The sequence below is a fragment of the Arthrobacter sp. FW306-05-C genome, from assembly GCF_021801725.1.
Classification (GTDB): domain Bacteria; phylum Actinomycetota; class Actinomycetes; order Actinomycetales; family Micrococcaceae; genus Arthrobacter.
This window is the reverse complement of sequence record NZ_CP084556.1, coordinates 3029363-3142069: the sequence shown is the minus strand read 5'-3', so window position 1 is coordinate 3142069 and position 112707 is coordinate 3029363. Positions and strand designations below refer to the sequence as shown.

The following is a 112707-nucleotide window of genomic DNA, read 5'->3' as shown; positions in this document are numbered from 1 at the left end:
GTGTCATCGCCGGGGTGTGCTCGGGCCTCGCCGCACACCTGGGCTGGCCGGTCAAGAACGTCCGGCTGGCCATGGTCCTCGCCTCCTTCGCGGGCGGGGCAGGCCTGGTCTTCTACGCGTGGCTGTGGATCATGGTTCCCACGGCGGATGAGGCCGCCCGCCGCAATGCCCGCCGGCCGGCGTCGCCCATTGCCCCCGCCGTAAGCCATCCAGTGCAGGGCCAGGGCACTCCGGGTGATCCGTTGCAGGGAGCAGCGCCCGACGGCGGACCTCATTCGGGTGCCGCCGGTTCGGTTGCGGACGGCCGGGCGTCCGCTGCCCCACCATGGTTCCGGGCGCGCGGTATGCGGTACGGCAAGGAAATCCTCCTGGGCTGTGGGCTCCTGCTGGTGGCCGGCATCATGATCGCCCAACTGCTGGGCGTGGACGTCTCCCTCGGCACGCTGATCCCCGCCGCCGCCGTCCTGGGCGGTGCCTCCATCGCGTGGATGCAGCTGGACGAAACCCGCAGAGCCGGGCTGGTGGACAAGACCAAGGCCGACCAGGCCGGCGGGTGGGGCAGGCTCGCCGCCGGACTGGCCCTGGTGGTGGCCGGCGTCCTGGTGATGGTCTCCGGCTCAGGATCGTGGGAGCAGACGTGGCTTGCGCTGCTTGCCTCCGTGGCCGTGCTGGGCGGTGTGGTGCTGGTCCTGCTGCCGTGGGCACTGAAATTCTGGCGGGACCTGGAAGCTGAGCGCGCCGGCAGGATCCGGGAGACGGAAAGGGCGGAGATTGCCGCCCATCTCCACGATTCCGTGCTGCAGACGCTCGCCCTGATCCAACGGCGGGCAGGCAACGAGCACGACGTCGTCCGCCTGGCGCGTGCCCAGGAACGTGAGCTGAGGGGCTGGCTGTTCCAGGACGCGGGCCGCGAAAGCGGACAGCTGTCGGACCGGATCAAGGCCGTCGCCGCTGAGGTGGAGGACCTCTTGGGCCATGCCGTGGAGGTGGTCACCGTTGGCGATGCCGCCATGACCGAGGCACGCGAAGCCCTGGTCCAGGCCAGCCGTGAGGCCATGCTCAACGCATCACGCTACGGCGGCGGGACGGTCTCGGTCTACCTCGAGGCATCGGATGGACAGGCAGAGATCTTCATCAAGGACAGGGGGCCGGGCTTTGAACTGGGCGATGTACCGGCGGACCGGTTGGGTGTACGGGAATCGATCATCGGCAGGATGAAACGCCACGGCGGCTCGGCTGCCATCCTCAGCACCGGGGACGGCACCGAGGTCCGGCTTCGACTGCCGGCTACAGCAGAACATGCGGAAGGGAAATCATGAACACGACGCAGGGGACAGGTGCCGGAAGCGCCCGGCCGGCCAACTCGGTGCGGGTGGTCATCGTCGACGATCACGCCATCTTCCGGTCCGGACTGAAAGCCGACCTCGACGCCAGCATCCAGGTGGTGGGGGAGGCTGCCACGGTGGAGCAGGCCATCGCCGTCATCGCAGAGCAGCGGCCTGACGTCGTCCTTTTGGACGTACACCTGCCCGGCGGCCTTGGCGGCGGCGGCCGCGAGGTCATCGCCGGTTCCGCCGCGTTGCTGTCCACCACGCGCTTCCTGGCCCTGAGCGTCTCTGACGCCGCCGAGGACGTGGTGGCCGTGATCCGAGCCGGCGCCCGCGGCTATGTCACCAAGACCATCTCCGGCGCCGAAATCACGGACGCCGTGTTCCGCGTGGCCGGCGGTGACGCAGTCTTTTCGCCCCGCCTTGCCGGGTTCGTCCTGGATGCCTTCGGCACCGCTCCCGCGGACATCGCCGACGACGAACTGGACAAACTCTCCGCCCGCGAACTCGAGGTCATGCGCCTGATCGCCCGCGGCTACAGCTACAAGGAGGTGGCCAAGGAGCTCTTCATCAGCATCAAGACCGTGGAAACCCACGTGTCGGCAGTGCTGCGCAAGCTCCAGCTCTCCAGCCGCCATGAACTAACCAAGTGGGCCGCGGAGCGCCGCCTCCTCTAGCGACGAACACCCGCTCACTTTTGGCAACCGTTCCCTCAACGCCCGCTCACCTTTGGCGGCTTAAGCGCCAACGCCCGCTCACCTTTGGTCGCTTAAACCCAAACGCCCGCTCACTTTCCTTAAGGAAGTGAGCGGGCGTTAGGGTTGTGCCTGTGAAAAGTGAGCGGGCGTCCTACTGGGCCTTGCCCAGGAAGTCCTGCAGGCGCTGCACGCCGGTGGCGAGGTCGTCGTCGCCCAGGGCGTAGGACAGGCGCAGGAAGCCGGAGGGACCGAATGCCTCGCCCGGAACCACTGCCACCTCAACCTCGTCGAGGATCAGCGAGGCGAGCTCGGCGGAGGTCTGCGGCGTGGCGGTGCCGGACGCCGTCGGAAATTCCTTGCCCAGCAGCGCACGGACGTCCGCATACACGTAGAAGGCGCCCTTCGGCGTCGGGCACTCCACCCCGTCGATCGCGTTCAGCCCAGCCACGATGGCCTTGCGGCGGCGGTCGAAGGCCACCTTCATCTCGTCGACGGCGGTCAGCGGGCCGGAAACGGCGGCGAGGGCCGCGATCTGCATGATGTTGGAGACGTTGGAGGTGGCGTGCGACTGCAGGTTGGTGGCCGCCTTGATGACGTCGGCGGGGCCGATCATCCAGCCCACGCGCCAGCCGGTCATGGCGTAGGTCTTGGCGACACCGTTGAGGATGACCACCTTGTCGCCCAGTTCCGGGGCGGCCGTGGCGATGGAGGTGAAGGGGACGCCGTCGTAGGTCAGGTGCTCGTAGATCTCGTCCGTGACCACCCACAGGCCCTTGGCGGCGGCCCACTTGCCGATCTCCGCCACCTGCTCCGGGGAGTAGACAGCGCCGGTGGGGTTCGACGGCGAGACGAACAGCAGGATCTTGGTGCGGTCCGTGACGGCTGCTTCGAGCTGGTCGACGGTCACCAGGTAGTCCTGCTCCGGACCGGCGAAGACCTCTACGGGGACGCCGCCGGCCAGCCGGATGGCCTCCGGGTAGGTGGTCCAGAACGGGGCGGGTACGAGGACTTCGTCGCCCGGGTCCACCAGGGTGGCGAACGTGTTGTACACGGCCTGCTTGCCGCCGTTGGTCACCAGTACCTGCGAGGGCTCCACTTTGTAGCCCGAATCGCGCAGGGTCTTCTCCGCGATGGCCTTCTTCAGCTCGGGCAGGCCGCCGGCGGGGGAGTAGCGGTGAAACTTGGGCTGGCCGGCAGCCTCAACGGCCGCCTGGACGATGTAGTCCGGGGTGGGGAAGTCGGGTTCGCCCGCGCCGAAGCCAATAACCGGCCGGCCAGCTGCCTTCAGCGCCTTGGCCTTGGCATCAACGGCCAGGGTTGCGGATTCGGCAATTGCGGAAATGCGTTGGGAAACGCGGGCGGCAGACATGGCAGGTCCGTTCTTCGCTTGCAGCCGGGAGGCTGGAATGTGGGATTCGACGAGTTCTACTCTATGCTGTTCACCGGACCCTCCGGGGTGCCGGTTTTGATTTATGACTGCCCCGCGCAGCAGGTTTCAGACCCGGCGACGGATGGGTCGGAACGGGCCGGTTTTACCTACGCGAAGTTCTTGCGTAGACTGGTTCACCGGTGTTGAAACACGGATGATGACGTGTGCCCCAGTTCAAGCTGGTGTTGGGTCGTCACAGAGTGCAATTCACTCCATAGGGTAGTGGCGCAATTGGTAGCGCAGCGGTCTCCAAAACCGCAGGTTGCAGGTTCGAGTCCTGTCTGCCCTGCGCAAGCTGTTCCGGGCGAAAGCCCGGGGCAGGCGCAGCAACCATGGTTCTGATCAGGGCCGGGTAATCCACCATTGCAAAGATGAGCGAGGACCAGGTGACCGAAACAGCTGCCAGCAGCTCCAAGGGCCGCCCAGCTAAGAAGGAAGCCAAGGCAAACTTCTTCGCCCGCATTGCACTCTTTGTCCGCCAGATCATCGGCGAACTGAAGAAGGTTGTTGCCCCCACCCGCAAGGAACTGATCAACTACACGCTCGTGGTGCTGGTGTTCGTGGCCATCATGATGGTCATCGTCAGCCTGCTGGACATAGGTTTCGGAACCGCTGTCAGCTGGATCTTTGGCGGCACCGGTCCCAAGGACAGCTAGGCTGCACGGTCCGCAGGCCGCGTGTTCCGCCGGGAAACCGGAAGGATGCACCGGTGTGCGGAATTGAGCCATTTAAATAGGCATGTTAGGCAATGAGGAAGCAGGAGACCAAGTGTCTGAGCAGGAGCTCGAGGTAACCGAGACTGGGCTGGAAGAATCCCCGGACGTCACGGCAGAAGCCGGCGAAGAGTCCGAGGTTGAGTCCTCCGCGCCCGAATCCGACGACGCCGCCTCCGATGTTGCCGACGCAGACGCTGCCGACGCTGCAGAAGCCGGTGACGAAGAGACCGACGCCCTTGCCGCCGCGGCAGCCAGTGCAGCTGCGGACCCGGCCGAGGAATTCAAGGCCAAGCTGCGCCGCCAGGAAGGTGACTGGTACGTCATCCACTCCTACGCCGGTTACGAAAACCGCGTGAAGGCCAACCTTGAAACCCGCATCCAGACCCTGGACATGGAAGATTACATCTTCGAAATCCAGGTGCCCATGGAAGAAGTCGTGGAGATCAAGAACGCCCAGCGCAAGGTGATCAACCGCGTCCGCATCCCCGGCTACGTCCTGGTCCGCATGGACCTGACCGACGCCTCCTGGGGCGCCGTCCGCCACACCCCCGGCGTCACCGGCTTCGTGGGCAACGCCCACAACCCGGTCCCGCTGCGCCTGGACGAGGTCTTCTCCATGCTCGCCCCTGTCTTCGAAGAGGAGCAGGCCGAGAAGGGCAAGCCGGTCAACAAGCAGAACCAGGCTCCCGTGGCCGTGGACTTCGAGGTCGGCGAGTCCGTCATCGTCAAGGAAGGCCCGTTCGAGACCCTTCCCGCCACGATCTCCGAGATCAAGCCCGAGTCCCAGACCCTCGTGGTGCTTGTCTCCATCTTCGAGCGCGAAACGCCCGTCACCCTGGCGTTCAACCAGGTCACCAAGATCTGAGAATCCTAGAATTCGTCCCGGCGCCGCCCGCTTAGCGGCACCGGAACGGCCGGCCGCCTTGCCATGGCGGCCAAAAACCTGAGGCACGCTCCTGTGCCCCAGGACGTTATTGAGAGAAGGACCCTACATTGGCTCCCAAGAAGAAGGTCACCGGCCTCATCAAGCTGCAGATCCAGGCAGGTGCCGCCAACCCGGCCCCGCCGATCGGTCCTGCGCTTGGCCAGCACGGTGTCAACATCATGGAATTCTGCAAGGCGTACAACGCTGCCACGGAAGCCCAGCGTGGAAACGTCATCCCCGTGGAAATCACGGTCTACGAAGACCGCTCCTTCACGTTCATCACCAAGACCCCGCCGGCTGCAGAGCTCATCAAGAAGGCTGCAGGCGTTGCCAAGGGTTCATCCACCCCGCACACCGTCAAGGTTGCCAAGCTGACCCAGGCCCAGGTCAACGAGATCGCCTCCACCAAGATGGAAGACCTCAACGCCACCAGCCTCGAAGGCGCAGCGAAGATCATCGCCGGCACCGCCCGCTCCATGGGCATCACCGTCGAGGGCTAATTCCCCATACCGCTGTCCAGCGTCGTGGTAATTGACGACGACGGGCGGCACCGCCGGGACACCGGCACCAAGAAAATTCAAATGTTGGCCATCCGGCCGGATAACGAACCGGATTGGGCGACTGTGGCAGGGCCCAGCGCGGTCCGCAGACCACAACTGCACAAGGAGAAACAAGCAGCATGGCAAAGCGCAGCAAAGCATATGAGGCAGCAGCCGCCAAGATCGATGCAACCAAGCACTACGCACCGTTCGAGGCAGTAACGCTGGCCAAGGACACCAACCCGTCCAAGTTCGACGCCACCGTTGAGGTTGCCTTCCGCCTCGGCGTCGACCCCCGCAAGGCTGACCAGATGGTCCGCGGCACCGTCAACCTGCCCCACGGCACCGGTAAGACCGCCCGGGTTCTGGTTTTCGCCACGGGTGACAAGGCTGAGGCCGCAATCGCCGCCGGCGCCGACTTCGTTGGTTCCGATGACCTGATCGAACGGATCGCAGGCGGCTGGACCGACTTCGACGCCGCCGTTGCCACCCCTGACCTCATGGGCAAGGTTGGCCGCCTCGGTAAGGTCCTGGGCCCGCGTAACCTTATGCCGAACCCGAAGACGGGCACCGTGACCCCCGACGTCACCAAGGCCGTCAACGACATCAAGGGTGGAAAGATCGACTTCCGCGTCGACAAGCACTCCAACCTGCACTTCATCATCGGCAAGGTTTCCTTCGACGCACAGAAGCTGGCTGAGAACTACGCAGCCGCCCTGGAAGAGGTTCTTCGCCTCAAGCCGTCGGCATCCAAGGGCCGCTACATCCAGAAGGCCACCGTGGCCACCACGTTCGGCCCCGGCATCTCCGTGGACCCCAACGTCACCAAGGTGCTCACCGAGGCGTAGTCCTTGATTGAAGTTCCTGCCCGGACTGATTCCGGAGCATCCGAAGACCGTCCCGGCGCATCAGCGCCGGGGCGGTCTTCTTTTTGACCCGGCGCTTTCCCTAAGCTGGCTTGAGCGGCCACGCCGATCCGTCTGAACGCAACCCGGACTGCTCGCGCCGGATTGGTGATTGCCGCCGTCGTGCTTCCTCCGGACGCAGGGAGCAACGACCCTCGGCGCGCTCGGCCCGGACATGGAATGCCAGCGAAAACCAGCATATGCTGGCGATAAGTGTTGCACTTGGATTCAAACCTGTTGGTTATGAAGGTGAGTGGCAGAAACGGCTGGGATGATGCCCGAATGGCAATAGACGTTAAGATCGAGCAGCTCTGGATCCCCGACTCATTGGACACCCCGGACGCTGCGGACTTCCTGGCGGCCGTGGAAGTGGGCCGCAAAGTGCGGATGCAGACCTGGGGCAGTGACGATCTCGCCTATGGTCCGCTTGAGAAGCTGCTGGAGTTCGCGGACCCGTATGAGCGCCAGTTGATCCTCGTGGCCAAGGTGGACGGGGCCATTGTGGGCACGGTGGACATTGCGCTGCCCCTTACCGACCACCTTGACCTCGCCGAGCTCACCCTCGACATCCTTCCGGAGTACCAGCGGCAGGGCGTTGGACGCCGGCTGCTGGAGGCGGCCGAACAGTTGGCCCGGGGTGAAGGCCGCACCATGATCCTGGTGGACACCAATCACCCCGGCGCTTCACTGCACGAGTTTGAGCAGGCCCAGCTGGTCCCCGGGTCGGGGCAGGGGTTCGTGCCGCTGGAGAGCCGGGAGGTGGAGTTCGCCCGGAAAACCGGGTACACGCTTCAGCACATTGAGCAGTTCAGCTCCTGCCTCCTGCCCCTGGACACCAAGCTCGTGGCAGACCTCCAGGCCGAAGCCGAGGAAGCGAACAACGGCAGGTACCGGCTGCACCATTGGACGGACCGCTGCCCCGAGCGTTGGCTGGAGGCGGTGGCGGCCCTGGAGAACCAGACGGGGGTGGACGTTGACCCTTCCCTGGATGCGCCGATTGAGCAGGACATGGTGTTCGACGCCGGCATCCTTCGGGAGGCGGAAGACGTCGCCATCGCGCAGGGGAGACGGACGGTGGTCACCGCCGTGGAGCATATCGCCACGGGAGCGCTGGTGGGACTGACCACCATCACGGTGCTGGCGCACCGGGCCGATGTCGTGTTCCAGGACGACACCCTGATCCTGCAGGAGCACCGCGGCAACAAGCTGGGCCTGCTGATCAAGGTGGCCAATATGGAACGGCTCAGTGAGCAGTTCCCGGATGCGCGCATTATCTACACCTGGAATGCGCCGGAGAACCGGTACCTCCTGACGGTCAACAAGCAGCTCGGTTTCCAGACTGCGGGAGTTACGGGAATCTGGCAAAAAGAGCTTCCCACCCTGCATACCAGCACCAGTTGAGGCCCGATTTGGAGGACGGGTACCGCCTCGCGTAAGCTGGGTGTACCAAAGACCGTCGGTTGTTGGAAATCCACTCTCCTGAACATGGCTCAACTCTGTAGTTGTGCGCTGGGGACAACAGTGGCTTTCCGGACGAAGGACCCTCAACGCAGGGCGGCCGGCGCAGGTGAACGAAGCAAAGTTCCGCGGTACAGCCGCGTTGAGCCAAGCCCCGTGCATCTGCGCGGGGCGTTTTTAGTTTTAGCTCTCTTGAGCGGGGACCGTCGAATACCGGCACTATCCCCGGAAGGAGGGTTATGGCAACGCCTACCAAGGTTTCAGCAGTAGCTGAGATCACTAACGATTTCAAGGAATCGAACGCCGCTGTCCTGACCGAATACCGCGGGCTCACCGTTGCACAGCTCAAGCAGCTGCGTGTTTCTCTCGGCCAGGACACCAAGTTCGCGGTCGTTAAGAACACCCTGACCGCCATTGCAGCCAAGGAAGCCGGCGTCGAAGCATTCGACGGCCAGCTTGCCGGCCCCACTGCAATCGCGTTCATCAAGGGTGACGCAGTTGCCGCTGCCAAGAGCCTGACGGATTTTGCCAAGGCCAACAAGCAGCTGGTCATCAAGACCGGTTACTTCGAGGGCAAGGCGCTGGACGCCAGCGAGGTTGCCGCACTGGCTGCCCTCGAGTCCCGTGAGCTGCAGCTCGCCAAGGTTGCAGGCGTCCTCAAGGCCCCTGCCGCCGCAGCTGCACGCATCATCGACGCACTGCGCCTCAAGCTTGAAGAAGAGAACGGTGCACCGGCAGCTGCCGAAGCGCCCGCCGCTGAAGAAGCTCCTGCCGCTGAAGCCGACGCTGCCGCCGAAGCTCCCGCTGCCGAAGAGAACTAATTCTCTTACCCCCACCAGACTCCGGTGCCAGTCCGGCCCAGCGCCGTTCGGACACCACAACAGGAAGGACGCCTACCATGGCGAAGCTCAGCAACGAAGAGCTCATTGAAGCTTTCAAGGAACTGACCATCATCGAGCTCTCCGAGTTCGTCAAGCTCTTCGAAGAGACCTTCGAAGTTACCGCTGCTGCTGTAGCCGTTGCCGGCCCTGCCGGTGGCGGAGCTGCTGAAGAGGTTGAAGAGAAGACCGACTTCGACGTCATCCTCGAATCTGCCGGTGACAAGAAGATCGCAGTCATCAAGGAAGTTCGCGCCATCACCTCCCTCGGCCTCAAGGAAGCCAAGGACCTGGTTGACAGCGCTCCCAAGGCTGTCCTCGAAGGCGCCAACAAGGAAGCTGCCGAGAAGGCCAAGGATCAGCTCGAGGCTGCAGGCGCCACCGTTACCCTCAAGTAACAGCGCCTTTTCCCGGGAAACCCCGCCCCACTGCGAACCAGTTGGGCGGGGTTTCCTGCTTTAACCATTTCCGGACCTAGCCGGGCTCACTGATGTCAGCCACCACCGCGCCCAGCGCTGCAGTGAGTGCATCGGCGTCAACAAAGGCGCTGTAGCCATGGGCACCGGCCCCCATGGAGATACGGCGGCCGGTAATGGTGGCATCAGCGTAGACAGGCCATGCCGTGGTACTGCCCAGGGGCGTGATGGTGCCACGCTCGTAACCGGTCGCTTCCAGCGCGGTTTCGGCAGGCGGCAGGGACAGCTTGTTGACGCCCACGAGTGTGCGCAGCTTGGGCCAGGAGATTTGCCGGTCGCCCGGGATCAGGGCGAACAGGAAGGTCCCGTCCTTGCGCTTGACCACGAGCGACTTGACGATGTCCGCCGGGCTGATGCCCAGGATGTCCGCGGCCTCTTCGAGGCTCCTCGCTGCGGGCCGCTCCACTACCTCGACCTGCAGGCCCCGGGCCTCGGCGTCGGCCAGGAAGCGTTCCTGCCCGACGCCGTCCGTTCCGTTTCCGGATGCGCCCGCCATCAGTCGCGGTACAGCAGGAGGGCCTCGCCCTGCCCGCCCCCGCCGCAGAGGGATACGGCAGCCCTGCCGGTTCCGCGCCGCTTCAGCTCATGGGCGGCGTGGGCGGCCAGGCGGGCTCCGGAGGCGCCAATCGGGTGACCGAGTGCGATGGCGCCGCCGTGGATGTTGCACTTTTCCAAGGGGTAGTCCAGGTCCTTGAGGGACTGCACCGCGACGGAGCCGAACGCCTCGTTGATCTCGATGAAGTCGAGGTCGGAGGTGTTCCAGCCGGCCTTGCCAAGGGCATTCAGAATGGCATTCGAAGGCTGTGAGTGCAGGGAGTTGTCAGGACCGGCAACTTGGCCCGGCTTTCCCACCACCGCCAGGTATTCCAGCCCGTGCTCTTCGGCGTAGCCGCGCGAAGCGAGCACCAGGGCGGCGGCCCCGTCGGACAGGGGAGAGGAGTTGCCCGCCGTAATGGTGCCATCGGTAACGAAGGCCGCCCGCAGGCCGGCCAGCGACTCCACCGACGTATTCGGACGGACGCCCTCGTCAGTATCCACCACCAGCGGGTCGCCCTTGCGCTGCTTGACGCTGACAGGTGCGATCTCGCCGTCGAACGTTCCGTTCTTGGCCGCAAGCGCCGCACGCTGGTGCGACTGGGCAGCCACGTTGTCCTGCGAGGTTCGGTCGATGCCCAGCGTGAGGTTGCGCGTCTCGGTGGACAGGCCCATGGACTGTCCGTCAAAGGCGTCGGTCAGGCCGTCGTGCGCGGCAGCGTCCAGCGCCTGGATGGATCCGTACGTCCACCCCTGGCGTGATCCGGGAAGCAGGTGCGGGGCCCGGCTCATCGACTCCTGCCCGCCTGCCACCACCACCGCAGCCTCGCCGGCGCGGATCATCCGGGCTGCGTCGATCACCGCTGTCAGACCGGAAAGGCACACCTTGTTGACCGTTACCGCGGGGACATTCCATCCGATGCCGGCGCCGATGGCGCTCTGCCGTGCCGGGTTCTGTCCGGCGCCCGCCTGCAGCACCTGCCCCATGATGACCGCCTCCACGTCGGCGGCCTCCACACCGCTGCCTGCCAGCGCGGCCTTGATGGCGTGGGCACCCAGTTCCACTGCCGTAAGGCTGGAGAGTTGGCCGTTGATCCGGCCCTGCGGAGTCCGTGCCGCCCCGAGGATGACAACGTCGTTGCTGTCGGGAGAGTTGACCATGGTTACCACTTTCAATCCGGTTCCGGTGTAGGCCACCAAGGCTATCGTGAGCCTGGTCACCCAACTATGCAAACGCTGGAACGCCTATGTGCATTCCTGGCAGGGGAGGGGTCCCCATCCGGGCATTGTGCACGACGGCGGCCGGTTGCGTAGGGTGGACGGCGAGGCTTTGAGGGGCGTTCTTTGCAGCGGAAACTCTTTGCGGGGGACTGGGCCGGCACGCGGGACGGACGGAATGGGAATCGTGATGAAGACAGTGACGGCGGCAGTGATCGCGGTATTGACCGGCTGCGCGCTGGCAGGCTGCTCTGTGTCCACGCCGGCACCGGCAGAATCTGCTCCGTCCGCCACTTCCCCTTCGGCCCCGGCCCGGGAAACGGAAAGCAGCAGCCCGGCAGTCGGTGGCACAGCTACGGGCGGGGTGGGCCAAGGCCCCGACGCTGCCGGAACCCGGGAATCCTGCGAACTCTTCAACAAGCTGGTGGCGGACTACGGCGCCGTATCGCCCACCGACTCCAATGGCTACGAGGACGTGTACCTGAAGGCGCAGGACGCGAAGGACACCGTGTCCGGCGACCTCAGGGGGCTTTTCAGCTCCCTAAGCCTGCTGGCCATGGACCGGTCCTCGGCAGCGGAGACCGGCGGCAAGCCAGCGCAGGAATCCCAGGACGCAGTCAGGGATGCCGTCTTCGCCAACTCCGCGGCGTGCACTGCAGCGGGCGTAACCCTCCGGCTCTGACAGGGGAAGCCCAGGAAGCGGCTGCTGGGGGACGGATATCCGGTGCTTGCAATCCGACCGGATGTGGGGTAGACACGAAGGTTGTTTTGCCGTATCGTAGATATTTGCGTCTTCCCTGTTTACCTTCAGCCTTCATATAGCGGTGGGCTTCGCCCGACAGCTGGCAATCAACGTGCCGTAAACGGTCACATCATAGCCAGTTCGGGTCCCGGGTCATATAGCGGAACCGGATGGTAGCGCTGCGAAGTCACTTCGCAGGGTGCACAGCGGGGGAGATCTGAAAACGCCTGAAGGTCTGTGGAAGGATCCCTCTTGGTCGCCTCGAGCACCTCTAATAACGAAACCGCTAACACTGCCGACAGCACTGATGGTGCCACTCGCCGGCTCTCATTCGCAAAGATTCACGAACCTCTTGACGTTCCGAATCTGCTTGCCCTGCAGACGGACAGCTTTGACTGGCTGGTCGGCAATGAGCGCTGGCAGGCACGCGTGGCAAAGGCTGTCGAAGAAAACGATCTCAGCGTCGCCACCACGTCCGGCCTGTCGGACATCTTCGAAGAGATCTCCCCGATCGAGGATTTCCAGGGCACCATGTCCCTGAGCTTCTCCGATCCGGAGTTCGCTGACCCCAAGTACACCATGGCTGAGTGCAAGGACCGGGACGCCACGTACTCGGCTCCGCTGTACGTCAAGGCCGAGTTCATGAACAACAACACGGGCGAAATCAAGCAGCAGACCGTGTTCATGGGTGACTTCCCGCTGATGACCGAGAAGGGCACCTTCGTCGTCAACGGCACCGAGCGTGTCGTCGTTTCCCAGCTGGTTCGTTCACCGGGCGCCTACTTCGAGCGCGCCGCTGACAAGACCAGTGACAAGGACATCTTCACCGCGAAGATCATCCCGTCCCGTGGTGCGTGGTTCGAGCTCGAAATCGACAAGCGCGACCAGGTCGGGGTCCGCCTTGACCGCAAGCGCAAGCAGTCCGTCACCGTCCTGCTGAAGGCCCTTGGCTGGACCGAAGGCCAGATCCTCGAAGAGTTCGGCCAGTACGACTCGATGCGGGCAACCCTGGAGAAGGACGCCACCGAAACCCGCGAAGACGCCCTCCTGGACATCTACCGCAAGCTGCGTCCGGGCGAGCCGCCCACCGTTGAGGCTGCCCAGTCCCTGCTGGACAACCTGTACTTCAACTCCAAGCGCTACGATCTGGCCAAGGTTGGCCGCTACAAGATCAACCGCAAGCTGGGCATCGACCGCTCCCTTGGTGACAAGGAAGCTTCTGTCCTGCACGTTGAAGACATCGTTGCCATGATCAAGTTCCTCGTTGCGCTGCACGCCGGCGAGAAGACCATCAAGGGCACCCGCGATGGCCAGGAAGTGGACCTGCGCGTCGAAATCGACGACATCGACCACTTCGGCAACCGCCGCATCCGCGCCGTCGGCGAGCTCATCGAGAACCAGGTCCGCACAGGCCTGTCCCGCATGGAGCGCGTTGTCCGCGAGCGTATGACCACCCAGGACGTCGAGGCCATCACGCCGCAGACCCTGATCAACATCCGCCCCGTGGTTGCAGCCATCAAGGAGTTCTTCGGAACCTCCCAGCTGTCGCAGTTCATGGACCAGAACAACCCGCTCTCGGGCCTGACCCACAAGCGCCGCCTGTCGGCCCTTGGCCCCGGTGGTCTGTCCCGTGACCGCGCCGGCATGGAAGTCCGTGACGTGCACCCGTCCCACTACGGACGCATGTGCCCCATCGAAACCCCTGAAGGCCCCAACATTGGCCTGATCGGTTCGCTGGCTTCCTACGGACGCATCAACCCGTTCGGCTTCATCGAGACCCCGTACCGTCTGGTCAAGGACGGCGTCGTGTCCGACGACGTCCAGTACTTGACGGCCGACGACGAAGCCGAGGTGCTGATCGCCCAGGCCAACGCGCCGCTGGACGAGAACAACAAGTTCGCCGAGGACACTGTCCTCGTGCGTGCCCGTGGTGGTGGAGGCGAGCCCGTCCTGGTTCCGGCCGAGGACGTTGAGTTCATGGACGTTTCCCCGCGCCAGATGGTGTCCGTGGCAACCGCCCTGATCCCGTTCCTTGAGCACGACGACGCCAACCGCGCACTCATGGGTGCCAACATGCAGCGCCAGGCTGTGCCGCTGGTCCGTTCCGAGGCCCCCGTCGTGGGCACCGGCATGGAGCGCGCCGCCGCAGTCGACGCCGGTGACGTTGTCATTGCCAAGAAGGCCGGTGTGGTCACCGAGGTTTCCGCCGAGCTCGTCATCATGCTCAACGACGACGGCACAGAGACCAACTACCGCATCAACAAGTTCGCCCGCTCCAACCAGGGCAACTGCTACAACCACCGCGTACTGGTGAACGAAGGCCAGCGCCTGGAAGTTGGCGGCATCATCGCCGACGGCCCGGCAACGGACCAGGGTGAACTGGCACTCGGCAAGAACCTGCTCGTGGCATTCATGTCATGGGAAGGCCACAACTTCGAGGACGCCATCATCCTCTCGCAGCGCATCGTTGCCGAGGACGTCCTTTCCTCCATCCACATCGAGGAGCACGAGATCGATGCCCGCGACACCAAGCTTGGTGCCGAGGAAATCACCCGTGACATCCCCAACGTGTCCGAGGAAGTCCTCGCAGGGCTGGACGAGCGCGGCATCATCCACATCGGTGCCGAGGTTGAAGCAGGGGACATCCTGGTCGGAAAGGTCACCCCGAAGGGTGAAACCGAACTGACCCCGGAGGAGCGCCTCCTGCGCGCCATCTTCGGCGAGAAGTCACGCGAAGTGCGTGACACCTCCCTGAAGGTGCCCCACGGCGAGTCCGGCACCGTCATCGGCGTGCGCGTCTTCGACCGCGACAACGACGACGAACTGCCCCCGGGCGTCAACCAGCTGGTCCGCGTCTACGTGGCTGCCAAGCGCAAGATCACCGACGGCGACAAGCTCGCTGGCCGCCACGGCAACAAGGGTGTTATCTCCAAGATCCTCCCGATCGAGGACATGCCCTTCCTGGCCGACGGTACCCCCGTCGACATCGTCCTGAACCCGCTGGGTGTTCCGGGCCGTATGAACGTGGGCCAGGTGCTCGAAACGCACCTGGGCTGGGTTGCCAAGACCGGTTGGAAGATCGAAGGCGAGCCGGAGTGGGTCAAGCAGCTCCCCAACCTGCCCCGCGAGAGTGGTCCCACCACTGTTGCAACGCCGGTGTTCGACGGTGCCCGCGAAGAGGAAATCACGGGCCTGCTGGATTCCACGAACGTGACCCGAGATGGTGACCGCCTGATCAACTCCTCGGGCAAGACCCGCCTGTTTGACGGCCGCTCCGGCGAGCCGTTCCCGGATCCGATCTCGGTCGGCTACATGTACATCCTGAAGCTCCACCACCTGGTGGACGACAAGATCCACGCGCGCTCCACCGGCCCGTACTCCATGATCACGCAGCAGCCGCTGGGTGGTAAGGCACAGTTCGGTGGCCAGCGCTTCGGTGAAATGGAAGTGTGGGCGCTCGAAGCTTATGGCGCCGCCTACACGCTCCAGGAACTCCTCACGATCAAGTCGGATGATATCCACGGTCGTGTGAAGGTCTACGAAGCGATCGTCAAGGGCGAGAACATCCCCGAGCCGGGCGTTCCCGAATCCTTCAAGGTCTTGATCAAGGAAATGCAGTCGCTGTGCCTGAACGTGGAAGTTCTTTCCACGGACGGAACCACAATTGAAATGCGTGACTCTGATGACGCAGTCTTCACGGCTGCGGAGGAACTGGGCATCGATCTGTCTCGCGCAGAGCCCAGCTCCGTAGAAGAGGTCTAGAAGGCGCCCGTACGACGGCGGGTGGGAACCCGCCGTCGTACGCCGCCCTCCCTCATCCCGCACCTAAGACTTCAGAATTTAGAGAACAAGAGAGAACAGGGACCATATGTCCAGCGAATCCTCCTTCGGCCTCATGCAGATCGGCCTCGCCACCGCGGAAGACATCCGCGGCTGGTCGTACGGCGAGGTTAAGAAGCCGGAAACCATCAACTACCGCACGCTCAAGCCCGAGAAGGACGGCCTCTTCTGCGAGAAGATCTTCGGCCCGTCCCGCGACTGGGAATGCTACTGCGGCAAGTACAAGCGCGTGCGCTTCAAGGGCATCATCTGTGAGCGTTGTGGCGTCGAAGTCACCCGTGCCAAGGTCCGCCGTGAGCGCATGGGCCACATCGAACTGGCCGCACCGGTTACCCACATCTGGTACTTCAAGGGTGTTCCGTCCCGCCTGGGCTACCTCCTTGACCTGGCTCCGAAGGACCTCGAAAAGGTCATCTACTTCGCTGCCTACATGATCACCAGCGTCGACGAGGCTGCCCGCCACGAGGAACTGCCCAACCTGCAGGTTGAGCACGACATCGAGAAGAAGCAGCTGATCGACAACCGCGACGCCGACATCGCCGCGATCGCCCGCGACCTCGAAGGCGAAATCGCACGCCTCGAGGGCGAAGGCGCCAAGGCTGCCGACAAGAAGAAGGCCCGCGACTCCGCCGACCGCCAGATGGCCAACGTGCGCAAGCGTGCCGACGCCGACATCGAGCGCCTCGAGCAGGTCTGGGACCGCTTCAAGAACCTGAAGGTCGCCGACCTCGAAGGTGACGAAGGCCTGTACCGCGAACTGCGCGACCGCTACGGCATGTACTTCGAAGGCTCCATGGGTGCCGAAGCCATCAAGAAGCGCCTTGAGAACTTCGACATGCAGGCCGAGTCCGAGTCCCTGCGCGACGTCATTGCCAACGGCAAGGGCCAGCGCAAGACCCGTGCCCTCAAGCGCCTGAAGGTGGTCAACGCGTTCCTGACCACCAACAACAGCCCGCTCGGCATGGTCCTCGACGCCGTCCCGGTGATCCCGCCGGAACTGCGCCCCATGGTCCAGCTGGACGGTGGCCGCTTCGCGACCTCCGACCTTAACGACCTGTACCGCCGCGTGATCAACCGCAACAACCGCCTCAAGCGCCTGCTTGACCTGGGTGCTCCGGAGATCATCGTCAACAACGAGAAGCGCATGCTTCAGGAAGCTGTTGACAGCCTCTTCGACAACGGCCGCCGCGGCCGTCCGGTCACCGGACCGGGCAACCGTCCGCTGAAGTCCCTGAGCGACATGCTCAAGGGCAAGCAGGGCCGTTTCCGCCAGAACCTCCTCGGCAAGCGCGTCGACTACTCCGGCCGTTCGGTCATCGTCGTCGGCCCGCAGCTGAAGCTGCACCAGTGCGGCCTGCCCAAGCAGATGGCACTGGAGCTCTTCAAGCCGTTCGTGATGAAGCGCCTGGTTGACCTCAACCACGCCCAGAACATCAAGTCGGCCAAGCGGATGGTGGAGCGCTACCGCCCGCAGGTCTGGGACGTGCTCGAAGAGATCATCACCGAACACCCGGTGCTGCTCAACCGTGCACCTACCCTGCACCGCCTGGGCATCCAGGCGTTCGAGCCGCAGCTTGTTGAAGGCAAGGCAATCCAGCTGCACCCGCTGGTTTGTGGCGCATTCAACGCCGACTTCGACGGCGACCAGATGGCAGTCCACCTGCCGCTGAGCCCCGAGGCGCAGGCTGAGGCCCGCATCCTGATGCTGTCCTCGAACAACATCCTGAAGCCCTCTGACGGACGCCCGGTCACCCTGCCTTCGCAGGATATGATCATCGGCCTGTACCACTTGACCACCAAGCGCAAGGGGTCGGCCGGCGAAGGCCGCATCTTCGGTTCGGTTTCGGAAGCCATCATGGCCTTCGATGCCCGCGAGCTGCACCTGAACTCGCAGGTCAAGATCCGCCTCGAAGGCTTCGTCCCGTACGCCGGCTGGGAAGCTCCCGAAGGCTGGGAGCAGGGCCAGCCCGCACTGGTTGAAACCTCCCTGGGCCAGGTCCTCTTCAACGAGACCCTGCCCGAGGACTACCCGTGGGTTGAGGCTGTTGCCGACAAGGGCGAACTGTCCCGCATCGTCAACGACCTCGCCGAGCGCTACCCGAAGGTTGTCACCGCTGCAACGCTGGACAACCTCAAGGATGCCGGTTTCTACTGGGCCACCCGTTCAGGCGTCACCGTCGCCATCTCCGACATCGAGGTTCCGGCTGCCAAGCCGGAAATCCTTGCCGGGTACGAAGAGCGCGCCGCCAAGATCCAGGGCCAGTACGATAAGGGCCTGATCGACGACGACGAGCGCCGCCAGGAACTCATCGAGATCTGGAACAAGGCCACCAACGATATCGCCTCGGTGATGCGTGAGAGCCTGTCCCCGATGAACACCATCAACCGCATGGTGTCCTCCGGTGCACGTGGTAACTGGATGCAGGTCCGCCAGATTGCGGGTATCCGTGGTCTGGTGGCCAACCCTAAGGGTGAGATCATCCCGCGCCCCATCAAGTCCTCCTACCGTGAGGGCCTGTCGGTGCTGGAATACTTCATCGCCACGCACGGTGCCCGTAAGGGCCTGGCCGATACCGCTCTGCGTACCGCCAACTCGGGTTACCTGACCCGTCGTCTGGTGGACGTCTCGCAGGACGTCATCGTCCGTGAAGAGGACTGCGGCACCGAGCGCGGCCTGGTCACGCCCATCGCCGTCGCCGACGCCAACGGTGAGCTGGTCCTGGACGAGAACGTCGAGAACAGCGCTTACGCACGTACGCTGGCTGTCGACGTCGTGGACTCCGAGGGCAACGTCCTCGCAGCCGCCGGCACCGACTGCGGCGACGTGGTTATCGCCGAGCTCTTCAAGGCAGGCATCACCGAGGTCAAGGTCCGCTCCGTACTCACCTGTGAGTCCAGCGTCGGCACCTGCGCCCTGTGCTACGGCCGCTCGCTGGCCACCGGCAAGACCGTGGACATCGGCGAGGCCGTGGGCATCATCGCCGCACAGTCCATCGGTGAGCCCGGTACCCAGCTGACCATGCGTACGTTCCACACCGGTGGTGCTGTTTCCGCCGGTGGTGGCGACGACATCACCCAGGGTCTGCCCCGTATCCAGGAGCTCTTCGAAGCCCGCACTCCGAAGGGTGTTGCACCGATTGCTGAAGCAGCCGGCCGCATCGCCATCGAAGAGTCCGAGCGCCAGATGCGCCTGGTCATCACCCCGGATGACGGCTCGGAAGAGATCGCCTACCCGGTGCTGCGCCGTTCACGGCTGCTGATCGAAGACGGCGACCACGTTTCCGTGGGCCAGAAGCTGATCAACGGCCCGGTGGACCCCAAGCAGGTCCTGCGCATCATGGGTCCGCGTGCGGCACAGAAGTTCCTGGTGGACGAGGTCCAGGGCGTGTACCGCAGCCAGGGCATCGGTATCCACGATAAGCACGTCGAGGTTATCGTCCGCCAGATGCTGCGCCGCGTCACGGTCATCGAGTCCGGCGAATCCGACCTGCTGCCCGGCGAGCTCGCCGAGCGCAGCCGGTTCGAGGAAGCCAACCGCCGCGTTGTGTCCGAAGGCAAGACTCCGGCTTCCGGACGTCCTGAACTGATGGGCATCACCAAGGCGTCGCTGGCCACCGAGTCCTGGTTGTCCGCAGCTTCCTTCCAGGAGACCACCCGCGTCCTGACGCAGGCGGCCATGGAAGGCAAGAGCGATCCGCTGCTGGGCCTCAAGGAGAACGTCATTATCGGTAAGCTGATCCCGGCCGGCACGGGCCTCCCGCGCTACACCGAGGTCACCGTCGAGCCCACTGAAGAAGCGAAGGCCAATCTGTTCACCGGCCCCAGCGCATTCAGTGACTTCTCGTACGACACCCTGGGCGGTGACGGAGCTCCCGAGTTCCACGCCATCCCCCTGGATGACTACGACCTGGGCAACGACTTCCGGTAACCACTGACGGTTGACGCCTGACGAAGGGATGGTCCCGCACCGCAAGGTGGGGGACCATCTCCCGTTAACGTCGATTGCTCCGTACCTGTCGTTCTGGTGGCCCATAACGACAGGTACGGAGCAACCGATGGGGGAGATGCCCCGATTAAGGCATGGAGCCTGTCCATGCTAGACTTGTTACCAATTGTTATTGTGGCAGTGGATGAGAGCGCCGGTATCAGCTGAAAGGCTGGACCAGAGCGACGTTTCCGGTTTGCAGGGTTCTTGTGCAACGTATGCCACATTTTTGCATGCCTAGGGAACTGCAGGAATGTACGTTTCGTCCCGGTGTGCGATCCGACTATTAAGGCTTCGCCTTCGCCGCCATGGAGATTCCCTTCAGGGCCCGGGCGGCGGGGCAACGCAAAAGGAGAGTGGCCGGAAACAGCCACTCCGGATAAAACGGAGAACACGAGAGTGCCTACGATTAACCAGCTGGTCCGCAAGGGCCGCACGCCTAAGGTCTCAAAGACCAAGGCTCCCGCGCTTAAGGGCAGCCCCATGCGCCGCGGTGTCTGCACCCGCGTCTACACCACCACCCCGAAGAAGCCGAACTCGGCTCTGCGTAAGGTGGCACGTGTGCGCCTCAACGGCGGCGTGGAAGTTACCGCCTACATCCCCGGTGTTGGCCACAACCTGCAGGAGCACTCCATTGTGCTCGTTCGCGGTGGTCGTGTGAAGGACCTTCCGGGTGTCCGCTACAAGATCGTCCGTGGCGCCCTCGATACCCAGGGTGTAAAGAACCGTAAGCAGGCCCGCAGCCGCTACGGCGCAAAGATGGAGAAGAAGTAATATGCCTCGCAAGGGTCCGGCCCCCAAGCGGCCGCTCGTTTCGGATCCGGTATACGGTTCCCCGCTGGTAACCCAGCTCATCAACAAGGTGCTCGTTGACGGCAAGAAGTCCACGGCAGAGCGCATCGTCTACGGTGCCCTCGAAGGCGCCCGCGCCAAGTCGGGCGGCGACCCCGTTGCAGCCCTCAAGAAGGCCATGGACAACGTCAAGCCTTCCCTCGAGGTCCGCTCCCGCCGTGTCGGTGGCGCCACCTACCAGGTGCCGGTTGAGGTCAAGCCGGGCCGCTCCACCGCCCTCGCCCTGCGGTGGCTGGTTGGCTACTCCAAGGCCCGCCGTGAAAAGACGATGACCGAGCGTCTCCAGAACGAAATCCTGGATGCGTCCAACGGTCTCGGTGCCGCTGTGAAGCGTCGCGAAGACACCCACAAGATGGCCGAGTCCAACAAGGCCTTCGCACACTACCGCTGGTAATACTCCCCGGACGCCGCCGGCTCAACCGAGCCGGCGGCGAACGCGTAGTCCATCCCAAAAGGAGACCCCGTGGCACAGGACGTGCTTACCGACCTTAGTAAGGTCCGCAATATCGGCATCATGGCCCACATTGATGCCGGCAAGACCACCACCACCGAGCGCATCCTGTTCTACACGGGTGTGAACCACAAGATCGGCGAAACGCACGACGGCGCGTCGACCACCGACTGGATGGAACAGGAAAAGGAACGCGGCATCACCATCACGTCTGCCGCCGTGACCTGCTTCTGGGAAAACAACCAGATCAACATCATCGACACCCCGGGCCACGTGGACTTCACGGTTGAGGTTGAGCGCTCCCTGCGCGTCCTCGACGGTGCAGTTGCCGTCTTCGACGGCAAGGAAGGCGTTGAGCCGCAGTCCGAGACCGTATGGCGCCAGGCTGACAAGTACAACGTCCCGCGTATCTGCTTCGTCAACAAGATGGACAAGCTCGGTGCTGACTTCTACTTCACCGTAGACACCATCATCAGCCGCCTCGGTGCCAAGCCGCTGGTCATGCAGCTGCCCATCGGTGCCGAGAACGACTTCATCGGCGTCGTCGACCTGCTTTACATGCGTGCCCTGGTTTGGCCGGGCGACGCCAAGGGCGACGTGACCATGGGTGCCAAGTACGAGATCCGTGAGATCCCGGCTGACCTCCAGGAAAAGGCTGAAGAGTACCGCGCGAACCTCGTTGAGACCGTTGCAGAGTCCTCCGAGGAACTCATGGAGAAGTACCTTGAGGGCGAAGAGATCTCGATCGACGAGCTCAAGGCCGGCATCCGCCAGATGACCATCAACTCCGAGCTGTACCCGATCTTCTGTGGCTCCGCGTTCAAGAACCGTGGCGTCCAGCCGATGCTCGATGCAGTTGTGGACTACCTGCCGAACCCGCTCGACGTCCCCCCGATGGTCGGTCACGATCCTCGCGACGAAGAGAAGGAACTGACCCGCAAGCCTTCCGCTGAGGAGCCGTTCTCGGCCCTGGCATTCAAGATTGCTGCTCACCCCTTCTTCGGTCAGCTCACCTTCATCCGCGTGTACTCCGGTCACGTGGAAGCAGGCGCGCAGGTGGTCAACTCCACCAAGGGCAAGAAGGAGCGCATCGGCAAGCTGTTCCAGATGCACGCCAACAAGGAAATGCCCGTTGAGGGCGCTACCGCCGGCCACATCTACGCAGCCATCGGTCTGAAGGACACCACCACGGGTGACACCCTGTGTGATGCCAACAACCAGATCGTGCTCGAGTCCATGAGCTTCCCGGAGCCCGTGATCTCGGTTGCCATCGAGCCGAACACCAAGGGTGACCAGGAGAAGCTCTCCACGGCCATCCAGAAGCTCTCCGCTGAGGACCCCACCTTCCAGGTGTCCCTCAACGAAGACACCGGCCAGACCATCATCGCCGGCATGGGCGAGCTCCACCTGGACATCCTGGTGGACCGCATGCGCCGCGAGTTCAAGGTCGAGGCAAACGTGGGCAAGCCCCAGGTTGCCTACCGCGAAACCATCAAGCGCGCCGTCGAACGCCACGACTACACGCACAAGAAGCAGACCGGTGGTTCGGGCCAGTTCGCAAAGATCCAGATCGCCATCGAGCCGCTGGACACCGCTGAGGGTGAGCTGTACGAGTTCGAGAACAAGGTCACTGGTGGCCGCGTTCCGCGCGAATACATCCCGTCCGTCGACGCGGGCATCCAGGACGCATTGAACGACGGCGTCCTGGCCGGCTACCCGGTTGTCGGTATCAAGGCCACGCTGATTGACGGCGCGTACCACGATGTTGACTCCTCGGAAATGGCGTTCAAGATCGCCGGCCGTATGGCTTTCAAGGAAGCTGCACGCAAGGCGAACCCGGTTCTGCTCGAACCACTGATGGATGTCGAGGTCCGCACCCCTGAGGAATACATGGGTGAAGTTATCGGTGACCTCAACTCCCGCCGTGGCCAGATGCAGTCCATGGAAGATGCACAGGGCGTCAAGGTCATCCGTGCGCACGTTCCGCTGTCCGGCATGTTCGGCTACATCGGCGACCTGCGCTCCAAGACCCAGGGCCGTGCTGTCTACTCCATGACGTTCAACAGCTACGCCGAGGTCCCGAAGGCAGTTGCCGACGAGATCATCCAGAAGTCCCGCGGCGAGTAGTCCTTTCCGGACTTTCAAAGCGAACACCCCGGGTTCGGTGGCCTCCAAGGCCGACGAACCTGGTGCAGGAGGCCGGCCGGTCCAGGCCGGCCCCCTGCACCGACAGGCTCAGGGGACTAGTATTAGTTCCTGAATCTGCGATTTCACCAATCCAAAGCCCCCCAAGTAGACTTGCCTGAGTTCTACCGCGACAAGCGCGGCTGGAGGGCAAGCTATTTGTAAACGTTCTAGGAGGAACCTGTGGCAAAGGCAAAGTTCGAGCGGACTAAGCCGCACGTCAACATCGGCACCATTGGTCACGTTGACCACGGTAAGACGACGCTGACGGCCGCCATTTCCAAGGTGCTGTACGACAAGTACCCGGATCTCAACGAAAAGCGTGACTTCGCGTCGATCGACTCTGCACCCGAAGAGCGTCAGCGCGGTATTACCATCAACATCTCCCACGTGGAGTACCAGACCGAGAAGCGTCACTACGCACACGTTGACGCCCCCGGCCACGCTGACTACATCAAGAACATGATCACCGGTGCTGCTCAGATGGACGGCGCAATCCTCGTGGTTGCCGCTACCGACGGCCCGATGGCTCAGACCCGCGAGCACGTTCTGCTCGCCCGCCAGGTTGGTGTTCCCTACCTGCTGGTCGCGCTGAACAAGGCTGACATGGTCGATGACGAGGAACTCCTCGACCTCGTCGAAATGGAAGTTCGTGAGCTCCTGAGCTCGCAGGGCTTCGACGGCGACAACGCTCCGGTGGTTCGCGTTTCCGGCCTGAAGGCCCTGGAAGGCGACCCCGAGTGGGTCAAGTCCGTTGAGGACCTGATGGCTGCTGTCGACGAGTCCGTTCCGGACCCCGTACGTGACCGCGACAAGCCGTTCCTGATGCCGATCGAAGACGTCTTCACCATCACCGGTCGTGGCACCGTTGTTACGGGCCGCGCCGAGCGTGGAACCCTCGCCATCAACTCCGAGGTCGAGATCGTCGGCATCCGCCCGGTCCAGAAGACCACGGTTACCGGTATCGAGATGTTCCACAAGCAGCTCGACGAAGCATGGGCCGGCGAGAACTGTGGCCTGCTGCTCCGTGGCCTGAAGCGCGACGATGTCGAGCGTGGCCAGGTTGTCGTCAAGCCGGGTTCCATCACCCCGCACACCGACTTCGAGGCCAACGTCTACATCCTCTCCAAGGACGAAGGCGGACGTCACAACCCGTTCTACTCCAACTACCGCCCGCAGTTCTACTTCCGTACCACGGACGTAACCGGCGTTATCACCCTGCCCGAGGGCACGGAAATGGTTATGCCTGGCGACAACACTGAGATGACCGTTGCGCTCATCCAGCCCATCGCCATGGAAGAGGGCCTCGGCTTCGCAATCCGCGAAGGCGGCCGCACCGTTGGTTCGGGACGCGTTACCAAGATCATCAAGTAGTACTTGCTGATCAAGGATTTGCTGGGCTTCGGCCCACACTAAAATCCATAAAGAAAGCCCCGCTGCTAAGCAGCGGGGCTTTCTTTATGCCCAAAAGCCCCGGCCGGGACATTGCGGAACCGCTATCGACAAGCCCTGATACTGTGGCAGCACTGAAAGGAGATCATCATGGGATGGCTTATTTTCCTGATCATCGCGGTTGTGGTGGTGGGTGGGGTGTTCTGGGTCAGAAGGAACTTCCGGCACGAAATTGACCGGGCCAAGCGGATCAACAGGGCAAACAAGAACCAGTAGACGCCCTCCCTCCGGCCAGCTTGCCGGTACGCCTTATTCCTACTTTTCGGTATACCTAAATTCGCGGTATCCTCGTCTTAGTGACGCCGCAACGACGAGGACATGTGATGGCTGTATCGACTATGGCGGCGCAAACCGCCACTCCGGGGCTCTGGTCCCGCCTCCTGCTGCTGGGGCCTGCCTTCGTGGCAGCCATTGCTTATGTGGACCCTGGAAACGTCGCGGCTAACCTGACGGCCGGCGCCAGCTTTGGGTACCTGCTCGTCTGGGTCCTCGTGGCTGCCAACGGGATGGCCGTTCTCATCCAGTACCAGTCCGCCAAGCTTGGGCTCGCCACTGGCATGAGCCTGCCGGAAATCCTCGGCCAGCGGCTGGGAACCGGCCGCCGACGCGCCTATTGGGTGCAGGCCGAGGTCGTTGCCGGAGCCACGGACCTGGCTGAGGTGATCGGCGGGGCAGTTGCGCTTAATCTGCTGTTTGGCCTGCCGCTGCTCGCCGGTGGGGTCGTCATTGGCCTTGCGTCAATGCTGTTGCTGGCACTGCAGTCGCGCCGGAGCCAGAAGTCCTTCGAGTTCGCGATCCTCACCCTTCTTGGTGTGATCGCCGTGGGGTTCGTCTCGGGCCTGTTCGTCGCTCCGCCGGACGCGGGCGGCGCCCTGGCCGGCCTTGTACCGCGCTTCGAGGGAACCGATACAGTCCTGCTCGCTGCCAGCATGCTCGGTGCAACCGTCATGCCGCACGCGATCTACCTGCATTCAGCCCTCGCCCGGGACCGCCACGGCTTCTCGAAGGATCCTGCCGTCAGGACACGGTTGATCCGGACCACCCGCGTGGACGTCGCCGGCGCCCTGCTGCTTGCCGGCGTCGTCAATATCGCCATGCTGCTGTTGGCTGCCACCAGCCTCCGCGGGGTGGAGGGCACTGACACCATTGCCGGTGCCCACGCGGCGGTCACGTCGGCACTGGGGCCGGTCATCGGCGTCGTATTCGCCGTAGGCCTGCTGGCCTCCGGGCTGGCGTCCACCTCGGTGGGTTGTTATGCCGGGGCCACCATCATGGGCGGGCTGCTGAAGATGAGGATTCCGCTGCTGGTCCGCCGAACCGTGACCCTGATCCCGGCGTTGCTGGTCCTTGGCGCGGGCATCGAACCCACGGTAGCCCTGGTCCTCAGCCAGGTCCTCCTGAGTTTCGGTATCCCGTTCGCGCTGATTCCGCTGATCCGGCTTACCGGAAGCCGCAAGGTGATGGGCGTCCATGTGGATTCCAAGCCCCTCCGGATCGCCGGTTGGACCAGCGCCACCCTTATCGTGGGGCTGAACTGCGTTCTGATCTTCCTGACTGTCACCGGGCACTCCTGACCCACAGAGCCGGCCAGGCTAGTCTGATCGGCCATTCCTTGCGCGGGACAGGGCCTGGTACCAGTAGAAGGACCTCTTTGGCGTCCGCTGCAGCGTCTCAAAGTCCACGTGCACCAGGCCAAAACGTTGCGAGTAGCCGGCGGCCCACTCAAAGTTGTCCATGAGCGTCCACACGAAATAGCCACGCAGGTCCAATCCCTCTGCCAGGCCCCCGGGAGCCGTGGCCTCAAGCGCCGCACCCAAATGACTGGCCAGGTACTCCACCCGATCGGTATCCTCGAGGGTCCCCGAAACGCGGTCAGGTTCCGGGAAACTGGCGCCGCCCTCGGTGATGTATACCGGGGGGAGGGCCGCTCCGTAACGGTCGCGCATTTCCTGCAGCAGGATGCCCAGGTGTTCCGGCGCCACGGGCCAGCCGAAGCCCGTACTGCCGTACTCCGGGTAGCCCACCTCGTGGAAGGGCAGCTTGGCAAGCTCCTTGTGCATGTCCGCAGGCAGGGGGGTGATGCCTGGCCCCACGGCCACCTTGACCGGGAAGTAGTAGTTGAGCCCGTAGAAATCCAAGGGCTGGTGGATGGTTTTGAGATCCGCGTCGGAAATCCTGCCGATGGAACGAAGCCAGGGCTTCGCGTACAGCGGCAGCGACGGGTAGCGGCCCAGCAGGACCGGATCCGCGTACATCCTGTTCATCAGCAGGTCATAGACGTGGGCGACCAGCCTATCGCCGATTTTTCGTGAGGCGGGCCTGACGGGAGAGTGCAGGTTGGACAGGCCTACTCCGCCGGCCACTCCAGCAGCCCGCAGCGCCTGCACGCCGAGCCCGTGTGCCAGGAGCTGGTGATGGACGGCGGGAAGGGCGTCGAACAGCAGCCGGCGGCCGGGTGCGTGCACCCCCAGTGCGTAGCCGTTCAGGGTGACCGATACGGGTTCGTTGAGGGTGACCCACTGAGCCACCCGGTCCCCGAACCGCTCACCGGCGGCCCTGGCATACTCACCGAACCGCTCGGCCGTGTCCCGGTTCAGCCAGCCGCCGCGGTGTTCCAGGGGCAGGGGAGTGTCCCAGTGGTAGAGCGTTGCCATGGGTGAGACGCCTGCTTCGAGCAGTTGGTCGATGAGACGGTCGTAGAAATCCAGGCCTTCGGCATTGAAGGCACCCCGGCCGTCAGGCTGGATGCGTGGCCAGGACAGGGAGAACCTGTAGGAGCCTACGCCCAGTTCCTTCAGCAGCGCGACATCCTCCGGGAGCCTGTTGTAGTGGTCGCACGCCACTGCGGGGGAGTGGCCGTCGAGGATGGCACCGGGCTTCTCCGCGAAGGCATCCCACCCCGATGGCCCACGGCCCCCGGCCTTCAGCGAGCCTTCAATCTGGAATGCCGCTGCCGCGACGCCGAGGATGAACGACGGCGGCACGCGCCCGGCCAGTTCCGTCACCGATTCTGTACTCTCCAGGGTCATGCCCCTATCATCCAGCCGCTCCCGGCCCGCGGCAATGGCCCTGACGAGCATCGATACGGAGCCAATTCGCATCTGCCGCAGTTTTCCGGCATACTAGATGAGTTGTTCAAGCGCTTCTTCGTGTCCCGATCCGGATAATGCCGGGTGCAGGGTCCAAGCTGAAGACCAAACATAACCCACCCCAATGGAATTGCGGATTTGTATGCGTGTTCAGCGCGACACGCCCGACCGCGGGGGTCGGTTGCGCCGGCAGGTTGAGGAACCCGGATTCATCCGGATTCAGCTTGTGCGGCGGATGGTGGTTACGACCTCAAATGCTTCGGCAGCCATACAACGAGTAAGTGAACAGGGCAGCCCTAAACCGGGGAAGCACAGACTGAAAGAGAGTCAGGCGACATGGCGGGACAAAAAATCCGCATCCGGCTGAAGTCATACGACCACGAGGTCATTGACGTTTCAGCACGGAAGATCGTTGAGACGGTCACGCGCGCAGGCGCAACGGTAGTTGGCCCCGTGCCGCTGCCTACGGAGAAGAACGTGTACTGCGTTATCCGCTCTCCGCACAAGTACAAGGACAGCCGCGAGCACTTTGAAATGCGCACGCACAAGCGTCTTATCGACATCATCGATCCCACGCCGAAGGCTGTTGACTCGCTCATGCGTCTCGACCTGCCGGCTGACGTGAACATCGAAATCAAGCTGTAGGGAGGTGCTGAGAAACTATGACCGCAACCCGTAACGTAAAGGGCCTGCTGGGCACGAAGCTCGGCATGACCCAGGTCTGGGACGAGAACAACAAGCTCATCCCCGTCACTGTGGTCCAGGCAGACTCGAACGTCATCACCCAGCTGCGCAACGCTGAGTCCGATGGCTACGTCGCCGTTCAGATCGGCTACGGCCAGATCGATCCCCGCAAGGTCACCAAGCCGCTGGCTGGTCACTTTGAGAAGGCAGGCGTCACGCCTCGCCGCCACGTCGTCGAACTCCGTACCGCAGATGCTGCTGAGTACGAGCTGGGCCAGGAGCTCTCCGTGGAGCTCTTCGAGGCCGGTCAGAAGATCGACGTCATCGGCACCACCAAGGGTAAGGGCTTCGCCGGTGTTATGAAGCGTCACGGCTTCCACGGCGTTGGCGCTTCCCACGGTGCCCACAAGAACCACCGTAAGCCCGGTTCAATCGGTGGCGCATCCACCCCGAGCCGCGTCTTCAAGGGCATGAAAATGGCCGGCCGCATGGGCGCCGTTCGTCACACCACGCTGAACCTCACGGTCCACGCGGTTGACGTCGAGAAGTCGCTGCTCCTGATCAAGGGCGCCGTTCCCGGTGCCCGCGGCCAGGTCGTACTCGTACGCACTGCCGTGAAGGGAGCCTAGTTCAATGGCTAACACTGTCCAGGTTGACCTGCCTGCAGAGATCTTCGACGTTCAGACCAACGTGCCGCTGCTGCACCAGGTTGTCGTTGCCCAGCTCGCTGCTGCCCGCCAGGGAACCCACAAGACCAAGACCCGCGCTGAAGTTTCCGGTGCAGGACGCAAGCCGTTCAAGCAGAAGGGTACCGGCCGCGCCCGTCAGGGTTCCGTCCGTGCTCCGCACATGACCGGCGGTGGCATTGTCCACGGTCCCACCCCGCGTGACTACAGCCAGCGCACCCCCAAGAAGATGATTGCTGCTGCACTGCGCGGCGCACTGTCTGACCGGGCCCGCAACGGTCGCATCCACGTTGTCTCCGAGCTGGTTGCTGGAGACAAGCCGTCTTCCAAGACTGCCCTGGCAACGCTTCGCGGCGTTTCCGACCGCAAGAACCTGCTGGTCGTCATCGAGCGCGATAACGATGTTGCTGCACTGTCCGTGCGCAACCTCGCCGGCGTTCACGTTCTGTACGCAGACCAGCTGAACACCTACGACGTTCTCGTCTCTGATGACGTTGTCTTCACCAAGGCTGCCTACGACGCATTCGTTGCCGCTAAGGCAGCAAAGAACGAGGAGGATGCCAAGTGAGTGCAGCCACCATCAAGGATCCCCGCGACGTCGTGCTTGCACCCGTCGTGTCGGAAAAGAGCTACGGCCTGATCGACGAGGGCAAGTACACCTTCCTGGTGGACCCCCGTTCGAACAAGACCGAGATCAAGCTGGCCGTGGAGAAGATCTTCTCCGTCAAGGTCGAATCGATCAACACCATCAACCGTGCCGGTAAGCGCAAGCGCACCAAATTCGGATGGGGTACCCGCAAGAACACCAAGCGTGCGATTGTCACCCTCAAAGAAGGCACCATCGACATCTTCGGCGGTCCGCTCGCGTAGCGGAGACCACTTTAACGAGGAAATAAATTATGGGAATCCGTAAATACAAGCCGACTACCCCGGGCCGTCGTGGCTCGAGCGTAGCGGACTTTATCGAAATCACGCGGTCGACGCCGGAAAAGTCGTTGGTACGTCCGCTGCCCAAGAAGGGCGGCCGTAACAACACCGGTAAGATCACCACCCGCCACAAGGGTGGTGGACACAAGCGCCAGTACCGTCTGATCGACTTCCGTCGCCACGACAAGGACGGCGTCAACGCCCGCGTTGCCGAAATCGAGTACGATCCGAACCGCACGGCTCGCATCGCCCTCCTGCACTACGTTGATGGCACCAAGCGTTACATCATCGCTCCCAACAAGCTCTCCCAGGGTGACGTTGTAGAGGCAGGTGCCGGTGCTGACATCAAGCCCGGTAACAACCTGCCGCTCCTCAACATCCCGGTGGGTACCGTTATCCACGCAGTTGAACTGCGTCCGGGTGGCGGCGCCAAGATGGGCCGCTCCGCCGGCGCATCCATCCAGCTTGTTGCCAAGGAAGGCCGCTTCGCCCAGCTGCGCCTGCCCTCCGGCGAAATCCGCAACGTTGACGTGCGCTGCCGCGCAACGGTCGGCGAAGTTGGCAACGCCGAGCAGTCGAACATCAACTGGGGCAAGGCCGGCCGTATGCGGTGGAAGGGCGTCCGCCCGACCGTCCGTGGTGTCGCCATGAACCCGGTTGACCACCCGCACGGTGGTGGTGAAGGTAAGACTTCCGGTGGTCGTAACCCCGTGAACCCGAACGGTAAGCGTGAAGGCCGCACCCGCCGCCCCAACAAAGAGAGCGACAAGCTTATTGTGCGTCGCCGTCGTACTGGCAAGAACAAGCGATAGGAGCCTGGACACATGCCACGCAGCCTGAAAAAAGGTCCTTTCGTTGACCAGCACCTCTTTGTGAAGGTAGCCAGGGAAAACGAAAAGGGCACCAAGAACGTCATCAAGACCTGGTCCCGCCGTTCGATGATCATCCCCGACATGCTCGGGCACACGATCGCCGTACACGACGGACGCAAGCACATCCCGGTGTTTGTCACTGAGTCGATGGTCGGGCACAAGCTCGGCGAATTCGCTCCCACGCGGACATTCCGCGGCCATGTCAAGGACGACCGTAAGGGCAAGCGCCGCTAGGCGCCTGCGTTTACGTCAAAGACGAGAGAAGGAAAGCAATGGAAGCCAAGGCAATTGCGCGCCACATCCGCGTAACGCCTATGAAGGCCCGGCGCGTCGTCAACCTTGTTCGTGGATTGCAAGCGAATGAGGCTCTGGCAATTCTGAAGTTTGCCCCGCAGGCAGCTTCGGAGCCGGTATTCAAGGTAGTTCAGTCGGCAATCTCCAACGCCCGGGTCCTCGCGGACCGCGACGGCGTGGCGTTTGACGAAGGCGACCTCATCATCAGCGAAGCGTTTGTTGATGAAGGCCCGACCATGAAGCGGTTCCAGCCGCGTGCCCAGGGTCGTGCATTTCAGATCAAGAAGCGCACCAGCCACATCACCGTGGTAGTCGCTACCCCGGAGAAAGAGGAGGCTCGCTAAGTGGGACAGAAAGTAAACCCGCACGGGTTCCGACTCGGCATCACCACCGATCACGTATCGCACTGGTTCGCTGACAGCACCAAGGCCGGCCAGCGGTACAAGGACTTCGTTCGCGAAGACATCCGCATCCGCCAGCTCATGTCCACGGGCATGGAGCGCGCCGGTATCGCCAAGGTCGAAATCGAGCGCACCCGTGACCGTGTCCGCGTGGACATCCACACGGCCCGTCCCGGCATCGTCATCGGCCGCCGTGGAGCAGAAGCAGACCGCATCCGCGGCGAGCTCGAAAAGCTCACCGGCAAGCAGGTCCAGCTGAACATCCTCGAGGTCAAGAACCCCGAGATGGAAGCCCAGCTTGTGGCCCAGGGCGTTGCAGAGCAGCTGACTTCCCGCGTGGCATTCCGCCGTGCGATGAAGAAGGCCATGCAGTCCGCACAGCGTGCAGGTGCCAAGGGCATCCGTATCGCCTGCTCGGGCCGCCTGGGTGGCGCTGAAATGTCCCGCTCGGAGTTCTACCGCGAAGGCCGTGTGCCCCTGCACACCCTCCGCGCGAACATCGACTACGGCTTCTACGAAGCCAAGACCACCTTCGGCCGTATCGGTGTGAAGGTCTGGATCTACAAGGGTGACGTCACCGCCAAGGAACTGGCCGCACAGGCTGCTGCCGCTCCGTCCCGCGGTGGCCGTGGCGAGCGTCCCGGCCGCCCGGGTGGCGCTGACCGCGGTGACCGCCGCCGTCGCAACGACCGTCCGGCCGCTGACGCAGCTCCTGCTGCCGAAGCTCCGGCAGCTGAAGCTGCACCTGCAGCAGCAGAAGGAGGACAGGCTTAAATGCTTATCCCACGTCGAGTCAAGCACCGTAAGCAGCACCACCCGGGTCGTTCCGGCGCTGCCACGGGCGGCACCGAGGTCTCGTTCGGTGAGTGGGGTATCCAGGCTCTGAGCCCGGCATACGTCACCAACCGCCAGATCGAATCTGCCCGTATCGCGATGACCCGCCACATCAAGCGTGGCGGTAAGGTCTGGATCAACATTTACCCGGACCGTCCCCTGACCAAGAAGCCTGCCGAAACCCGCATGGGTTCCGGTAAGGGTTCACCGGAATGGTGGGTCGCCAACGTAAAGCCGGGCCGGGTTCTGTTCGAACTCTCCGGTGTCAATGAAGAGGTAGCTCGCGAGGCCCTGCGCCTGGCAATCCACAAGCTGCCGTTGAAGGCACGCATTGTGCGTCGCGAAGGTGGTGAGTAGAAATGGCAGTAGGATCCAAGGATCTGGCTCCCGCACAGCTGGACGGTTTCGACAACGAGCGTCTCGTTGAAGAACTCCGCAAGGCCAAGGAAGAGCTGTTCAACCTGCGTTTCCAGTCCGCCACCGGACAGCTGGAGAACCACGGTCGCCTGCGCGCGGTAAAGAAGGACATCGCCCGCATCTACACCGTTCTCCGCGAACGCGAGCTGGGCATTCGTGCCGAGGTTGCCGCGCCGGTTGTGGAAGCCAAGGAAGAAAAGAAGTCCAAGAAGGCTTCAACCAAGAAGGCCGACAAGGCTGAAAAGGCTGAGACCGAGGAGGACGCCAAGTGAGTGAAAAGGACCAGAACGTGACCGAAACTGCTACCGCAGCCAAGGCTGTGCAGCGCGGTTACCGCAAGACCCGTCGCGGTTACGTGGTCTCCGACAAGATGGAAAAGACCATCGTTGTCGAGGTTGAAGACCGCGTGAAGCACGCACTGTACGGCAAGGTCATCCGCCGCACTTCCAAGGTCAAGGCACACGACGAAGAGAACACCGCCGGCATCGGCGACCTCGTTGTCATCGCCGAGACCCGTCCGCTGTCCGCCACCAAGAACTGGCGGCTCGTGGAAATCCTCGAGAAGGCCAAGTAGCACCTGCTGCTTAGCTGAGGCCCCTGCTCCTTCCGGAGTGGGGGCCTCCTCGTTTTAACGCGCCCCTCACGGCAGCCAGCTTTTCAGCGAAGCGCACGACGGCGGGACCTGCTTTGGCGGGGGAGCGGCACCCTGGGCGGGCTGAAAGGCTGCCATGCGTGACGCCGTCGTGCGTCCTGCACTGCTTGCGGACCAGGGGACGGCGGTGATATGGGGACTGGCGGAAAACGTGCTAGGATATTGAGTTTGTATGGCGCCTTTCGCGCGCCGTCATCAACCTCGTAAACAAGCGTGCCACAGCATAGTGCCCCTGTGCGCCCGGGATCCGTCCCGGACTGGATGGGAGCAACTGCTTCTGGCACGGGCGTTTAGGCCTGGTCTGGCAAAATCCAGGCAGGTCAAGAGACACCCCGATCAACCGTTCCGCAAGGCTCATTCCGTAGCAAGACCACGGCCTGAGAACCGGCGCGACGCAAGGAGTAAATAGTGATTCAGCAGGAGTCGCGACTCAAGGTCGCCGACAACACGGGTGCTAAGGAAATCCTTACCATTCGCGTTCTCGGTGGATCCGGCCGTCGCTACGCAGGCATCGGTGACGTCATTGTCGCCACCGTCAAGGATGCGATCCCTGGCGGCAACGTAAAGAAGGGCGATGTGGTCAAGGCCGTCATCGTCCGTACCAAGAAGGAACGCCGCCGTGCGGATGGTTCCTACATCAAGTTTGACGAGAACGCAGCTGTGATCCTGAAGAACGACGGTGACCCCCGCGGTACCCGTATCTTCGGACCGGTTGGTCGTGAACTGCGTGACAAGAAGTTCATGAAGATCGTTTCTCTGGCTCCGGAGGTGCTCTAGTCCATGGCTGCAAAGATCAAGAAGGGTGACCTGGTTCAGGTCATCACTGGCGCCAAGGCTGAGCGCGGCGGCGACCGCGGCAAGCAGGGCAAGGTCCTGCGCGTCTTCACCGACACCAACCGCGTGCTGGTTGAGGGCATCAACCGCGTCACCAAGCACACCCGGGTTGGACAGTCGCAGCGCGGCACCAAGACCGGCGGCATCGAGGTCGTAGAGGCCCCGATCCACATTTCGAACGTGGCCCTGGTTGACCCGTCGACCAAGAAGCCGACCCGTGTGGGCTTCCGCCTCGACACCGTGGAGAAGAACGGCGTGCAGAAGACCGTCCGCATCCGCGTGTCCAAGAGCACCGGGAAGGACATCTAATGACTGAGACCATCGAGACTCCGGCAACGAAGATCGTTCCCCGTCTGAAGGCCAAGTACGCCGAAACCATCAAGGGCCAGCTCCAGGATGAGTTCAAGTACCAGAACGTGAACCAGGTGCCCCGCCTGGTGAAGGTCGTTGTGAACATGGGTGTTGGAGATGCCGCCAAGGACTCCAAGCTGATCGACGGCGCTGTCCGCGACCTGACCCAGATCACCGGCCAGAAGCCGCAGGTTACCAAGGCCCGCAAGTCGATCGCACAGTTCAAGCTGCGCGAAGGCATGCCCATCGGTGCACACGCAACCCTGCGTGGCGACCGCATGTGGGAATTCGTGGACCGTCTGGTCAGCCTGGCACTGCCCCGTATCCGCGACTTCCGCGGCCTCAGCGGCAAGCAGTTTGATGGCAATGGCAACTACACCTTCGGTCTGACCGAACAGGTTATGTTCCACGAAATCGACCAGGACAAGATCGACCGCGTCCGCGGTATGGACATCACGGTTGTCACCACCGCCAAGACCGATGACGAAGGCCGCGCGCTGCTCAAGGCGCTTGGTTTCCCGTTCAAAACCGAAGCTTAATTAACTACGTAAAAGGTCCGGCCGCTCCGATCCGTCAAGGACGGGACGGCGGAAACCGTTACGAGGAAGGGCATGAGCCCACATGACAATGACAGATCCTGTCGCAGATATGCTTACGCGCCTGCGTAACGCAAACTCGGCATACCACGACTCCGTGTCTATGCCTTACAGCAAGCTCAAGGCACGCGTTGCCGACATCCTCAAGGCCGAAGGTTTCATCGCCGGCTGGAAGGAAGAGGACGCTGAGGTTGGCAAGAAGCTGACCCTCGAACTCAAGTTCGGTCCGAACCGCGAGCGTTCCATCGCCGGTGTTCGCCGCATCTCCAAGCCGGGCCTCCGCGTTTACGCGAAGTCCACCAACCTGCCGCACGTGCTGGGTGGCCTGGGTATCGCAATCCTGTCCACCTCTTCCGGCCTCCTGACTGACAAGCAGGCCGGCAAGAAGGGCGTGGGCGGCGAAGTCCTCGCGTACGTCTGGTAACGGGAAAGGAAGAGAATAATGTCACGTATTGGACGTCTCCCCATCACCGTTCCTGCCGGCGTTGAGGTCAAGGTTGACGGCTCTGTCGTCAGCGTCAAGGGTTCCAAGGGGGAGTTGAGCCACACTGTGGCCAGCCCCATCGAGGTTGCCCTGGAAGACAACACCCTGACCGTAAGCCGCCCGAACGACGAGCGTGCCTCACGTTCGCTCCACGGCCTGACCCGCACCCTGATCGCCAACATGATCCAGGGCGTCACCGCAGGCTACGAGAAGAAGCTTGAAATCGTCGGTACCGGTTACCGCGTTCAGGCCAAGGGTTCTGACCTTGAGTTCGCTCTGGGCTACAGCCACCCGGTCAACGTTTCGGCTCCGGCCGGCATCACCTTTGCAGTAGAGGGACCGACCAAGCTCTCTGTATCAGGAATCAACAAGCAGCAGGTCGGCGAAGTTGCTGCCAACATTCGCAAGCTGCGGAAGCCCGACCCGTACAAGGGCAAGGGCATCCGTTACGCCGGCGAAGTCATCCGCCGCAAGGTCGGAAAGGCTGGTAAGTAACCATGGCCATCTCCATTAACAAGAAGCGTACGAACAAGAGCAAGGCTGCTGGTCGCAGCCGCCGCCAGCTTCGTATCCGCAAGCGCATTTCCGGTACGGCTGTACGCCCCCGCATGGTGGTCAACCGCTCCGCACGCCACGTATTTGTCCAGGTTGTCGATGACACCATTGGCCAGACCGTAGCAAGCGCGTCCACACTGGAAGCCGACCTCCGTGCATTCGACGGTGACAAGACTGCCAAGGCCAAGCGCGTCGGCGAGCTCGTTGCCGAACGTGCCAAGGCTGCCGGCGTCGAGGCTGTTGTGTTCGACCGTGGTGGTAACAAGTACCACGGCCGGATTGCCGCCGTCGCTGACGGTGCACGCGAAGGTGGGCTGTCACTGTGACCGAAGCAAACAAGGAAAAGGACACTGTGTCTGCAGATCAGAAGGCTCCCGAAGCCGCAGCTGCTGAGACCACTGCCCCCGCTGCCGACGACCGCCGTGGTGGCGCCCGTCGCGGCGAGCGTGGCGACCGCGGCCAGGGCCGCGGCGACCGCGGTGGCCGTGGCGGCCGCGACGGTGGCCGTGAAGCCGAAAAGAACCAGTTCGTAGAGCGCGTTGTCACCATCAACCGCGTTTCCAAGGTCGTCAAGGGTGGTCGTCGCTTCAGCTTCACCGCACTGGTCGTCGTTGGTGACGGTAACGGCATGGTCGGCGTGGGCTACGGCAAGGCCAAGGAAGTTCCCGCTGCTATCGCCAAGGGCGTTGAAGAGGCCAAGAAGTCCTTCTTCCGCGTTCCGCGCGTTGGCAACACCATCCCGCACCGCGTTCAGGGTGAAGCCGCTGCCGGCGTCGTAATGCTGCGTCCGGCCTCCGCCGGTACCGGTGTTATCGCCGGTGGTCCGGTCCGTGCAGTACTGGAGTGCGTGGGCATCCACGACATCCTCTCCAAGTCGCTCGGTTCCTCCAACGCCATCAACATCGTTCACGCGACCGTTGATGCCCTGAAGCGCCTCGAAGAGCCGGCAGCAGTGGCAGCACGCCGCGGCCTGCCGCTGGACGAGGTTGCTCCCCAGGCTCTGGTGAAGGCCCTCCTGGCTCCGAAGGCAGGTGTTTAGTCATGGCTAAGAACCTGGTCCCTTCCGACGCCCAGTTGGAAATCACTCAGATCAAGTCCGCCATTGGCGGCAAGCAGAACCAGCGCGACACCCTGCGGTCCCTCGGCCTGAAGCGGATCGGACACACCGTTGTCCGCACCGCCGACGCCGTGACCGTTGGAATGCTCAACACGGTTCCGCACCTGGTAAAGGTAGAGGAGGCGAAGTAAATGGCAGAGAACACTGCTGATAAGGCACAGGCTGCTGAGAAGCAGAACGCCCTGAAGGTTCACCACCTGCGTCCCGCCCCGGGTGCCAAGACCGCCAAGACCCGTGTTGGTCGTGGTGAGGCATCCAAGGGTAAGACCGCCGGCCGTGGTACCAAGGGTACGGCTGCCCGCTACCAGGTGAAGGCTGGCTTTGCCGGCGGCCAGCTGCCGCTGCACATGCGCCTGCCCAAGCTGCGTGGCTTCAAGAACCCGTTCCGGGTTGAGTTCCAGGTCGTGAACCTGGACAAGCTCAACGAGCTGTTCCCGGAAGGTGGCGCAGTCACCGTGGAGAACCTGGTTGAAAAGGGTGCGGTTCGCAAGAACCAGCCCGTCAAGGTGCTGGGCACCGGCGACATCACCGTCAAGGTTGACGTCACCGTCCACGCATTCTCGGCCAGCGCCGCTGAAAAGATCGCTGCAGCAGGCGGAAGCACCACCGCCCTGTAAGGGACGGCGCCAGCTGTTGAACTCCCGGTATCCGTGGGCTTTGGCCCCGGATACCGGGAGTTTTTCATATCCGCCGGGCGAATTTTTCGCGCCATCCGGCGCACGTGCGCTGCCCCGGATTGTTCGCAGGGCGCATCCAACCGTTAGACTCGGTTGTCGGGATTTATCAAGTTCCGCCACCCCACCCTTATTGACACCACAGGAGGACGCTTGCTTAGCGCATTTGGCCGGGCCTTTCGCACGCCTGATCTGCGACGCAAGTTGTTGTTCACGCTGGCAATCATCACCATCTTCCGCTTGGGTGCTTTCATTCCCTCGCCAGGTGTGAACTACCAGAATGTCCAGCAATGCTTGCAGAACGGTCAGACCGCCGGCGGGTTGTACCAGCTCGTTAACCTCTTCAGCGGCGGCGCGTTGCTCCAGGTGTCTATTTTCGCCCTGGGCATCATGCCCTACATCACGGCGAGCATCATTGTGCAGCTGCTCCGGGTGGTCATTCCCCGGTTCCAGCAGCTCTACGAAGAGGGCGCGTCGGGCCAGTCCAAGCTGACCCAGTACACCCGCTACCTCACCATCGCGCTGGGCCTGCTCAACGCCACCACCCTGGTGTCGCTGGCACGCTCCGGGCAGTTGCTGCCCGGTTGCCAGCTGCCGATCATCCCGGACACCAGCATCATCACCACCATCCTGATCATCATCACGCTTACGGCAGGTACCGGCCTGATCATGTGGATGGGCGAGCTTGTCACGGAGAAGGGCGTGGGCAACGGCATGTCGCTGCTCATCTTTACCTCCATCGCCGCGCAGTTCCCCACCTCGCTGGGCGCCATCTGGACCTCCCAGGGCCCGGGAACCTTCTTCATCGTCCTCGCCGTGGGCCTGCTCACCGTTGCACTGGTGGTCTTCGTGGAACAGTCGCAGCGGCGTATCCCCGTGCAGTACGCCAAGCGCATGATCGGGCGGCGCACCGTGGGCGGCACCAGCACCTACATTCCCATCAAGGTGAACATGGCCGGCGTCATTCCGGTGATCTTCGCTTCCTCCATGCTCTACATTCCCGGGTTGATCGCGCAGTTCAACCAGCCCCGGAACGGCGAGCCCATGCAGCCGTGGGTTGAGTGGATCAACAACAACCTCACCCGCGGTGACCACCCGATCTACATGGCGGTTTACTTCGTCCTGATCGTGTTCTTTACCTACTTCTACGTCGCGATTACCTTCAACCCTGAAGAAGTCTCGGACAACATGAAGAAGTACGGCGGCTTCATCCCTGGTATCCGCGCCGGCAGGCCGACCGCTGATTACCTGCAGTACGTGCTCTCACGGATCACCCTGCCCGGTGCCCTTTACCTGGGCTTCGTGGCACTGATTCCGCTGGTGGCACTGGTACTGATCAATGCGAACCAGAACTTCCCGTTCGGTGGCACCTCGATCCTGATCATGGTGGGCGTTGGTTTGGAGACCGTAAAGCAGATTGATGCGCAGCTACAACAACGTCACTACGAAGGGCTTTTGCGATGACGAGAATGCTGATTATTGGACCTCCCGGTTCCGGAAAAGGAACGCAGGCGGAGCGGATCTCAGAACGCCTCGGCGTTGTGGCCATCTCCACCGGCGACATCTTCCGTGCCAACGTGAAGGGCGAAACGCCGCTGGGCCTCGAGGCCAAGAAGTTCATGGACAACGGTGACTTCGTTCCGGACAGCGTGACCAACAAGATGGTCCGCGACCGCCTTGGCGAGTCCGATGTGAACAATGGCTTCCTGCTGGACGGCTACCCGCGCACCACCGCGCAGGTGGATTACCTTGACGAGATCCTCGCCGACGGCGACGAGAAGCTCGACGTGGTCCTCCAGCTGACCGCCGACGACGAGGAACTGGTGCACCGCCTCCTGGGCCGGGCCAAGGAAACGGGCCGGAGCGACGACAACGAAGCCGTCATCCGCCACCGCCTTGACCTGTACCACGAGCAGACCGAAGCTGTGGTGTCGAAGTACGCCGAGCGCGGCATCCTCACCCAGGTCGACGGGATTGGTCCCATCGACGAAGTTACCGACCGCGTGATGCAGGCCATCAAGGCGGCACAGGCAGCCTGACCAAAGGCGGCCCCGGTTTTATCGAGGCTCCTCCCGGCATCCGGGAGGAGCCTCAGCCATTTGAGAGGAAACACCATGGCCTTTGGCCAGCCCCGCATCGAATTCAAGAACAATGCCCAGATGCGCACCATGCAGGAGGCAGGCCTGGTCCTAAGCCGCGCACTCGACGCCGCCGTTGCCGCCGCGGTGCCGGGAGTCACCACCAAGCACCTGGACGACGTCTTCGCCGCCGTCCTCAACGAGGCAGGCGCCAAGTCCAACTTCCTGGGCTACCACGGCTTCCCGGCCACCATCTGCACCTCAGTGAATGAGGAAGTGGTGCATGGCATTCCCGGCAGCCGGATCCTCCAGGACGGGGACATCATCTCCATCGACGGTGGCGCCATCGTCAACGGCTGGCACTCGGATTCCGCGCGGACGGTGATCGTGGGAACCGCGGATCCGGAGGACCAGCGGCTCTCCGACATCACCCAGGCCGCCATGTGGCGGGGCATCGCAGCGCTGGCCACAGGCTCGCACGTTGGAGACATTGGCGCGGCCATCGATGATTACGTTTCGTCCGTTCCCGGCAAGCCGCTGGGCATCCTGGAGGACTACGTGGGCCACGGCATCGGTTCCGAGATGCACATGGCGCCTGATGTCCTGAACTACCGCACCAGCCACCGGGGTCCCAAGATCAAGCCGGGCCTCTGCCTCGCCATTGAGCCAATGCTTGTGCGCGGCGGCATCGAGACCGCGGTCCTGGAGGATGACTGGACAGTGGTGACCACGGACGGCAAGCGCTCCTGCCAGTGGGAGCACTCCGTGGCGGTGCATGAGAAGGGCATTTGGGTGCTTTCAGCGCCGGACGGCGGTGCGGAGCACCTGGCGCCCCTCGGCGTCACCCCGGTGCCGATTCCGTAAGGGACGCGCACGTTCGCCGGCGAAACGCAAAAGCCCTGGCGACTCCTGGAAACAGGAGTGGCCAGGGCTTTTGCGTTCCCAACTACGACTTCAGCTTCGGCTTCACGTCGCGGTCGTAAATGCTCTGCAGCGTGTTCTTCAGGTCCGTCATGGTGGACTTCACGTCGCCCTGCTGGGTGAGGATCTTCGCGGCAGCCTTGGCCATCTCCTGGTCGGCGCCGGGCAGGAACACGCGGGCGTTGTCCTGGACCTTGGTCACCGCCAGCTGGTCCACTGCCGTCTGGATCTGTGGTGTCTTGGCCAGGACGGCGGTCATGTCCGCAGACTTGCGGGTGGGCATGTAGCCGGTGGCGGCCGAGAACTCGACGGTGCTCTCCGGCTGGGTAACGAAATCGAGGAACATCCCGGCGGCGAGCTGTTCCTCCTTGGTGATCCCGCTGGGGATGCCCAGGCCTGCGCCGCCGGTGGGGCAGACGTTTGTGGTCGCCTTGGGGCCGCCCGGCAGGAAGCCGACGCCCACATTGAATTTGGCCGACTTCAGGATGCCCAGCAGCGAGCCGGTGGAGGCGATGGTGGCGGACGTCAGGCCGGCCGAGAAGTCGTCCGCTGCTTCCTTGGAGGAGACCCCCGCCCACTTGTCCTTGTAGATCGAATCCTGCGCCCACTGCAGCGCCGCCACGGAATCAGGGGAGTCGCAGGTGATGTCCCATTCCTTGGACCAGCCGCCGCCCCAGCCCCACAGCATGTTCTGCAGGGTCCAGCCCGCGTACCCTGCCAGGGCGGGGTAGATGTAGGCGTACTGGGCCCCGGAAGCTGCCTTGAGCTTGGGTGCCCATTGGCCGAATTCGTCCCACGTCTTGGGCGCCCGGTCCGGAAGTCCGGCAGCGGCAAAGTGGTCCTTGTTGTAGTAGAACAGCGGGGTTGAGCGGCCGTAGGGGAGCGCCCACTGCTTCCCGTCGTACTTGTAGTCGTTGATCAGCGACTGCTGGAAGTCGTCCATCTTCATGTTCAGCTGCTTGGTAAGGCTGTCCACCGGGATGATGCTGCCGTTGGTGTAGTAGCGGAACCACCACACGTCGGAGAGGACCACCACGCCCGGAAGGCCGGACTTGGCAGCCTGGGCCGTCTGGAACTTCTGCGCAATTTCCTCATAGTTGGCCCCTGCCGTCACCAGGTTGACGGTGATGCCGGGGTTCTTGGCCTGGAATTTCTGGATCAGGCTCTTCTCAACCTCCTGCGACTGGCCGGGGTGGCTGGACCAGAAGTCGATCTTGGCCGCCGGCTTAACGCCGTTGAAGTCGATGTCGGCCGCCTGCGAGGTCGCCTGCCCGCCGCCAGTGGTGGAGGGTCCGCCGCATGCGGCCAGGGCGGCGGCAGAGGCGGTAACCCCTGCCAGGCCCAGGAAATGCCTCCGGTCCAGGTGAAGTGTCATGACAGTTCCTTTCGGTTGTTGCCTTGGAGAATGTGAGAGTCGAAGGTTGGAAAGTACGACGGCGGGAGGCAGGTCAGCCGGTCACGCTCCCTTGGGTGAGGCCCGCCACGATGTAGCGCTGCAGGGCGGCGAAGATGATCAGGATGGGGACGATGACCAGGACCGCGCCGGCCATGAGGACCCCCCAGCCGGCGGCGTTGCTCTCGCTGTTCTGCAGCAGCGTCAGCCCCACCGGAAGCGTCATCGTCTCCGGGCGGTCCGTGATGATGAGCGGCCAGATGTACTCGTTCCATTCGGTCACCACCGTCACCAAAGCCACGGTGGCGATGGACGGGACCGAGACCGGAACCACGATCTGCCACAGCCGCCGCCAGTGGCCGGCACCGTCCATCTCGGCAGACTCCAGGATCGAATTCGGCAGGGTCCGGAAGTGCTGGCGCAACAGGAACGTACCGAACGCGGTACCCAGGCCGGGAAGGATGATGCCCCACAGCGTGTTCTTGCCTCCCATTCCCGCGATCAAAATGAAGTTGGGCAGGATAGCCACCTGAGGGGGCACCATGAGCGCCACCAGGATCAGCAAAAAGATGAAATCCCGGAACGGGAAGCGGACGAAGACCAGCGCGTACGCCGTCAGGATCGCCAGGATCACCTTGATGGTGGCCCCCACCACGGTGACGATGGTGCTGTTCAGGAAGAACTGCCCAAACGGCACCGTGGTCATGGCGGTCCGGTAGTTCTCCAGGTTCAGGCTCTCCGGCAGGATCTTCAGGTCTGTGGTGACGATTTCACCGGACTGCTTGAAGGAGCTCAGCACCATCCACAGCAGGGGCAGGAAGACCACCAGTGTTGCGATGAGCAGGGGCAGGTAGCCGCCCACCACCGTCTGGACGAGGTTGCGGCGCGACAGCGGGCGGTCGCGGTCGAGGCCTGGCTCGGGGGCAGCGACGGCCGGCGCAGCGGGGTCCGGGTTGACCGGTGACAGGGAGGTCACGAGTAGTGCACCTTTCGTTCCACGAACCGCAGCTGCAGCACGGTGATGACCAGGAGGATAGCGAACAGCACTACCGAGATGGCTGCCGAGTAACCGGCCCTGTTGTAGGCGCCGAAGGCCTGCAGGTAGGCCTCGTAAATCAGGGTGCTGGTGCCGGTGCCCAGCGGGGTCATGATCCGGATCAGGTCGAAGGCCTGCAGTGAGCTGAGCATCGTGGTGATCAGCAGGAAGAACGTGGTGGGGGACAGCAGCGGCAGCGAGATGCTGACGAAGCGCCGGAACCCGTTGGCTCCGTCAAGGGAGGCCGCTTCCATGACTTCCGAGGGAAGGGACTGCAGCCCGGCCAGGTAGACCACGGCGCAATAGCCCAGGTTCTTCCAGACGTAGACCAGGATTACCATGACCAGCGAAAGCTGGGGATCGTTAATCCACTGCGGGCTCTGCTGCCCGATGCCCCGCAGCAGCCAGGCCAGGACCCCGTAGCCAGGGTCGAAGATGAACAGCCATACCAGGCCCACGCCGACACCGGAGAGCACATAGGGCGCAAAGACGGCGGAACGGGCAAACGTGGTACCGCGGATCTTCGCGTTCAAGGCCAGCGCCACCAGCAGGCCCAGCAGCATGGATCCGCCCACCGTCGTAAGGGTGAACACTGCCGTGGTGCCCAGGACCTTCGGGGCGTCATTGCTGCCGAAGAAGGTGACGTAGTTGGCAAGGCCCACCACCGTGGCGGTGGGGGAGCCCAGGGTCCAGTCCAGCGTTGAGTAGTACATGTTGCTGATCAGCGGACGGTAGGTGAAGACGGCGATCAGCACCAGGTTGGGCAACGCCATGGCAAGGAAAACAAAGAAGTCGCGGCGGGTCCTTGCTGTCCACCGCCGCTTTGGTACTTTCGCGGAACTTCCCGGAGGCCTGTTGGGTTTGGCCGAGGGGTGCGGGGCGAGTTGACGGGTCATGCGTTGCCTCTCCCGGGTTGGGAGCCTGCTCGTGGCGGGCCCTGGCTTGATCTAGGGACTACTACACCAGACCGTCAGGGGGCTGAAACCCGCATATGCCCTTGTCAAGGGACTGTTATCCAAGGCTTCGTCGCCCGTTAACGCTGTGTTGAATGCAGTCTCGCATAAAGTTCGCCAATGCGGCAGGGGCGCGCCAGCAGAGGGGAGAATAGGGCCATGGGAACCATTACCGATGTTCCGGGCCTGCGCGTGGGCCACGTACAAAAGGACCGCGACGGCTGGCTGACGGGCGTCAGCGTGGTCCTGCCCCCACCGGGCACCGTGGGATCGGTGGATGTCCAGGGCGGCGGGCCTGCCACCCACGAAACGGACGCCCTTGACCCCACGACACTGGTCAGCCACGTCGACGCGGTGGTCCTCACCGGCGGCAGCGCCTACGGGCTTGCCTCCGCGGCCGGTGCCCAGCGCTGGTGCGAGGAGAATGGCCGCGGCTTCGCCGTCCCGGGGGGAGTGGTTCCGATCGTCCCGGCCGCCGCCATCTTCGACCTGGGCAGGGGCGGCGACTTTTCCGCACGCCCGACGCCGGACATGGGCTACGCGGCAACGGCCGCCGCAGCGGCACAAAAGGAAGGGCACGACGTCGAACGCGGCAACGTGGGCGCCGGAACCGGGGCGCTCCTCGGCAGGACCTACAAAGGCGGGGTGGGCACGGCGTCGGCCACGCTCAATAACGGTGTAGTTGTGGGGGCAATCGCAGTGGTGAATGCGTTGGGATTGCCGACAGTCGAACACTCGGTTCTCGAGGAGGCCGTGGTGGAACCGGGTCCCAACACCACTCTGGTCGTTGTGGCTACCAACGCAGTGCTTGATGTGGCCGAATGTAAACGGACTGCCTCGGCGGCTCACGCGGGGATCGCGAGGGCTCTCAACCCCTCACACACCCTGGCCGACGGCGACACTGTTTTCTGCCTGGCGACCGGTGCCGTGGCACTGGACCGGTCGGACGAAGCTGCCCGGCAGCTGAGCCTTATCACGCTGCAAAGTGCGGCAGCCGACGTCGTACGGTTGGCCATCCTTGACGGCGTGGCCAGCGCTGAAACGATCACTACCCCCGCAGGTGAATATGGTGCGTACCGCTCCGCGTAGGCTACTATGGCCGATTTAACTTTTACCCGCTGACGGGGTAGTGTTGTTTGTTGGTTGTCTGGACTGCCACGCCCTTTTGGGCCTGGAGGCGGCAATCGATCCAACAAAAACGTTCGTAGTCATGCCCGGTGCAATCCGGCGGGGCTGCGGCAACAACAGTTAGCGGAGGGTATGGCCAAGAAGGACGGGGTCATTGAGATCGAAGGCGTTGTGACCGAGGCGCTGCCTAACGCGATGTTTCGCGTTGAGCTCACCAACAAGCACATCGTTCTGGCACACATCTCTGGAAAGATGCGTCAGCACTACATCCGAATCCTCCCCGAGGACCGCGTAGTGGTGGAGCTGAGCCCGTACGACCTCACCCGTGGTCGTATCGTCTACCGCTACAAGTAAATTGCTGGGCGGCATCAGTACACACTGGCCGCCGCTCCAGTTGACCAAACTGCTACACGCAAAGGAACGCCATGAAGGTCAAGCCGAGCGTCAAGCAGATCTGCGAAAAGTGCAAAGTGATCCGCCGTAATGGCCGGGTCATGGTGATCTGCGAGAACCCGCGCCACAAGCAGCGCCAGGGCTAATTTCCTTCCCTGAAGGAAATCCTGGGTTGCTAACCCACGCAAGTAAATAAAGGCAGCACAAGCTGATCTGGAACATTGAGCTCGAAAGAGTCCGGACAGCTAACCCCCGGTCGGAGGCTGGGGCCGCACGGACTGTGCGGGTGTACTGCCTACGACCTCCGGTTTATCAAGGAGTACTGCCACTATGGCTCGTCTCGCTGGCGTAGACATTCCCCGCGAAAAGCGGCTGGAAATTGCGCTTACTTACATCTACGGCGTGGGCAAGACCCGTGCACACGAAACCCTGGCTGCCACGGGCATCAGCGCTGACGTTCGCGTCAAGGACCTGACTGACGCCCAGCTGGTTGAGCTGCGTGACTACATTGAAGGCAACTACAAGGTTGAGGGTGACCTTCGCCGCGAAGTAGCAGCAGATATCCGCCGCAAGGTTGAAATCGGCAGCTACGAAGGCCTGCGCCACCGCAAGGGCCTGCCCGTACGCGGTCAGCGTACGAAGACCAACGCACGTACCCGCAAGGGCCCGAAGCGTACCGTCGCCGGCAAGAAGAAGGCCCGTTAAAATCCCCGCCCGGGATTTACGGACTTTCCCCAATAACTTTCTGTAGGAGAAAAAATGCCCCCGAAGACTCGTGGCGCGGTTCGCAAGCCGCGTAAGAAGGACAAGAAGAATATCGCGCTTGGCCAGGCGCACATCAAGAGCACCTTTAACAACACCATCGTTTCCATCACGGATCCTTCCGGTGCTGTTATTTCCTGGGCTTCCTCCGGTGAGGTTGGCTTCAAGGGCTCGCGTAAGTCCACGCCGTTCGCTGCCCAGATGGCTGCTGAAGCCGCTGCCAAGCGTGCGCAGGAGCACGGCATGCGCAAGGTAGACGTTTTCGTCAAGGGACCGGGTTCCGGACGCGAGACCGCAATCCGTTCGCTGCAGGCCGCAGGCCTCGAGGTTGGCTCCATCCAGGACGTCACCCCCGCAGCCCACAACGGCTGCCGCCCGCCGAAGCGCCGCCGCGTCTAATTCTTTTCCGCAGCAGGAGCTTGCCCGGACCAGCAATGGTCCGGGCAAGCCCAGCGCGTTAAGTCTTCAGACCGAATTTCCACCACCTGTGTTGCGTCATATAGCGGATGCTCGCCGAAAGGAAACCTAAGTGCTCATTGCACAGCGCCCCACCCTCTCCGAAGAGGTCGTCTCCGAAAACCGTTCGCGTTTCATCATTGAACCGCTGGAACCGGGCTTCGGCTACACCCTCGGAAACTCCCTCCGCCGTACCCTGCTCTCCTCCATCCCCGGTGCTGCCGTAACCAGCATCCGGATCGATGGTGTGCTGCACGAGTTCACCACGGTTCCGGGTGTCAAGGAAGATGTCACCGAGATCATCCTTAACATCAAGAGCCTGTCGGTTTCCTCCGAGCACGACGAGCCTGTCGTGGCTTACCTGCGCAAGCAGGGCCCCGGAGTCGTCACCGCCGCGGACATCGCTCCGCCGGCCGGCGTCGAATTCCACAACCCGGATCTGCACATCGCCACGCTGAACTCGAAGGGCAAGTTCGAACTCGAACTGACCATCGAGCGCGGCCGCGGCTACGTTTCGGCAGCTCAGAACAAGTCCGGCGATGCAGAGATCGGCCGCATCCCGGTCGACTCCATCTACTCGCCGGTGCTGAAGGTTACTTTCCGCGTGGAAGCAACCCGTGTTGAGCAGCGCACCGACTTCGACAAGCTGATTGTCGACGTCGAGACCAAGCAGGCCATCGCCCCGCGCGATGCCGTTGCTTCCGCAGGCACCACCCTGGTGGAACTGTTCGGTCTGGCCCGTGAGCTGAACACCGCAGCTGAAGGTATCGAGATCGGCCCGTCGCCGACGGATGCTGCCCTGGCAGCAGACATGGCACTGCCGATCGAGGATCTGGACCTCACCGTCCGTTCCTACAACTGCCTCAAGCGTGAGGGCATCCACACCGTGGGTGAACTCGTTGCCCGCTCCGAGGCTGACCTGATGGACATCCGCAACTTCGGTGCCAAGTCCATTGACGAGGTCAAGGCAAAGCTGGTTGAACTGGGCCTGTCCCTCAAGGACTCGCCTCCCGGTTTTGACCTCGCAGCACGCGCCGCAGCAATCGAAGAGGACGACGCCGCTTTCGGCGACGACGAACTCTAAACCAGACCTTGGCCGGTGGGCAGCACCATGGTGTGCCGCCCACGGCTTCCACATGAGGAGAAACAATTATGCCTACCCCCACTAAGGGTCCGCGCCTCGGAGGCGGCCCGGCTCACGAGCGCCTCATGCTCGCGAACCTGGCAGCATCCCTGTTCGAGCACAAGCGGATCACCACCACGGTGACCAAGGCCAAGCGCCTGAAGCCGTACGCAGAGCGCCTTGTCACCTTCGCCAAGCGTGGCGACCTGGCTTCCCGCCGCCGCGTGCTCGGTCTGATCAGCAACAAGGGCATCGTCCACGAGTTGTTCACCGACATCGCCCAGGCTGTGGAGAACCGCGACGGCGGCTACACCCGCATCACCAAGATCGGCAACCGCAAGGGCGACAACGCTCCCATGGCTGTCATCGAACTGGTCCTGGAGCCGGTTTCCGCCAAGCAGGCCGTCGTAGCCGAGGCTACCCAGGCTGCTGCCAAGGCTGCTCCGGCCGCCGAGGAAGCTCCGGTTGAAGAAGCTGCAACCGAAGAGGCTCCGGCCGCTGAGGAAGCTGCCGAGGCACCTGCTGCTGAAGAAGCTGCAACCGAAGAGGCTCCGGCCGCTGAGGAAGCTGCCGAGGCTCCCGCAGCCGAGGAGAAGGACGCGAAGTAATTCGCTGATTCGCTTCGCATAGACTTAGGTCTGTGAACCACCAAAAACCCGCGGCCCCCGTTTCAGGGGGCGGCGGGTTTTTGCGTATGCGGCTTGATCTTTCGTACGACGGCGGTCCGTTCAGCGGGTGGGCGGTGCAGCCGGGACGGCGGACAGTCCAGGGCGTGTTGGAGGAAGCAATCGAGCTTTTGGTCCGCCGCCAGGTCCGGGTCACCGTTGCAGGGCGCACTGACGCCGGTGTCCACGCCCGCGGGCAGGTGGTGCACCTGGACCTCACCGAAGCCGAGTGGCTGGGACTGCCGCGCGGGCACGAACTCGATCCCGCCGTCGCCATGATGCGCAGGCTCCGCGGGGCACTCAACCGGGCCCTCGGCGACCTGCACGGCGCGGTGGAGGTGCATGCCGTTTCGTTGGCACCGGAGGGTTTCGACGCCCGCTTCTCCGCCCTCTGGCGCCGGTACAGCTACCGGATCGCGGACGGCCCGGCGCTGTGGGACCCGTTGGAGCGGTACTTCACGCTGTGGCACAAAAATCCGCTGGACGTCTCGCTCTTGAACGAGGGTGCTTCGCAGCTCTTGGGTCTGCAGAACTTCCTGTCCTTCTGCAAGCCGCGCGAGGGCGCCACCACCGTCCGTGAGCTCCAGCGGTTCGAGTTCCGGCGCGGCGAGGATGGCGTCATCGTAGCCACAGTCCAGGCTGACGCGTTCTGCCATAACATGGTCCGCGCCCTGATCGGTTCCGCGCTGTACGTGGGGGAGGGCGCTGTTGAGCCGGGCTGGTTGTACGAGCGGCTGCTGCTGCAGAAGCGGGATGCCAAGTCTGTTCTTGCCGCGCCGCACCCCTTGGTGCTGGAGGAAGTGGCGTACCCGTCGGACAGCGAGCTCCTTACCCGCGCCGAACAGACCAGGGCCGTCCGCGAGTACTGATTCCCATCGAGTGCTCCGTACTTGTCGTTTTCGAGCCCGTTAGCGACAAGTACGGAGCAGTCGATGGTGCTAGAAAGCGGGCGGGGGACCTTCTGCCGGAAGGGTGACCGTGAAGGTGCTGCCCTGGCCCTCGCCGCTCTGGCACGTGATGCTGCCGCCGTGCCGCTCCACGATCATCCTGGTGATGGAAAGACCCAGCCCCGCTCCCGGGATGGCTGCTTTCAGGGCGGATTCGGCGCGGAAGAAACGGTTGAAGGCCTTGGCCGCGTCCTCGCCGGACATGCCCATCCCGGTGTCCGTGACGCTCAACCGCACCCATTGCCGGTCCGCCTGCGCGCTGATGCTGACTTTGCCGCCGTCGGGACTGTACTTGATGGCGTTGGACACCAGGTTGTCCAGCACCTGCCCGATCCGCAGCGGATCCGCGTAGGCCCACAGGGGCGACGGGACGTCGGTGGCGATCTCCACGTGGGACCGCAGGGCCGAAGCCTGGGCCGAACCCAGGCTGGTCTCCACCAGGCTGGCCAGATCGGTCCGCTTGGGATGCACGTTCAAGGTGGTGGAGGCGGAAGCTGTCAGGTCGGCCACGAGGTCCAGCAGCCGTTCAGCGTTGCGCTGCACCACGAGCAGGCGCTTGGCTACGTGCGGGGGCAGGTCGTCGGGATCGTCCAGCACCAGGTCCACGTTGCCCAGAATTGAGTTGAGCGGGGTCTTGAATTCGTGCGAGACATTAGAAATGAGTTCCTGGTTGGCTGCCAGCGATTCCACCCAGCCGGTGACGTCGCTGTAGACCACCACGGCGCCGGTGAGCCGGCCGTCCTCGCTGACCAGGGGGCGGGCGGCCGTGGACACGGCGCGCTGCTCCGGGCCCTCGCCCGCCCACACCAGGTAGTCCGCGAAGGACTCACCGGCCATGGCCCTGCTGATGGGCCGCCGGTCCGGAGGAAGCAGAGTGCGGCGGTCCTGGCCGAAAATCAGCTGGTGCCCCTGGCCCGGGATGGCTTCGTCGGCGCCTGTGGCCCGGCGGAAGTTGCGCTGCCGGCTGTTGGAGACCAGGAAATGGCCGGCGCGGTCGACGGCGGCGATACCGACGTCGGTGGCGTCCAGCACGGTTTCGAGCAGCTTCTCCCGTTCCCGGCTTGCGGCCAGCAGGTCCCGGAGTTCGCGGTCCTTGTCCGCCAGTTCCGCCTGTTGCTGCCGAAGGCTCACGCTCGCGAAGCGGATGGCCAGGGACACGGCGAGCATCATCACCGGGAAGAGAACGACGGTGGTGATGTCGGAAGCAGTGATTGCAGGGAAGTGGGCCGCTGCTGTGGGGAGCATGATCAGCAGTGGGCCCAGGAAGCTGAGCACCAGGCTGCTGCGCGCCAGCATGCCAGAGGCGGAGAGCCAGATGACAGGGAAAACCACCAGCACCGCAAGGCCCGGCAGGAGGGGCGCGGCGCCGTTGCGGAGGAGGCCGATGGCGGCGAAATCCAGAACCGGAATTAGCAGATAGGGGCGGTGCGCCAGCCGTTCCCAGGGGACCAGGAAACAGCCAAGGAACAGGATGGCGTGCAGGACAATTCCGGCCAGGTACAGGGGGCTGTGCGTGAGTGAGGGCCATGCGAAGGGTGTTGCCACGGCAATGGCAGCCACAAGGAGGGTGAGTGGGAGCTGGCACAACACCACTTGGGCGCGGGTTCCCAGCCGGCGGAATATGCGGCCGGGTCCACGGTGGAACAACGGCTCAGCCATGTTTCTGACTCGTACCCCTTCACATTTGGAAAGCAGGTGCCGCCAAGGTCTATCAAATCCCCCCAGTTACCTTGGGCAACCACCCTTTCCCTAGATATTGCACATGTCTTGTCATAATAATTGACTTTTCAATTTCCGGCGCCGATTCGGATGTCATCAGTGCGGCTTACTAGTAGCGTATAAATGGTTGGAGCGGGATTGGCATTGGCGCTGGGCCAATGGGGGGCCATCTTCGCCTGGCGCAGGGATAGCAATGGACGATCTTGGTGTAGCTGTAGTAATCGAGGACGACGACGATGTGCGTAACCTCCTGGAAGGTGTATTGACCCAGGCGGGCTTCGAAGTGCATACAGCGGTGGATGGGCGGACCGGGGTTGACGTAGTCCGCAGCAAGCAGGCAAATGTCGTGACGCTCGATATTGGCCTGCCGGATATTGACGGGTTTGAGGTTCTGCGCCGGATCCGGAATTTCAGCAACGCATATGTGGTGATGCTGACCGGCCGTACGGAGGAACCGGACCTGCTGTCAGCACTTAATGCGGGGGCAGATGACTACATCGCCAAGCCCTTCAGGCCCAGGGAACTCCGGGCACGGGTGGCGGCAATGATGCGCAGGCCCCGGCATGAGGTGGACGGGCAGAACCCGTCCACGTCCCTGGGCCAGTCCCCGGCTCCTGCCGCCCATGCAGAGCCCGGAGTCCTGCAGCACAACGGGCTCCTCCTGAACCACCGGACGCGCACGGTGGAAATCAAAGGCCAGCCACTGGGATTGACCCGCAGTGAGTTCGACCTGCTCCATGTGTTGCTGAAAGGCGGCGGGGCCGTATGCACCAGGGCCGACCTGGTGCGGGCCGTGCGGGGCGAGTTCTACGACCGGGAAACCTATATCAGCGAAGCGGACGAGCGCGCCGTGGAGGTCCACGTGGGAAACCTGAGGCGCAAGCTCAAGGAGGATCAGCTGTCGCCACGCTGGCTGCAGACGGTCCGCGGGGTGGGATACCGGTTGGCGCCGCGGCGTCCTGACGACGCCTAACAGTGATCCCCACGGGCGCGGGCTCCCGGAGCCGAGGGGCTAGCCCTTCTCCAGGATGTAGGTAGCCTGCAGTTCGGACACCGTGCGTGCCCCGTCCCGCGCCACCCCGGCCATCAGGGCCTGGCCCTGGGCAAAATCGCCCTGCCGGATCAGGCCTTCCAGAAGTTCGGCGAGCCTGGCCAGCCTGAGGCCGCCCACCATGGCGGAGCTGATTTTGAGGCTGATGACGGCGTCCAGGGCGGAGTCTTCATCCTGGCTGTCCACGGCTGTTCCCAGCCGGGCCAGGCGCAGGTCCCACATGGCGGCGTAGTCGCGGGCGAAGCGCTGGGCCAGTCCGGTACCGGCCAGTTCCTCTTCCAGCTCGTCCAGGACTGCGGCATCAATCAGCGGCAAGAGACCCGCCTCCTCCAGTGAAGGTCCCACGCTGGAAGCAGGAACGGCAGGAGCTGGCAGAGCGACCCCGGGCAGTGGGGAGTCCGCAGCGGGGCTCTTTCCGCTGGAACCGGGATCGGTACTGTGCATTGTTCAAGGCTACTTCCTGGAAATCCGTCGTTGGCCTATTTGTCATCATTCTGTGTAAACCTTGAGGCAAACTTGCCGTCGCCCTGCGTAGGCGCTACTGCCCGCTGAAAGTCATCACCGCATTGATCACGGCCGGCCCCAGAATGGCGATGAAGAGGACCGGGAAGATAAAGAACAGCAGCGGAAAAAGGATCATGACGGGCAGCTTCATGGCCTTTTCCTCGGCCCGCTGGCGCCGCTTGACCCGCATGACCTTGGCCTGGACGCGCAGTACCCGGCTGATGGCAATGCCGTAGGTATCGGCCTGCACCACGGCCTGCACAAAGCTGCGCAGCTCAGGAATGTTCGTCCGCTCGGCCAATGCGATATAGGACTCCCGACGGCTGCGTCCCACCTGCATGTCCTGCAGGGTGCGGACCAGCTCTTCCGCCAGCGGGCCCTTGCCGTTCTCGCCGGCGCGGGCCATGGCGCCCTCGAAGCCGAGTCCGGCCTCCACCGAGATGAGCATCTGGTCCAGCGTGTTGGCCAACTCCAGCTGCATGGCTTTCTGCCGCTCCTGGCCCTTGCTGTAAAGCAGCAGGTCCGGGATGAAGTAGCCAAGGACCAGGACGAACAGCCCCGCGAGCTTCATCATCGGTGAGCTGCCGATCGATGTCAGATAGAGACCAGCCGCGGCACCGGCCAAGCCAAGGCCGATCTTCGACCCCAGCACCTTTCCCAACGGCATCGAGGCGGGCCGGCCGGCGAGGGACAGGAGCCGGTCCAGGAAGGCGACATAGGCCGGTGGAGTGAGGCGCCGGCCCAGGGCTTCGAGCCGCGGCGGGGATCCGGTTGGAGCAGCGGCGACTGGCGGTGCACCGCGGGACAGCAGTTCGGTGACCGCTACGCGCCCCTGCTTGTCCACGGTCAGGACGGACCAGGCCAGTGCCGCCACCGGGACACAGACCAGCAGGACGGAGAGGAGGACTATCAGGTTCATGGTGTCCTCAGAACTTCAGGTCGATGATCTTGCGCATCCACAGCGCGCCGATGGTCATCAGGACAAACGATGCGCCGATCATTACCCAGCCCAGGGGATGGGTGAACATCGAGTTCATGTAGCTCGGGCTCACGGCGAGCAGCATGGCCACGATGCCGAACGGCATGGCGATCAGGATATACGCGGAGAATTTGCCTTCCGCCGCAAGCGCCTTGATGTGCCCCTTGATTTCCGCGCGCTCGCGGATGGTCTCGTTGACCTGGTCCAGCACCTCGGCCAGGTTCCCGCCCACTTCGCGGTTGATCTGGATGGCCTGCGAGATCCAGACGAAGTCCTCGTTCTTCATCCGATCGGCGGTGTCATTGAGGGCGGCGAGCAGGTCGCGGCCCAGGCTGGTTTCGGTGATCACCCGCCGCATCTCCTCGGACGTCGGCTTCTGGGACTCAGCCGCCGCTGCGTCGATGGCGCGCAGGATGCTGTGGCCGGCCCGCAGGCCGCCGGAGAGCAGCTGCAGTGTGTCGCCCAGCTGCCCGTCGAAGGCGGTGCGGCGCTTGCCGGCCAGGAAACCGAGGACCAGTTTGCCCACGAACGGGGCGAGCAGGGCGAGCAGCAGTCCCACCAAAGGACCCACGGTGACAGTGCCCACCAGCATCCCGACGCAAGCGCCGATGCCGACCAGCAGGAAGAATTCTGCCTGGCTCAGGCGCAGGCCGGCGTTCTCGAGTTCGACGCGGGAGAACAGTTTGACGTTGCGCCCGTCGAGCAGCCGTTCGAATGACCTGACCCCGGACAGCGCCAGGCGGGACAGGGAGGAAGGCGGCTCGGGTTCAAACGGACGACGGCGGTCCAGCGGCACTGAGGGCGCGCTTGGCAGGAGCACGGCGACCCCGAGCAGGCAGATGGCTGCCAGGAGGATGACGCTTCCGATGGCGATGATCATGGCTCAGTCCCTACTTCGCGCCCGGGCCCAGCGGGGTGGCAAACACTTCGGGGGACACGTGGATGCCCAAGTCCTCGAACCTGTCGATGAACCGCGGCCGGATGCCCGTGGCAACCGGACGGCCAAGGAACCGTCCCTGAGCGTCCACGCCCGCAGAGTAGTCGAACACGAAGGCATCCTGGAGGGTGACGATGTCGCCTTCCATGCCCTGCACCTCCGTTACGTGGGTGATGCGCCGGGACCCGTCGCGGAGCCTGGAAATCTGGACGATGAGGTTCACGGCAGAGGCGATCTGCTCCCGGATGGCGCGCAGCGGCAGGTCCATGCCGGCCATCAGCACCAGGGTTTCCAGGCGGGCCACCGCGTCACGCGGGGAGTTGGAGTGCACGGTGGAAAGGGAGCCGTCGTGGCCGGTGTTCATGGCCTGCAGCATGTCCAGCGATTCGCCGCCACGGACCTCACCCACCACGATCCGGTCCGGACGCATACGGAGGGAGTTGCGGAGGAGCTCCCGGATGGTCACCGCGCCCTTGCCTTCGGTGTTGGGCGGCCGGCTCTCCAGCCGGACCACATGGTCCTGCTGGATCTGCAGCTCCACGGCGTCCTCGATGGTGACAATGCGTTCGTCGTGCGGCAGGAATGAGGACAGGACGTTGAGCAGCGTGGTCTTTCCCGTGCCGGTACCGCCGGAGACGATGATGTTCAGCTTCGCTTTGACGCAGGCGTTCAACAGTTCGGCCATTTCCGGCGTCAGCGTGCCGAAATCGATCAGGTTGCGGACCGTCAGTGGGGTCTTGCTGAACTTTCGGATGGTCAGCGAGGAACCTCCCACGGCCAGCGGCGGGATGACCGCGTTGACACGGGATCCGTCCTCAAGGCGCGCGTCCACCAGCGGCGAGGACTCGTCGATGCGGCGGCCCACCTTGGACACGATGCGTTCGATGACCTTGCGCAGGTGCTCCTCGGAGCTGAAACGGGACTCGGTGAGCGTGAGCTTGCCCTTGCGTTCCACGTAGATCTGGTCCATGCGGTTGACCATGATTTCCGTGACGGCGGGATCGTCCAGCAGGCGCTGGAGGGGACCGTAGCCGAGCACGTCATCGGCAACGTCGCGGACCAGGCGGGTGCGTTCCTCGGGGGTCAGCGGCACCTGCTCGGCATCGATGATGCGGGTGAGCTCCTCCTTGGCGGTGCTCCGCAGTTCCTGCTCTGTTACCGCGGCGTCGTTGAAGCGCGTTCCCATGCGCTCGAAAAGCGCGGTGGCCGCCCTGTCCTTCATGGCTGCGAAGACGTCCACCTTCGGTGCCGTGGGCACCTGCTGCGCGACGGCGTCGTGCGTTGAATGTACGACGGCGGCATGTGCCGGAAGCTGCCGCTCGGCGCTTTCCGCCGGGGACGGCAAAGGAGCGGGCGCCGGACGAGGCGCCTCGAGGAGGGCTGTGCCGGTGCCCGTGCCCGGAGATGCGGCCTGATTGCGCGACTGGACCGCGTTGATTCGTTCGGAGAGTTTCATCAGATAACCACCCTTCGGTGAAGCTTCCGCTGCGCCTGGGCGCGCCAAGCCGGGTTGAAGCGCTCCACCAGATGGCGGAGGCTTTTGACGGCGGGGTCCTTCTTCGATTCCTGGAGGACGGGGATGCCGCGGTTGGTGGACAGTGCCACGGCGCGTGAGCGGGGAACGCTGACGTCCACGGGCGCGCCGATGGTGGATTCGACGTCCCGGACGTTCAGGCCGGCTTTGGCGTCGGCCATGTTCAGGACCACGTGGCGGGATTCGGGCATGATGTCGAGTTGGCGGAGGACCTCCAGGCCGGAGCGGAGGCCGCGCAGGCTGGGGATGTCCATGGCGCTGACCCAGACCACGTCCGTGCACTGCTCCATGGCGGCGAGGCCGATTTCCGGCATGCCGGGGGCGGTGTCGATCACCACGTACTGGAATTCCTGCGCCAGCTGCTCCAGCAGATGGCTGACCTGTTCCGGGGAGATGTGGTCCGCGTCCACCGGGTTGGGCGGGGCGCACAGGGCGTAGATGCCGGCCGGGTGCACGGTGAGGAAGGCCTTGAGGACCAGCGGATCCTGGGCTGCCGCCGGGGTGACGGCGTCCGTGACCGTGTGCTGCGGGTTGAGGTAGAGGCCGGAGGCGACGTCCCCGAACTGCAGGTCCAGGTCAACGATCACCACGCTCATGGGCGCGATCTGGCCCAGGCCGATGGCGATGTTGGTGGCCAGGGTGGTTTTGCCCACGCCGCCCTTGGGGGAGAAGACGCCGATGACCAGGCCCCTGCCGTTCTCCGCCTGCTGCTGCTCGGGGCCGCGGTGGCGGGTGGCGAAGGACTGGCAGGCGCGTTCCAGCAGCACTCTGATTTCAGCCGGGTCGGCCTGCGGGCTGAGGATGTCGCGGATGCCGGCGCGCATGGCGTGCAGCAGGAAGTCCGGGTCCACGTCGCTGACCAGGACCAGGCTGAGGCCGGGGAGCTGGACGTCAAAGACCTTGGCGAACCGGAGTGCCTCTTCATAAGGAACGTCCGGGCCGATGATCAGGACTTCGGGCTGCTCCTGGTTGAGGAGGCCGAACAGTTCCGCCGGGCCTGCGGGGAGGATGTCACTGGCGATGGTCTGCACGGTGCCGCGCAGGCCATGGGCGACGGCGGTACGCAGCTTCTGGTCGAACTCGGCGTTGGGGGAGAGGAGGACGAAACGGCTCATTTGTACACCGTGTCCAGGTGCTCAATGCGGGGCCCGCTGTCTGTCGCGTCCATGGGTTCCTTCGTGAGCCAGAGCTCACCGTTGATTGAGGTGAAGATGATCTTGTTGGCATCGACGTCATTTACCGCGACCGTGATGATGAGTGCACCTGCCGGGACAGGTGCACTCTGACTCTGGGATGCATTGTCGCCTTTGGAAGACGCCGCGGGTGCGCCCTGAATAGAGGTCACCAGCACCTTCCGCAGGGTCAGCTGCGTCGTGTCCCCGGGCTTAGCCTTGTCCGCACCGCCCTTGAAACTCATGGCGACACCGACGTGATCGCCAGCGGCCATCTGCCCGCCCACGACGCGCTGGGGTTCCAGCTGGAAGGACACCTCCTGAAACCCGGGCGGTACTTTGACGCTTGAGGCACCCTTCGCGTCTGCGGGTGCAATCAGACGCTCGGCCAGAAGTTGTTCACCGGGAACCAGGTTGACTCCGGTCACCGTGCCGGCCTTGCCGTCAAGATTGCTCAGCGCACTTGTAGAAACTGCGGATGCTGGGAGTTTCTTGATCTCCAGCGATGCAGCAATGTCACTTACGGCGGTCCCGGCGGGAACGGCTTTCGTCACTACGAGAACGTCTTTTGGCTCCATGCTTGCCATCGCCCTAGCGTCGGCGCCGTTCGCGTAGACGATGATGAGAAGGGCTCCCACAAGCGCCAGGGCTACGGCGGCCGTGCCGGCGAGCATGCGAGATTTCACGTTGTTCTCCTGATCGGGGTAGTGCTAGAGGCCGAGGCGGACGATGGTGGCGCCGTAAGGGTCAACGGGCCCAAGGGTGTAGCCGTCGGCGAGGGACACGTAGGTCACGAACCTGCCGATCACGCCTCGGCAGTTCCCTGTGCACTGTGTCGCAGTGGTGACACCCGTTGCCGTTGACTTGGTGCTTTGGAACTCGTAAGGAAGGCCGGTACCGCCGCTGAACCTCCAGCCCGTCACATCGAATGCAGCAAATGAAACGAGGCTGTAGATTGCTCCGTTGCCGGTGCCGGTGATTTGGTTGTATACGGGGAGCAGGACGATAACTTTTCGGCCTGCAGTAATGTCGGCGCCCCACTTGTTCAGCGTGGCGTCGCAGTTACCTGGAGCATTGTTTCCGGGATCGCTGCCGCCTTCGCTCACCGCGAGGTCAATGGTGGCACCGCACTTACCCGTGTCTTGCTTCAACCATCCGTATCCTCCGGCAACAGCCGCGCCGGAGGGCCCGTAGTTGCAGGAGGCATTGGCGTTTTGACCGTGATCCTGGAGGAGTTGGAGGGCGCCGTCCGCATAGCCCTTAACTTGGCAGATGGAGAAGGCCAGGGGGAACGCAGTTGTTCCGGCCTTGGGGCTGCCCCAAACGGCGGACGACTTGGCCCCCACCTTCGCCGTCGGAATCCCCAGGACGTCCGCGAAAAAGAGCGAGACAGAGTCGGGGGGTGCGCCGTTCTCTGCCGCCGTTGTATTTACGACTACCTTGCGGCCTGTCGTGTCTAAGGCAATGGAGCGGACGTTGCTGGTGCCATCCAGTGCATTCTGGTTGGCAAGCGTGGCGGCCAAAGTCGATGTGGTGCATAGGGTATCCGCGGAGTTCCGGGCGCATTTTTGAGCGACACCTATGGCGGCAGCGTCTGCGCCGTTCTGCAGTTGGGCGTGCTCCGAATACAGCACCCCTACGTCTACTGCAATGGCCGCGGAGCCGAGCAGGACCACCAGCATGATGGCCACAATCACCGAAATAGCGCCATGTTCGTTGGTTGTCTCGCCGCCTCGCAGTACTACTTTCAGCCGCCGCACAGCATGACTCCTTTGCCCGTCATCGCGAACGGCCCGGCAATTCCGGTGATGGTGGAAAGTGTGTACTTGACGGTGACCGTCACTTGGGTGCCCGTGCTGCACGTGATGGGGCTCACAGTGACGGCTGATGAGGGAAGGGTTGAGCTTACCGATGCTGCAGCGTTTTGAACTGCGGTTGCGGCAGCGGTGGGGCTGTTGTTGATGGCCATGACACGCACGCCCTCCCGGGCCGCGTTGGTCAGGGTGATTTGCGCGTTGTAGGCCCGGCCGAACTCAATGGTCCCCAGCACAAGCATCAAGAGGAGGGGCAGCAGGATCGCGAATTCGACGGCGGCCGCGCCGCGTTCCGAATCACGTCTCACCTGCTGCTCCTCCTCTTGAATTGCTTGTTTCTGCCGGGCAGAGTGTCGCCGTTTCGATATGGGGTCCGGAACGGCGATGGCGGTTGGTGTTAAGGAGCAGTCGTGGGCGCCACAGTGGGGGATACCTTGCCGGCGACATTGTTGAAGATACCCGTGAGGTTGTTACCCAACAGTGTGACGGCAACGATGATGACGACTGCGATGAGGGCGACCATGATGCCGTATTCGACGGCGGTTGCGCCCTTTTCGCTGTTGCGAAGGCGAATCATGAAGTTGGTGTAGAGAGAAAGCATTCTGTACTCCTGAGCGAGACGGATTGGCTGGCCCTGCACCAGCACTGAAACGAAATTAGCAAGCATATTTGGCCGCTTGACGGGATCTTGCAGCATCCTGCGCAAAGTCTTTACGCCATGGACACTTCCTGCGCTTTTGCTTGGCTTTTTCTGCGTCTATGCCGGGTTTTCTGACTTTGTCGGCGCGCAAAAGGACCCCCTCGGTTCTGGGTGCCGAGGGGGTCCGGTCTTTCGGGCGGGGGTGGATCAGCTGAAGGCTTGGATGATGTTGATAACTGCCGGGCCCAGGATGATGATGAAAATTACGGGAAAGATGAAGAGCAGGAGTGGAAACAGGACCAGAACTGGGAGTTTCATTGCTTTGTGCTCTGCTCGCTGCCGCCGCTTGACCCGCATGTCTCCGGCTTGGGCTTTCAAAACCTTTGCTATCGCAATGCCGTAAGTGTCAGCCTGTACAACTGCTCGAACGAAGTTCCGCAGATCCTGGACATTGCTGCGATCCGCCAGGGCGGTATACGAGTCTCGACGACTGCGGCCCACCTGCATGTCTTGAAGGGTTCGAATCAGTTCCTCGGCAAGGGGACCTTTTCCGTTGTGACCGGCCCTTGCCATTGCCGATTCAAAACCTAGCCCTGCCTCAACCGAAATCAACATTTGATCCAAGGTGTTCGGTAGTTCAAGCTGAATCTTTTTTTGCCTCTCGGAACCCCGACTGTAGATCAGCAAGTCGGGGACGAAGTACCCGAGCATGGTGGTGAAGACAGCCAGCAGTACCAACTGGGGTGTCGCCCCCCGGCTGAGGAAGAGCATCATGATGATGGCTGCTATCAGCGCGATGGCGGGCTTTGCTACCAAAAGGCGCGGGAGAGGCATAGCGGCGGGCCGGCCAGCCAATGCAAGCAGTCTGTCGAGCTTTGCTGCATAACCTTTGGGCGTGACGCGGGCCGCGAACCTCTCCAGATCCATGTTCTGGCTGGATACGGCGTTGGCGGGTACATCTATTCCCTTGCTCAGGTTGCCCTGGATCAGCACACGCGACCTGCGGTCTGTAACAATCAAGGACCACGCGAGGAAGGACACTGGAATTACTGTCAGGGCGATGATGCCCCAGGCTATTGGTTGCACTGTTCACCCCTCAAAATTTCAAATCGCTAATTTTGTGAACCCAGATTCCGCCGATCGTCATCATCACGGCAGCGATGCCCAGCAATATCCAGCCGACAGGATGTCCGGTCAGTGCCCCCATATATTTGGGGTTCGCCAGTCCGATCAGAATGAATAGCAGGACTGGAAGTGCCATGAGAATGATGGCGCTTAGTTTGCCTTCTGCGCTTAGGGCCTTGACGGTCCCCTTTATCTGAGTCCGTTCGCGGATAGTTTCGCCGACCTGATCAAACACCTCTGCAAGATCTCCACCGACTTCCCGATTGATTTCGATGGCCTGGGCCATCCAGCTAAAGTCCTCGCTCTTCATACGTACAGAAACTTCGTTGAGTGAATCCTGGAGATCTCGGCCAAGCCGTGTCTCATTGACAACACGGGAGAACTCCGTTGCGGTCGGTTCGCTGGCCTCCTGAGCGACTGCGTCAATCGCTCGTAGGACGCTGTGTCCCGCCCGGAGGCCGCCGGAGATCATGGTCAGGGTTTCGCCCAACTGGGCCTCAAAAGCGGCCCGCCTCCGCTGAATGAGTATCGACAAGCCGACTCTTGCCACCACTGGAATTGCCAAAGCCACCAGGAGGCCGAGCCCAACCCCCTGGAGAATCAGTCCAGCAAGGCCGCCGACCGCCGTGGCGGCTGCGACGAGAACCACGAAGTCCGCTTGGGGAAGAGAAATTCCCGCAAGACTGAGGAGGCTATTAGATCTGGGTGTGGTGCTTTTTCTTCCGGCCAGTAACCTTTCGGTGAGTTGCACGGCAGAAGAGGCAGCACGGCTTATCGCTGTCTGTTCTGTTGTACCGAGCGGCCGCCGCCTGCTTATCGGCAGAGAACCGCTCGCCGGTTTGAAGACGACGAGTACCGCAGTAGCGAGTGAGGTTCCCAGGAGGACCACGCCGGCAAGGAAAATCTCTTGACCATGCATGATTACCGCCTCGCCAGCTGTGCTGTGGTGCCGGAAAAGATGCCTGGCGACACCGAAATCCCAAGCTCGGCAAAGTGATCTATGAAACGAGGACGGATGCCAGTGGAAACCGGCTGGCCAAGGAACCTGCCATATCTGTCAACACCAGCGCTGTAGTCAAAGACGAAGGCGTCTTGGAGAGTGACAATTTCCCCTTCCATTCCCTGTACTTCGGTGATGTGTGTAACCCGGCGCGTGCCGTCCCGCAAGCGCGAAAGGTGCACGATGAGGTTAACCGCGGATGAGACTTGCTCGCGAATGGCCCGCAGGGGCAGGTCCATGCCGGCCATAAGAACCAGCGTCTCCAGCCGGGCGATCGCGTCCCGGGGGGAGTTTGCATGGACCGTCGATATGGAGCCATCGTGTCCTGTATTCATGGCCTGCAACATATCCAGGCTTTCCCCTCCTCGAACCTCGCCTACGACGATGCGGTCAGGGCGCATGCGAAGGGAGTTGCGGACCAGCTCACGGATCGTGACTGCCCCCTTGCCCTCAATGTTCGGGGGCCTGCTTTCCAGCCTGACCACGTGACTTTGCTGCAGCTGCAATTCAACGGCATCTTCAATGGTGACGATGCGATCGTCCGCCGGGATGAACGACGACAGCACGTTGAGGAGCGTCGTCTTGCCGGTGCCGGTGCCCCCGGAAACGATGATGTTGAGCTTTGCCCGAACGCAGGCATCGAGAAGCTCTGCCATTTGTGGCGTCAAAGTACCGAAATCGATTAGGTTCTGGACGGTTAGCGGAACTTTGCTGAACTTCCTGATAGTCAGCGAAGAACCGTTCACAGCCAACGGCGGGATGATGGCGTTGACACGGGATCCATCTTCCAACCGTGCGTCGACCAGGGGCGAAGACTCGTCGATACGTCGACCAACCTTTGCGACGATGCGCTCGATGACTTTGCGGAGGTGTTCCTCGCTGCTGAAGCGGCTGTCCGTTAAGAGCAGCTTGCCATCCCGCTCAACGTAGATCTGATCAAGCCTGTTGACCATAATCTCCGTGATGGAAGGATCATCCAGGAACCGCTGGAGAGGGCCGTAACCCAGAACGTCGTCTCCCACGTCCCGGATCAAACGGCGCCGTTCTTCCGGCGTAAGCGGTACCTGCTCTTCGTCGATCACGGTGCTAAGCTCATCGCGCGCAATCTTCCGAAGTTCCTCGTCGCTGAGCGAGGAATCAGTGAGCCGGCCCCCAAGCCGCTCAAACAGGGCCTTTCCCGCGCGTTGCTTGAGTCCGGCCAAGGCGTCCACGGGTGCCGCGCTGGCACCTGCTGTCTCCAGAGTAGGGGTAGTCGTTTCCTGCAATGGAGAAGTCTGGGCGGGGGCCGGACCACTGCGTGCCGCTTGAAGTCGTTCTGCCAGGCTCATGAGATCACCATCCGACGATGTACTTTTCTTTGGGGTTGTGCGCTTCGCTTCGGGTCGAAGCGTTCTATGAGTTTTCCGAAAGCTCGAGCTGCCGCGTCGCGAGAGGACTCCTGTAGAAGAGGAACCCCTTTGTTTGTGGAAAAGGGGACAGCGCGGGAACGCGGAATGACCGTGTCGACGGGAACACCTATGGTGGCCTCTACATCTTGGACAGTCAGTCCACTCCTGCGATCAGCAAAATTGAGTACCACGTGCCTTCCCTGTGGCATAAGCTGCAGCTCGCGCAGGATTGAGAAACTAGTGTGAAGCCCCCGGATGCTTGGTACGTCCATTCCACAAACCCAGACAGCATCGGTGGCTTGCTCCAAAGTTGCCAAGACGTGCTCGCCAAGTCCCGGGGTTGTATCCACGATCACGTACTGGAATTCAGCGGCCATCTGGCTAAGCAGGTGGCTAACCGCCTCTCCACTGATGTGGTCTGCTTCGCTGGGGCTACTGGGCGCACATAGTGCGTAGATTCCACTGGGATGTACTGTGAGGAAGGCCTTCAGGACCATCGAGTCCTGGAAAGCCGCACCACTGACAGCATCTTTTAGTGTGTGTTCGGGTTCCAAGAGGAGACCGCTTGCCACATCTCCAAATTGGACGTCCAAGTCGACGATGACCACGCCCATGGGAGCGATCTTGCCCAGGCCGATGGCCAGATTGGTGGCTACGGTTGTCTTGCCGACGCCGCCTTTCGGTGACATTACGGCAATGACGCGGCCGGGAGCACGTTCTGGTCCCGCTGCCGCTACCAGCCCCCGGCGCCTACCGGCAGAAGCAAGGCAGGCACGCTCGAGGAGAATTCGCAGTTGGTCTGCATCTGCGCTCGGGCTGACGATATCCCTGATGCCGGCGCGCATTGCGGTGATTACTTGCTCGGGTTCCGTGTCTTCGACGAGAACCAGGCTGATTTCCGGAAACTGAAGGTCGAACACGGTCGCGAGTTTTAGGGCATCGTCCTCTGGCAGGCCTGGGCCGAGGATCAATACTTCAGGCGGTTCGCCTGTGAGTCGGTCAAAGAGCTCCTGCGGACCGCCCAACAAAACTGAGGGTGGCAGCACCTGAACTGAACCGTGAAGCGCTCCGCGTACGGCCTGGGATACTTTGCGCTGGAAATCCTGTGATGCGGTGACGAGAACGAAGCGGCTCATTGCGAGACCTTTCCGAGGGTTATTACACCTGGGTTGCCGTCCTTGGAGTCGCTGTTCTCCTTCGACAGCCAGACCTTTCCGAACTCTGACGCGAACACGATTTGCGTGGCATCGATGTCTTCGCGGGCCAGCGTCACGTAAACGGAGCCCGACGGGAGGGCCGGCCCGTCAGATGACGAATTAGAGTCCTTCTTTGACGTTTCGGCAGGTGCCTGCTGCACGCTGGTTACCAACACTTTTTGGAACGCCAGTTTTGTAAACTCCTTGAATCCTTTTACGTCGTTTCCGACAGGCGCACTGGCTGCTGCTGCATCATCCAGCTTGTAAGAGGTATAGACCCCAACGGTGTCTCCGGCCTTGAGCTGCCCTCCCAGGATGCGTTGCGGTTCCAGCAGAAGGGTAAGCTCTTCCATGCCCTTGGGAACCGGTACTGTTCCAGGGGCCGCCAAGGCATTCGGGTCAACCAGCCGCGGTGCTAAAAGCTGCTCACCCGGCTCTAGGGCGACAGAGGTGACCTTGCCGGGAAAGTCTGAGAGCGACGTGACGACATCTTTGGGCACTGCCGCGCCGGGAAGAGATGTCAGCTTTACGGATTGGGCAAGATCCGCAACGGGTGTCCCTGCGGGAATTGCCTTTTGAACGACGAGTACTTCGACGGGATCTAGGCCTTGCTGTGCTCGGCTGTCGGCAGCCTGTGCGTAGTTGAACATCAGTACAGATCCGACAATTGCCAAGAGCAGTGCTGCCAGGCCCCCCAGCAGCCTTGTTTTCAAGAGATTCTCCTTATGTCTTATTTGGTGAGCTCTACGACGTTTCCGCCGTAGGTGGTAGGCCCGCCTACGTCGAACGCCTCATCCAGGGCGACGTAGCGCACGAACTTTCCGACGATGCCGAGGTCGCTGCTCTTCCAGCCACCCGCATCCTTGAATGCCTGAGCGGAAGCAGGCATGTAGTGGAATGGATCCTGATTGGCCAGGTCCCAGCCGGCAATATCGATGGCAGCAAAGGCTCGCAGGTGGAATTTGGAGCCAGTGCCCGTACCGCTTGTCTGATCGAAAACCGGCAGCAGCGCTACCACCTTCTGCCCTGCGACGAGCTTGTTCTTCCAGCCTTGAAGAATGTCGCTGCAGCCGGCCTCGGGATTGTTTCCGGTATTGCTTGATACCCACGGGGATGCCAGGTCAACTTTGACGGTGCAGGTGCCGCTCGTTACCAACCAGCCAAAGCCGCCTGGAATCTCAAGCCCAGAGGCGGTGCTGTGGCAGGTATCTTTCTTGCCAGCCCCCGTCCCGTGGGAGAGCAGGAATTGCATGGCACCGTCACCTGACGTGCTGAGGTCGACTTCGCATTCAGAGAAGGCAATCGGGAAGATGTCACCCGATTTGGCGCCTCCCCATCTCGCCTCGGCCACGGCGCTGATATTTGTCGTGTCGGTTCCGAAGATCCTGGCGAAGAATGTCGAGAAATGGACCCCGGAGGAGTCTTGGGCGTTCGTAGTAACCGTGACCTTTCCGGCTGGTTTGTCCACGACAGTCGACGCCACATTAGTGAGGTTGTCTTTGGCATTGGCATTGGCCAGGGTAGGCGAAAGTGACGAGCCAGTAACGCACGCGGGATCGGCTTCGTTTTTGGAGCATTTCTGCGCAACCGCCAGGGCTGCCGCATCCGCTCCGTTCTGCGTTACGGCCTTCTCCGCATACATCCCGCCAACATCGACGGCGATGGCACCAAAACTGAGGAGCATCACCATCATGAACGCCACCATTACGGCGGTGGCGCCGCGTTCATTTTCAGAACTACTGTTTAGCCCCCGCATGACATTGTTCCTTTGCCTGTCATGACAATGTTGCCTGTGAACCCGTCGAGGAAGCCCGTGACGGTAGTGAGTGTGTAGCTGGTTGTTGCGGTCACCTGCTTGCCGGCAGAACAGGCCGTTCCCCCGCCTGTCACAGAAAATGTGGTGCTCACTGAAGCAGGTGCCAACCTGCCGGCGGCGTTGCTGGCCGCGGTAGCGGCATCACTCGAGTTGTTGTGGATGGCCATGTACCGAGCCCCTTCGCGAGCTGCTTGGTTCAGCGACAGCTGTGCGTTGAAGGCCAAGGAGAACTCGATGATGCCAATCAAGATGAGTAGCAGCACCGGAAGTATGAGTGCGAACTCGACGGCAGCGGCGCCCTCTTCGTTCCTCTTGCCCATGTGTCAATCCTTCGTCCTGAAAGAACAATGGCGGCTCCCAGATGGCCTGGGAGCCGCCATCAATTCGGCGAGTTTTGTAGAGGCTTCTAGAGCCGGCCGGCGATGTCCGTCTGGAACAGCTGCTGCAGGTTGGTGCCGACGGCGGTGATGCCGACGATTGCAGCGATGACGATGAGGGCGACCATCAGACCGTATTCAACGGCAGTTGCGCCCTTTTCTTCGCCCAGCAGGCGATCCTTGACGCCGGCGATGAAAGCAGTCATTGAGACCATGAGAGAAGTCATTTTATTTTCCTTAATTCGGTGAAACGGATTATTGATTTCAACGAATTTCCAGCTGCCCCCATAATTCTTTAGCGGCTGGACTTCGCTAAGAAGAGATTGTCACTGGGGGTCGTGCGGCAACAATGCGTAGTGGTACTCGAATTTTCGGGGGAGGGCTAAAAGTACGTACTCGAAAAAGTGGGCCAGTACTCAGCCGGCGTTTGCAGGTACGCGGAGGACTACTTGGGTTGCTGCCTGGAAAGGCGGCGGCGCCGGAATGAAGTGCGGCGATGCAGACTAGGCAATGAAGAACGTGACGGCAGCAAGGGCGCCGAGCATCGAGGGGCCGTGGGCCACTTCAGTGGCGTTATTTCGGCCTTTTCTGCTGACTATAAGCACGGTGACGACGCCATTCAGGATGAACCCTAAGAGGCCGCCGTAGAGGAGGTGGCCCCAGCCTAGGTACCCCAGATAAAGACCGACAGGCGCGGCAAGCTTCACATCGCCCATTCCAATGCCGCCGGGCGAAATAAGTCCCAACATCAGGTAGCCGGCAAACAAGATGACGGCTCCCAGGGCTGCGCGAAGCACATCCTCAGATTGCTTACCAAATACTCCTGGCAATAAAAGAAGTAAAAGACCGCCGGCTAAAAGTGTCAGTACGAGGGGATTGGGCAGCAGATGGAGTGCTACATCTATCCGTGCCAGCTGCACGCCTAATACCGCTAGGAATAGGAAGGCCGGTAGGCCGAAAGAAATGCCAAAATGAAGGGCAAAGGCGGCGCACGCGACGCCGGTGAGTGCCGCCGTCGTAATTCTTGTCTGGAGGCGTGGCGCGTTACCGAGCCTCGGAATCACCTTGGCGATCAGGAACTCCGCGATGGGGGAGAGGGTGGCTCCCAGGAGTGCGGCGCCAAGAACTAGGAGCGCGGTGGTGGGGCTCAAGTTCTCCGCTGACAACACTGTTACCCCTACGTTGTTGATCCGACGTAGGCCCCAGCGGCCTCCGGCTACCTCATTTTGACCCTGAAGCACCTGACGCGCTAATCTTGGTAGTCGTTGTGCGTGTCCTATTCCGATGGTGCGTGCCCGCTTGAGAATCCGGTTGCAGGATAACTACTCAACGTGCACATTCGGAACTTCAGGATGACTGGTTACATGGAGCCCTCACCTCTGTTCCGGTAGCGCGCAGACAGTAGGTGCGCGAGCTAGCGACACCTAAACAAGAACGCCAGAACAAGAACGAGGCAAACACCGTGCGTACGTACACCCCGAAGCCCGGCGATATCAACCGCCAGTGGCACGTCATTGACGCCACCGACGTTGTCCTTGGTCGTCTTGCAAGCCAGACCGCAATCCTGCTGCGCGGCAAGCACAAGGCCACTTTCGCATCCCACATGGACATGGGCGACTTTGTCATCATCATCAACGCTGAAAAGGTAGCCCTGACCGGTGCCAAGCTGGAGCAGAAGCGGGCATACCGCCACTCCGGTTACCCGGGCGGCCTGACCTCCGTCAACTACGCGGAACTGCTGGAAACCAACCCGGTCCGCGCCGTTGAGAAGGCCATCAAGGGCATGCTCCCCAAGAACTCCCTTGCTGCCCAGCAGCTCGGCAAGCTGAAGGTGTACCGCGGTGCTGAGCACCCGCACGCCGCCCAGCAGCCCAAGACTTTCGAAATCACCCAGGTCGCCCAGTAGTCCTGGCCACCAAACAACTTATCTATACAAGGAGAATCGTGGCTCAGAACGAAGAGACCACCGAGGTCGTCGAGGCCGAGGAAAACCTGACCAGCTACACCTCTGAGAGCTCAGCTTCAGAAGCTGCTCCCAAGAAGGAGCGCCCGGCACTGACCGTTGCCGGCGCAGCTGTTGGCCGCCGTAAGGAAGCCGTTGCACGCGTTCGCGTTGTGCCCGGCACCGGCAAGTGGACCATCAACGGCCGCGAGCTGGCGAACTACTTCCCGAACAAGCTGCACCAGCAGGACGTCAACGAGCCCTTCAAGATCCTTGATCTCGAAGGCGCCTACGACGTCATCGCCCGCATCCACGGTGGCGGCATCTCCGGCCAGGCCGGCGCACTGCGCCTCGGCATCGCCCGTTCACTGAACGAGATCGACGTCGAGAACAACCGCCCCACCCTGAAGAAGGCCGGTTACCTGTCCCGCGACGCCCGTGTCATCGAGCGTAAGAAGGCCGGTCTCAAGAAGGCCCGTAAGGCCCAGCAGTACTCCAAGCGCTAAATCCGCTTGCACAGAAGCCCGTCCCGCCGTTTGGCGGGGCGGGCTTCTGCCGTTTAACCTGGGAGCCCGCAAAACCGCCGCTGGCCAGCCGTTTCAACCCGCTCCGCGCCCATCCTCTACACTTGACCGGTGTCTAGATTATTTGGAACAGATGGTGTCCGGGGGCTGGCCAACGGCCTGCTGACAGCAGAACTGGCCCTGCAGCTGGCCCAGGCGGCCGCCGTCGTGCTCGGCCATGACCGTGCTGCAAACGGAGCAAGGCCCCGCGCCGTGCTGGCCCGGGACCCGCGAGCCAGCGGCGAATTCATCGCCGCCGCCGTGGAAGCCGGCCTCTCCAGCTCAGGCATCGACGTCTACGATGCGGGTGTCCTGCCCACCCCCGCCGCTGCCTACCTGGTCGCAGACCTGGATGCCGACTTCGGCGTCATGATCTCCGCCTCCCACAACCCGGCGCCGGACAACGGCATCAAGTTCTTCGCCCGCGGCGGCCAGAAGCTGCCGGACGAGGTGGAGGACGCAATCGAAGCCCAGATGAGCAAGGAAGCCGTCCGCCCCACCGGCGCCGACGTGGGCCGCATCCAGCGCTTCTCCGACGCCGAGGACCGCTACATCGTCCACCTGCTCCGCACGCTGCCGCACCGCCTCGACGGCCTCACCGTGGTGCTCGACTGCGCCAACGGCGCCGCCAGCGGCTGCTCACCCCAGCTCTTCAAGGACGCCGGCGCGGATGTCATCGTCATCGGCGCGGACCCCGACGGCCTGAACATCAATGACGGCGTCGGCTCCACCCACCTCGGCCCGCTCAAGGAAGCCGTGGTCAAGTACGGCGCCAACCTGGGCATCGCCCACGACGGCGACGCGGACCGCTGCCTCGCCGTGGACCACGAAGGCAACGAGGTGGACGGCGACCAGATCATGGCGATCCTTGCCGTAGCGCTCAAGAAGTCCGGCAAGCTCAGGGACGACGTCCTGGTGGTTACCGTCATGAGCAACCTGGGCCTCAAGATCGCCCTCCGCGAGGCGGGCATCACCATCGTGGAAACCGCGGTGGGGGACCGGTACGTCCTTGAAGGCATGCGCGACGGCGGCTACAACCTGGGCGGCGAACAGTCCGGCCACGTCATCTTCTCCGACCACGCAACCACCGGCGACGGCCTCCTTACCGGTCTGCAGCTGGCCGCGCAGGTGGCCCTCACCGGAAAGCCGCTCAAGGAGCTGGCCACCGTGATGACCAAGCTCCCGCAGGTGCTTATTAACGTCAAGGGCGTGGACCGTAGCGGCGTGCGCAGCAACGAGGTCCTGGCCCAGGCCGTTGCGGCGGCGGAAGCTGCGCTCGGTGAAACCGGCCGCGTCCTGCTCCGCCCGTCCGGGACCGAGCCCGTGGTCCGCGTGATGGTGGAGGCCGCGGACGAAGAGACCGCGCAGTCCATCGCCGAGCACCTGGCCCAGGTGGTCCGGACAGAACTCGCGCTGGAACTGGCCTCCAACTAAACGCAGCAAAAAAGCGGCCCGCCTCCCACAGGGAGACGGGCCACTTTGGCGTTTAGTGTGCAGTTCAGACGGCGTGCTCCCTGAGGGAGTTGCGGATTTGGATTAGCTCCCTCCCCTGCTAGCCGTATCGGCAACACAAGCAGCATGGTCAGAACAGACCAGGCACAAACCGTGTGGTCCGCAGTTTGTATGCGGCGTATTCGGGCAAGTTATCCGCTAGTAACTGCTCCTCCTCGATTGCCCGGTACGCCTGAATGACTGCCAGTGCCACAAGGATTACTGTCTTCAACAACGTGGGACTTAAGCAAACTGCTCCGATCAGAGTCACCATCTCCCCGACATAAAGAGGGTTGCGAATCAGCCGATAGGGCCCGCTTTGCACCAGCGTTCTTACTTGGGGCTCTACCCCGAAGCTCTTGCCGAGGGTCATCAAGGACCAGACAGTAAAGACCATTCCCACGGTCATGAGCCCCACCGCAAACAAAGCTTGACCCTCAGATACTTCAGACCCACCCGCAAACGAGAACAGGAAAGGCAGGAAGCTCCCGACGTATGCTGCGACTGTGGGAGCAATCCGACCGCTCCGAGCACTTGCAGAATTCCTGGTTAGAAGGAAGAAGACCGCCATCAGATAGAAGACAGTCATCAGCACTTGGTAGGCGACGTGCAACGCGGTGACCAGGGCAGAAGTCGAAGCGACCTTTGAGCCCGAAAATAGCGCGGCGACGGCCGACAATAGCAAGAGCGCCATGATCGGGACAAGGATTACCCGTTCAATGTCAATTGACGTTGACTCCTCGCGAAGTTTCATCCAAAAAGCCTTCCAGAGAGTTGCAGACCTAAAATCTGCAGTCACAGTTCCGCGGGCTCCTCGTCGAGGTGGCGGTGCGATGAGCCTAATAGGACTCGGGAGCTTAGTGGGGTTCTTTCCCATAAATTGCCCCGATCCTGAGCAAACTCCGCAGTAACCAGGACGCTCGCGCTGGAGCTCGCCTCCAACTAGGCGCAGCAAAAGAGTGGCCCGCCTCCCAGGGGAGACGGGCCACTTTGCTGCAACAAGACTTACAGGGAACGTTCTTTCAGCGCATCCCGGATCTCGGTCAGCAGCGCCACCTGCGGATCCTCGGCGGCGTCCTTCTTCACGTCCTTATTGATCCCCAGCCGGCGGTTCCGGCGCTCGATCATGATGTTCATCGGCATCACCACCACAAAGTAGATGGCTGCAGCAATCAGCAGGAAGTTCACCACCGCAGTCAGCAGCACCCCGAACTCAATGGCGTTGCCGTTCAGCTCCACCCTCGCGAAGCTGTCGAAATTGGGCGCCCCTACCAGGCCGGAGACGAAGGGCATCAGCACCTTGTTCACCAGCGCCGTCACCACCGCACCGAACGCAGTACCCATGACCACGGCGACCGCAAGGTCAACCACATTGCCCTTCATGATGAAGTTTTTGAATCCATTAAGCATGGAATCCAACCTAACGCACGCCCTTACAGATACCCGGCCGCCGCTTCGAGGCCGAAGTATTCCTCGAGCGTGCCGACGCCGCGGTTCAGCATGTCCGTGGCCGCCTCCACTCCCACGTACCGCAGGTGCCACGGCTCGTAGTAATACCCGGTGATGGGGTGCAGCATCCACGGGTACCGCACCACGAACCCGAACCGGTGCCCGTTCGCCTTCGCCCAGGAAGCCGCAGGCTGGTCAGCGAAGCACGGCTCGAAGCTGCACGAGCCGCCACCGTCGCCGATGTCGAACGCCCACCCTGTCTGGTGCTCAGAGTGGCCGGGCCGCGCGCTGGCGGTGTCCGCGTCGGCCTGGCCCCGTGCCGCCACGTACCCGTTGTAGGTGGTCACCTGCGTGTTGTACGAGCGGTAGCCGCTGGCCAGGACCATCGCCACGCCGTCCCGCGCGGCCGCTGCGAACATCGCCTCGGCAGCCGCCGCCGTCGTGTTGTTCAGCAGGGCGGCTTCACCCACGGCGGAAATCGCGACGGCGGGCCGGACCAGGTCAGCCGGCACATAGTCCGCCGGCTTCAACGGCCGGTGCTTGTTCACGATTACCCACGGGCTGGCCGGGTCATCCAGCGAAAACTGCCGCGCCAAGGTGGCCGACGGCGACGGCGACGGCGACGGCGACGGTGTGGGGGACGGCACCTCGGGTGACTGGCCCACCGTGGCGGCGTCCGGCGTCGGGCCCGCCGACGCTGTGACGGCTGAAGGTGAGGGCGCGGCGGAGGAAGCAGTGGACGACGACGGCGCCACCGCCTTGGGTGCCTCGGGTGTGCAGGCTGCCAGGACAGTCAGCCCGGCCCCCGCTGCGAGGAAGCGGGAGAAGCTGCGCCGGCTGGGGGAGCCGCATTGGTAGCACACCTGTGCTAGACCTTCCGGAGCAGCATGCGCCGGATGGAGTGGTCCGCCTCTTTGGTCAGTACAAGCTGCGCGCGGCCCCGTGTGGGAAGCACGTTCTCCTCCAGGTTGGGCTCGTTGATCCGCTTCCAGATGTCGCGCGCGGTGCTTTCGGCTTCCTCGTCGGACAGGGTGGCATAGCGGTGGAAGTAGGACTCCGGCTGCGCGAACGCCGTGCTGCGCAGCTTCCGGAATCGGTCCACGTACCACTCCTCGATGTAGGAGGTCTTCGCGTCCACGTAGATGGAGAAGTCAAAGAAGTCGCTCAGGGCCAGGCCCTGGCGGCCGTCGTGCCGGGGCCGGGCCGGGGCCAGCACGTTGAGGCCCTCCACGATGAGGACGTCCGGGCGGCGAACCACCACTTCCTTGCCGGGCACGATGTCGTACGTGACGTGGGAGTACCAGGGTGCGCGCACTTCCTCGGCACCGCCCTTGATCTCGCTCACGAATCGCAGCAGCGCGCGGCGGTCGTACGACTCCGGGAAGCCCTTGCGGTCCAGCAATTGCCGGCGCTTGAGCTCGGCCAGAGGGTAGAGGAAGCCGTCGGTGGTGATCAGCTCCACGTTCGGGGTGCCGGGCCAGCGGCGCAGCATCTCCCGCAGCACGCGGGCAATGGTGGACTTGCCGACTGCCACGGAACCGGCCACGCCGATGACGAACGGGGTGCGCTGGGTCTGTTCACCCAGGAACGTGGTGGTGGCTGCGTGCAGCTGGCCTGCCGCCTCCACATACAGGTGCAGGAGCCGGGACAGCGGCAGGTAGACGTCCCTGACTTCGTTGATGTCCAGGGGATCGCCGAGCCCGCGAAGGCGCAGCACGTCCTCTTCATTAAGGGGCTGTTCCATCTGGGCGGCGAGGCGGGACCAGGTTTGCCGGTCCAGCTCCACGAACGGCGAGGCACCCTCCCCGTTCGCGTCGTTGCGTTGCGAAGTCACCTAAAGATTCTGCCCCGCGCCCGGCCCATCGCGAAATGACGCCCCTGCTCAGCGCGGCGTACAGAACGGACGCTTACTATCGGCAGCCTGCCGGTTTAGAGCAACAGGCACGCTGCCGATAGTCTTGAGCCTATGTGTGGAATCGTGGGGTATGTAGGCCGTTCGACTGACGGTGCAATTAATGGTCACAGTGCGTTGGACGTTGTCCTTGAGGGACTGCGCCGCCTGGAGTACCGCGGTTATGACTCTGCTGGTGTGGCTGTGGTGTCCCAGGGGAACATCGAGTCCCGTAAGAAGTCCGGGAAGCTGAGCAACCTGCTTGGTGAGCTGGAGGCCCGGCCGCTGCCGGAGACCCTGACCGGGATCGGGCACACCCGCTGGGCGACGCACGGCGGCCCGACGGACCGTAACGCGCACCCGCACCTGGCTGACGGCGGCAAGCTGGCCGTGATCCACAACGGCATCATCGAAAACTTCGCCGAGCTCAAGCTGGAGCTGCTGGAGAAGGGTGTGGAGTTCCTGTCCGAGACGGACACCGAGGTCGCTGCCGCGCTGCTGGCAGACATCCTTCGGAACCAGTTGGGCGGGGACCCGGCCAATGGTGGCCTGACCCGGGCGATGGAGCTGGCCTGCCAGCGCCTCGAGGGCGCCTTCACCCTTTTGGCCGTGCACGCGGACCAGCCCGACGTCGTCGTGGCCGCCCGCCGCAACTCGCCGCTGGTGGTGGGACTGGGCGAGGGGGAGAACTTCCTGGGCTCGGACGTGTCCGGGTTCATCGACTACACGCGCCGTGCGGTGGAGCTGGGCCAGGACCAGATCGTGACCATCACCGCCGACAGTGTGGTGATCACCGATTTCTTCGGTAACCCGGCCTCGGGCAAGGAATACCACGTGGACTGGGACCCGGCCTCGGCGGAGAAGGGCGGTTTCTCCTCGTTCATGGAGAAGGAAATCCACGACCAGCCCGATGCCGTGGCGCAGACCCTGCTGGGCCGGTCTGACCTGGAGGGCAAGCTGACCCTGGACGAGCTGCGGATCGATCCTGAACTGCTGAAGCAGGTCAACAAGATCATCGTGCTGGCCTGCGGCACCGCCGCCTATGCCGGCACGGTGGCCAAGTACGCCATCGAGAACTGGTGCCGGATCCCCACCGAGGTGGAGTTGGCGCACGAGTTCCGCTACCGGGACCCGATCCTGGACGAGAACACCCTGGTGGTGTCCATCTCCCAGTCCGGGGAGACCATGGACACCCTGATGGCCGTTCGGTACGCCCGCGAGCAGGGCGCCAAGACCATCTCGATCTGCAACACCAACGGCTCCACCATCCCCCGCGAGTCCGACGCCGTGCTGTACACGCACGCCGGCCCGGAAATCGCGGTGGCCTCCACCAAGGCGTTCCTGGCCCAGATCACCGCCGCGTACCTGCTGGGCCTGTACCTGGCACAGCTGCGCGGGAACATCTTCTCGGGCCAGATCAAGGACGTCCTGGCGGACCTGAACAAGATCCCCGCCAAGATCCAAACCATCCTGGACAACGCCGGACCCCTGCGCGAACTGGCCCGGTCCATGGCGAACGAGAAGTCCGTGCTGTTCCTGGGCCGGCACGTGGGCTACCCCGTGGCCCTGGAAGGTGCGCTGAAGCTCAAGGAGATCGCGTACATCCACGCCGAGGGCTTTGCCGCCGGTGAGCTTAAGCACGGCCCCATCGCCCTGATCGATGAAGGCCAGCCGGTGTTCGTGGTGGTCCCGTCCCCGCGCGGGCGCGAATCACTGCACGCCAAGGTGATCTCCAACATCCAGGAAGTCCGCGCCCGCGGCGCCCGGACGCTGGTCATCGCGGAGGAAGGCGACCAGGCCGTGAAGGCCTACGCCGAGCACGTCTTCTACGTTCCCGAAACCCCCACCCTGCTCATGCCCCTGCTGACCACCGTCCCGCTGCAGATCTTCGCCGCGGAACTCGCCGCAGCCAAGGGCTACGACGTGGACCAGCCCCGCAACCTCGCTAAGAGCGTCACCGTCGAATAAGTGGAATAACGCAGGACAGCTGAAGCCCCGGGCCCCACGGCCCGGGGTTTCTGTTTTGCCTAGCGGTTTTTGATGCTGCTTAGCCGGAACTGGATGATCCGTTCTGGGTCGTTCTCTGCCAACTTCAGCACCCGAACCTCAACGTCGTAGCCGTCCAACACTCCGGCTGCGTTGCATGCTGTGTACATTCCGGTGACATTCGCAGGAAGGGGAGACGTTTCACAGTCCCCGTTCACTTTCCCGTCCAGCCCCGCCGCCACGGTTAGTTGGCGGATATCGGCGGGCGCGGGCGGCTGCTGCGTCCTGTACTGGCGCCACATGCTGTCGCAGGGCACAGCGACAGGGACGCAGAAGACGCCGCCGCTGACGTTTTCACCATCCGGTTCCCACTCGGCCAACGGGTGACGCCTGTCGGCGAGGGACACCATTCGGGCCGTTCCCAATACGTACGACGCCTGAAACAGAAGAAGCGGAGCAGCGATGACGGCGAGTGCGATCAGGACTCCTTTAAGAATCCTTCGCCAAGGTCTTCTCCTCCGTGGCGGCTGGGAGCCTCTCGAGTTGTCCATAGGCCATTATCTCCAGCGAATAGAGAAATAAATCTGGGGCCGAGCGGGTGTGCGTAACTTTTGGCCCGCTCCGGCCACTGAAGGCCCCGGGATGTCAGGGTGCGCTCCGCGCGGCCAGCCCGAAAGTCATGTTTTTCCGCTGATGGCGGACAGCCGGGGCCAGCGGCGTGGACCGGCTCCCCGCAGAGGGGTGCGACCGTAGAATGAACCGCATGATCGTTGGCATCGGGGTAGACGTAGTAGACATCGAGCGGTTCGGCCGCCAGCTGGAACGGACGCCGGGTTTGAAGGACCGCCTGTTTGTACCTGCGGAACGGGAGCTGAACACCCGCTCCCTGGCTGCCCGGTTCGCCGCGAAGGAAGCCGTAGCAAAGGTGCTGGGCGCCCCTGCCGGCATGAACTGGCAGGACTGCTGGATCGGCCTCGACCAGAACGGCCCTACCGTCCAGGTGAAAGGGACGGTCCTGGCGGTAGCCGAGGCCAAGGGCGTCAAGCGCTGGCACCTGTCCATCAGCCACGACGGCGGCATCGCCACGGCCACGGTCCTGGCCGAGGGCTGAGCCGGGCGGCAGCCATGATCAGCGCCTATACCGGAACGCAGGTCCGCGAAGCGGAGGAACCCCTCCTGGCCGACGGGCTGGGGGACGTGCTCATGCAGCGCGCCGCGCACGGGCTGGCCAACGCCGTCGTGCATGAACTCAGGGACCGCGGCACCCGCCTGAACGGTGCCCGCGTTGTGGTGCTGGCGGGCAAAGGCAACAACGGCGGGGACGGCCTGTACGCCGCCGCTTTCCTCGCTGCCCGGGGGATGCGGACGACGGCGGTACTCACCGGGGATGCCGCCCACCCGGCCGGCCTCGGGGCGTTTGAGCGTGCCGGCGGCAGGGTGCACCGGCTCACCGAAGCGGCACTGCCGGGACTGGCCAACGAAGCCTCCGCGGCCGACGTCGTGATTGATGCCGTCCTGGGGACCGGCGCCCAGGGCGGGCTGCGGGGGAGTGCCGCGGACCTGGTAGAGGCCATCACGGACGCAGACCGCCACGGCCTTGTGGTGGCCTGCGACCTTCCCAGCGGAGTGGACGCCGATACCGGCGAGGCTGCCGGCCCGGTCCTGCCGGCTGATCTGACCGTGACGTTCGGCGGGGCAAAGTCAGGGTTGCTGGCCGATCCCGGCGCAGACTATGCCGGCCGCGTCCGGGTGGTACCGATTGGGATCGAGGAGCACCTGCCCCGTCCTGCCCTGCGCCGCCTCGAGGGCCCCGACCTGGCACGCCTCCTGCCGCACCCGGCCCGGCGCGCCCAGAAGTACTCCCGCGGCGTGCTGGGTGTGGTGGCCGGGTCCGAGGACTTCCCGGGCGCCGCAGTGCTTGCCTGTCGCGGTGCCCTGGCGGCAGGGGTGGGCATGGTCCGGTACCTGGGCCCGCCGTCGGTGGCCGACCTGGTCCGCCAATCCTGCCCCGAGGTTGTCTGCAGCACCGGGACCGTTGCCGAAAACCGGGTCCAGGCCTGGTTGGTGGGCTCCGGCATGGGGCCGCATGACCATGAACAGCTGACCCGCGCCCGGGACGCCATTGCGTCGGACCTTCCGGTCGTGGCCGACGCCGGCGCGCTGCCCGCACTGCCCGCAATCCTGGCCCCGCACGTGGTGCTGACACCGCACGCCGGTGAGCTCGCGTCGCTGTTCCAGCGCCTGGGCCGCGGGGAGGACCGGGAAGCGGTGGAAGCAGGGACGCTCGCCGCGGTCCGCCATGCGGCCGACCGCACTGGCGCCACCGTCCTGCTCAAGGGCGCCACGACTCTCGTCGCCGCCCCTTGGGGCGCTACTTACAGCCAGGCGGACGGGACGCCGTGGCTCGCCACTGCCGGCAGCGGGGACGTCCTGGCCGGCGTCATTGGTGCACTGCTGGCCCAGGCGGGGTCCGACGTCGGCCGCTTCCGCAAGCTGGGCGTCGAACCGGACGGGCGGTGGGCCGCCATCGCCGCACTTGGCGCTGCCCTGCACGGCCAGGCGGGGAGGGCGGCGTCGGAGGCTGTGTCCGGCGGGCCGATCACCGCAGGCCGCGTTGCGGATGCCCTACCCGAAATTTGGGGTAAAGTCAGCATGCTTAGTAAACATGAAGCTTGGAAACGTAATAGTCACAGCCAACCACTACGGTAGGCATTAGTTCGCACCAGCAGTAGGGGCGCCCTGATGTCCTCTGCTGCTGACCAATAAATGAGGAGCACGATGGAAGTCTGGCCTGGAAATGCCTACCCGCTGGGAGCTACCTTTGACGGCACCGGCACTAACTTTGCCCTGTTCAGCGAACGGGCCGAGCGGGTCGAACTCTGCCTCCTGGCCGATGACCTGACTGAAACCCGGATTGAGCTGACCGAAGTGGACGGCTACGTGTGGCACTGCTACCTGCCCCACATCCAGCCCGGCCAGAAGTACGGCTACCGCGTGCACGGGCCGTACGATCCCGAAAGCGGCAACCGCTTCAACCCCAACAAGCTGCTGATGGACCCCTATGCCAAGGCCATCCAGGGACAGATCGACTGGGATCCCGCGCTGTTCTCCTACGAGTTCGGCGACCCCGACTCCCGCAACGACGCCGATTCCGCGCCCCACACCATGCACGGCGTTGTCATCAACCCGTTCTTCGAGTGGGACGGCGACCGCCAGCTGAAGATTCCGTACCACCAGTCGGTCATCTATGAAGCCCACGTCAAGGGCCTCACCGAACTGCACCCGGAGATCCCCGAAGAGCAGCGCGGAACTTACGCAGGTGTTGCGCACCCGGCCGTGATCGAGCATATGAAGAAGCTCGGCGTCACCGCCATCGAGCTCATGCCTGTCCACCAGTTCGTCAACGACGGCACCCTGGTGGAGAAGGGCCTCAACAACTACTGGGGCTACAACACCATCGGCTTCTTCGCGCCGCAGAACACCTACAGCGCAACGGGCGACGTGGGACACCAGGTCCAGGAATTCAAAGCCATGGTCCGCGACCTGCACCGTGCCGGCATCGAAGTGATCCTCGACGTCGTCTACAACCACACAGCCGAGGGCAATCACTTGGGCCCCACGCTGTCCTTCAAGGGCATCGACAACCAGGCCTACTACCGCCTGGTGGACAACGACTGCAAGCACTACATGGACTACACCGGCACCGGCAACTCGCTGAACGTCCGCCACCCGCACTCCCTGCAGCTGCTCATGGATTCCCTGCGCTACTGGGTCACCGAAATGCACGTGGACGGCTTCCGCTTCGACCTCGCCTCCACGCTGGCCCGTGAGTTCTACGACGTGGACAAGCTCTCCACCTTCTTCGAACTCATTCAGCAGGATCCGGTAGTTTCCCAGGTCAAGCTGATCGCAGAGCCGTGGGACGTCGGTCCCGGCGGCTACCAGGTGGGCAACTTCCCGCCGCAGTGGACGGAATGGAACGGCAAGTTCCGCGACACCGTCCGCGACTTCTGGCGCGGCGAGCCCTCCACCTTGGGCGAGTTCGCATCCCGTCTGACCGGCTCCGCCGATCTCTACGAAAGCTCGGCCCGCCGCCCCGTGGCGTCGATCAACTTCGTCACCGCCCACGACGGCTTCACCATGCGGGACCTGGTGTCCTACAACGAGAAGCACAACGAGGCCAACGGCGAAGGCAACAACGACGGCGAATCGCACAACCGCTCCTGGAACTGCGGCGTGGAAGGCGACACGGATGATGAAACCGTTCTGTCCCTGCGCGCCCGTCAGCAGCGGAACTTCATTGGCACGCTGCTGCTCTCCCAGGGCGTCCCCATGCTGCTGCACGGCGACGAACTCGGCCGCACGCAGCAGGGCAACAACAACACCTACTGCCAGGACTCCGAGCTCAGCTGGATCCACTGGGAAGCCATGGACCAGCCCCTGGTGGAGTTCACCGCCTTCGTCAACAAGCTCCGCCACGACCACCCCACCTTCCGCCGTAGCCGCTTCTTCGACGGCCGCCCGGTCCGCCGTGGCGAGGGCGAAAAGCTGCCGGACATCGTCTGGCTGAAGACCGACGGTACCGAAATGCTGCCCGAGGACTGGGGGAGTGGCTTTGGCCGCACCATCGGCGTTTTCTACAACGGCGACGGCATCCAGGAAAAGGATTCCCGCGGCCGCAGGATCACCGATGACAGCTTCATCATGGCCTTCAACGCCCACGATGACGAAGTGGACTTCTGCCTTCCCGCTGAGGAGTACTCGCAGTACTGGGAGGTGCAGTTCGACACCGCCGCCCAGGCCGACGACTATGAACCCCTCAAGGCCGGTGCCACGCTGAAGCTGCAGGCCAAGTCGATGGTGGTGCTGCGCGCCTACTCGGGCCCGGAGGAAGAGGTCGACTACTCCGCAGCCGCCTCGCTTGCCTCGATGGCCGAGCAGGAGGAAGCACAGGAGGAAATGGTGGAAGCCCAGACCAAAGCCGCGGAAGCAAGCGAAGCAAGGGCAGCGGGCGCCGACGAGGAAGCCAAGGCATGAGGACCCCGGTCTCCACTTACCGCTTCCAGATTCGCAGCAGCTTCACCCTGTTCGACGCCGCCGACAAGGTCCCATACCTGAAGGACCTCGGCGTCGACTGGGTGTACCTGTCGCCCATCCTCACCGCGGAAAAGGGCTCCGACCACGGCTACGACGTGACCGATCCTTCCGCAGTGGACCCGGACCGCGGCGGCCCGGAAGGCCTGCTGGCCCTGTCCAAGGCCGCCCGCGAACACGGCATGGGCGTCCTGGTGGACATCGTTCCCAACCACGTGGGCGTGGCCACTCCCGTGCAGAACCCGTGGTGGTGGTCCCTGCTCAAGGAGGGCCGCGAGTCGCCCTACGCCGAAGCGTTCGACGTCGACTGGGACCTGGGCGGCGGAAAGGTCCGGCTCCCCATGCTGGGCTCGGACGACGACCTGGACAAGCTGGAGGTCAAGGACGGCGAGCTCCGCTACTACGACCACCGGTTCCCGCTGGCCGAGGGCACGTACAGCGAAGGTGACTCCCCGCAGGACGTGCACAGCCGCCAGCACTACCAGCTGATGGACTGGCGCCGCGCCGACGCCGAGCTGAACTACCGCCGCTTCTTCGCGGTCACCACGCTGGCCGGCATCCGGGTGGAGGTTCCCTCCGTCTTCGAAAAGGCGCATGCCGAGGTGGGCCGCTGGTTCACCGAGGGCCTGGTGGACGGGCTCCGTGTGGACCACCCGGACGGCCTTGCCGATCCCGCCGGCTACCTCCGCTGGCTCAAGGACCTCAGCGGGGGCGCGTACGTCCTAGTGGAAAAGATCCTGGAGCGGGGCGAGGAGTTGCCGCAGGACTTTGCCTGCGAAGGGACCACCGGATACGACGCGCTGGCTGACGTGGACCGGGTCTTCGTTGACCCGGCCGGGCAGCCAGGGCTGGATGCGCTGGACGCTTCCCTCCGGGGTACCTCCGAACCAGCCGACTACGCCGAGATGATCCGCGGCACCAAGCGCATGATCGCCGACGGCATCCTGCGCTCCGAGGTGCTGCGGCTGGCGCGGCTGGTTCCCGAGTCCCACGGGCTCAGCGTGGACCAGGCAGCGGATGCCATCGCGGAGATTATTGCGTCCTTCCCGGTGTACCGGTCCTACCTGCCCGTGGGCGCCGATGTCCTCAAGGAGGCGTGCGAATCAGCCGCCGCGCACCGGCCGGACCTGGAAGTGGCAGTGGGGACCCTTCTCCCGCTGCTGCTGGATCCCGCCAACGCCATCGCCATCCGGTTCCAGCAGACCTCCGGCATGGTCATGGCCAAGGGCGTGGAGGACACCGCGTTCTACCGCTACACCCGGCTGGGCACGCTGACCGAAGTGGGTGCTGAACCCACCGAGTTCGCCGTGTCTCCGGAGGAATTCCACCAGCGGATGCAGCGCCGCCAGCAGGAGCTGCCGCTGTCCATGACCACGCTGTCCACGCACGACACCAAACGCAGCGAGGACGCCAGGGCCCGGATCTCGGTTATCGCCGAGCTGCCGGAGGAGTGGGCCGAAACGCTGGCGGAGCTTCGTAAGCTGGCGCCGATCCCGGACGGACCGTACGAGAACCTGCTGTGGCAGGCGATGGTCGGCGCGTGGCCGGCAAGCCGGGAACGGCTGCAGGGCTACGCGGAAAAGGCCGCACGCGAGGCCGGCAACTCCACCAAGTGGACCGACCCCAACGAGGAGTTTGAATCCAAGGTGAAGGCCGCCGTCGATGCAGTCTTCGACGACGCCAAGGTCGCCAAGGTGGTCACGGACTTCGTGGCCCGGATCGACGCCTTCTCCGCGGCCAACTCGGTCTCCGCCAAGCTGGTCCAGCTGACCATGCCCGGCGTGCCCGACGTCTACCAGGGCAGCGAGTTCTGGGAACGTTCGCTTACGGACCCGGACAACCGCCGGCCCGTGGACTTTGGTGCCCGGCAGGAGGAGCTGGCAAAGCTCGACGCCGGCGAGTTGCCGGACGCAGGCACCGAGGCCAGCAAGCTTCTGGTCACCTCACGGGCACTGCGCCTGCGCCGGGACCGTCCTGAGCTGTTCCAGGGATATGTGCCGGTGGGCGCCACCGGCGCAGCGGCCGGGCACCTGCTCGCGTTCAGCCGCGGAACGGACGCCTCCTCCGGTGCCCTCACGCTGGCCACCCGGCTCCCCGCCGGACTGGAAGCCAGCGGCGGGTGGCGGGACACCGCCGTCGACCTTTCCACTGCCATGCGCGACGAACTCACGGGAGCCAGCTACGGACCCGGCCAGGTTTCGGTCGCGGAGGTCCTGGGTACCTATCCCGTGGCCCTGCTGGCACCTGTGGATGGAGAAAAAGCATGACCCTGGTCAACGTTGGACCCGAACGCTTCGATGTGTGGGCGCCGGACGTTTCGTCGGTGGTACTGGTGGCTGACGGCCGGCAGTACCCCATGCAGCAGAAGGAAACGGCGCCCGGCTCCGAAGGATGGTGGACGGCGCCCGACGCCCCGGCGGACGGGGACGTGGACTACGGCTACCTGCTGGACGGGGACACCACCCCTGTTCCGGATCCGCGGTCCCGGCGGCTGCCCGCCGGCGTCCACGAGCACTCCCGCACCTACGATCCCGCCGTCTACGCCTGGCAGGATTCCGGCTGGCGCGGCAAGGACCTGCAGGGAGCCGTCATCTACGAACTCCACGTGGGCACCTTCACGTCCGAAGGAACCCTCGATGCCGCGGTGGAGAAGCTGGGCTACCTGGTGGACCTGGGCATCGACTTCATCGAACTGCTGCCGGTCAACGGTTTCAACGGGACTCACAACTGGGGTTACGACGGCGTCCAGTGGTACACCGTGCACGAAGGCTACGGCGGGCCTGCTGCGTACCAGCGGTTCGTCGACGCCGCCCACGGGGCAGGTCTCGGCGTCATCCAGGACGTGGTGTACAACCACCTGGGGCCCAGCGGCAACTACCTCCCCACGTTCGGCCCGTACCTGAAGCAGGGCGACGCCAACACCTGGGGTGACTCGGTGAACCTGGACGGACCCGGCTCCGACGTGGTGCGCGAATACATCCTGGACAACGCGGCCCTGTGGCTGCGCGATTACCACGTGGACGGGCTCCGTCTCGATGCCGTGCACGCGCTGCGCGATGAGCGTGCCGTGCACATCCTCGAGGACCTGGGGGCCCTGGGCGATGCCATCTCCGCTGAGACCGGACTGCCCAAGACCCTCATCGCGGAATCCGACCTGAACAACCCGCGCCTGATCTACCCCCGCGACGTGAACGGATACGGACTGGCCGGGCAGTGGAGCGACGACTTTCACCACGCGGTGCACGTCAGCGTCAGCGGCGAAACCACGGGTTACTACTCCGATTTCGAGTCCCTGGCCGTGCTTGCCAAGGTGCTGAAGGACGGCTTCCTGCACGACGGCAGCTACTCCAGCTTCCGCGGCCGCCACCACGGCCGGCCCATCAACGCCTCGCTGGTGCACCCGGCGGCGCTGGTGGTCTGCAACCAGAACCACGACCAGATCGGCAACCGGGCCACGGGAGACAGGCTTTCGCAGTCCCTGTCCTACGGGCAGCTTGCCGTAGCCGCGGTGCTCACGCTGACCTCACCGTTCTCGCCCATGCTGTTCATGGGCGAGGAATACGGGGCCACCACGCCGTGGCAGTTCTTCACCTCGCACCCCGAACCGGAGCTCGGAAAGGCCACCGCGGAAGGGCGCATCAAGGAATTCGAGCGCATGGGGTGGGATCCCGCCGTCGTGCCTGACCCGCAGGACCCGGAAACCTTCCGCAGGTCCAAGCTGGACTGGTCCGAAGCTTCCACGGGTGACCATGCGCGGCTGCTGGAGCTGTACCGGTCGCTGACGGTGCTGCGCCGCCAGCATCCGGACCTGGCGGGCCTTGGCTTCGGTGAGACAGAGGTTTCGTTCGACGACGACGCCGGCTGGCTGCGCTTCCGGCGCGGTTCCGTCGAGGTGCTGGTGAACCTGTCGGACGCCAAGGTCCGGCTGGACGATGCGGCCGGCGACCTCCTCCTGGCCACCGATGAGGGCAACGCGCTGGACGGCGGCTCCCTTGCCCTGGCGCCATGGAGCGCCGCGATCCTCAAGTCCTGAATCAGGAGTTTCGCCGGGGGCATGCGTCCCCGGCGAAACTTTTCTTCTTAGCGCTAACAACCTCCCGTGTAGCGCGGGTCACAACTGGCAGGATGGAATGTATGACTTATATTGCAGCGGACAACCGCTACGAATCCATGCCCTATCGTCGGGTGGGCCGCAGCGGCCTCAAGCTCCCGGCCATTTCCCTGGGCCTGTGGCACAACTTCGGGGACGACAAGCGCTTCGAGGACCAGCGCGACATCCTCCGGCGCGCCTTCGACCTCGGGGTAAACCACTTCGACCTCGCCAACAACTACGGTCCGCCGGACGGGTCGGCCGAGACCAACTTCGGCCGCCACCTCAAGGATGACTTCAAGCCGTACCGCGACGAACTGGTCATCTCCACCAAGGCCGGCTACTACATGTGGCCCGGCCCCTACGGTGAATGGGGTTCCCGCAAATATCTGATCTCCAGCCTGGACCAGTCGCTGCAGCGCATGGGCCTTGACTACGTGGACATCTTCTATAGCCACCGCCCCGACCCCGAGACGCCCATGGAGGAAACCATGGGTGCCCTGGACTACGCCGTCCGCTCGGGCAAGGCGCTCTACGCCGGCATCTCCTCCTACACCCCGGAGCAGACCCTCGAGGCGGCCCGCATCCTCAAGGAACTCGGCACGCCGCTGCTGATCCACCAGCCCAGCTACTCCATGCTCAACCGCTGGACCGAAGACGGATCACCCAACCTTTACGAGGTGCTGGACCAGGTGGGCGCCGGCTCCATCGCCTTCTCGCCCCTGGCGCAGGGGATGCTCACGGACCGCTACCTCCACGGCATTCCTGCCGACTCGCGCGCAGCAAAGGCCCGTTTCCTCTCCGAAGAGTCCATTACGGAGGAGAAACTGGACCGGGTCCGCGGGCTGCGGAAGATCGCCGAAGGCCGCGGACAGACACTGGCCCAGATGGCCATCGCCTGGATCCTGCGTGACCAGCCGAAGGGTTCGCCCGTGACATCTGCGTTGATCGGTGCCTCAAGTGTCCGGCAGCTGGAGGACAGCCTGTCCGCCATCAACAACCTCAGCTTCTCTGACGAGGAACTGACCGCCATCGACGAATTCGCGGTGGAGTCGGACATCAACCTCTGGAAGCAGAACGCCTGACCCAGGTTTTTCTTTTACGGAGCGGGGCCGGGCGTGACAACGCCCGGCCCCGCTCCTTGGGTAGTATGAAAAGGCGCCGCGTGGCGCCAAGCCAGCCGGCCGCCGTCGTCCATTACTCGGAGGCAAACCAGGCAGGCTGACGTTTGTCCCCAAAGGAGTTCTGTGTCTTCACATCCCATTCGTGTTGCAATCGTTGGCGTGGGTAACTGCGCTGCCTCGCTGGTGCAGGGCGTTCAGTACTACAAGGACGCCGATCCGGCGGATACCGTTCCGGGCCTGATGCATGTTGAGTTTGGCCAGTACCACGTGGGCGATGTTGAGTTTGTCGCCGCGTTTGACGTGGACGGCAAGAAGGTCGGCGTTGACCTTGCCGATGCCATTACTGCCAGTGAGAACAACACCATCAAGATCGCCGACGTTCCCCCCACCGGCGTGACGGTCCAACGCGGCCACACCCTGGACGGGCTGGGGAAGTACTACCTGGAGACCATCGAGCAGTCCACCGAAGAGCCCGTGGACGTGGTCCAGGCCCTGAAGGACGCCCAGGTGGACGTGATGGTCTGCTACCTGCCCGTCGGCTCACAGCAGGCTGCCGAGTTCTACGCCCAGGCAGCGATCGACGCCGGGGTGGCGTTCGTGAACGCCCTGCCCGTCTTCATTGCCGGGACCAAGGAGTGGGCTGACAAGTTCACCGCCGCCGGCGTGCCCATCGTGGGCGATGACATCAAGAGCCAGATCGGTGCCACCATCACGCACCGCGTGATGGCGAAGCTGTTCGAGGACCGTGGTGTGACCCTGGACCGGACGTACCAGCTGAACGTTGGCGGGAACATGGACTTCAAGAACATGCTGGAGCGTGACCGGCTGGAGTCCAAGAAGATTTCCAAGACCCAGGCCGTGACCTCCAACGTTGAGGCCGAGCTGGCCGCCAAGGACGTGCACATCGGCCCGTCCGATTACGTGCAGTGGCTCGATGACCGGAAGTGGGCCTTTGTCCGCCTGGAGGGCCGGAACTTCGGTGACGCCCCCGTGTCGCTGGAGTACAAGCTGGAGGTGTGGGATTCGCCGAACTCTGCCGGTGTGATCATCGACGCGATCCGTGCGGCGAAGATCGGCCTGGACCGTGGCATCGGCGGGCCGCTGCTGTCGGCGTCGAGCTACTTCATGAAGTCCCCGCCGGAGCAGTTCAACGACGACCTCGCCCGCGAAAAGGTCGAAGCCTTCATCCGCGGCGACGTGGAGCGCTAACCCTTTCGTACCCCTTTCAGTCGCTCCCTCACCGGTTCACCCGGTGGGGGAGCGTCCTCCGTTAACACGCCCGCTCACTTCTGACACGCCTTCTACTAACCCCCGCTCACCTCTGATTTGTCTTTCAGGAACGCCCGCTCACTTTTGGCTGGGTTTTCTCCAACCCCCGCTCATGTTGGGTATGTCTTGGCGGGACGCCCTCACGCTAGCTGGACTTGTTCCGGATACTAAACGTGCGGTCTTCTCGCAGGCGCAAAAGGGCCGGAATGAGGTTCAGAGGCGCGAAAGGCAAGAGCTGCTGAATTACTTGCTGGCGAACCCCGAGCTGATTGAGGGATCGACGGTTGAACTTCTCAAGGCCCTTTTTATTTTCCTGATGGCAGCCGCAAAATCATCTTCCTGATCGGCCTTGTCGACAATGACGACAGTCCACCCAGCCGCTCCGAAGGCCTTGTCCCTGCGCCGATCACTCAGGCGCTGCGGCTCCAATAGGTGATGGCCGCCGTCGTACTGGATTGCAACTCTCCGTCGTCGAAAGCCGAGGTCAGCAGACGGCGATCGCGCGTCCCCTGGGCGAAGCCCAACCTGCAACTCGGGTTCGGGAAGGCCTGCGTCCAGCATGGACAATCGAAGAAACGTTTCTGGCGCGGAATCAGATCCAACCCGGATCAGGTCCAGCGCTTGCCTGGCACGAACAACGCCCTGAAGATTTGGGTGTCGGGCGACCAAACACCGCAGATCCTCAACGGTTGAGTAGGCGCCCTTCCTGCCCTCAAGTTCTGGGCGGGGTGTCCGGACGAGTTGGTCTCCCATGGCCACCAAGTCGTTCAAAGGCAGCTGCCGTGCCATGTCCAACCAGGTTCGCGCCCTGGTGCTCAGCCAAATTCCCTCGACGAACTCGACCTCACCGGGCTTCACAATGACCCGGTGGCCATGGATTCCCTTTCTCCGCGCTCCGGGAAGGGCAGTGGACTTGCTGAGATGCAGCGCGTTGGAGTCTGAGAGCCATGCGGGCAGAAGAGAACCTCGGATTCTGGCCGCGGTCACGTGCGAAATCCATGCTCCGGGCGTCGCTTCGGAAAGGGCGCGGGCAGCATCCTCCAGGCAGAAGTCCCAGTTGGCAGGACGATAGAGTCCCCGGCTGATGTGCTGAATATCCCTGCCTCGCAAGCGGTTGCGATGCAGTCCGGCATTCCTGGAATTCTCAAGCGTGAAAGGGCTGCTGGCCAATTGCTCGGGTAGGGGCGGGCGGGATCGCATACTGCATTCTCATACAAACAGCTGGAGTCAGTTTGACGTTATCCACAGGTGCCCAGCACAGGGTAGAACGTGAGCGGGCGTTCCTGAAAGAGCTGCGAAAGGTGGGCGGGCGTTCCTGGAAAAGAACCAGAAGGTGAGCGGGGGTTTCTGGAAGAGCTGCCAAACGTGAGCGGGGGTTTTTGAAAGGCGGGCCAGAGGTGAGCGGGGGTGCTAGGTGAGGCCGACGGGGTTGCCTTCTGCGTCCACGTCCATCCGCAGGGCGGCCGGGGCCGCGGGGAGGCCCGGCATGGTCATCACGGCCCCGGTCAGGGCCACAATGAAACCCGCGCCAGTCTTCGGCAGCAGGTCGCGGACGTGGATGGTGAATCCTTTGGGCGCGCCGAGGCGGGAGGCGTCGTCCGTGAACGAGTACTGCGTCTTGGCCATGCAGACCGGCAGGGAGCCCCAGCCGTTCCGCTCGATATCGGCCAACCGCTTCAGCGCCGGAACGGAGAAGTCCACCCCGTCGGCGCCGTAGATTTCCTGGGCGATGGTGCGGATCTTGTCCTCCACGGACAGCTCGAGCGGGTACAGATGCCGGAAGCTGCTGGGCGCCTCCACTGCCTGTGCCACCAATGCCGCGAGTTCGTCGCCGCCGACGCCCCCGCCGCCGCGGCCCCACACATCCGCAACGGCTGCCCGTACGCCCTCCGCGGCACACCACGCCAGCAGCCAGTCCAGTTCCTCGGTCGAATCGGACGAGAACTGATTGATGGCCACCACCGGCGTGACCCCGAATTTCTCCACGTTGCGCATGTGCCGGCGCAGGTTGGCCACGCCGGCTTCCAGCGCAGCAATATCCGGCCGGGTCAGCTGGTCCTTGGCCACTCCGCCCTGCATCTTCAGGGCCCGCACGGTAGCCACCACCACGACGGCGGACGGGGCCAGGCCGCCGTACCGCGCCTTGATGTCCATGAACTTCTCCGCCCCCAGGTCCGCCCCGAAGCCGGCCTCGGTGACCACGATGTCCGCCAACCGCCGGGCGGTCTGCGTGGCGATCAGCGAGTTGCAGCCATGCGCAATGTTCGCGAAGGGGCCGCCATGCACCAGCGCGGGCGTGCCGGCGATGGTCTGCACCAGGTTGGGCTTGACCGCCTCCTTGAGGAGCAGCGTCAAGGCGCCCTCCACGCCAAGGTCGGCCACCGTCACGGGTTTCCGGTCATAGGTGTAACCGAACGTGATGCGCCCCAGCCGGGTGCGCAGGTCAGCCAGATCGGTGGCCAGGCAGAAAACCGCCATGACCTCCGAGGCCACGGTGATGTCGAACCCGTCCTGCCGCGGCACGCCCTGGGTCGGCCCGCCCAGACCAATCACCACCTCGCGCAGGGACCGGTCGTTCATGTCGAGCACGCGCTTGAACGTCATCCGGCGCGGATCGATGTTGAGCGCGTTGCCTTGGTAGATGTGGTTGTCCACCAAGGCCATCAGCGCATTATTGGCTGACGTGATCGCGTGGAAGTCCCCGGTGAAATGCAGGTTGATCTCGTCCATGGGCAGCACCTGTGAATATCCCCCTCCGGTGGCGCCGCCCTTCATGCCCAGCACCGGTCCCAGCGAGGGCTCCCGCAGTGCGATCATCACCTTGTGCCCGGCCCGGGCCAGGGAGTCCGCCAGGCCCACTGTGGTGGTGGATTTGCCCTCGCCCGCCGGGGTGGGTGACATGGCCGAGACCAGCACCACCTTGCCGTGCGGAGCGGGGGCAGCGAGGCGGCCCGGATCGATCTTCGCCTTATACCGCCCGTACATCTCCAGGGCGTCGGCGTTAACCCCTGCGGCAGCTGCAATGTCCCCGATCGGCCGGATCCGGGCAGCACGTGCTATTTCAAGATCAGAAGGAAACGCTGACATCCTTGTCCTTTCCTGCACCGGCCCGCGCCGGAGACCTGCCCCTAAGCTAACAGCAGCGGGGCGAAGGACGAAGGAACGTCAGGAAGCAGGCACCACCGGGGCCAGGCGGCGTCCCACAAAGCTGTCGACGGCGGCATGGTAGCTCTCCAGCGTGATGGCGGCAGTGCGCTGCCAGCCGGAGCTCTGTGCCCGGATGGCGGCGGCCCGGCCCAGGTCCTCGCGGGTGGCGGGGTCGTCGTACAGGGCTTCCAAGGCGTCGGCCCAGTCGGAAGCGTGGTGGCCGTCCACCAGGAGGCCCGTGCGGCCGTGGAAAATGGCGCGGGACAGTCCGCCCACCCGGGTGGCCACCACCGGCGTTCCGCAGGCCTGCGCCTCGAGGGCCACAAGCCCGAAGGATTCGCTGAAGGAAGGCATCACCACAACGTCGGCGGCACGGAACCAGGACGCAAGCTCAGGTGCCTTGACGGGTGGAAGCTGCGTGACGACGTCGTCCATTCCTGCCTCCTTGATCAGGCAGCGGAGGTTGAATTCCTTGTTGCCGCTCAAGGCGCCCAGGATGGTGACCCGCAGGTCGATGTCCGGGCGGCGTTTCCGGAGCAGCGCGGCAGCCTTGACCAGGACCTGCGGACCCTTCAGCCGCTGGATCCGGCCGGCGAAGACGAGGTGGAAGGTGTCGGGGCTAACGCCGTGCTGCGCCCTGGACCGTGCCCGGAACGCCGGGGTGAACGTGGCAAGGTCGACGCCGGGCGGTGCGATATCGATGCGGTCGTAGGTGGCGCCGTAGTGGGAGACGAGCTCGGCGGCTTCGGAGCTGGTGTTGGCGATGAGCCTGGACGCACCCTCCACGATGCGGTGCTCGCCCAACTCGCGACGCCGCGGCTCCGGCTGCTCGCCGGACTCCAGCAGCAGGTTCTTGACCTTGGCCATGGTGTGCATGGTGTGGACCAGCGGCACCCCCCACAGCTGGGACAGCTCCAGCCCCGCGATCCCGGACACCCAGTAGTGCGAATGGATCACGTCATAGCGTCCGTGCGGCTGGCGCCGGCGGATCTGCTCGATTTCCGCCACCATGGCGTGCAGCAGCCCGGGAAGTTCCTCCTTGGGGATCTTCCTGGGCGGTCCGGCCAGCACGTTGTGCACGCACACACCGGGATCGGGATGCTCGACGGCGGGCTGGTCCACGGACGTGGCGCGCGTGAAGATCTCCACCTCAACGCCCGCCTCGGCCAGCGCCGACGCCAGCTCGCGGATGTAGACGTTCATTCCGCCTGCATCGCCCGAACCGGGCTGTTCCATGGGGGAGGTGTGGAGGGAGAGCAAAGCGACCCTGCGGATCAGTGCCACGGGACCTCCTTCCGGCCGCCGGCGCGCGTCAACGGAGCCGGTTCAGTGCGCATTCGGTAAAACACTACTCCTTCCCGTAACGCCCACCGCCCTCCCACATCTTCCCCAGATCCGGAAAAGCCTGATCGTAGCCGGCCAGGAGCCTGGCGGCCAGGTCTGCCGAATCCACCAGCGGGTGCCGGGCGAAGGCCTCGAGGGCTGCGGCACGGTCCCCGGTGGTGGCCGCCTGCACCGTGAACCGCTCCACCTCCTTGACCCGCTGGAGCAACTCGAGCTGCGCGCCGGCGGGCATCTGCTGCGGCAGCGGGAAGGCGCCGTCAGCCGTAACAGTGCAGGGGACTTCGACGACGGCGTCGGCGGGAAGGCCGGGGATGGCGGGTTGGGAAGGGCTTGGGCGAGCAGTGGACGGTTCGTGTGCCCGGCTATCCGTGTTGCCCATGGCAGGTAGTGCGTTGGGGACATTGAGGATCAGCTGGGCCTCCCCGCCACCGGCCAGGGCGCGCATGGCCCCCAGCGCCACCCGTTCATACCCGCCGCCGGCCAGGTCCTCCTCATTCCGGCGCTCGCCGTCATGCCGGGCTTCGGCCAGGTACCCCTCCTCACGTGACCGCCGGGCTTCCTCCCACAGCCGATAGGACTCCGGCCCGGCAGCGGCCAGCCGCGGATACAGCTCCTGCTGCTGGGTGTGGATGCTTTCTCCGCGGGTTTGTGCCAAGGCCTGGATCGCCTGCCGGGCGGCGTCGCGCTGGTAGTAGTAATACAGGTACTCGTTGGGCAGCAGGCCCAGGGCGGCCAGGAACGGCTGCGGGAAGAGCCGGCCCTCCTCGAACGAGTGCAGGGCGCCGGCGTCCGCCAACAGGCCAGGCAGCACGTCCGTCCCGCCGGACTCCAGCCGGTACAGCCAGCCCAGGTGGTTCAGCCCGTAGTAGCCCACGCCGTCGAGCCGTCCCGCCGCCAAGGGAACGCCGGCGGCGGCCGCTGCCCGTTGCACCAGCCCGCCCGCCGAGTCGCAGATGCCAAGGACACGGTGGCCCAGGACTGGGAGGAGCGCCTCGGTGACCATTCCGGCAGGGTTGGTGAAGTTGATCAGCGAAGCGTCCGGGCAGTGTTCCCGCATCAGCCGGGCGAGGCCAAGCATGTGCGGGATGGTCCGGAGGGCGTAGGAGATCCCGCCGGCGCCGGTAGTTTCCTGCCCCAGCAGCCCAAGGCCCTGGGCCACCTTCTCGTCGGCGATGCGCCCGGCCGTGCCGCCTGGCCGGATGGCCGCGAACACCACGCCGGCACCGTCCAAGGCTGCGGCAGGATCGGTGGTGGCATGCACGGGAAGCCGGGCACCCCCGCTCCCCGGCATACTTTGCAGCACCGAGGTGACGGCGTTCAGGCGGGCGGAATCGACGTCGTACAGCACCAGTTCGGTGACCAGCCCGGAAAAGGGGCCGGACACCAAAGCCCGGTAGATCAGCGGCACCCGGAAACCCCCGCCGCCGGCAATCATCAGCCGCATGGATGAAGTCTAGGACCGGTCTCCGACATCTTGTCCAGGCCATTCGGAAGCCCCTACCGGAGCAGTGCGGTGCGGCGTATCCTGCGCACTATGGACGCGATGCCAGCCCGCCCCTTCGATCCGCTGGCTGCCGTCCGCCCACATGCGGAGCCTGGATTCGACCTGCTGCTCGCCGGGACGGTTTTCCAGGACATCATCTTCACGGGCCTGCCGCACGGTCCCGAACCAGGCACCGAAGTCTGGAGCGACGGCATGGGGAGCTGCCCCGGCGGGGTGGCGAACCAGGCCATTGCCGCCGCCAGGCTGGGGCTGCGCACCGGCTTGGCGGCTGCTTTCGGAGATGACGGATACGGGGACTTCAACTGGAAGATCCTCTCCGGCCAGGAGCACGTGGACCTCAGCCTGTCCCGCCGCGTCCCGGGCTGGCACTCTCCGGTCACCGTGTCCCTCTGCGTGGACCAGGACCGTTCCCTGGTGACCCACGGGCACTCCGCCCCGGTGACAAACTCCGAACTGATCGGAGACCCGCCCAAGGCGCTCGCCGGCATTGCGGAGGTGGGCCTGGAGATGGAACCGTGGGCCCGGGCTGCCCATTCGGCCGGGGTGAAGCTGTTCGGGGACGTGGGGTGGGATCCCAGCGGGGAGTGGGCTCCGGTGCGGCTGGACAACCTGCAGTACTTTTACGCCTTCCTGCCCAACCAGCGCGAGGCCATGGCCTTCACCGGCAAGGACAACCCGTGGAGCGCCCTCTATGCACTGGCTGACCGCGTTCCCGTGGCGGTGGTGACCCTCGGAGCGCAGGGTGCCATGGCCGTGGACTCGGAAACCGGGGAGGAGGAGTGGGTTCCGTCGCTTCCGGTCAAGGCACACGACCCCACCGGGGCGGGTGACTGCTTTGACGCGGCATTTATCGTCGGCACTCTTGCCGGCTGGCCGCTGGGGGACAGGCTGCGGTTTGCCAACCTGTGCGCGTCCCTGGCGGTACAGGAGGTGGGCGGATCCCTGGCGGCCCCGGGCTGGGGCGACATCGCGGACTGGTGGAAACGCGCCAACGCCCGCCCGGAACGGCAGACCAGCCAATGGCTGCGGCGTTTTGGCTTCCTGACGGACATCATCGACGACGTGCCGCTCGCTGCCCAGCGCCGCGCGTCGGCCACCATCGCGCACCTGTCGGATGCCTGAGCAGCGCTGGGCGCCCTGATTATTCGGCGTGAAGTGCCCGCACTAGAATCAATTAGGTGACCTACCCCGCAACAACCGGTGAATTCAGCGCTGCCTCAGGGCCGGACCCCCGCCATGAGCGGTCCGCCGTGATCGACCTGGACGCCATCCGGCACAACGTCCGCCGGCTTGCCGCCGCTGCTTCCCCCGCGAAAGTCATGGCCGTCGTCAAGGCCGATGCCTACGGCCACGGTGCCGTCCCCGTGGCCCGGGCGGCACTGCAGGCGGGCGCCTCCTGGCTGGGTGTGGCCCACATTTCCGAGGCCCTCGCGCTGCGCGCCGCCGGGATTGACGCGCCGCTGCTCGCCTGGCTGCACACCACGGACAGCAACTTCGGTGCCGCCGTGGCCGCCGGCGTCGACATCGGCTGCTCCGGCTGGGAGCTGGAACGCATCGTTGCCGCGGCGCGGGAGCAGGAACGCCCCGCGCGCATCCACCTCAAGGTGGACACCGGGCTTGGCCGCAACGGCGCCACCCCGGAGACCTGGGACCGGCTGGTAGGTGAGGCCGTGGAGTACCAGGACCAGGGGCTGCTGCGCGTGGTGGGCATCTTCTCCCACCTGGCCGTCGCTGACGAACCGGAGCGGCCCGAAACGGACCAGCAGGTGGCGGCCTTCCGCGAGGCGCTTGCCATCGCCGAGGATGCGGGCGTGGACCTTGAGGTTCGGCACTTGGCCAACACCCCCGCCACATTGTCCCGGCCGGACACCCACTTCGACCTGGTGCGGGTTGGCCTGGGCGTCTACGGGCTTTCGCCGTTCGACGGGACCACATCCGCTGAGCTTGGCCTCCGCCCCGCCATGACGCTGCGTACCCTCATATCGCAGTGCAAGCAGGTGCCCGCCGGACAGGGTGTCTCCTACGGGCTGCACTACCGCACCAGGGAAGCCAGCACGCTGGCACTCATACCACTGGGTTATGCCGACGGCGTGCCCCGCGTCGCCACGGGTGGTCCCGTCCGCGTCGCCGGCAAGACCTACCCGGTGGTGGGGCGGATCGCCATGGACCAAATGGTCATTGACCTGGGGCCGGAAGCATCGGGGGCCGGTCTGCAGGGCACGGAAGCGGAGCTGTTCGGCAGCGGCGCCGACGGAGGGCCCACCGTTGATGACTGGGCCCGCGCCGCTGGAACCATCAACTACGAGGTGGTGACCCGGATCAGCCCCCGCGTACCCCGTCGCTTCATCAACGAGGACGATCCCGCTGACAACAGCCAGGGCCTGGCGGGCGTGCCCGGCAAGGAGGGAGCCGCGTGAGCAGCCCCGAAGAGTTGCCTGCCAACTGGGAAAAGACGTTTACGGCGACGACGGCGGAACAGACCCACGCGTTCGGGGCCCGTCTGGCGGAGGTACTGCAGGCCGGGGACCTGCTGGTGCTGTCCGGCGAGCTGGGTGCCGGAAAAACCACCTTCACGCAGGGTCTCGGCGAGGGCTTGGGCGTCCGCCCGGGCATCATCTCGCCCACCTTCGTTCTGGTCCGGATCCATCCCAACCTGCCAGATGGTCCGCGTCCCGGTGGCCCGGATCTGGTGCACGTGGATGCCTACCGGCTGGGCTCTGCCGCGGAGGTCGACGATATCGACCTTGAAAACACGATGGACACATCCGTCACAGTGGTGGAGTGGGGGCACGAACGGGTGGAACACCTGAGCGACAGCCGGCTGGAGATCGACCTGCACCGCGCCATCGGGCTCGGGGCCATCGGGTTGGGAAGCACCGGGACCACGGGCCCTGCAGCGGAGGGAGCGTCCGCGGAATACGCCAGCCTGGACTTTGACGGCGAGGACACCGACGAACCCCGCACCATTGTGATGCGCGGCTACGGGCCCCGGTGGCCAAGCGTTCCCGAACTCGCAAGCCCGGAAGGGAGCAGCCCGTGCTGATTCTGGCCATCGATACCTCGGCCGTGGCCAGCGCCGCGCTGGTGTCGGACGACGCCCCGGAAAGCGTGGTGGCAAGCTTCGCCACGGAGGACACCCGCAGCCACGCGGAGGTGCTCGCCCCGGGCATTCACGCCATGCTGTCCGAGGCGGGGGTCACAGGGCAGGACGTCGACGCCATTGTGGTGGGCGTTGGGCCCGGCCCTTTCACCGGGCTGCGCTCGGGCATTGCCACCGCGCGCACACTGGCCTTCGTCTGGGGCAAGCCACTGCACGGGGTGATGAGCCTGGACGCCGTGGCCCTTGAGGTTGCCGAATCCACGGCGGCGCCTTCCGAGTTCCTGGTGGTCACGGACGCCCGCCGCAAGGAGGTGTACTGGGCCCGCTACAGCCTCAATGATGCCCAGTTGCCCCGGCTGGAGGACGGGCCGCATGTCGGGTTCGCGGCGGACCTTCCGGACCTGCCCGCCTTCGGCGCAGGTGCAGGGCTCTACGCTGATGCCCTTCAGGCCCACCCGGACTTCGACGGCGAGCAGCCGGACGCCCTGTACCTTGGCCAGTTCGCCCTCGCGCGGCTCGCTTCCGGACACACCCTGCTGGACTCCACCCCCCTCTACCTGCGCGAATCCGACGCGCAGGTTCCCGGACCACGGAAGCGGGCACTGTGAACACACTCCCGGACCCCCGCATGGCCGGAATCACCATCCGTGACATGACCCTGGACGACGTGCCCGCCGTCGGTCTCCTCGAACAGAAGCTCTTCCCCATTGACGCGTGGCCTGTGCAGATGTTCCTGGACGAGCTTTCCCAGCCGGAGACCCGCCGCTACCTGGTGGCGGAAACAAACGACGGCATTGTGGGCTATGCGGGCCTGATGTGCATCGAGCCCATTGCGGACGTCCAGACCATCGCCGTCGTCCCCGATTACGAGGGCCGCGGCATCGGCAGCACGCTGCTCACGCACCTGATCGACGAAGCCCGGCAGCGGGGCGCCGCCGACGTCCTGCTCGAAGTCCGTGCCGACAACCCCCGGGCGCAACAGCTGTATGTGCGGTTTGGCTTTGAACAGATCCACACCCGGCCCCGCTATTACCGTGACGGCGTGGACGCCCTCATCATGCGCCTCCAGCTGACCGCACCGCATCCTGAAGGCCACGAAGCAACGGAAGCAGGCCAGGCATGAACCGTGAACAGCCCCTGGTACTGGGTATTGAATCGTCCTGCGACGAGACCGGCGTCGGCATCGTCCGCGGCACCGAACTCCTGACCAACACGGTGTCCTCCTCCATGGATGAGCACGTCCGCTTCGGTGGAGTCATCCCCGAGATCGCTTCCCGGGCGCACCTGGACGCTTTCGTCCCCACCCTCGAACAGGCCCTGGCAGACGCCGGGGTGACCCTGGAGGAGGTGGACGCCATTGCCGTCACCTCCGGGCCCGGGCTTGCCGGCGCGCTGATGGTGGGCGTGTGCGCCGCCAAGGCGCTCGCCGTCGCCACCGGAAAGCCCCTGTTCGCCATCAACCATCTGGTGGCGCACGTGGGCGTGGGTCTCCTGGACGACCGTGCAAGCGGCCGGAAGCAGGAACTGCCCGAAAACCTCGGCGCCCTGCTCGTCTCCGGCGGCCACACCGAAATCCTGCGGATCAACAGCATCACCAGCGACGTGGAACTGCTGGGCTCCACCATCGATGATGCCGCCGGCGAAGCCTACGACAAAGTGGCCCGCATCCTGGGGCTCGGCTATCCGGGCGGACCTGCGATCGACAAGATGGCCCGCAATGGCAACCCGAAGGCGATCCGCTTCCCCCGCGGCCTTACCCAGCCCAAGTACATGGGCACGGCGGATGAACCCGGGCCGCACCGGTACGACTGGTCCTTCAGCGGGCTCAAGACGGCGGTGGCCCGGTGCGTGGAGCAGTTCGAGGCCCGCGGGGAAGAGATTCCCGTGGCAGACATCGCGGCGGCGTTCCAGGAAGCCGTGGTGGACGTGATCTCGTCCAAGGCGGTCATGGCCTGCCGTGAGCACGGCATCAAGGATGTGTTGCTGGGCGGCGGCGTGGCGGCCAACTCACGCCTGCGGGAACTGACCGGGCAGCGCTGCGCCTCGGCCGGGATCCGGCTGCACGTTCCGCCCCTGGATCTTTGCACGGACAACGGTGCCATGGTGGCCGCGCTCGGGGCCCAGCTGGTGATGGCGGGCGTCGAGCCCAGCGGTATCGGGTTCGCTCCTGATTCCTCGATGCCGGTCACCTCGGTGTCGCTCCCGGCCTGACCCCAGCCAAACGACCAGTTGCTCTATCAGATAGGGCTCCCAAACCGGGGGTTTGGGAGCCCTATCTGATAGAGCAACTCAGGCGGTAAGAGTGGCGATGACAAGCAGTGCGAGGTCGTGCAGGCCGTGGGCGGTGCCGGTGGCGAACGTTGAGCAGTGCCTGATCTTCATCCGGGCAGCGCTCCACAGCACGCCGAAGAGCATGGTCACCAGGACCTGGAGCACGTCCTGCCCGCCGGGATAGTGCCACAGCCCAAAGAGCGCCGAGGACAGCAGCACGGCGGCCGCGCCGGAGCGCAGGTTTCGGCGCACTGCGCCCAGGACATAGCCGCGCCAGATGAGCTCCTCGCCAAACCCCACCAGCAGAAAGCTGCGCACGGCCCCGTACAGGAAGGGCAGCAATCCGGTCTGGCCTTCGCCGAACATGTGAAAGCCCAGCGCGGCCAGGGCCAGGGTCACGGCAAGCGTGACGGCCAGGAGCGCAATGGCAGTCAGCAGCTGCCAGCCGGCGTGCCGCGTGGAGAACCCGACGGCCGTGGCGAACCTGATCCCCTCGGTCCGGCCTGCCAGGGCAATGGCAGCGAAGAAAACCACGAACGGGGCAAGGCCCGCGGCGATTTGAACCGGAAGCTGGGCCTGCGCGGTGGCAGCAGCCAGTAGAGGCCAGAGTGCGGCCACCGCAAAGAGGACCAGCACTACTGCAATGAGGGGGAGGAGCGTGCCGCTCCGCTTGGCCACAGGAGGAGCAGGAGACATTCAACCTCCCCTTCCGCAGGAACTCACAAGCCTACGGAAAAGAATCCCGCCGCACTGAAGGGGCAGGGCAGGGTCCAAAGGCCCACCAAACCCCTCAAACCCCCATTTGCTCTATCAGATATGGCTCCCAAACCGGCGGTTTAGGAGCCATATCTGATAGAGCAAGTCAGGCGGTGGGGCCGTTGCGCATCTGCTTGACCAGGTCCAGCACAACGGCCTGCAGGTTTCCGCCGTTTTCCTCAGCCACGCGACGCTGGCGCTGGTAGCCGGCGCCGCGGCGGATGATCTTCTCCACGTCGGCGAGTTCGTCGGAGCACCGCAGCTTGGCGGCCACGGGTTCCAGCCGGTTCAGCGTCTCCAGCAGGTGGTCCGTCACCAGCTGCTCGTGGCCCGCGGCGTCAAGGATGATGATGGCGTCCATACCGTAGCGGGCGGCGCGCCACTTGTTTTCCTGCACGTGCCACGGCGGCATGGTGGGGATGGTGCCACCGTTGTCCAGGATGGTGGAGAACTCGTCCACCAGGCACTGGGTGAGGGCCGCGATGGCGCCCACTTCCTCCAGCGTGGCCAGGCCGTCGCAGATGCGCATCTCGATGGTTCCCAGTGCTGGAACCGGCCGGATGTCCCACCGGATCTCCGAGATGGTGTCGATGACGCCCGTGGTGAACATGTCCTGGACGTAGGACTCGTACTCTTCCCAGGACTTGAACTGGAAGGGCAGGCCGGCCGTGGGAAGCTGCTGGAACATCAGAGCGCGATGGGAGGCGTAGCCGGTGTCCTCACCGCCCCAGAACGGGCTGGACGCGGAGAGCGCCTGGAAATGCGGGAAGTAGTTGACCAGGCCATCCAGTACGGGGAGCACCTTGTCCCGGCGGTCCAGCCCCACGTGGACGTGGACGCCGTAAATGACCATCTGGCGGCCCCACCACTGGGTCCGGTCAATGAGTTTGGCGTAGCGCGCCTTGTCCGTCACCGGCTGCAGCTGCGGCGGGCTGAAGGGATGGCTGCCGGCGCAGAACAGCTCCACACCCATGGGGTCGGTGATCTCGCGGACGGCGGCGACGGACCGGCTGAGGTCCTCCTTGGCCTCGGCGGCTGTCTCGCAGATGCCCGTGACCAGTTCCACCGTGTTCAGCAGCAGTTCCTGCTTGATGTGCGGGTGTTCGTCGTCTTCGTTGAGTTCCGGGTGGCGGGAAGCCACGCCGCGGAGCACCTGGTTGGCCACGGACGCCAGCTCGCCCGTCTTTCCGTCCACCAGGGCAAGCTCCCACTCAACACCGAGGGTTGACTGCCTCGATGACGCGAAGTCGATCTTCACACGTTTCCTTACTCTCCGGTTTGCCGCTGGCTGATGCCGCTCACAGACTGCTGCCGGGAGGCGAACGGGTGGTTCAAGTCTAGTGCAGGGGTAGCATCGTATTGATGGCCCCGTTCCTGCTGCGTCACAGTCCCGCCAAATCCTTCCCCCTCCTCCTGGCCCTGTCCGCCCTGGCCTTGGCCTCCTGTTCTCCCTCCCCAAGTGCGGCCCCGCCGTCGTCCTCCGCGCCGCCCACCGTCCCGTCCCCCTCGGCATCGGCAAGTACGACGCCGGCACCTCCTTCGGCTTCTCCGTCACCAGACCCGGGTTCCCGGCCTTTGGGGTGGGGACCGGAGCAGCGGGACCAGGATGCGGCAGTGGCGGCTGTGGCGGCGATGTCGCCTGAACAGAAGGCCGGGCAGGTCCTGCTCCCGTTCTTCAAGGGCAACCAGGTGGAGGCCCACGCCGCGCTCATCCAGCGCCTGCATCTTGCGGGTTCCATCATCATGGGGGACAACGTGCCCCTTGACGGGCAAGGCAACGTCGATGTGGCCGCCATGGGAGCCGTGAACCAGCGGCTGCTGCAGGCTGTTGCGGCCGACGGCCGGCGCTGGCCCGGGATCATCGGCGTGGACCAGGAAGGCGGTGCGGTGGCACGCCTCGGGGCCCCCCTCACCGAGTGGCCCACGCCCATGAGCTACGGCGCCGCCGGAAACCCGGACCTGACGCGCAAAGCCGGCAAAGGCCTCGCGGGTGAGCTGGCGCCGCTGGGCTTCGACCTGGACTTCGCCCCGGACACTGACGTGACCATCGGGCCCAGCGACCCCACCATCGGGTCCCGGTCCATGTCCGCCGATCCGGTGGCAGCGGCAACCCATGGGGTGGCCTTTTCTCAGGGCATGCTGGACGCCGGGGTGCTTCCCAGCGTCAAGCACTTTCCGGGGCACGGATCCGTGACTGCAGACTCGCACCTGAGCCTCCCCGTCCAGCCGGCCGGCATCGATGCGCTCAGGGCCCGGGACTGGAAGCCGTTCCAGGCCGCCGTCGCCGCGGGCCTTCCGATCGTCATGACCGGGCACATCGCCGTGCCTGCGCTGGAACCCGGCGTGCCGTCGTCGCTTTCTGCCCCAAGTTACGCAGCATTGAGGGGGCTGGGCTTCAAGGGTGTGGCCGTCACTGACGCGCTGAACATGGGTGCGGTGGACAACCAGTACCCGGCCGGCGCTGCCGCGGTGAAGGCGCTCACCGCCGGTGCTGACCTGCTGCTGATGCCTGCTGACGTGGCACAGGCCCATGCCGCCATCGTCCAGGCGCTGGCCGCAGGCACCCTTCCCGGCGCCCGGCTGGATGAGGCAGCGCAGCGGGTGGCCACCATGATGATCTGGCATGCCCGGACCACGCCTGCTCCCGGAACGCCGGGTGCCGGTGCTCCGGCCGGAAGCGCTGCGCCCTTGTCTGCCCAGGTGTCCGCGTCCGCCGTCACGGTGGTGTCCGGCCCCTGTTCCGGACCATTGGTGCCCGGCTCGGTGCGCGTGGCCGGCGGCGGACCGGGGGACCGGGAGCGGTTCGAGGCCGCCGCTGCCCGGGCCGGCCTCGAAGTCGGGGCGGGACCCCTGGTCAACCTGATCGGCTTTGGCGGGAAACCGGCCGGCGGTGACATCGCCGTGGCCCTGGATGCCCCCTGGCCGCTGCAGGGCTCCAGCGCGCCGGTGAAGCTGGCACTCTATGGCCGTACCGACGCCGCTTTCGACGCACTGGCCGCCGTGCTGGCCGGAAAGGCGCCCGCCCCCGGGAAGCTGCCCGCCGCCGTCGGGCCCTTTCCTGCGGGAACCGGCTGCCCCTGACCGGAACACCACCCAGCCGGTGAACGCAGGTTTAATGGTCTGATGCCCATTCTGAATAAAGACATGACCTTCTGCATCTCGCTCTCGGCCCGGCCCAGCAACAACGGGACCCGGTTCCACAACCACCTGTACGGACAGTTGGACCTGAACTGGATCTACAAGGCGTTCGCGCCCACCAACCTGGAGCAGGCCATCGCGGGCGTCCGCGGGCTGGGCATCCGCGGCTGCGCCATCTCCATGCCGTACAAGGAAGACGTCATCGCGCTCGTGGACGAGATGGATCCCTCCGCCAAGGCCATCGACTCCGTGAACACCATCGTGAACACGGACGGGCACCTCAAGGCGTACAACACCGACTACACGGCAATTGAGCAGCTGCTGGCCACCAATGCGGTGCCCACCGACTATTCCGTGCTGGTCCAGGGCGCGGGTGGGATGGCGAAGGCCACGGTCGCTGCCTTACGGGACGCCGGCTTCGAGGACGTCACCGTCATCGCCCGGAACGAGGGCGCCGGGCGTGCGCTCGCTGACCAGTACGGCTTCCAGTGGCGTGCAGCGCTCGACGGCGGGACGGCCGACCTGATCATCAACGTCACCCCCATCGGCATGGCGGGAGGGGCGGAAGCGGACAGCCTGGCTTTTCCTGCCGAAGCCATCGAGGCCGCCCGCGTGGTGTTCGACGTGGTGGCGCTGCCGGCCGAAACGCCGCTGATCCGCGCCGCCAGGGCAGCCGGCAAGCCAGTCATTACCGGGGCGGAGGTGGCCACCATCCAGGCGCTGGAGCAGTTCGTCCTGTACACGGGGGTGCGGCCGACGGCAGAGCAGGTGCGGGCCGCCGAGGAGTTCATGCGCGCCCAGTAGCTGCGCGAGGGGCTCCCGGCCTGGCAGTCAGACGGGTTCCACCACGATGGCCACCCGGTCCTCGCCGATGCGGGTCAGGACCAGGGTGGCCGTTTTGCCGCCCTTTTTGGTGTTTTTCCCGCCTGGCAGCAGCTGCTTCCGCAGCTCTTCCGGGGTCACCGCGGTGCCGCGCTTCTTGATGTCCAGCACGGTGACGCCCTCCTGCTTCACCCACGCCTTCAGCGCCTTGACGTTGTAGGGCATGACCTGCATGACCTTGTAGGCCCTGGCAAACGGGGTGTCCAGGAGCTCCGGGGCGCAGATGTAGGCAATGTGCTCATCCACCAAATGCCCGCCGAGTTCCAGCGCCACGTCCGCCACCAAACCGGCGCGGATCACGGCACCGTCGGGCTCGTACAGATACCCCTCCACCGGTCCCACCGGCGCCGTCGGGCCTGCGCCGAAGTCCTCGCCGCTGGTCAGTTCGGCCGGCCCCTGGGAACCCAGGACCAGGGCAGCGCGGCGGACGCCGGGCCGGCGTACGGCGTTGAACCACAAGGTCACCTCGGTGACGTCCCCGCCCACCGACACCCACTGCGCCTCGCACCCGGCGGGCACGGATTCATGCGGCATGCCCGGGCCCATCTTCACTCCCACGGCCTTCCCTTCGGCGGCCAGCGACTCCACGAAGGATAGCGGCGGCGAGAACGCCTCGGGGTCCCAAATCCGTTTGGTGCCCGAGGTGGAGGTGACCCGGCGCGCCGGATCCAGCCAGACGCCGTCGATCCCTTCCAGCGGGACCGTCGCCGCGTCCGAGTGGACCACCGTGGCGTTGGGAAACGGGATGAGGTTCACCGTTGCGCATGCCGCGGTGGTTTCATCCATTTCCACCGCGGTGACGTTGATGTCCAGGGAGGCCAGGGCCAGTGAGTCGGCGCCGAGGCCGCAGCCCAGGTCCGCCACGTGGCCGATGCCGGCAGCCGCGAAACGCCGCGCATGGTGGGCGGCGACGTTCAGGCGCGTGGCCTGCTCCAGTCCGGCCTGGGTGAAGAGCATCTGGCGGGCAAACTCGCCGAACTTCGCCGCTGCCCGGGTGCGCAGCCGCGACTGCGTGAGCACGGCGGACACGAGCTCGGGGGAGTGCCCGGCCTTCCGGAGGGCCGAATTGAGCTCGAACGAATCCTCGTCCCGGTAGGGGCCCAGCGATGCCAGCAACTCCCAGCCTTCGGGGGTCAGCAGCGGTGCGATCTGGTCCTGTGCGATCTGGTCCTGGGGAGCGTGAGCCATGGGTTCCAGCCTAGTGGAGGAGCGCGTGGCCGGGATGCGGATACTGTTGAAACCATGGATGAGAGCGAAGCCCCAGGGGAGACCGCGGACCACGGGCCCAGGCACACCGGACCCGCCAGGTTTGCCCGTCCCGTCCTGATCGCCGCTGCCGTGGTGGCCGTGGTCTGCATCGCCCTGCTGGTGATCATCTTCCTGCTGGACACCTTCAACGCCACCGTCTATTCCGTGGGCGGCAACGACATCCAGGACAACACCCAGGAGGCCAAGGACATCCGCGGGCTGTACGACGGCGCACGGGCAGGAAGCATCGTCTTCCTCGTCATTGCGCTGCTCGCCGCAGCGGTGTCCGGGTGGGTCCTCTACCGCGGACGGAAGCAGGGCGGCGGCGATTCCGACGGCGGCGAGGACGTGGACTTTGACGACCTCGGCCGGTAGGTGGGCTGCGGCTTCCACCCCGCCGCCCGGCGTCGTCCGATCCCAGAAGGCGTACGCCCATGACGAAACGTTGGCACTCACCTTGACCGAGTGCTAACTCATACATAGAGTCTTCATTAGCACTCTCCCTAGGCGGGTGCTAACACATGAAGAGCTGCCAGCCAGGCTGCTGCCGGCACCGCGACGACGGTTTGCCAGCTACGGCGGAAAGCTTTCCAGTCCACGAATTTGCTGACGAAAAGGAGAGGTCCGAGTGTCGGTCTCTATTAAGCCTCTTGAGGATCGTATTGTTGTCCGCCCGCTCGAAGCCGAGCAGACCACGGCTTCCGGCCTGGTCATCCCGGACTCCGCACAGGAGAAGCCGCAGGAAGGCGAAGTTGTCGCAGTAGGCCCCGGCCGCTTCGAAGACGGCAACCGCGTCCCCGTTGACGTAGCAGTTGGCGACGTCGTCATCTACTCCAAGTACGGCGGAACCGAAGTCAAGACCGGCGGCACCGAGTACCTTGTGCTCTCCGCCCGCGACGTCCTGGCGATCGTCGTAAAGTAACTCTTCCGGATCCCCGTGCCGCCGGCCATGCTCATGCTGGCCGGCAGTGCGGGGTTCTGTCTTTGAAAGGACAAAACCATGGCAAAGCAGCTTGCGTTTAATGACGCTGCCCGCCGGTCCCTTGAGGCCGGCATCGATAAGCTCGCGAACACCGTCAAGGTGACGCTCGGCCCCCGCGGCCGCAACGTCGTCCTGGACAAGAAGTGGGGCGCCCCCACCATCACGAACGACGGCGTCACCATCGCCCGCGAAGTGGAACTGGACGATCCCTACGAGAACCTTGGCGCCCAGCTGGCCAAGGAAGTAGCTACCAAGACCAACGACGTTGCCGGCGACGGCACCACCACCGCAACGGTCCTGGCCCAGGCCCTGGTCAAGGAAGGCCTGCGCAACGTTGCAGCCGGCGCTGCCCCCGGCCAGATCAAGCGCGGCATCGAAGTTGCGGTGGAAGCCGTGGCTGCCCGCCTGCTCGAGAACGCCCGCCCGGTTGAAGGCACCCAGGTGGCAAACGTTGCCGCCATCTCCGCCCAGAGCGACGAAATCGGCGAGCTCCTCGCCGAGGCCTTCGGCAAGGTGGGCAAGGATGGCGTCATCACCATCGAAGAGTCGTCCACCACCCAGACGGAACTGGTCCTCACCGAGGGCATGCAGTTCGACAAGGGTTACCTGTCCCCGTACTTCGTCACCGACGCGGAGCGCCAGGAAGCTGTCCTCGAGGACGCCCTCATCCTGATCAACCAGGGCAAGATCTCCTCCATCCAGGAATTCCTGCCGCTGCTCGAAAAGGCGCTGCAGGCCTCCAAGCCGCTGTTCATCATTGCCGAGGACGTTGAGGGCGAGGCCCTGTCCACGCTGATCGTCAACCGCATCCGCGGCACCCTGAACGTCGTTGCCGTCAAGGCTCCGGGCTTCGGCGACCGCCGCAAGGCCATGCTGCAGGACATCGCCACCCTCACCGGTGCGCAGGTCGTCTCACCGGAGCTGGGCCTGAGCCTGGACTCCGTTGGCCTGGAGGTGCTGGGTACCGCCCGCCGCATCACCGTCACCAAGGACAACACCACCATCGTGGACGGCGCCGGTTCGGCTGAGGACGTGTCAGCACGCGTTGCCCAACTGCGCGCCGAGCTGACGCGCACCGACTCCGACTGGGACCGCGAAAAGCTCCAGGAGCGCCTGGCCAAGCTGGCCGGCGGCATCGGCGTCATCAAGGTCGGTGCTGCCACCGAGGTTGAGCTGAAGGAAAAGAAGCACCGCATCGAGGACGCGGTGTCCTCCACCCGCGCTGCCCTCGAAGAAGGCATCGTGGCAGGCGGCGGTTCCGCCCTGGTCCACGCCCTCAAGGCACTGGATGAGGACGCTTCGGTCAAGGCCCTCGAAGGCGACGCCGCAGCAGCTGTCGGCATCGTCCGCCGGGCACTGGTTCAGCCGCTGCGCTGGATCGCCCAGAACGCCGGCTTCGACGGCTACGTGGTGGCTGCCAAGGTTGCCGACGCCGAGGTCAACAACGGCTTCAACGCCAAGTCCGGCGAGTACGAGGACCTGATCGGCGCGGGCGTCATCGACCCCGTCAAGGTCACCCGTGCAGCCCTCCGCAACGCGGCCTCCATCGCTGCCCTGGTTCTCACCACCGAGACCCTGGTCGTGGAGAAGCCGGCCGAAGAGGACGAGCACGCAGGCCACAGCCACTAGCGGCTGCACCCTCGCGGCTTTCCGCTCGAAAAAGGCTGGTCCGGCATCTGCCGGACCAGCCTTTTTCATGTCCCCTGAACGAGGCCCCCTTAACCCGCCGCCATGTCCCGCGTCTCTACGCCGCCTACAGGCTCGTAGACCAAAGACACAGCGCCTTTGGGGAAGCTGCGCGCCGGCTCAGCCAGGCTGAAAGTGGTGGGTACGCTGCCGTCGTCGAAGAGGCGCTTGCCTTGTCCGAGCGCGACGGGATAAAGCCACAGGTGAAGACGGTCCAGCACGCCTGCAGACAGGAGGGACCGGATGAGGAACCCGCTGCCGAACATGTGCACCTGCCCGTAGTCCTCCCGGAGGCTGCCGGCCGCGGCGGCATGCGGCAGCACTGTGGTCCCTGCCCAGCTGGGATCGTGCAGGGAGCCGGACACGACGAACTTGGGCACCCGGTTAAGTGCGTCCGCGATGTCGCCGGTCTGGTGGGGCCAGTACGACGAAAAGATGTCATAGGTTGCCCGCCCCAGGAGCAACGCGTCCATGCGTCCGATCTCGGCAGCGATGGCGGCGCCCGCTTCGTCGTCGGACACCGGCGCCTGCCAGCCGCCGAATTCGAAGCCGCCTTCGCTGTCTTCCTCGCGGCCGCCGGGCGCCTGGTACACGCCATCGAGGGTGATGAACAGGTTCGCGACAATGATCCCCACGCGCCCATTGTGGAGCAGCGCCGGGAGGCTGTCCAGAGCCGTGGCAGGATGGTCCCATGTTGCTCCTTGAGCTTGTGGAAACCAGCGCGTCCGTTGCGTCGACCCGCTCCCGGCTGGCGAAGGTGGACGCCTTGGCCGGCCTGCTGCGCCGCCTTGAGCCAGTGGAGATCCCGACGGCGGTGGGCCTGCTCAGTGCCAAACCGCGCCAGGGCCGCGTGGGCGTGGGATGGAGTGCGGTGGCAGCGGCAAAGGAGGAGCCGGCCGACGAGCCGAGCCTGACGGTGGCCGACTTTGATGCGGCGCTGGACGGCCTGCTCGCTGCGGCGGGTACGGGGTCGGCGGCGGGGCGGACAGCAATCCTGCGGAAACTGTTGTCGGCGGCCACCGGGCCGGAACAGTCGTTCATCACCGGAGTCCTGCTCGGCGAGCTGCGCACCGGTGCGCTGGAAGGAGTCCTGACTGATGCCGTGGCCCGCGCTGCCGGGAAGCCCGTGGAAGCCGTCCGGCGTGCCGCCATGCTCTCCGGAGACCTCGGCGAAACAGCCCTCCTGGCCATCACCGGCACCCAGGCCGAGCTTGACGCCGTCGGACTGGTGGTGGGCCGCCCCGTGCTGCCCATGCTCGCCTCCACCGCAGCCAGTCCCAGTGCAGCACTGGAAACCACGGGGGAGGCCTCCGTGGAATACAAGCTCGACGGCGCGCGCATCCAGGTCCACCGCGCGGACGACCGCGTCAGCATTTACACCCGCAACCTGGCCGACGTCACCCACCGGCTGCCCGAAGTGGTGGAAGTGGTCCGTGGCCTGCCGCTGCGGCACGTAATCCTGGACGGCGAGACCCTGGCCCTCGATGAGGAAGGCGGCCCGCGGCCCTTCCAGGAAACCATGGCACGGTTTGGCGCGGATGCAGTGCGCGAAACCCTCCTGCATCCCTGGTTCTTCGATGTGCTGCACATCGATGGGAGGGACCTGCTGGACGAGCCGTTGGCCGACCGCATCGAGGTGCTTGAGCGCATTGCCCCTGCCCACCGGATCCCGGGGGAGGTAACGGCTGACCCGGCGGTTGCGGAACGTGTCTCACAGGACGCGCTTGCCGCCGGCCACGAGGGTGTTGTGGTGAAGGCGATCGGGTCCGCCTACGCGGCAGGCCGGCGTGGATCGAACTGGGTGAAAGTGAAGCCGGTCCTGACCTATGACCTGGTGGTGCTGGCCTGCGAATGGGGGTCCGGCAGGCGCACTGGGATGCTGTCCAACCTGCACCTGGGGGCCCTGGACCCTGCTGGAGAGTTCGGTGAACCCGGCGGTTACGTCATGGTGGGCAAGACTTTCAAAGGCCTTACCGATGAACTGCTGCGCTGGCAGACCGAAAGGTTCCAGGAGCTTGAGGTGCGGCGCACTGCCGGGACGGTCTGGGTGGAGCCTGTCACCGTCGTCGAAATTGCCATTGACGGGGTGCAGCAGTCGCCGCGCTACCCCGGTGGAATCGCGCTCCGTTTCGCGCGCGTCAAGCGCTACCGCGATGACAAGGTTCCGGCCGAAGCGGACACCATCCAGACCCTGCGGGGCCTGCTGCGCCCATAGGGGAGAGCTCGGCGGCTAGCGGCGCGCTCCGCTTCGCTGGCGCTGCAGCCTCCGCGCCGCCCCATCCGGTAGGCGCCTGGCGACCACCCGGTAAAAGAGCAGAACTGCCAAGGCTGCCACCACGATGCCCACGAGGTTGAGCAGCAGTTGCAGGGCAGAGCCCGCCGCCTTTTGGTATTCGCCCAACACCAAAGCCACCGCCACGTACCCGGCCGCCGGCACGGTGGTCACGGAGATGAAGACGCCGATCAGCGCGGCGGAACGCCGGCCGATGATGGACAGCATGCCCGCGATCCCGGCCAGCACCGCGACAATCAGTGAATACGGCCCGGGGTGGTAGATGAATTCGACGGCCGACCCCTTGTCCAGGGCATCGCGCGGGAACAGCCCCAGCGGCACCGAAAGCCACGCAGTGAGTGCTGCCAGCAGCATGGCAACGGGGAACCCGACACCCAACGCGACGGCGGCGCGCCGGCCAAGCTTCCACTGCCGGGTGGCCAGCGACACGGCCAGGGCGGCCAGCGGCCCGAACTCGGGGCCCACCGCCATGGCGCCCACAATGGCAATCGGGGAATCGGTCACAATGCCAATTCCTGCGAGCTGTGTGGCCAGGACCAGGAAAGCGAGGAAGTTCCACGTCAGCCTGGAATCCTCGCCGGTTTGCCGGGTCACGTCGTCCCAGATCACCGCGTCTGCGCCGTCCCCCGGGGCGGACCGCTCCGCCTGGTCCGCCTTTCTCGAGAGGACGAATTCCGGCGTCGACATGGCAATCGAGCCCGCCTCCTGGATCTTCAGGATGTCCAGCTTTTCGAGCAGTTCCTCCACGGACTCCCGGGCGATGAAAACCTCGATCACGTCGCCCGGAGGCACCACGGCAGCTCCCTTGGCCACCATGACTTCTGCCACACCCCGCTGGTCGCGGCATGTCTGTACCGTTACCTCGGACAGCTCCCCGGGCACACAGATCCGCAGTTGGACAACCATGCCCGCTCCCTTCGCCGGTTGTGGCCAGCATAGTCCGGACGGCCGCATTGATTAGCTGTTAAAGACGGCGTTGGCTAGGCTTGCTGCTTTGGCTGGCGGGATTTTGAGAGGTTCTTGTGTCGATAACGGAAACCCCGAAGGCACCGGAACCCAGGCCCAGTGTCGCCACAAGACACCGGAAGCCGTCTTTCCGGCCGGAGATCCAGGGCCTGCGGTCACTGGCTGTCCTCATGGTGGTGACTTACCACGTCTGGTTCGGGCGCGTCTCCGGTGGGGTGGATGTCTTCCTCTTTATTTCCGCCTTCCTGATGACGCTCCAATTCCTTGGACGCCATGACCGGAAGCAGCCCTTCGCCCTCGCAAAACACTGGCTCCACCTGTTCCGGCGGCTCCTCCCGGCAGCTGTCACCGTTATCGTGGCAACCCTGGCCGTGTCCGCCCTGGTCCTTCCACCCACCCGGTGGCTGGACCTCATCGCGCAAGGCTGGGCCTCCCTGTCCTATTCGGAGAACCGCCTGCTGCAGCAGCAGGCGGTGGATTACTACGCCAACGACCACAGCCTGGCCAGCCCCTTCCAGCACTTTTGGTCGCTGTCCATCCAGGGACAGGTCTTCATCCTGTGGCCCCTGATCTTCGCGCTGGCCGGCTGGACGGCACGGCGCTACCGGTTGTCCTACCGCCCCCTGCTTGCCTACATCTTCTTCGCCATCTTCCTCGGTTCGCTGGGCTACTCCATCATCTTCACCGCCATCAACCAGGTGCAGGCTTACTTCGATACCGGCGCCCGGCTGTGGGAATTCGCCTTGGGCACGCTCGTGGCCTTGATCCTCCCCGGCCTGCGCTTCCGGCGCCGGACCCGCGTCATCATGGGCTGGGTGGGGGTTCTGGCCATGCTGGCGTGCGGCATTGTCCTGGACGTGCAGGGGGCTTTCCCCGGTATTGCCGCGCTGTGGCCCACAGTCGCCGCGGCCATGGTCCTCGTCGCGGGCCAGACAGAGAGCGCCGCAGGGATAGACCGCTTTCTCTCTGCCAAGCCGCTGGTCAAGCTCGGCGACATCTCCTACGCCCTGTACCTGTGGCACTGGCCGCTCCTGGTCCTCGCTCTCGCCTGGAGCGGCAAGGACCACGCCGGATGGCTCTCCGGTTCCGTCATCATCCTGGTGGCCCTGGCGCTCGCCTACCTGACCACGCGCTACATCGAAAAGCCCTGGCGTGAATGGAAATGGCCGGAAGTCCGGAAGCGCAGGGCCGCCCTGGCCATCATGCTGGCCGTGGCTGTGGCGGCGGTGCCTCTGTCCGGCTGGAGTTTCCAGCTTGAGTTGGAACGCCGTGCGGTGGAAGCGCAAAAGATCGCCAACAACCCCGGG

114 protein-coding genes, 1 tRNA gene and 1 pseudogene (2 of these 116 only partly in view) are annotated in these 112707 nt (G+C 64.2%); 76 read left to right on the top strand and 40 right to left on the bottom strand.

What is annotated here, in order from left to right; all coding sequences use genetic code 11:
* Positions 1–1319 carry the 3' portion of an ATP-binding protein gene (locus LFT44_RS14555; RefSeq protein WP_236799125.1) on the top strand. It extends 46 nt beyond the left edge of the window, so only the last 1319 of its 1365 coding nucleotides appear in the window; its start codon lies off the left edge, out of view; its stop codon occupies positions 1317–1319.
* Positions 1316–2005, top strand: coding sequence for a LuxR C-terminal-related transcriptional regulator (locus LFT44_RS14550; RefSeq protein ID WP_236799124.1), 690 nt, complete (start codon positions 1316–1318; stop codon positions 2003–2005). Before LFT44_RS14555 ends, LFT44_RS14550 begins: the two co-directional genes overlap by 4 nt.
* Positions 2006–2177: 172 nt before the next feature.
* Here the strand turns inward: LFT44_RS14550 and LFT44_RS14545 are convergent, their stop codons facing one another.
* Entirely contained in the window at positions 2178–3395 is a 1218-nt protein-coding gene (locus LFT44_RS14545) for a pyridoxal phosphate-dependent aminotransferase (protein WP_236799123.1), read from the bottom strand.
* A 276-nt stretch (positions 3396–3671) separates the two neighbouring features.
* Here LFT44_RS14545 and LFT44_RS14540 point away from each other — a divergent pair.
* From LFT44_RS14540 to rplL, 9 genes and pseudogenes are all read left to right on the top strand, one after another.
* Positions 3672–3744: transfer RNA gene (locus tag LFT44_RS14540), tRNA-Trp, on the top strand.
* An 82-nt stretch (positions 3745–3826) separates the two neighbouring features.
* Complete coding sequence (secE, locus tag LFT44_RS14535; RefSeq protein WP_056388913.1) at positions 3827–4111, top strand: preprotein translocase subunit SecE; 285 nt, start codon at positions 3827–3829, stop codon at positions 4109–4111.
* A gap of 112 nt (positions 4112–4223) precedes the next feature.
* Positions 4224–5036, top strand: coding sequence for a transcription termination/antitermination protein NusG (gene nusG, locus LFT44_RS14530; RefSeq protein WP_236799122.1), 813 nt, complete (start codon positions 4224–4226; stop codon positions 5034–5036).
* A 128-nt stretch (positions 5037–5164) separates the two neighbouring features.
* Complete coding sequence (rplK, locus tag LFT44_RS14525) at positions 5165–5596, top strand: 50S ribosomal protein L11 (RefSeq protein WP_018760472.1); 432 nt, start codon at positions 5165–5167, stop codon at positions 5594–5596.
* 179 nt (positions 5597–5775) lie between these two features.
* Positions 5776–6483, top strand: coding sequence for a 50S ribosomal protein L1 (gene rplA / locus LFT44_RS14520; protein WP_236799121.1), 708 nt, complete (start codon positions 5776–5778; stop codon positions 6481–6483).
* Between the two features lie 203 nt (positions 6484–6686).
* A pseudogene (locus LFT44_RS14515) lies at positions 6687–6815 on the top strand (GNAT family N-acetyltransferase); the annotation flags it as partial.
* Positions 6816–6822: 7 nt separating this feature from the next.
* Positions 6823–7941: a GNAT family N-acetyltransferase gene (locus tag LFT44_RS14510; RefSeq protein ID WP_236799120.1), complete on the top strand. Its 1119-nt coding sequence runs from the start codon at positions 6823–6825 to the stop codon at positions 7939–7941.
* Positions 7942–8237: 296 nt separating this feature from the next.
* Positions 8238–8819 carry a 50S ribosomal protein L10 gene (rplJ, locus tag LFT44_RS14505; RefSeq protein ID WP_221386458.1) on the top strand — a complete coding sequence of 194 codons (582 nt, stop codon included), beginning with the start codon at positions 8238–8240 and terminating at the stop codon, positions 8817–8819.
* Positions 8820–8896: 77 nt separating this feature from the next.
* Positions 8897–9274: a 50S ribosomal protein L7/L12 gene (rplL, locus tag LFT44_RS14500; protein WP_236799119.1), complete on the top strand. Its 378-nt coding sequence runs from the start codon at positions 8897–8899 to the stop codon at positions 9272–9274.
* A 76-nt stretch (positions 9275–9350) separates the two neighbouring features.
* Here the strand turns inward: rplL and LFT44_RS14495 are convergent, their stop codons facing one another.
* On the bottom strand, positions 9351–9848 hold the full coding sequence (locus tag LFT44_RS14495) for an aminoacyl-tRNA deacylase (RefSeq protein ID WP_236799118.1): 498 nt from the start codon (positions 9846–9848) through the stop codon (positions 9351–9353).
* Positions 9848–11047: an acetyl-CoA C-acetyltransferase gene (locus tag LFT44_RS14490; protein WP_236799117.1), complete on the bottom strand. Its 1200-nt coding sequence runs from the start codon at positions 11045–11047 to the stop codon at positions 9848–9850. Before LFT44_RS14490 ends, LFT44_RS14495 begins: the two co-directional genes overlap by 1 nt.
* A gap of 247 nt (positions 11048–11294) precedes the next feature.
* Between LFT44_RS14490 and LFT44_RS14485 the strand changes: the two genes are divergently transcribed.
* From LFT44_RS14485 to LFT44_RS14450, 9 genes are all read left to right on the top strand, one after another.
* Positions 11295–11786 (top strand): hypothetical protein, encoded by a 492-nt coding sequence (locus LFT44_RS14485; protein WP_236799116.1) that lies wholly within the window; start codon positions 11295–11297, stop codon positions 11784–11786.
* Between the two features lie 312 nt (positions 11787–12098).
* Positions 12099–15608 carry a DNA-directed RNA polymerase subunit beta gene (gene rpoB, locus LFT44_RS14480; RefSeq protein WP_236799115.1) on the top strand — a complete coding sequence of 1170 codons (3510 nt, stop codon included), beginning with the start codon at positions 12099–12101 and terminating at the stop codon, positions 15606–15608.
* Positions 15609–15714: 106 nt separating this feature from the next.
* Positions 15715–19614 (top strand): DNA-directed RNA polymerase subunit beta', encoded by a 3900-nt coding sequence (locus LFT44_RS14475; protein WP_236799114.1) that lies wholly within the window; start codon positions 15715–15717, stop codon positions 19612–19614.
* 456 nt (positions 19615–20070) lie between these two features.
* Positions 20071–20445, top strand: coding sequence for a 30S ribosomal protein S12 (rpsL, locus tag LFT44_RS14470; RefSeq protein WP_009358312.1), 375 nt, complete (start codon positions 20071–20073; stop codon positions 20443–20445).
* 1 nt (position 20446) lies between these two features.
* Positions 20447–20917, top strand: a complete 471-nt coding sequence (gene rpsG / locus LFT44_RS14465; protein ID WP_003803829.1) for a 30S ribosomal protein S7 — start codon at positions 20447–20449, stop codon at positions 20915–20917.
* A 69-nt stretch (positions 20918–20986) separates the two neighbouring features.
* Complete coding sequence (fusA, locus tag LFT44_RS14460; protein WP_236799113.1) at positions 20987–23101, top strand: elongation factor G; 2115 nt, start codon at positions 20987–20989, stop codon at positions 23099–23101.
* 240 nt (positions 23102–23341) lie between these two features.
* Positions 23342–24532 carry an elongation factor Tu gene (tuf, locus tag LFT44_RS14455; RefSeq protein ID WP_141159762.1) on the top strand — a complete coding sequence of 397 codons (1191 nt, stop codon included), beginning with the start codon at positions 23342–23344 and terminating at the stop codon, positions 24530–24532.
* 168 nt (positions 24533–24700) lie between these two features.
* Complete coding sequence (locus LFT44_RS21990) at positions 24701–24826, top strand: hypothetical protein (protein ID WP_268815694.1); 126 nt, start codon at positions 24701–24703, stop codon at positions 24824–24826.
* A 107-nt stretch (positions 24827–24933) separates the two neighbouring features.
* Positions 24934–26184, top strand: a complete 1251-nt coding sequence (locus LFT44_RS14450) for an Nramp family divalent metal transporter (protein WP_236799112.1) — start codon at positions 24934–24936, stop codon at positions 26182–26184.
* Between the two features lie 18 nt (positions 26185–26202).
* Here the strand turns inward: LFT44_RS14450 and LFT44_RS14445 are convergent, their stop codons facing one another.
* Complete coding sequence (locus LFT44_RS14445; RefSeq protein ID WP_236802907.1) at positions 26203–27639, bottom strand: GH1 family beta-glucosidase; 1437 nt, start codon at positions 27637–27639, stop codon at positions 26203–26205.
* Between the two features lie 396 nt (positions 27640–28035).
* On the opposite strand from LFT44_RS14445, the gene rpsJ reads away from it, so the two are divergent.
* The 23 genes from rpsJ to map all read left to right on the top strand — a co-directional run bounded on the left by rpsJ (position 28036) and on the right by map (position 41019).
* Positions 28036–28344: a 30S ribosomal protein S10 gene (rpsJ, locus tag LFT44_RS14440; protein WP_003803825.1), complete on the top strand. Its 309-nt coding sequence runs from the start codon at positions 28036–28038 to the stop codon at positions 28342–28344.
* Between the two features lie 17 nt (positions 28345–28361).
* Positions 28362–29012 carry a 50S ribosomal protein L3 gene (gene rplC, locus LFT44_RS14435; RefSeq protein ID WP_236799111.1) on the top strand — a complete coding sequence of 217 codons (651 nt, stop codon included), beginning with the start codon at positions 28362–28364 and terminating at the stop codon, positions 29010–29012.
* Between the two features lie 4 nt (positions 29013–29016).
* The gene (gene rplD, locus LFT44_RS14430; protein WP_141942676.1) at positions 29017–29637 is read left to right on the top strand and encodes a 50S ribosomal protein L4; all 621 of its coding nucleotides are present in this window, start codon (positions 29017–29019) and stop codon (positions 29635–29637) included.
* On the top strand, positions 29634–29939 hold the full coding sequence (gene rplW / locus LFT44_RS14425) for a 50S ribosomal protein L23 (protein ID WP_011692807.1): 306 nt from the start codon (positions 29634–29636) through the stop codon (positions 29937–29939). The genes rplD and rplW overlap by 4 nt, the downstream gene beginning before the upstream one ends.
* A 29-nt stretch (positions 29940–29968) precedes the next feature.
* Positions 29969–30808 carry a 50S ribosomal protein L2 gene (gene rplB / locus LFT44_RS14420; RefSeq protein WP_026264302.1) on the top strand — a complete coding sequence of 280 codons (840 nt, stop codon included), beginning with the start codon at positions 29969–29971 and terminating at the stop codon, positions 30806–30808.
* A 12-nt stretch (positions 30809–30820) separates the two neighbouring features.
* Positions 30821–31102: a 30S ribosomal protein S19 gene (gene rpsS / locus LFT44_RS14415; protein ID WP_003803803.1), complete on the top strand. Its 282-nt coding sequence runs from the start codon at positions 30821–30823 to the stop codon at positions 31100–31102.
* A gap of 38 nt (positions 31103–31140) precedes the next feature.
* Positions 31141–31506, top strand: a complete 366-nt coding sequence (gene rplV / locus LFT44_RS14410) for a 50S ribosomal protein L22 (protein WP_009358304.1) — start codon at positions 31141–31143, stop codon at positions 31504–31506.
* A complete protein-coding gene (rpsC, locus tag LFT44_RS14405; RefSeq protein WP_236799110.1) occupies positions 31507–32337 on the top strand; it encodes a 30S ribosomal protein S3 in 831 nt (276 codons plus the stop codon).
* The gene (rplP, locus tag LFT44_RS14400) at positions 32338–32754 is read left to right on the top strand and encodes a 50S ribosomal protein L16 (protein ID WP_015937848.1); all 417 of its coding nucleotides are present in this window, start codon (positions 32338–32340) and stop codon (positions 32752–32754) included.
* 2 nt (positions 32755–32756) lie between these two features.
* The gene (gene rpmC, locus LFT44_RS21985) at positions 32757–33086 is read left to right on the top strand and encodes a 50S ribosomal protein L29 (RefSeq protein WP_018769136.1); all 330 of its coding nucleotides are present in this window, start codon (positions 32757–32759) and stop codon (positions 33084–33086) included.
* The gene (gene rpsQ, locus LFT44_RS14390; RefSeq protein ID WP_272910802.1) at positions 33083–33388 is read left to right on the top strand and encodes a 30S ribosomal protein S17; all 306 of its coding nucleotides are present in this window, start codon (positions 33083–33085) and stop codon (positions 33386–33388) included. The genes rpmC and rpsQ overlap by 4 nt, the downstream gene beginning before the upstream one ends.
* Positions 33389–33874: 486 nt before the next feature.
* Complete coding sequence (gene rplN, locus LFT44_RS14385) at positions 33875–34243, top strand: 50S ribosomal protein L14 (RefSeq protein WP_003803789.1); 369 nt, start codon at positions 33875–33877, stop codon at positions 34241–34243.
* Positions 34244–34246: 3 nt separating this feature from the next.
* A complete protein-coding gene (rplX, locus tag LFT44_RS14380) occupies positions 34247–34609 on the top strand; it encodes a 50S ribosomal protein L24 (RefSeq protein ID WP_236799108.1) in 363 nt (120 codons plus the stop codon).
* Positions 34609–35190, top strand: a complete 582-nt coding sequence (gene rplE, locus LFT44_RS14375) for a 50S ribosomal protein L5 (protein WP_236799107.1) — start codon at positions 34609–34611, stop codon at positions 35188–35190. Before rplX ends, rplE begins: the two co-directional genes overlap by 1 nt.
* Before the next feature lie 82 nt (positions 35191–35272).
* A complete protein-coding gene (rpsH, locus tag LFT44_RS14370; protein WP_018769139.1) occupies positions 35273–35671 on the top strand; it encodes a 30S ribosomal protein S8 in 399 nt (132 codons plus the stop codon).
* 18 nt (positions 35672–35689) lie between these two features.
* Complete coding sequence (gene rplF, locus LFT44_RS14365) at positions 35690–36226, top strand: 50S ribosomal protein L6 (RefSeq protein WP_110541321.1); 537 nt, start codon at positions 35690–35692, stop codon at positions 36224–36226.
* A 2-nt stretch (positions 36227–36228) separates the two neighbouring features.
* Positions 36229–36612 carry a 50S ribosomal protein L18 gene (rplR, locus tag LFT44_RS14360; RefSeq protein WP_236799106.1) on the top strand — a complete coding sequence of 128 codons (384 nt, stop codon included), beginning with the start codon at positions 36229–36231 and terminating at the stop codon, positions 36610–36612.
* Entirely contained in the window at positions 36609–37325 is a 717-nt protein-coding gene (gene rpsE / locus LFT44_RS14355; RefSeq protein ID WP_142133091.1) for a 30S ribosomal protein S5, read from the top strand. The genes rplR and rpsE overlap by 4 nt, the downstream gene beginning before the upstream one ends.
* A gap of 2 nt (positions 37326–37327) precedes the next feature.
* Entirely contained in the window at positions 37328–37534 is a 207-nt protein-coding gene (rpmD, locus tag LFT44_RS14350; protein WP_009358731.1) for a 50S ribosomal protein L30, read from the top strand.
* On the top strand, positions 37535–38020 hold the full coding sequence (gene rplO, locus LFT44_RS14345; RefSeq protein ID WP_236799105.1) for a 50S ribosomal protein L15: 486 nt from the start codon (positions 37535–37537) through the stop codon (positions 38018–38020).
* Positions 38021–38230: 210 nt separating this feature from the next.
* A complete protein-coding gene (gene secY / locus LFT44_RS14340; protein ID WP_236799104.1) occupies positions 38231–39541 on the top strand; it encodes a preprotein translocase subunit SecY in 1311 nt (436 codons plus the stop codon).
* Positions 39542–39546: 5 nt separating this feature from the next.
* Positions 39547–40116 (top strand): adenylate kinase, encoded by a 570-nt coding sequence (locus tag LFT44_RS14335; protein ID WP_236802906.1) that lies wholly within the window; start codon positions 39547–39549, stop codon positions 40114–40116.
* 75 nt (positions 40117–40191) lie between these two features.
* Positions 40192–41019 carry a type I methionyl aminopeptidase gene (gene map, locus LFT44_RS14330; protein ID WP_236799103.1) on the top strand — a complete coding sequence of 276 codons (828 nt, stop codon included), beginning with the start codon at positions 40192–40194 and terminating at the stop codon, positions 41017–41019.
* A gap of 82 nt (positions 41020–41101) precedes the next feature.
* Here map and LFT44_RS14325 read toward each other — a convergent pair whose 3' ends face one another.
* The 3 genes from LFT44_RS14325 to LFT44_RS14315 all read right to left on the bottom strand — a co-directional run bounded on the left by LFT44_RS14325 (position 41102) and on the right by LFT44_RS14315 (position 44401).
* Positions 41102–42451, bottom strand: a complete 1350-nt coding sequence (locus LFT44_RS14325) for an ABC transporter substrate-binding protein (RefSeq protein ID WP_236799102.1) — start codon at positions 42449–42451, stop codon at positions 41102–41104.
* A gap of 73 nt (positions 42452–42524) precedes the next feature.
* Complete coding sequence (locus tag LFT44_RS14320) at positions 42525–43445, bottom strand: carbohydrate ABC transporter permease (protein WP_236799101.1); 921 nt, start codon at positions 43443–43445, stop codon at positions 42525–42527.
* The gene (locus LFT44_RS14315) at positions 43442–44401 is read right to left on the bottom strand and encodes a carbohydrate ABC transporter permease (RefSeq protein WP_236799100.1); all 960 of its coding nucleotides are present in this window, start codon (positions 44399–44401) and stop codon (positions 43442–43444) included. The genes LFT44_RS14320 and LFT44_RS14315 overlap by 4 nt, the downstream gene beginning before the upstream one ends.
* Before the next feature lie 216 nt (positions 44402–44617).
* Between LFT44_RS14315 and LFT44_RS14310 the strand changes: the two genes are divergently transcribed.
* From LFT44_RS14310 to LFT44_RS14275, 8 genes are all read left to right on the top strand, one after another.
* Entirely contained in the window at positions 44618–45547 is a 930-nt protein-coding gene (locus LFT44_RS14310) for a P1 family peptidase (RefSeq protein WP_236799099.1), read from the top strand.
* A 171-nt stretch (positions 45548–45718) separates the two neighbouring features.
* On the top strand, positions 45719–45940 hold the full coding sequence (gene infA, locus LFT44_RS14305) for a translation initiation factor IF-1 (protein ID WP_009358723.1): 222 nt from the start codon (positions 45719–45721) through the stop codon (positions 45938–45940).
* Between the two features lie 71 nt (positions 45941–46011).
* Positions 46012–46125: a 50S ribosomal protein L36 gene (gene rpmJ / locus LFT44_RS14300; RefSeq protein WP_009358722.1), complete on the top strand. Its 114-nt coding sequence runs from the start codon at positions 46012–46014 to the stop codon at positions 46123–46125.
* A 184-nt stretch (positions 46126–46309) separates the two neighbouring features.
* Entirely contained in the window at positions 46310–46684 is a 375-nt protein-coding gene (gene rpsM, locus LFT44_RS14295) for a 30S ribosomal protein S13 (RefSeq protein ID WP_003803743.1), read from the top strand.
* A 54-nt stretch (positions 46685–46738) separates the two neighbouring features.
* Positions 46739–47140 carry a 30S ribosomal protein S11 gene (rpsK, locus tag LFT44_RS14290; protein WP_018760435.1) on the top strand — a complete coding sequence of 134 codons (402 nt, stop codon included), beginning with the start codon at positions 46739–46741 and terminating at the stop codon, positions 47138–47140.
* Positions 47141–47270: 130 nt separating this feature from the next.
* Positions 47271–48281, top strand: a complete 1011-nt coding sequence (locus tag LFT44_RS14285; protein WP_013601812.1) for a DNA-directed RNA polymerase subunit alpha — start codon at positions 47271–47273, stop codon at positions 48279–48281.
* Between the two features lie 68 nt (positions 48282–48349).
* Positions 48350–48928: a 50S ribosomal protein L17 gene (rplQ, locus tag LFT44_RS14280; protein WP_236799098.1), complete on the top strand. Its 579-nt coding sequence runs from the start codon at positions 48350–48352 to the stop codon at positions 48926–48928.
* A gap of 86 nt (positions 48929–49014) precedes the next feature.
* Positions 49015–49854 (top strand): tRNA pseudouridine synthase A, encoded by an 840-nt coding sequence (locus LFT44_RS14275; protein WP_236799097.1) that lies wholly within the window; start codon positions 49015–49017, stop codon positions 49852–49854.
* A 69-nt stretch (positions 49855–49923) separates the two neighbouring features.
* Here the strand turns inward: LFT44_RS14275 and LFT44_RS14270 are convergent, their stop codons facing one another.
* The gene (locus LFT44_RS14270) at positions 49924–51591 is read right to left on the bottom strand and encodes a sensor histidine kinase (RefSeq protein WP_236799096.1); all 1668 of its coding nucleotides are present in this window, start codon (positions 51589–51591) and stop codon (positions 49924–49926) included.
* 253 nt (positions 51592–51844) lie between these two features.
* Between LFT44_RS14270 and LFT44_RS14265 the strand changes: the two genes are divergently transcribed.
* Complete coding sequence (locus LFT44_RS14265) at positions 51845–52624, top strand: response regulator transcription factor (protein WP_236799095.1); 780 nt, start codon at positions 51845–51847, stop codon at positions 52622–52624.
* A gap of 39 nt (positions 52625–52663) precedes the next feature.
* Here the strand turns inward: LFT44_RS14265 and LFT44_RS14260 are convergent, their stop codons facing one another.
* The 18 genes from LFT44_RS14260 to LFT44_RS14175 all read right to left on the bottom strand — a co-directional run bounded on the left by LFT44_RS14260 (position 52664) and on the right by LFT44_RS14175 (position 68335).
* Complete coding sequence (locus tag LFT44_RS14260) at positions 52664–53146, bottom strand: Hpt domain-containing protein (RefSeq protein ID WP_236799094.1); 483 nt, start codon at positions 53144–53146, stop codon at positions 52664–52666.
* 94 nt (positions 53147–53240) lie between these two features.
* The gene (locus LFT44_RS14255) at positions 53241–54125 is read right to left on the bottom strand and encodes a type II secretion system F family protein (protein WP_236799093.1); all 885 of its coding nucleotides are present in this window, start codon (positions 54123–54125) and stop codon (positions 53241–53243) included.
* A gap of 7 nt (positions 54126–54132) precedes the next feature.
* Positions 54133–55065 carry a type II secretion system F family protein gene (locus tag LFT44_RS14250; protein ID WP_236799092.1) on the bottom strand — a complete coding sequence of 311 codons (933 nt, stop codon included), beginning with the start codon at positions 55063–55065 and terminating at the stop codon, positions 54133–54135.
* A gap of 10 nt (positions 55066–55075) precedes the next feature.
* The gene (locus tag LFT44_RS14245) at positions 55076–56578 is read right to left on the bottom strand and encodes a CpaF family protein (RefSeq protein ID WP_236799091.1); all 1503 of its coding nucleotides are present in this window, start codon (positions 56576–56578) and stop codon (positions 55076–55078) included.
* On the bottom strand, positions 56578–57771 hold the full coding sequence (locus LFT44_RS14240) for an AAA family ATPase (RefSeq protein ID WP_236799090.1): 1194 nt from the start codon (positions 57769–57771) through the stop codon (positions 56578–56580). The genes LFT44_RS14245 and LFT44_RS14240 overlap by 1 nt, the downstream gene beginning before the upstream one ends.
* Positions 57768–58514 (bottom strand): Flp pilus assembly protein CpaB, encoded by a 747-nt coding sequence (cpaB, locus tag LFT44_RS14235; RefSeq protein ID WP_236799089.1) that lies wholly within the window; start codon positions 58512–58514, stop codon positions 57768–57770. Before cpaB (LFT44_RS14235) ends, LFT44_RS14240 begins: the two co-directional genes overlap by 4 nt.
* Before the next feature lie 24 nt (positions 58515–58538).
* On the bottom strand, positions 58539–59588 hold the full coding sequence (locus LFT44_RS14230) for a TadE/TadG family type IV pilus assembly protein (RefSeq protein WP_236799088.1): 1050 nt from the start codon (positions 59586–59588) through the stop codon (positions 58539–58541).
* Complete coding sequence (locus LFT44_RS14225) at positions 59576–59950, bottom strand: TadE/TadG family type IV pilus assembly protein (protein WP_236799087.1); 375 nt, start codon at positions 59948–59950, stop codon at positions 59576–59578. The genes LFT44_RS14230 and LFT44_RS14225 overlap by 13 nt, the downstream gene beginning before the upstream one ends.
* An 89-nt stretch (positions 59951–60039) precedes the next feature.
* Positions 60040–60243 (bottom strand): Flp family type IVb pilin, encoded by a 204-nt coding sequence (locus LFT44_RS14220; protein WP_236799086.1) that lies wholly within the window; start codon positions 60241–60243, stop codon positions 60040–60042.
* 246 nt (positions 60244–60489) lie between these two features.
* Positions 60490–61368 carry a type II secretion system F family protein gene (locus LFT44_RS14215; RefSeq protein ID WP_236799085.1) on the bottom strand — a complete coding sequence of 293 codons (879 nt, stop codon included), beginning with the start codon at positions 61366–61368 and terminating at the stop codon, positions 60490–60492.
* Between the two features lie 10 nt (positions 61369–61378).
* Positions 61379–62326, bottom strand: a complete 948-nt coding sequence (locus LFT44_RS14210; RefSeq protein ID WP_236799084.1) for a type II secretion system F family protein — start codon at positions 62324–62326, stop codon at positions 61379–61381.
* 2 nt (positions 62327–62328) lie between these two features.
* Positions 62329–63735: a CpaF family protein gene (locus tag LFT44_RS14205; RefSeq protein WP_236799083.1), complete on the bottom strand. Its 1407-nt coding sequence runs from the start codon at positions 63733–63735 to the stop codon at positions 62329–62331.
* Positions 63732–64931: an AAA family ATPase gene (locus LFT44_RS14200; protein WP_236799082.1), complete on the bottom strand. Its 1200-nt coding sequence runs from the start codon at positions 64929–64931 to the stop codon at positions 63732–63734. Before LFT44_RS14200 ends, LFT44_RS14205 begins: the two co-directional genes overlap by 4 nt.
* Complete coding sequence (cpaB, locus tag LFT44_RS14195; protein ID WP_236799081.1) at positions 64928–65704, bottom strand: Flp pilus assembly protein CpaB; 777 nt, start codon at positions 65702–65704, stop codon at positions 64928–64930. The genes LFT44_RS14200 and cpaB (LFT44_RS14195) overlap by 4 nt, the downstream gene beginning before the upstream one ends.
* 17 nt (positions 65705–65721) lie before the next feature.
* Positions 65722–66747: a pilus assembly protein TadG-related protein gene (locus tag LFT44_RS14190; RefSeq protein WP_236799080.1), complete on the bottom strand. Its 1026-nt coding sequence runs from the start codon at positions 66745–66747 to the stop codon at positions 65722–65724.
* On the bottom strand, positions 66735–67127 hold the full coding sequence (locus LFT44_RS14185) for a TadE/TadG family type IV pilus assembly protein (RefSeq protein ID WP_236799079.1): 393 nt from the start codon (positions 67125–67127) through the stop codon (positions 66735–66737). Before LFT44_RS14185 ends, LFT44_RS14190 begins: the two co-directional genes overlap by 13 nt.
* 86 nt (positions 67128–67213) lie before the next feature.
* Entirely contained in the window at positions 67214–67411 is a 198-nt protein-coding gene (locus LFT44_RS14180) for a Flp family type IVb pilin (RefSeq protein WP_236799078.1), read from the bottom strand.
* 276 nt (positions 67412–67687) lie between these two features.
* Complete coding sequence (locus LFT44_RS14175) at positions 67688–68335, bottom strand: prepilin peptidase (RefSeq protein ID WP_236799077.1); 648 nt, start codon at positions 68333–68335, stop codon at positions 67688–67690.
* A 311-nt stretch (positions 68336–68646) separates the two neighbouring features.
* Between LFT44_RS14175 and rplM the strand changes: the two genes are divergently transcribed.
* The 3 genes from rplM to glmM all read left to right on the top strand — a co-directional run bounded on the left by rplM (position 68647) and on the right by glmM (position 71123).
* Positions 68647–69090 (top strand): 50S ribosomal protein L13, encoded by a 444-nt coding sequence (gene rplM / locus LFT44_RS14170; protein WP_043454696.1) that lies wholly within the window; start codon positions 68647–68649, stop codon positions 69088–69090.
* 38 nt (positions 69091–69128) lie between these two features.
* Positions 69129–69632 carry a 30S ribosomal protein S9 gene (gene rpsI, locus LFT44_RS14165; RefSeq protein WP_236799076.1) on the top strand — a complete coding sequence of 168 codons (504 nt, stop codon included), beginning with the start codon at positions 69129–69131 and terminating at the stop codon, positions 69630–69632.
* Positions 69633–69761: 129 nt separating this feature from the next.
* Positions 69762–71123, top strand: coding sequence for a phosphoglucosamine mutase (glmM, locus tag LFT44_RS14160; RefSeq protein WP_236799075.1), 1362 nt, complete (start codon positions 69762–69764; stop codon positions 71121–71123).
* A 148-nt stretch (positions 71124–71271) separates the two neighbouring features.
* Here glmM and LFT44_RS14155 read toward each other — a convergent pair whose 3' ends face one another.
* The 4 genes from LFT44_RS14155 to coaA all read right to left on the bottom strand — a co-directional run bounded on the left by LFT44_RS14155 (position 71272) and on the right by coaA (position 74463).
* Positions 71272–71934 carry a methyltransferase family protein gene (locus LFT44_RS14155; protein ID WP_236799074.1) on the bottom strand — a complete coding sequence of 221 codons (663 nt, stop codon included), beginning with the start codon at positions 71932–71934 and terminating at the stop codon, positions 71272–71274.
* Positions 71935–72185: 251 nt separating this feature from the next.
* Complete coding sequence (gene mscL / locus LFT44_RS14150; protein ID WP_236799073.1) at positions 72186–72590, bottom strand: large conductance mechanosensitive channel protein MscL; 405 nt, start codon at positions 72588–72590, stop codon at positions 72186–72188.
* 23 nt (positions 72591–72613) lie between these two features.
* Positions 72614–73492 (bottom strand): M15 family metallopeptidase, encoded by an 879-nt coding sequence (locus LFT44_RS14145; protein ID WP_236799072.1) that lies wholly within the window; start codon positions 73490–73492, stop codon positions 72614–72616.
* 5 nt (positions 73493–73497) lie between these two features.
* Entirely contained in the window at positions 73498–74463 is a 966-nt protein-coding gene (coaA, locus tag LFT44_RS14140; protein ID WP_236799071.1) for a type I pantothenate kinase, read from the bottom strand.
* A gap of 132 nt (positions 74464–74595) precedes the next feature.
* Between coaA and glmS the strand changes: the two genes are divergently transcribed.
* A complete protein-coding gene (gene glmS, locus LFT44_RS14135) occupies positions 74596–76488 on the top strand; it encodes a glutamine--fructose-6-phosphate transaminase (isomerizing) (RefSeq protein ID WP_236799070.1) in 1893 nt (630 codons plus the stop codon).
* Positions 76489–76547: 59 nt separating this feature from the next.
* Here glmS and LFT44_RS14130 read toward each other — a convergent pair whose 3' ends face one another.
* Complete coding sequence (locus LFT44_RS14130) at positions 76548–76916, bottom strand: hypothetical protein (RefSeq protein WP_236799069.1); 369 nt, start codon at positions 76914–76916, stop codon at positions 76548–76550.
* A 353-nt stretch (positions 76917–77269) separates the two neighbouring features.
* On the opposite strand from LFT44_RS14130, the gene LFT44_RS14125 reads away from it, so the two are divergent.
* From LFT44_RS14125 to LFT44_RS14095, 7 genes are all read left to right on the top strand, one after another.
* Positions 77270–77617: a holo-ACP synthase gene (locus LFT44_RS14125; protein WP_236799068.1), complete on the top strand. Its 348-nt coding sequence runs from the start codon at positions 77270–77272 to the stop codon at positions 77615–77617.
* A 14-nt stretch (positions 77618–77631) separates the two neighbouring features.
* Complete coding sequence (locus LFT44_RS14120; RefSeq protein ID WP_236799067.1) at positions 77632–79215, top strand: NAD(P)H-hydrate epimerase; 1584 nt, start codon at positions 77632–77634, stop codon at positions 79213–79215.
* 69 nt (positions 79216–79284) lie between these two features.
* On the top strand, positions 79285–81543 hold the full coding sequence (gene glgX, locus LFT44_RS14115) for a glycogen debranching protein GlgX (protein WP_236799066.1): 2259 nt from the start codon (positions 79285–79287) through the stop codon (positions 81541–81543).
* The gene (treY, locus tag LFT44_RS14110) at positions 81540–83867 is read left to right on the top strand and encodes a malto-oligosyltrehalose synthase (RefSeq protein WP_236799065.1); all 2328 of its coding nucleotides are present in this window, start codon (positions 81540–81542) and stop codon (positions 83865–83867) included. The genes glgX and treY overlap by 4 nt, the downstream gene beginning before the upstream one ends.
* Positions 83864–85633: a malto-oligosyltrehalose trehalohydrolase gene (gene treZ, locus LFT44_RS14105; protein ID WP_236799064.1), complete on the top strand. Its 1770-nt coding sequence runs from the start codon at positions 83864–83866 to the stop codon at positions 85631–85633. The genes treY and treZ overlap by 4 nt, the downstream gene beginning before the upstream one ends.
* Positions 85634–85734: 101 nt before the next feature.
* A complete protein-coding gene (mgrA, locus tag LFT44_RS14100; RefSeq protein ID WP_236799063.1) occupies positions 85735–86775 on the top strand; it encodes an L-glyceraldehyde 3-phosphate reductase in 1041 nt (346 codons plus the stop codon).
* Between the two features lie 162 nt (positions 86776–86937).
* The gene (locus tag LFT44_RS14095) at positions 86938–88023 is read left to right on the top strand and encodes an inositol-3-phosphate synthase (RefSeq protein WP_236799062.1); all 1086 of its coding nucleotides are present in this window, start codon (positions 86938–86940) and stop codon (positions 88021–88023) included.
* Between the two features lie 303 nt (positions 88024–88326).
* On the opposite strand, the gene LFT44_RS14090 is transcribed toward LFT44_RS14095, so the two are convergent.
* From LFT44_RS14090 to LFT44_RS14075, 4 genes are all read right to left on the bottom strand, one after another.
* Positions 88327–89253, bottom strand: a complete 927-nt coding sequence (locus tag LFT44_RS14090) for a hypothetical protein (RefSeq protein WP_336885624.1) — start codon at positions 89251–89253, stop codon at positions 88327–88329.
* 240 nt (positions 89254–89493) lie between these two features.
* Positions 89494–91170 (bottom strand): formate--tetrahydrofolate ligase, encoded by a 1677-nt coding sequence (locus LFT44_RS14085; protein WP_236799060.1) that lies wholly within the window; start codon positions 91168–91170, stop codon positions 89494–89496.
* A gap of 78 nt (positions 91171–91248) precedes the next feature.
* Positions 91249–92514, bottom strand: coding sequence for a D-inositol-3-phosphate glycosyltransferase (mshA, locus tag LFT44_RS14080; protein ID WP_236799059.1), 1266 nt, complete (start codon positions 92512–92514; stop codon positions 91249–91251).
* A gap of 64 nt (positions 92515–92578) precedes the next feature.
* A complete protein-coding gene (locus LFT44_RS14075; protein WP_236799058.1) occupies positions 92579–94018 on the bottom strand; it encodes a family 4 glycosyl hydrolase in 1440 nt (479 codons plus the stop codon).
* Positions 94019–94108: 90 nt separating this feature from the next.
* Between LFT44_RS14075 and LFT44_RS14070 the strand changes: the two genes are divergently transcribed.
* The 6 genes from LFT44_RS14070 to tsaD are packed head-to-tail and all read left to right on the top strand — an operon-like array spanning position 94109 to position 99389.
* Entirely contained in the window at positions 94109–95200 is a 1092-nt protein-coding gene (locus LFT44_RS14070; protein WP_236799057.1) for a carbohydrate kinase family protein, read from the top strand.
* A gap of 56 nt (positions 95201–95256) precedes the next feature.
* Positions 95257–96495 carry an alanine racemase gene (alr, locus tag LFT44_RS14065; RefSeq protein ID WP_236799056.1) on the top strand — a complete coding sequence of 413 codons (1239 nt, stop codon included), beginning with the start codon at positions 95257–95259 and terminating at the stop codon, positions 96493–96495.
* Entirely contained in the window at positions 96492–97121 is a 630-nt protein-coding gene (gene tsaE / locus LFT44_RS14060; RefSeq protein WP_236799055.1) for a tRNA (adenosine(37)-N6)-threonylcarbamoyltransferase complex ATPase subunit type 1 TsaE, read from the top strand. Before alr ends, tsaE begins: the two co-directional genes overlap by 4 nt.
* The gene (tsaB, locus tag LFT44_RS14055) at positions 97115–97786 is read left to right on the top strand and encodes a tRNA (adenosine(37)-N6)-threonylcarbamoyltransferase complex dimerization subunit type 1 TsaB (protein WP_236799054.1); all 672 of its coding nucleotides are present in this window, start codon (positions 97115–97117) and stop codon (positions 97784–97786) included. The genes tsaE and tsaB overlap by 7 nt, the downstream gene beginning before the upstream one ends.
* Positions 97787–97806: 20 nt before the next feature.
* Positions 97807–98301: a ribosomal protein S18-alanine N-acetyltransferase gene (gene rimI / locus LFT44_RS14050; RefSeq protein ID WP_236802905.1), complete on the top strand. Its 495-nt coding sequence runs from the start codon at positions 97807–97809 to the stop codon at positions 98299–98301.
* A complete protein-coding gene (gene tsaD, locus LFT44_RS14045) occupies positions 98298–99389 on the top strand; it encodes a tRNA (adenosine(37)-N6)-threonylcarbamoyltransferase complex transferase subunit TsaD (protein WP_236799053.1) in 1092 nt (363 codons plus the stop codon). The genes rimI and tsaD overlap by 4 nt, the downstream gene beginning before the upstream one ends.
* A 78-nt stretch (positions 99390–99467) precedes the next feature.
* Here tsaD and LFT44_RS14040 read toward each other — a convergent pair whose 3' ends face one another.
* Together LFT44_RS14040 and LFT44_RS14035 are read right to left on the bottom strand one after the other, a co-directional pair.
* Entirely contained in the window at positions 99468–100145 is a 678-nt protein-coding gene (locus LFT44_RS14040; RefSeq protein WP_236799052.1) for a CPBP family intramembrane glutamic endopeptidase, read from the bottom strand.
* A 166-nt stretch (positions 100146–100311) separates the two neighbouring features.
* Entirely contained in the window at positions 100312–101463 is a 1152-nt protein-coding gene (locus tag LFT44_RS14035; protein WP_236799051.1) for a glutamate--cysteine ligase, read from the bottom strand.
* A 374-nt stretch (positions 101464–101837) separates the two neighbouring features.
* On the opposite strand from LFT44_RS14035, the gene LFT44_RS14030 reads away from it, so the two are divergent.
* Together LFT44_RS14030 and LFT44_RS14025 are read left to right on the top strand one after the other, a co-directional pair.
* Positions 101838–103286, top strand: a complete 1449-nt coding sequence (locus tag LFT44_RS14030) for a glycoside hydrolase family 3 protein (protein WP_236802904.1) — start codon at positions 101838–101840, stop codon at positions 103284–103286.
* A gap of 42 nt (positions 103287–103328) precedes the next feature.
* Positions 103329–104147, top strand: coding sequence for a shikimate 5-dehydrogenase (locus LFT44_RS14025; RefSeq protein WP_236799050.1), 819 nt, complete (start codon positions 103329–103331; stop codon positions 104145–104147).
* A 27-nt stretch (positions 104148–104174) separates the two neighbouring features.
* Here LFT44_RS14025 and LFT44_RS14020 read toward each other — a convergent pair whose 3' ends face one another.
* The gene (locus LFT44_RS14020) at positions 104175–105413 is read right to left on the bottom strand and encodes a class I SAM-dependent methyltransferase (protein ID WP_236799049.1); all 1239 of its coding nucleotides are present in this window, start codon (positions 105411–105413) and stop codon (positions 104175–104177) included.
* 54 nt (positions 105414–105467) lie between these two features.
* Between LFT44_RS14020 and LFT44_RS14015 the strand changes: the two genes are divergently transcribed.
* The 3 genes from LFT44_RS14015 to groL all read left to right on the top strand — a co-directional run bounded on the left by LFT44_RS14015 (position 105468) and on the right by groL (position 108084).
* Positions 105468–105848 (top strand): hypothetical protein, encoded by a 381-nt coding sequence (locus LFT44_RS14015; protein ID WP_236799048.1) that lies wholly within the window; start codon positions 105468–105470, stop codon positions 105846–105848.
* A gap of 253 nt (positions 105849–106101) precedes the next feature.
* Positions 106102–106395 (top strand): co-chaperone GroES, encoded by a 294-nt coding sequence (groES, locus tag LFT44_RS14010; RefSeq protein ID WP_003805290.1) that lies wholly within the window; start codon positions 106102–106104, stop codon positions 106393–106395.
* A gap of 78 nt (positions 106396–106473) precedes the next feature.
* Positions 106474–108084 carry a chaperonin GroEL gene (gene groL / locus LFT44_RS14005; protein ID WP_236799047.1) on the top strand — a complete coding sequence of 537 codons (1611 nt, stop codon included), beginning with the start codon at positions 106474–106476 and terminating at the stop codon, positions 108082–108084.
* 89 nt (positions 108085–108173) lie between these two features.
* Here the strand turns inward: groL and LFT44_RS14000 are convergent, their stop codons facing one another.
* The gene (locus tag LFT44_RS14000) at positions 108174–108776 is read right to left on the bottom strand and encodes a dihydrofolate reductase family protein (RefSeq protein WP_236799046.1); all 603 of its coding nucleotides are present in this window, start codon (positions 108774–108776) and stop codon (positions 108174–108176) included.
* Positions 108777–108832: 56 nt separating this feature from the next.
* Between LFT44_RS14000 and LFT44_RS13995 the strand changes: the two genes are divergently transcribed.
* Positions 108833–110356 carry an ATP-dependent DNA ligase gene (locus tag LFT44_RS13995; protein ID WP_236799045.1) on the top strand — a complete coding sequence of 508 codons (1524 nt, stop codon included), beginning with the start codon at positions 108833–108835 and terminating at the stop codon, positions 110354–110356.
* Between the two features lie 15 nt (positions 110357–110371).
* Here LFT44_RS13995 and LFT44_RS13990 read toward each other — a convergent pair whose 3' ends face one another.
* The gene (locus tag LFT44_RS13990) at positions 110372–111340 is read right to left on the bottom strand and encodes a DUF389 domain-containing protein (protein ID WP_236799044.1); all 969 of its coding nucleotides are present in this window, start codon (positions 111338–111340) and stop codon (positions 110372–110374) included.
* Positions 111341–111570: 230 nt separating this feature from the next.
* Between LFT44_RS13990 and LFT44_RS13985 the strand changes: the two genes are divergently transcribed.
* Positions 111571–112707 carry the 5' portion of an acyltransferase family protein gene (locus LFT44_RS13985; protein WP_236799043.1) on the top strand. The gene runs 819 nt beyond the window's last position, so only the first 1137 of its 1956 coding nucleotides appear in the window; its start codon is at positions 111571–111573; its stop codon lies beyond the right edge, outside the window.

What these genes read in the sequence shown, in the direction of transcription:
- LFT44_RS14550 (WP_236799124.1), top strand. Translation starts at nt 1,316, where the DNA reads ATGAACACGACGCAGGGGACAGGTGCCGGAAGCGCCCGGCCGGCCAAC.
- LFT44_RS14545 (WP_236799123.1), bottom strand. Translation starts at nt 3,395, where the DNA reads ATGTCTGCCGCCCGCGTTTCCCAACGCATTTCCGCAATTGCCGAATCC.
- secE (WP_056388913.1), top strand. Translation starts at nt 3,827, where the DNA reads ATGAGCGAGGACCAGGTGACCGAAACAGCTGCCAGCAGCTCCAAGGGC.
- rplA (WP_236799121.1), top strand. Translation starts at nt 5,776, where the DNA reads ATGGCAAAGCGCAGCAAAGCATATGAGGCAGCAGCCGCCAAGATCGAT.
- LFT44_RS14510 (WP_236799120.1), top strand. Translation starts at nt 6,823, where the DNA reads ATGGCAATAGACGTTAAGATCGAGCAGCTCTGGATCCCCGACTCATTG.
- rplJ (WP_221386458.1), top strand. Translation starts at nt 8,238, where the DNA reads ATGGCAACGCCTACCAAGGTTTCAGCAGTAGCTGAGATCACTAACGAT.
- rplL (WP_236799119.1), top strand. Translation starts at nt 8,897, where the DNA reads ATGGCGAAGCTCAGCAACGAAGAGCTCATTGAAGCTTTCAAGGAACTG.
- LFT44_RS14495 (WP_236799118.1), bottom strand. Translation starts at nt 9,848, where the DNA reads ATGGCGGGCGCATCCGGAAACGGAACGGACGGCGTCGGGCAGGAACGC.
- LFT44_RS14490 (WP_236799117.1), bottom strand. Translation starts at nt 11,047, where the DNA reads ATGGTCAACTCTCCCGACAGCAACGACGTTGTCATCCTCGGGGCGGCA.
- LFT44_RS14485 (WP_236799116.1), top strand. Translation starts at nt 11,295, where the DNA reads ATGAAGACAGTGACGGCGGCAGTGATCGCGGTATTGACCGGCTGCGCG.
- LFT44_RS14475 (WP_236799114.1), top strand. Translation starts at nt 15,715, where the DNA reads ATGTCCAGCGAATCCTCCTTCGGCCTCATGCAGATCGGCCTCGCCACC.
- rpsG (WP_003803829.1), top strand. Translation starts at nt 20,447, where the DNA reads ATGCCTCGCAAGGGTCCGGCCCCCAAGCGGCCGCTCGTTTCGGATCCG.
- LFT44_RS21990 (WP_268815694.1), top strand. Translation starts at nt 24,701, where the DNA reads ATGGGATGGCTTATTTTCCTGATCATCGCGGTTGTGGTGGTGGGTGGG.
- LFT44_RS14450 (WP_236799112.1), top strand. Translation starts at nt 24,934, where the DNA reads ATGGCTGTATCGACTATGGCGGCGCAAACCGCCACTCCGGGGCTCTGG.
- LFT44_RS14445 (WP_236802907.1), bottom strand. Translation starts at nt 27,639, where the DNA reads ATGACCCTGGAGAGTACAGAATCGGTGACGGAACTGGCCGGGCGCGTG.
- rpsJ (WP_003803825.1), top strand. Translation starts at nt 28,036, where the DNA reads ATGGCGGGACAAAAAATCCGCATCCGGCTGAAGTCATACGACCACGAG.
- rplC (WP_236799111.1), top strand. Translation starts at nt 28,362, where the DNA reads ATGACCGCAACCCGTAACGTAAAGGGCCTGCTGGGCACGAAGCTCGGC.
- rplD (WP_141942676.1), top strand. Translation starts at nt 29,017, where the DNA reads ATGGCTAACACTGTCCAGGTTGACCTGCCTGCAGAGATCTTCGACGTT.
- rplB (WP_026264302.1), top strand. Translation starts at nt 29,969, where the DNA reads ATGGGAATCCGTAAATACAAGCCGACTACCCCGGGCCGTCGTGGCTCG.
- rpsS (WP_003803803.1), top strand. Translation starts at nt 30,821, where the DNA reads ATGCCACGCAGCCTGAAAAAAGGTCCTTTCGTTGACCAGCACCTCTTT.
- rplV (WP_009358304.1), top strand. Translation starts at nt 31,141, where the DNA reads ATGGAAGCCAAGGCAATTGCGCGCCACATCCGCGTAACGCCTATGAAG.
- rplP (WP_015937848.1), top strand. Translation starts at nt 32,338, where the DNA reads ATGCTTATCCCACGTCGAGTCAAGCACCGTAAGCAGCACCACCCGGGT.
- rpmC (WP_018769136.1), top strand. Translation starts at nt 32,757, where the DNA reads ATGGCAGTAGGATCCAAGGATCTGGCTCCCGCACAGCTGGACGGTTTC.
- rplX (WP_236799108.1), top strand. Translation starts at nt 34,247, where the DNA reads ATGGCTGCAAAGATCAAGAAGGGTGACCTGGTTCAGGTCATCACTGGC.
- rplE (WP_236799107.1), top strand. Translation starts at nt 34,609, where the DNA reads ATGACTGAGACCATCGAGACTCCGGCAACGAAGATCGTTCCCCGTCTG.
- rpsH (WP_018769139.1), top strand. Translation starts at nt 35,273, where the DNA reads ATGACAATGACAGATCCTGTCGCAGATATGCTTACGCGCCTGCGTAAC.
- rplF (WP_110541321.1), top strand. Translation starts at nt 35,690, where the DNA reads ATGTCACGTATTGGACGTCTCCCCATCACCGTTCCTGCCGGCGTTGAG.
- rplR (WP_236799106.1), top strand. Translation starts at nt 36,229, where the DNA reads ATGGCCATCTCCATTAACAAGAAGCGTACGAACAAGAGCAAGGCTGCT.
- rpmD (WP_009358731.1), top strand. Translation starts at nt 37,328, where the DNA reads ATGGCTAAGAACCTGGTCCCTTCCGACGCCCAGTTGGAAATCACTCAG.
- rplO (WP_236799105.1), top strand. Translation starts at nt 37,535, where the DNA reads ATGGCAGAGAACACTGCTGATAAGGCACAGGCTGCTGAGAAGCAGAAC.
- LFT44_RS14335 (WP_236802906.1), top strand. Translation starts at nt 39,547, where the DNA reads ATGCTGATTATTGGACCTCCCGGTTCCGGAAAAGGAACGCAGGCGGAG.
- map (WP_236799103.1), top strand. Translation starts at nt 40,192, where the DNA reads ATGGCCTTTGGCCAGCCCCGCATCGAATTCAAGAACAATGCCCAGATG.
- LFT44_RS14325 (WP_236799102.1), bottom strand. Translation starts at nt 42,451, where the DNA reads ATGACACTTCACCTGGACCGGAGGCATTTCCTGGGCCTGGCAGGGGTT.
- LFT44_RS14315 (WP_236799100.1), bottom strand. Translation starts at nt 44,401, where the DNA reads ATGACCCGTCAACTCGCCCCGCACCCCTCGGCCAAACCCAACAGGCCT.
- LFT44_RS14310 (WP_236799099.1), top strand. Translation starts at nt 44,618, where the DNA reads ATGGGAACCATTACCGATGTTCCGGGCCTGCGCGTGGGCCACGTACAA.
- infA (WP_009358723.1), top strand. Translation starts at nt 45,719, where the DNA reads ATGGCCAAGAAGGACGGGGTCATTGAGATCGAAGGCGTTGTGACCGAG.
- rpmJ (WP_009358722.1), top strand. Translation starts at nt 46,012, where the DNA reads ATGAAGGTCAAGCCGAGCGTCAAGCAGATCTGCGAAAAGTGCAAAGTG.
- rpsM (WP_003803743.1), top strand. Translation starts at nt 46,310, where the DNA reads ATGGCTCGTCTCGCTGGCGTAGACATTCCCCGCGAAAAGCGGCTGGAA.
- rpsK (WP_018760435.1), top strand. Translation starts at nt 46,739, where the DNA reads ATGCCCCCGAAGACTCGTGGCGCGGTTCGCAAGCCGCGTAAGAAGGAC.
- rplQ (WP_236799098.1), top strand. Translation starts at nt 48,350, where the DNA reads ATGCCTACCCCCACTAAGGGTCCGCGCCTCGGAGGCGGCCCGGCTCAC.
- LFT44_RS14275 (WP_236799097.1), top strand. Translation starts at nt 49,015, where the DNA reads ATGCGGCTTGATCTTTCGTACGACGGCGGTCCGTTCAGCGGGTGGGCG.
- LFT44_RS14270 (WP_236799096.1), bottom strand. Translation starts at nt 51,591, where the DNA reads ATGGCTGAGCCGTTGTTCCACCGTGGACCCGGCCGCATATTCCGCCGG.
- LFT44_RS14265 (WP_236799095.1), top strand. Translation starts at nt 51,845, where the DNA reads ATGGACGATCTTGGTGTAGCTGTAGTAATCGAGGACGACGACGATGTG.
- LFT44_RS14260 (WP_236799094.1), bottom strand. Translation starts at nt 53,146, where the DNA reads ATGCACAGTACCGATCCCGGTTCCAGCGGAAAGAGCCCCGCTGCGGAC.
- LFT44_RS14255 (WP_236799093.1), bottom strand. Translation starts at nt 54,125, where the DNA reads ATGAACCTGATAGTCCTCCTCTCCGTCCTGCTGGTCTGTGTCCCGGTG.
- LFT44_RS14250 (WP_236799092.1), bottom strand. Translation starts at nt 55,065, where the DNA reads ATGATCATCGCCATCGGAAGCGTCATCCTCCTGGCAGCCATCTGCCTG.
- LFT44_RS14245 (WP_236799091.1), bottom strand. Translation starts at nt 56,578, where the DNA reads ATGAAACTCTCCGAACGAATCAACGCGGTCCAGTCGCGCAATCAGGCC.
- LFT44_RS14240 (WP_236799090.1), bottom strand. Translation starts at nt 57,771, where the DNA reads ATGAGCCGTTTCGTCCTCCTCTCCCCCAACGCCGAGTTCGACCAGAAG.
- LFT44_RS14220 (WP_236799086.1), bottom strand. Translation starts at nt 60,243, where the DNA reads ATGCTTTCTCTCTACACCAACTTCATGATTCGCCTTCGCAACAGCGAA.
- LFT44_RS14210 (WP_236799084.1), bottom strand. Translation starts at nt 62,326, where the DNA reads ATGCATGGTCAAGAGATTTTCCTTGCCGGCGTGGTCCTCCTGGGAACC.
- LFT44_RS14205 (WP_236799083.1), bottom strand. Translation starts at nt 63,735, where the DNA reads ATGAGCCTGGCAGAACGACTTCAAGCGGCACGCAGTGGTCCGGCCCCC.
- LFT44_RS14200 (WP_236799082.1), bottom strand. Translation starts at nt 64,931, where the DNA reads ATGAGCCGCTTCGTTCTCGTCACCGCATCACAGGATTTCCAGCGCAAA.
- LFT44_RS14190 (WP_236799080.1), bottom strand. Translation starts at nt 66,747, where the DNA reads ATGCGGGGGCTAAACAGTAGTTCTGAAAATGAACGCGGCGCCACCGCC.
- LFT44_RS14185 (WP_236799079.1), bottom strand. Translation starts at nt 67,127, where the DNA reads ATGGGCAAGAGGAACGAAGAGGGCGCCGCTGCCGTCGAGTTCGCACTC.
- LFT44_RS14180 (WP_236799078.1), bottom strand. Translation starts at nt 67,411, where the DNA reads ATGACTTCTCTCATGGTCTCAATGACTGCTTTCATCGCCGGCGTCAAG.
- LFT44_RS14155 (WP_236799074.1), bottom strand. Translation starts at nt 71,934, where the DNA reads ATGAAACTTCGCGAGGAGTCAACGTCAATTGACATTGAACGGGTAATC.
- mscL (WP_236799073.1), bottom strand. Translation starts at nt 72,590, where the DNA reads ATGCTTAATGGATTCAAAAACTTCATCATGAAGGGCAATGTGGTTGAC.
- glmS (WP_236799070.1), top strand. Translation starts at nt 74,596, where the DNA reads ATGTGTGGAATCGTGGGGTATGTAGGCCGTTCGACTGACGGTGCAATT.
- LFT44_RS14130 (WP_236799069.1), bottom strand. Translation starts at nt 76,916, where the DNA reads ATGGTGTCCCTCGCCGACAGGCGTCACCCGTTGGCCGAGTGGGAACCG.
- LFT44_RS14125 (WP_236799068.1), top strand. Translation starts at nt 77,270, where the DNA reads ATGATCGTTGGCATCGGGGTAGACGTAGTAGACATCGAGCGGTTCGGC.
- LFT44_RS14120 (WP_236799067.1), top strand. Translation starts at nt 77,632, where the DNA reads ATGATCAGCGCCTATACCGGAACGCAGGTCCGCGAAGCGGAGGAACCC.
- glgX (WP_236799066.1), top strand. Translation starts at nt 79,285, where the DNA reads ATGGAAGTCTGGCCTGGAAATGCCTACCCGCTGGGAGCTACCTTTGAC.
- treY (WP_236799065.1), top strand. Translation starts at nt 81,540, where the DNA reads ATGAGGACCCCGGTCTCCACTTACCGCTTCCAGATTCGCAGCAGCTTC.
- treZ (WP_236799064.1), top strand. Translation starts at nt 83,864, where the DNA reads ATGACCCTGGTCAACGTTGGACCCGAACGCTTCGATGTGTGGGCGCCG.
- mgrA (WP_236799063.1), top strand. Translation starts at nt 85,735, where the DNA reads ATGACTTATATTGCAGCGGACAACCGCTACGAATCCATGCCCTATCGT.
- LFT44_RS14085 (WP_236799060.1), bottom strand. Translation starts at nt 91,170, where the DNA reads ATGTCAGCGTTTCCTTCTGATCTTGAAATAGCACGTGCTGCCCGGATC.
- LFT44_RS14075 (WP_236799058.1), bottom strand. Translation starts at nt 94,018, where the DNA reads ATGCGGCTGATGATTGCCGGCGGCGGGGGTTTCCGGGTGCCGCTGATC.
- LFT44_RS14070 (WP_236799057.1), top strand. Translation starts at nt 94,109, where the DNA reads ATGGACGCGATGCCAGCCCGCCCCTTCGATCCGCTGGCTGCCGTCCGC.
- rimI (WP_236802905.1), top strand. Translation starts at nt 97,807, where the DNA reads ATGGCCGGAATCACCATCCGTGACATGACCCTGGACGACGTGCCCGCC.
- tsaD (WP_236799053.1), top strand. Translation starts at nt 98,298, where the DNA reads ATGAACCGTGAACAGCCCCTGGTACTGGGTATTGAATCGTCCTGCGAC.
- LFT44_RS14040 (WP_236799052.1), bottom strand. Translation starts at nt 100,145, where the DNA reads ATGTCTCCTGCTCCTCCTGTGGCCAAGCGGAGCGGCACGCTCCTCCCC.
- LFT44_RS14030 (WP_236802904.1), top strand. Translation starts at nt 101,838, where the DNA reads ATGTCGCCTGAACAGAAGGCCGGGCAGGTCCTGCTCCCGTTCTTCAAG.
- LFT44_RS14025 (WP_236799050.1), top strand. Translation starts at nt 103,329, where the DNA reads ATGCCCATTCTGAATAAAGACATGACCTTCTGCATCTCGCTCTCGGCC.
- LFT44_RS14020 (WP_236799049.1), bottom strand. Translation starts at nt 105,413, where the DNA reads ATGGCTCACGCTCCCCAGGACCAGATCGCACAGGACCAGATCGCACCG.
- LFT44_RS14015 (WP_236799048.1), top strand. Translation starts at nt 105,468, where the DNA reads ATGGATGAGAGCGAAGCCCCAGGGGAGACCGCGGACCACGGGCCCAGG.
- groL (WP_236799047.1), top strand. Translation starts at nt 106,474, where the DNA reads ATGGCAAAGCAGCTTGCGTTTAATGACGCTGCCCGCCGGTCCCTTGAG.
- LFT44_RS13995 (WP_236799045.1), top strand. Translation starts at nt 108,833, where the DNA reads ATGTTGCTCCTTGAGCTTGTGGAAACCAGCGCGTCCGTTGCGTCGACC.
- LFT44_RS13990 (WP_236799044.1), bottom strand. Translation starts at nt 111,340, where the DNA reads ATGGTTGTCCAACTGCGGATCTGTGTGCCCGGGGAGCTGTCCGAGGTA.